Source organism: Leifsonia sp. Y862 (genome assembly GCF_057669585.1).
This window is the reverse complement of the sequence record NZ_JBYHFR010000001.1, coordinates 2,051,268-2,152,187: the sequence shown is the minus strand read 5'-3', so window position 1 is coordinate 2,152,187 and position 100,920 is coordinate 2,051,268. Positions and strand designations below refer to the sequence as shown.

Below are 100,920 nucleotides of genomic sequence, written 5' to 3'. Positions count from 1 at the left end.
GGTTCTCGATGTACGGTCGAGAACAACGTTCCTACGGGAACAAAACAATAATTGAATAGTGTTCCCAGAAGTTGTGGGGGCACGGCAATAATTGTCGAAACGACTTGACGATCACCCTTTGGGTGATTCATCACTAGATGTTTCGGCGGCTATAGCGAGAGGGAAACGCCCGGTTACATTCCGAACCCGGAAGCTAAGACTCTCTGCGCCGATGGTACTGCAGGGGAGACCCTGTGGGAGAGTAGGACACCGCCGGACTTAACTTAGAAACAACAGGAAAGCCATCCCTTCGGGGGTGGCTTTCCTGCGTTAACGCGGCCACAGCCAGGACCGTGTGAACCCATCCCATTGAGGGGTGGGTTTCTTGCGTTAACCAGGGCACCGAAACTCCTCCTGCGAGATGTGACAGGGCCGGTTCGGCCAAAGTTCCGCGGAATCGCGCCAGCGTTGGCAGCGTGGTGTGCTGACGTCGGTGGCGACGGCTAGTGTCGGTACGTGAATGAGATTGCCCCCACCCGCAAAGCGCTGGTTACCCTTCAGTTCCTCGGGATGGGCGTGCTGTGGGGCTCAAGTTTTCTTTTCATGAAGATCGCGCTCGACGGCGTCTCCTTCGGCCAGGTTGCCTGGACCCGCCTTGTTCTCGGAGGCCTCACGCTCGGCCTGATCGTGCTTGTCACCAGGCCACGCATCAACGGCGGGACCGTGCTCCCGAGGGAGCCCAAGGTCTGGCTGCACTTCCTGGTCATTGCAGTTACAGGCTGCGTCGTGCCGCACCTCCTGTTCGCGTGGGCGGAGCAATACGTGTCATCGAGCCTGGCCAGTATCTACAACGCGGTCACCCCGATCACCACGGCGATCATGGTGACGCTGGCCTTCAAAGTCGAGAAGCTGGGCCGGAGCCAGGTTGTTGGAGTGCTCATTGGCATCGTGGGCGTCGTCGTCATCATCGGACCGTGGCGCTATGCCGCCCTCACCGGAGATCTGTGGGGACAGCTCGCCTGCCTTGGCGCCGCGGTGTGTTACGGATTCACCTTCGGCTACACCCGCAAATACCTGAGCGGACGCCCGATCGCCGGGTCAACGTTTGCCTTCCTGAACATTGGACTCGCCGGGTTGCTCATGCTGCTGCTCACGCCGGTGATCGCCTGGCACCCCGTCTCATTGACCTGGCCAATAGTGCTCAGCCTGCTGGCCCTTGGCGCGTTGGGTACTGGCGTTGCCTATATCTGGAACATCAATGTGCTTCGCGCGTGGGGCCCAACGAACGCATCGACAGTCACCTACGTAACCCCCGTAGTTGGTGTTGTGCTGGGCGTCCTCATTCTCTCCGAAACGTTCTCCTGGCATGAACCGGTTGGCGCGGTTCTCGTGCTGGCCGGAATCCTGCTCACCCAGAAGCGCGTGCGACTGGCGTGGCTCGAAGCCGCGGGCCGGCGTTCCGTCGGCGAGGTGGGCTGAGCGCCGCCGTCACAAGACGACGTGTCAATAGCCTCGGGAATCCCGACGGGCCGGCCGCTCTCGTTTCGCTTCCCCGCGTGGTCGAATTCGGCACCCGCCAGCCGCTGCATTATCGTCGGACTATGACTGCACACGATGAGACGTCCACCAGCGAGACCACAGCGGCGCTCGAGGAGCTGAACGGCATCCGTCAGAGCATCGACAATATCGACGCGGCGCTCGTGCACCTTCTCGCCGAACGGTTCAAGTTCACCCAGCAGGTAGGACGGCTGAAGGCCGTCCATGGCCTGCCTGCCGCCGACCCCGATCGTGAGCGTCGTCAGATTCAACGCCTGCGCACGCTGGCAGAAGGGGCACACCTCGACCCAGCATTTGCAGAGAAGTGGTTCAACTTCGTGGTCGCGGAAGTGATCCACCACCACGTCAAGATCGCGGAAGGTGGCGAGAGCCCAGTCGAGTCCACGCCGGCGGAACAGCCATCGACCTCCCCTGCCACGCCGACGTCCTCGCCGGCGCCGCGCACACCGTCTCCGTCCGCCACTCCCATGCCGGGTGACCGGAGGACTCAGCAGTCGCAGGCCCAGGCCCGTCCGAAGCCGTCCCCCGCGCATCCTGCACAGTGACCTGGGATCCGGCGGCGCTGCCGTCCCAGGCCGGTAAGACGGTAGTCGTCACAGGCGCCAACTCCGGCATCGGCTATTTCACCAGTGAGTCGCTCGCGCGTGCGGGCGCTCACGTGGTGCTGGCCTGCCGAAACCCAGCCAAAGCGGATGCCGCCCTTGCGGCTATTCGCAGGCGAGTCGTTGGCGCATCCGTTTCGACAGTGCGCCTCGATACGTCGTCGCTGGAATCGGTTGATGCCGCGGCCGCGCGATTGCTGGAGCTGCCGCGGATCGATGCCCTGGTCCTGAACGCCGGCATTGTGCACCCCCCACGGCAGCGACAGGACAGCGTCGACGGGCACGAGCTGGTCTTCGCGACGAACTTTCTTGGACACTTCGCACTCACGGCGCGCCTCATGCCCGCCCTGCTGACAACGCAGGGAAGCCGGGTTGTGGCGTTGGGCTCGGTGATCTCGCGCCTACTGGATTCGACGCTTGACGACATCGAACTCGTGGAGAACTACAACTCGTGGCGGGCCTACGCGCAATCCAAGATCGAGATGCAGGTGTTCGGGTTCGAGCTCGATCGCCGCTTGCGAGACGCCGGCGTCGGCGGCCCCGCGGGCATGCAGTCGCTGGTGGCGCATCCTGGCTACTCCTTTTCAGGGCGCACGCCACGAGTCTCCGGAGTGAATGAGCCACGTCGTCGCAAGCGCTTTATCGACAACCTGCAGGCATCCGTCACCCAGGGCAAAGACCGCGGCGCCTGGTCGGTCGTGCGTGCGGTGGCAGACCCGGTGGCGGAGGGCGGCGAGTACTACGGACCCCGATTTGTGACCAAGGGCAGCCCTGCCCGGCAAATTCCAACGCCCACCTCACTCGACCGTGACGTTGCGAACAGGCTCTGGGCATACGCAGAGGACGCCGCAAGGGTCACATTCCCCGTCTAAAGAGCCCGTAGCCCCCTGCTGTCGGTTGTCGTCAAAGCCTTGAAGCCCCCTGTGATCGGGTGCACTATTTCAACCACATAAGGGGGCAACGTGTGCGCCGTACGTGCGACGTAATTCCGCCGCGTTGTGTCCCAGACACAACAGGGAGTGCCTGATGTTTAGAGCACAACGACTACGCATTTTCAGTATGACCGCAGCCGCCGTGTGCGCGGTTGCTCTAGTCGTGCCAGCTGGCGCGGCATTCGCGAGCGACGTCAACACCGGGCGGTCTCATGACCCATCCGAAGGCGGCGAAGACTGGCAAGATGGCCAGACCTGGTGGGATACGGATCCCACAGTGACGGCAAAAGCCCAAGCCCTACTCGCCCAGATGACTCTGGAAGAGAAGGTCGATATGCTCCACGGCGAGCTCAATAACGACTACGGCTTCTACAACGCCCCCATTGAGCGGCTGGGCATCCCGGCGCTCAAGATGACGGATGGCCGCAACGGCGTCCGGGTCGCCAACCCCGCCGTTCCCAACAAGGCGTCGACACTCTTGCCCTCCGCCGTCAGCGTGGCTGCGGCGTGGGACACGGATGTTGCCGCAAGTGCCTCCGAGATAGACGCAGACGAGACATTTAAGACCGGGCAGAACATGGCCCTCGCTCCGTCGCTGAATATCGCTCGCGCGGCGCAGAACGGCCGCAACTTCGAGTCCTACGGAGAAGACCCGCTGCTGCAAGGAAAGCTCGGTGGCGCCTATACGCTGACGACGCAGAACTATGGCGGCGTGATCGGCAACCTGCAGGATTGGTCGACGTACACCCAGGAGACGAATCGTCTGACGGGCCTGAACGCAGTGGTCGACGAACGTACCCTGCAGGAGATCTACAACCTGCCGTACGACACCGCAATCAAAGAATCGCACGCTGCCTCCGTGATGTGCGGTTTCAACAAGGTGAACGGCGACTACTCGTGCGGTAGCGACTTCCTGATCAACCAGATCCTCAAGACGCAGTACGAGTTCAACGGCTGGGTCGTGACCGACTACGGTGCCAATCACGGCACACTCGAAATCCTCGCCGGCCAGGACCAGGAGATGCCAGGTAACTTCACACCGTCGGAGCAGCCAGGAACGTGTGAGTTCTGTGGGCCGCTGATTGACGCTGTCAACGCCGGCACCGTGCCGATCAGCCGGATCGACGATGCAGTGCTCCGGATTCTTCGTCCGATGTACGGACTGGGAGTCTTCGAGAACCCGCAGCAGATCACACCGCTGCCCGCTGCAGAGCACAACGAAGAGTCGGCCGAAATCTCCGAGCAGGGGATTGTGCTGCTGAAGAACGAAGATGATGCGCTTCCACTGAGCGACGAAGATATCGGATCGATCGCTGTGATCGGCTCTGATGCTGACGTGGTTGTACAGGGTGGCGGAAGCTCGCACATCCAGAACCCGCTGGTGAGCACCTCACCGCTTCAGGGGCTGCAGACGCGAGCCGGTGAGGGGACAGACGTCACCTGGACGAGCGGGTCAGACCCTGTCACCTCGACGGCGCTTTTGCGTGGCGAACAGCCGATTCCGTCGGACTTCCTGCGCAGCGAAACCGGCGAGAACGGGCTGACGGCCAAGTACTACCTGAACCAGGACTTCTCTGGGACGCCGTACTACGACCGCGTTGATCCGTACGCTGGATTGCACGGTGGCTTCTCGATCTACGACGGGTTGAACGCCAACTCGCCGCACTTCCCGCCACAGGCGCAGGCGCTCGACACCAACATGTCGGTGCGCTGGTCTGGTTCAATCGTGGCGCCGGTCACCGGCGCATACGAGCTGCAGGTTGTCACCAACGGAGTCACGACCCTCAACGTCGACGGCGCCGATGTCATCTCGACCCAGGCAGTCACGCCGAACGCGAACGCGTGGAACCAGATTGCGACCTACTCCATCAACATGGAGGCCGGTTCAACCCACCCGATCACGCTGTCGTACGTGTACGACACGAGTGAGGCCTGGAACCAGCAGGGCTCGAACATCAAGCTCGCGTGGACCCCGCCGGCTGGCGTTGTTGCTCCTCAGGCCACCGCTGCAGCTGAGGCTGCTGCCAACGCCGACGTGGCCGTGGTGTTCGTTCGGGACTACTCCACAGAGGGAACAGACCTGCCGACGCTCCAGCTGCCGAACGGGCAGCCAGAGATGATCCGTCAGGTGGCTGCGGCCAACCCCAACACGATCGTCGTGCTGACGACCGGGGCGGGGACCCAGGTCTCTGATTGGCAGGACGGAGTCGCCGGTCTGGTGCACTCCTGGTATGCCGGGCAGAACCAGGGCACGGCAATCGCCAGCATCCTCTATGGCGACGTGAACCCGTCTGGGAAGCTGCCGCTCACCATCCCGGTGGACGACAGCCAGACGCCCACCTCGACACCGGCGCAGTTCCCAGGAATTGACGCGGTTGCAACGTACAGCGAGGGAGTCCTCGTCGGGTATCGCGGATACCAGGCATTGGGCATCGAACCGTCGTACCCGTTCGGTTACGGGCTGTCGTACACCTCGTTCGACTACTCGAAGCTTCGCCTGTCGTGCAGGACCTGGGAGGTGACCGCGCCACGTGCCAGTGACGATGTTGCCGACTTCGAGGCGGAGAGCCCCGACCAGGCTGCTGCGTTCAGCAGTACTTTCGGTGGCGAAGGCTCCCGAAATGGACACTGGAACAAGGGCTGGGGCAAGGACTGGGGTTCGAAGTGCAAGGACGGACAGTTGACGGCAACAGTCAGGGTCACCAACACCGGTGACACTGCCGGGGCCACGGTGGTGCAGGCGTATGCGGGCGAACTGGTCGGTGCACCGGTGGTCACGGCGCCGAAGTCGCTCGCGGGCTGGTCGAAGATCACGCTCGAACCGGGTGAGAGCCAGAGGGTTGAGATTGCACTCGACACCAAGGCGTTCTCGTACTGGGATGTCAACACCGACAAGTGGGTGACACCGGCCGGAGACGTACCCGTCTTCGTCGGTTCATCATCCGCGGATACCCCGCTGGTGGAGACGGTGCGGATCCGTTAACACGCGCGGTTACGGGGTCTAGGCCTAGGCCCTGTAGGGAGCCGGGGCGGCAGGGAAACCTGACCGTCCCGGCTCTCGTCTGCGCGAAGGCAGCGACCGGCTGATTGTTCAGCCCGTGCCCGCGGCCACGACAGGATTATTCGCTGAGGTTGTCGCTCAGGATCTCGAGCACTGTCGACCGAGTGGTGCGCGCCCGATCGCCGAGGCGGTTGGCGATCACTTCAACGAGCGATTCCAGCAGGATCACGTGCGGCACCCGCGACGTATGCTCCAGCTCGTGCCTGAACGATCCTCGCGCCGGTGCAACGACCAGCGCGACATCTGCCAGGTTCACCAGCGGGGACGCGGCGAAGGATGTCACCACGATGAGAGCGGCGCCGGTTTTTTGCACGGCGCGTGCAGCCTTCAGGCTCGACTCGTTAGCGCCACTGCCGCTGACGATGAGGGCAGCATCCGTTTCACCGAGCTGACGGGCAGCGATCTGCTGGCCGATCGAATCGGCGACGAACTCGGTCGGGCGTCCAACGGCGGTGAGGCGCATGGCCAGATCCGATGCAAGCGGCGACGACAGCCCATTGGCTAGCGCGAGGAGCCTGGTCGCCGACGTCATCCGTACGACGGCCTGCTCCACGGCCGACTCGGTCAGTGCGCTTGCGATCTGGGGCAGCGACGCCGCGAGTGTGTCGATGTCAGAGCGGATGCGTCCCAGTGCCGACTCGCCATAGTCGGGGGTGCGCCCACCGAACTGGGCGAGCTGCCTGGTGAGCGCCACGCGCAGCTGGGGGTAGCCCCGATAGCCAAGACTCTGGCACGTACGGACGACCGTAGACCGTGCAACGCCCGCACGATCGGCCAGCTCTTGGGCCGTGAGTTCGAGCACACCCTCCGCATCGTCGACGATGAGCTCAACCACCCTGCGTTCGCTCGGGTTGAGCGAATTGAGTACGGTGGCGATGCGGGTCGTAACGTTGGCGTCAGGGTTATCTGTCCAGCTCACGAATTGATGCCCCTTCGGTGATACGTCTGCGAATGGCACCCGACACAGCGTCGAGCGCCATAGTCACAACCACGACGACGAGCAGCAAAACGCCAACTGTCGACCATTCCCGATATTGAGTGTACGAGGTGAGCATGTCGCCGATGCCCCCGACACCAATCAAACCGAGAACGGCAGATGACCGAACGTTGATCTCAAATCGGTACAGCCAAAACGAGATGAAATCGGGCGTGACCGACGGCCAGACTCCCCATCGGATCACCTGCACGGTCGACCCGCCGGCCGCGTGCACAGCCTCGATCGGGCCGGGATCTGCACCCTCGATCGACTCGTAACCCCACTTCCCAAGGGTGCCGACGCTGTTCAGGGCCAGCGCGAGCGCCCCGGTAAGCGGCGTCAGTCCCGTGACCGAGAGAATGATGATGGCGATGATGATTTCTGGCACCGCACGGATGACGGCAAACAATACCCGTAGGATCCAGCGGGTCGGTGCCGGCGCGAATCCACGAGCGGAAAGGAAGCTGAGCGGGAGCGAGATCACGAGACCGATCACTGTTCCGACCCATGCCATCTCGACCGAGCGCCAGGTTTGGTACACTGCTTCGCCGAGCTTGTCCCAATTGGGGTTCGAGAACATCAACCAGAGGTAGCGCACGACATCGGCGGGCAAGCTCGACAGCCTGCTCCAGTTGATGTCAATGGACCAGAACGCGACGACGACGAGCACGGTCACAATTGCCGTGGCCGCAAGCCGCCCCCAGCGCGCAGGCTTGGCTGGGAGCGTCAGCGCGTGGTGGAGATCCTGCTTTCGGTCGTTCGACCGTGCGGGTCGGACGGGCTTTTCGAGTGTCATACCAGCCTCCGTCGGATGGCATCGCTGATGGCGTCGATGACGACGACCACGATAAGGATTTCCAGGATGATCAGCGAAAGCTGGTCGTAACGGTAGAAGGTGCGGACGGCATCGATGAGCAGTCCTAGCCCGCCGGCACCGACGAGCCCGAGCACCGTTGACGCGCGCACGTTCAGCTCGAGCACGTAGAGGGTCTGATTGATGAAGGCCGGCATGGCATCCGTCAGAGCAATGGCGCGGTTGATCTGCAGCTGCGTGCCGCCGGCAGCGCGACCGGCCTCAAGGGGTCCTGCGTCGTTGGCCTCGATCGCCTCAGACACCATCTTCACGATGATGCCGACGTTGAACAGCACCAGAGCAATGATTCCAGGCAGCGCGCCAACGCCCACCATGGCAACCAGAATGGATGCGTAGAGCAGGTCAGGAATAGAACGCACCGCGTTCAGGATCGTGCGCACGGCGCCGCGGGTCCACTTGTGCGGGTTCGTCAGCCGTGCAGCCCAGAGGCTGAGCGGCAACGAGATGACGGCACCGATGAACGTCGCGATGATCGCCATCTGCAGGGTCTCGACAAGTGGCGGAATGGTGCGGGGGAAGAATGACCAGTCGGGCTGCAACAGCTCGACGATCTTGCCTGCGCCGTTTTGCCAGTTGCGGGCAATCGCATCAAAGCTGAAGGCGATGCCCCACTGGGGGCTGAGCGTGATTGCCGTGATGACGAGAACGACAGCTAACGCGAACCACGGTTTCCAGCGGCCACGAGGCTTCGGCGGCAGGTCGAGCGCACTCACGCGTTGAGCACATCCTCGCGCTCGATCGAGCGGCCGTAGATATTCTCGAACACCGCATCACTTGCGGTGGCTGCCGGTCCGTCATAGACGACTTCCCCAGCGCGCAACCCGATCAGGCGAGTGCCGTACTGCCTGGCCAAGTCGAGCAGGTGCAGGTTGGTCAGCACGGTAATCCCGAGCTCCTGGTTGATCTGACGCAGGTCACGCATCACGCTGTGCGCGGTGGGTGGGTCGAGACTGGCAACCGGTTCATCTGCCAGTACGAGCTTGGGTTGTTGCGAGAGCGCCCGAGCGATTGCCACACGCTGTTGTTGACCGCCGGAGAGCGACGAGGCCCTGTCGTATGCCTTCGCCAGGATCTCTACACGGTCGAGAGCTTCGAAAGCGATCTGCTTGTCCGACGCCTTGTACAGCCCGAGCAGGGTGCGCCAGGTCGGCGTGTGGGCGAGGCGTCCGACGAGCACGTTGTTGAGCACGCTGGTGCGGCGAGCCAGGTTGAAGCTCTGGAAGATCATTCCGATCTCACCACGCAGCTGACGCAGTTCCCTCCCGCGGGCGGACTGCAGCGCGTGTCCGCCGACCTCGAGTGAGCCTGAGGTGATCGGAACGAGGCCGTTGATCGTGCGGATCAGGCTGCTCTTGCCCGAGCCAGAGAGCCCGACAACCGACACCATCTCACCGGCCTCGATGTCGAGCGAGACCTTATTGAGCGCAATGACGCCGTTCGGGTAGCGCACGGTGACGTCGCGCATCGTGATCGACCAGGGGGCCGTGTCGCTGGCGGCTGAAACCGCCGGCGCGGCGGCCGGGGCGTGTGCCCCGGTCGCCGCGATGGAGTGTTGCTCGGTCATGGACTACTGCAGACCCAACTTCTTGGCGGCATCCGCGACAACGCTCAACGAGGCGGGATTGGCCGGTGCGAGCTTGGTGATCGAGTAGATCGAGGTGAGCACCTTCGAGCCTTCCTCGGTCGCGGAGTAGTCGGCGAGGGCATCGGTGATCTTCTGCTGCAGGGCAGGTGAGAGTTCCTTGGTCACGGCGACGCCGTCGTTCGGGATCTCCTCGCTGAGGGCGAAGACGACGACCTTCTGGCCGACATCCGAGGTGTCCTTCATGACGATGTCACGGGCATCCCAGAAGCTGAAGCCGACCTCAGCATCACCGTTGTACACGGCGAGAACGGAAGCGTCGTTGGCGGTGACCGGGATCTGCTGAATGTCGGAGTCGATGTCGAGCCCGGCGTTCTTCAGGGCCAGCATCGGGTAGATGTATCCGGCCGGAGAACCTGGGCCGAGCACGGCGACTTTTGCGCCCTTGATCTTCTTGATCGAGTCGAGACCTGCCGGGCCGGCGAGGGCATCGGCACCGTTGCAGTACAGCTTGCCGTCGCGCTCCACTGGGGCGTCATCGCAGTACTTGTCCGGATCGTTGGTCATGAACTGGGCCGGATACGTGATGTTCCCGTTGCGCTCGGTCTGCAGAACGACGGATGCGCCATAGCGGTCGCTGGCCTGCCACAGCTGGAGCGACGGCAGGAACCCGATCTGTGCCTGGCCGGCACCCATGGCTTCGACAGCGGCCTGGTAGTCCTTTGACACCACGCCGGTGACGGGAATGCCGAGTGCTTCAGTGAGCATGTCGGTCAGAGGCGCAGCGGTGTCGACAAGTCCAGCCTGGTCCTGTGACGGAACGAGGGCGAGGGTCAGCGATGTCGGGTCGGCTGCGGCCTCTGGAGTCGTCGACAAGTCGGTGGTGGCTGCCGAGCAGCCGGCCAGGGTGACCACGGCGAACGACGCGAGAGCGGCGAACGAAAGGGCTTTCTTAGAGAACACGTGTCTACCTTTGTTTGATGTGTTGAACAGGGTGGAAGTGCGTGGAACGGATGGGGATGGGGTGAAACGGGTACTGCGTCAGTCAGGTACTGCGTGGAACGGATATCGCGTGGTGAAGTTGGGGTTACGTCGTTGCGCCAGCGGGAATGGATGCCGGAGCGGTGAGCCAGGCTCGAATCTGGGGGTAGAGGTCGATGATGCGCTCGGCCCTGAACGTGGGAGTCGCCTCGCGGGAGGGACTGTCTCCCACCAGCGCCGTGCTCGCGCCGCGCCGATGCGCGGGAGCCAGGTCGTTGACCCAGACATCACCGATGCTGAGGAGCGCCTGAGCGGGAGATGCGCAGCGTCCGCTCGCGTCGGGCGCCAGCGCTCCGACCCGATCGAGCCAGGTGTCGAGAATCGCGTCGAGGCCGACGGGCTTTCCCACTGAGGTGTATACGATGTCGAAAGCGTCGGAGAGACCGAGGCTGGTGATGGCTTCGCTGATGCGGATGTCGGGGGCGTTGGTTGCCAGGACAATGTGCGCGTACTGGCGTGCCTCGGTGAGGAATTCGGCCAGTCCGGCCGGCGCGATCACTGGTGCCGCATCCGTTGCCAGATCAAGGCGACTGCGCAGATACGCGCTGTCACGATCGGCAGCTGTGACGGGGTACTCCTGCGACAGCAGTCGAACGAGGTCGTAGCCATCGATCGGCACAGTGCCGTTGACGGTGCGCGCGGCGGTGTCGGTGTCGACGTCGCCGTTGTCGCTCACGTGGGCCTGAAGCGCCAGGCCGTTGTCGACGTCGGCCAGGAACGCTGCGGCGTCGTTGATCGGAAGGCCATCGGCGATGAAATTCGCGTACGAACGCACCGGTCCGAGTCCGAGGGATACCGTCCCATCAAAGTCGAAAACCAGCACTCGATCGCGACGTGTCACGCTCATCCTTTCGGCTTGGCCACGGGAATCGTGGACGCGATGTCCACAGTATGGGCGAGTTGTGGACGCAATCACTATCTTTGGTTACGAGCACGTGAACAATTTTTTGCTCTGCGCCCACACCGACGAACTGGCCGCGCTGTCTAACATGGTCAGGTGATGTTCGAGCAGATTGTGCAGGATGCGCGGGCCGGTCGGTTCGCGTCATGGGGCTGTTCGACGGTCGTCGACGAGAACATCGGCGTTCCGGTCATCGAACGTGCCGAGTTCGATCATCTGCATGCCGCTGCCGGATTGGACGCGCACTGGCCGATCGGCAACGCCGGGCTGATTCACGTCTACGGCTACCTGCTGTCGACTGTCGAAACGCCGTATGGGCTGAAGCGGGAGCGCTGGGAAAAGGGAGCGTTGGCCCGCGCCTGTTCCTTGCCCGCCGACGCGTTTCTGCTGGCCGATGCCGCCGCAGCCGGCGAGACGGTGCTGCAACGGGTGACCGACGTGCTGGTGGCGCACCTGGAGAATCCGAGCGAGGCGAACGGTGACGTCCTGGTCTTCGATGACCAGGCTCCGACACACCCCGCCACCTTCTTTCGCACTGTTGTCATACGTAGTGCCCCGAGTGCGCCGGCCGCGCTTGTGTATGGCGTGCACGACGGGGAGCGGATGCGAGCCATCACGACGTTTCCCCTGGCATCCGTGTCGGCAGAGTCACTCACCGCCCTCGAGCATGACCCTCCGCGGATGCGCTACAACGCAGCATCTGCGCCCGGAGGGGCTCCGCACCTGTTGCCGCGCTCGCCACTGGTTCGCGTCTAGCTCGTGTCTGGTTCGCGTCCAGTGCGCGTGGCAACGCGACCGATTTGCCCTCGCACGAAGTGTGGCGCGGGTGCGGGAATGCCAAAGGCGGGCCCGACAAGAGCCGGGCCCGCCTTCGGCGAGTAATGCGCGAGTAGAGCGAGTCGACTAGCCGCCGACGACGGCGCCGAACGCCGCAGGCAGCGTGCCGCGGTGGCGGGCCTGCAGCTCGTCAAGCGTGATGGTGAACTGGTCCTGGATCTCAATGCCAGGAGCCGTGGCATCCGTGACGCCGATGCGCAGCACCGGGTAGTTTCGGCCTTCGCAGAGACCAATGAACTTCACGTCGTCTTCGCGCGGGACTGACACGATGACGCGTCCGGCCGACTCCGAGAACAGGGCAACGGATGCGTCGATACCGTCACGCTCGCAAATGTCACCAATCCAGACGCGGGCGCCGACACCGAATCGCAGCACGGCTTCGGCGAGGGCCTGGGCAAGGCCGCCTTCGCTGAGGTCGTGTGCGCTGTCGATGAGCGAGCCCTGCGATGCGGCGTGCAGGAGTCCGCCGAGGACGGCTTCCTGGGCCAGGTCGACGACGGGCGGGCGGCCACCGAGGTGGTCGTGCACGACGCCGGCCCACGCGGAGCCGTCAAGCTCTTCGCGGGTGATGCCGAGCAGGTAGATGTTGTGTCCGTCGTCCTGCCATCCGCTCGGAACGCGGCGGGCCACGTCGTCGATCACGCCGAGCACGGCGATGACGGGCGTCGGGTGGATCGGCACATCGCCGGTCTGGTTGTAGAACGAGACGTTGCCGCCGGTGACGGGAATCTCAAGCTCGAGGCATCCGTCAGAGAGGCCTTCAACGGTCTGGCCGAACTGCCACATGACCTCTGGGTTCTCTGGAGAACCGAAGTTGAGGCAGTCGCTGATGCCGACAGGCACGGCGCCGGTGGCCGACACGTTGCGGTAGGCCTCTGCAAGGGCGAGCTGCGCGCCGCGGTACGGGTCGAGCTGGCAGTAGCGTCCGTTGGCGTCGGTCGCGATGGCGAAGCCGAGTCCGGATTCTTCGTCGATGCGGATCATGCCGCCGTCGTCGGGGAAAGACAGCGCCGTGTTGCCGAGCACGTAGTTGTCGTACTGGTCGGTGATCCAGCTCGGGTCGGCCAGGTTCGGCGAACCGAGCAGCGCGAGGTACTGCTCGCGCAGGGTTGCAGCATCCGTTGGGCGGGGCAGAGCGGATGCCGTGTCGGCCTGCAGTGCGTCGAGCCAGGTCGGGTACGCGACGGGCCGGTCGTAGACGGGGCCGTCGACAGCGACCGTGCGGGGATCGACGTTGACGATCTCTTCGCCGTGCCAGTTGATGATGAGGCGGCCGGAGTTGGTGACCTCGCCGAGCACGCTGGTTTCGACGTCCCACTTGGTGGTGACGGCGAGGAAGCCCTCGAGCTTGTCTGGTGCGACGACAGCCATCATGCGTTCCTGGCTCTCGGACATCAGAATCTCTTCAGCCGTGAGGTTCGGGTCGCGGAGGAGCACCTTCTCCAGCTCGATGAACATGCCACCGTCGCCGTTCGAGGCCAGCTCGCTCGTGGCGCAGGAAATACCTGCTGCACCGAGGTCCTGGATGCCCTCGACGAGCTTCTCTTTGTAGAGCTCCAGGCAGCACTCGATGAGTACCTTCTCGGCGAACGGGTCGCCAACCTGGACGGCAGGTCGCTTGGTCGGGCCACCCTCGCTGAAGGTGTCAGAGGCGAGGATGGAGGCCCCGCCGATGCCGTCGCCGCCGGTGCGCGCACCGAACAGGACGACCTTGTTGCCGGCGCCCGTCGCGTTGGCCAGGTGCAGGTCTTCGTGGCGCAGCACGCCGACCGAGAGTGCGTTCACGAGCGGGTTGGCCTGGTAGACCGAGTCGAAGACCGTCTCCCCGCCGATGTTTGGCAGGCCGAGGCAGTTGCCGTAGAACGAGATGCCGGAGACGACGCCGTGCACGACGCGAGCAGTGTCTGGGTCGTCGATGGCACCGAAGCGGAGGGCGTCCATCACGGCGACCGGGCGGGCACCCATTGAGATGATGTCGCGCACGATACCGCCGACGCCGGTCGCGGCGCCCTGGAACGGCTCAATGTATGAGGGGTGGTTGTGGCTCTCGATCTTGAAGGTGACGGCCCAGCCTTCGCCAACGTCGATGACGCCGGCGTTCTCGCCCATGCCGACCATGAGGTTCTTCTTCATGGCGGGGGTGACCTTCTGGCCGAACTGCTTCAGGTAGTTCTTGGAGCTCTTGTACGAGCAGTGCTCACTCCACATGACGGAGTACATGGCGAGCTCACCACTCGTAGGGCGGCGGCCCAGAATTTCGCGGATCTTGGCGTATTCATCAGCCTTGAGCCCGAGAGCGTCGTACGGCTGCTCTTTCTCGGGAGTGTTGATGGCATTCGAGACGGTGTCAGCGACGGCTGAAACGGGGGTACTCACGAGGCGAGGGCTCCTAGATCGAGGGCGTGCCGGTCGGCTCAATTCTAGCTGTTGGCAACCGGGGGCCATTTCCGGTGCCAGCACGCGATTGAGAGGCAATCGACAGCCTGCAATGGAAGGATAAGAAGCACCATGCACGAACGCGCCGAACCACAGAGCCTGCCGCCTAGTCTCGAAGACCTTGCCACAATCCGGCAGGAATTTGAGGGGCTGATGCTGCGCTACAAGTTCGGCATCGACGAGATGATGACCAAGATCAACATTCTCAAGGAGGAGTCGGCGCACCTGGGCGACTACACGCCCATCGAGCATGTCGAATGGCGGCTGAAGAGCCCTGCGAGCATCCTGAAGAAGGCGGCACGCAAGGGCGCCCCCGTGTCGGTCGACGGCATCGCCGAACGGCTGCACGACATTGCGGGAATCCGGATCACGTGCAGCTTCATCTCCGACACCTATCGCGTCCTTGAGATGCTGGCCGCCCAGCACGACGTGAGCGTTCTTGAGGTGCGTGACTACATCAAGACGCCGAAGGCCAACGGCTACCAAAGCCTGCATCTCATCGTTGAGGTGCCGGTCTTCCTCTCAGCGACCACCCACCAGGTCAAGGTCGAGGTGCAGATCCGCACCATCGCGATGGACTTCTGGGCGAGCCTTGAGCACAAGATCTACTACAAGTACGACGGTCATGTTCCGCAAGACCTGCTTGACAGGCTTCGGGATGCGGCCGAGACAGCCAGTCGCCTCGACCTCACCATGGAGCACCTGCACGACGATGTGAAGGCGCTCGACGTCGGCACCGATCGCAAGGGGAAGGCTGACCAGCCATCGCAGGATCGCATTGACCTTCCCGACAGCCTGCTGCGCATTTTCTGGGCTGACGCGTTCCGGCCGGATGCCCAGCCAAATGCTGGCCCGGCGCCAGCACCGGTCGAGGTTGAACGACCGTTCAACTCCGAGGTGTGATCAGACAACGCTCTGCATAGTGCCCTGGCTCTGGCCCCGGCCCAGTCTGCCGGTCAGCGCGCAGCGAAGGCGGCGACGCGGGCGCGGGACTCCGTACCGTCAAATGCGCGGCCGATCGTGACAGCTTCATCGTCGAGTGAGGCCTGGAACGAGCGGGCCGCTCCGGCGTGCAGAAGCCGCTTGGCCTGACCGAAAGCGGCGGTGGCACCGTCGAGCCAGTATGCCGCGATTTCAGCGGCACGCTCTGGGACGGCCTCGGGGGCGACGACCTCGGTGACGAGCCCCCAGTCCAGCGCTTCCGTCGCGCTCAGCATGCGCGGGGTGAGCAGGAGCTCCGCCGCGCGTCGACGGCCGACGGCCTCGGGCAACAATGTGCTCACACCGCAGTCGGGGGTCAGCGCGATGTCGGCGTACTTGCTCACGAAGCGCGCCTTGTCCGAGGCAACGATCACGTCGGCGACGAGCATGAAGCCGAGTCCTCCGCCCGCGACGGCGCCGTGCACCGCGGCGACGATCGGCGTGCTGCTCTCTCGAAGCAGTCGGTGCCCCTCGTGGATCAGATCGGCGAGCCGGCGCACGCCGTCGCCGGCGCTCGCCTCTGTCGTGCCCAGCTCTGACATGGCTTTGATGTCGCCGCCCGCACAAAACGCGCGGCCTTGTGCATCGAAGAGCATGGCGCCGATGTCATCGCGGCCCGCGATTTCGGCGGCGATGTCGCGCCAGCGTTCTGCGGCTTCGCCATCGATTGCGTTGAGGCGGTGAGGGCGGTTGAGGGTCACGTGGGCGAGTCCGTCGGTCACCGTGAAAAGGATGCTTTCGCTCATGGCTACACCGCGACCCGCACCCGCAAGTCCTTGCGCAGAATCTTGCCAGAGCTCGACTTCGGAATCACGTCGATGAACTCCACCCGCCGCACCTTCTTGTGCGGCGAGACGCGCTCCTCGACGTATGCCATCACATCCTCGCTCGTCACCACCGCTGCGGCCGTGATCACCACGAACGCCTTCGGAATCTCCTGACCGTCGTCATCGAGCACCCCGATCACTGCGGCGTCGGCGATCAGTGGGTGTGTCAGCAGCAGGGCTTCGAGCTCGGCCGGCGCGATCTGGTAGCCCTTGTACTTGATCAGCTCCTTGCTGCGGTCGACGATTCGTACGACTCCTTCCGAGCTGACCGTTGCAATGTCGCCGGTGTGCAGAAAGCCGGCGGCATCGATCGTCTCCTGGGTTGCCTCGTCGTTGTTCAGGTAGCCGAGCATGACGTTCGGCCCGTGCACGAGCAGCTCGCCCGGTTCGCTCACCCCCTCGGCTGGCACCTCGATCTCTGCGCCCGTTGCAGTGGAGATCAACTTGCAGATCACGTTGGGAATGGTGAAGCCGACCGAGCCCGCCGGCAGGTCGAGCGCGTTTTGCGGAATCAGATGTGTGACAGGGCTCGCCTCTGTCATCCCGTAGCCCTGCAGCATCCGGCAATCGAGACGGTGTCCGACCGCGTCCGACAGGGCGGCGTCGAGCGGCGCGGCGCCCGAGAGAATCGTGTGCACGCTCGAGAGGTCGTAGGAATCGACGAGGGGATGCTTCGCCAGGGCCACCGCGATCGGCGGGGCGATGAACACATAGCTGCACGTGTGATCCTGGATGATGCGCAAGAACTCGGGCAGCTCGAACTTCGCCATCGTCACCAGTCGGGCGCGCTGCTTGAACGCGAGGTTCAGCAGCACCGTCATGCCGTAAATGTGAAAGAACGGCAGCAGCGCGAGGAGCCGGTCGTCGGCAACGACGGTGAGCAGGTTGCGGGCCTGTTCCACATTCGCGACCAGGTTGCGGTGGCTGAGCCTGACGCCCTTGGGGTGGCCGGTCGTGCCAGAGGAGTATGGCAGCACCGCGACATGGGTGGCGGGGTCAAACGAGACGGCGGGGGCATCCGCGCCCTCACCGATCAAATCAGCAAGCGACGGATGCCCCGGCGCGCCATCGATCACGATGAGATGCTCGGCGTCAAGCTCGACCGCCGAGGCTGCCGGCTGCGCGGAGGCCAGCAGCGGCGAGATGGTGATCAACCACGTCGCGCCCGAATCGGTGAGCTGGTTCGCCACATCGTCGGGCGTATAGAGCGAGTTGATGGTCGTGACGGTGGCGCCGGAGCGCAGGATGCCGTGGAACACGCTGGCAAAGGCCGGAATATTCGGGCAGAGCAGGCCGACGACGATGCCGGGTCCGACCCCACGATTCGCGAGAGCGCCGGCAATGCGGTTGATCTGCTCGATCAACGTGCGGTAGCTCATGCTCGCACCCGACGCCCCGTCGACAATTGCCACCCGGTCGAGATCGGCGCCGGCCAGATCGCCGAAGAGGTAGTCGTCAATGCTGAGTTCGGGAATCGTGACGTCGGGGTAGGGACTCTGGAACACGACAATCTCCTTTGATTGGGTGAGCACAGTATGCCTGCTTTACACGTTTGTCGCCACGGCACGAGGAGACATTGAAAACGCGCCGAGGTGTGAACGTCCTACTTGCTGCCGCCGGGAGGGCCGACGATGAGCAGCACGCTCATGATCACAACGACGGCCACCACAAAGAGGACGGCCAGAATCGCCGGGTGTGTGAGCATCCACCGGAGAACGCGACGGACCCACGAGGCGTCGCGCGGGTCATCCGTCGCCTCTGTGTGCCAGTGGCCAACGAGCCTGCGATTGCGGTCAAGCCAGATGTCGAAGGGGATCGTGGCGTACGGCACGATCGCGGTGAAGACGGCGAGCACGATGAGCTTGATGCTCCAGCGCTGGTTGATGCCGACGAGAACGGCCGTGAGTGCGTAAGTGATGAACACGAAACCGTGGATCGAACCGGCGATCAGCACGGGTAGCCCGCCCAGGTTGGCGGCGTACTTCAGGATCATTCCCGTGATGAGGAGGGTCCAGGTCACCGCCTCTGCGATGGCGACGGTGCGGTAGAACAAGCGGGGAGACACGGGGGCAACACTCCAGGAAATGCATCAATGAAAGGGGATACTTCCATTGTCGTATGCGGCGCTGTGCGCTTGCATCGTACGAAAGTTGGCTCGCACTCCCGCAATCAGGGTGAGGCGGCCCACGAGAGGCGCCCCACGAGAGGCGGCCGGTGGCATCCGCTCGCAAGAAATCGACCCAAACTCGCGGGTTTAGGTCGATTTCAGGCAGGCCGGCATCGCCGATCAACAGCCGCAGCAGCGTTTCCCGCCGAGACTCAGCGCCGACCCGAATGAGCGCGAGGGCGCGGAGGGCGGCACGCTTGCCGGGTCCCCGGAACTGATGAACCCGCGCAACGAGGGCCTCTAGCGTCAGGTGCGGACGGACATCGTGGCTGTCCACCACCGCAGGGACACACACGAGGTAGTCGCCGACCGCGACGAGGTCCGGCACGGACAGCGTCGAGGCGAGTTGCAGCCAAACGGATGCCGCATCCGCTGTGCGAAGGCCGTGCCGGGTGACGGCATCGCACGTGCTCGACGGCAGTTCGTGACCGCACACGCCCCGGGTATGGGGCGGACGCATCGGGGTGATCGTGGACACGTGCAGGAGGTCCGGCGATTCGAACTCGCGAGGCAGTGGGGCTCCCCAGAGGTGAGCCGCCGTCGTATGGCTGAAGAATTGGCCGCTGCGCATCCGGATGGAGTAGGCGAGCGCGCGAGCGATCACCGGGTCAGGGTGCGGCGATATGCCCCGGACGCCGTGGAACGGGCGAGCCAGATCCGCTCCTCGAAGTCGTCCCTCTCCCAGCCCGGCGTCACGCGCGGTCTCAACCAGGAACGGGCGATTCTGCAACAGGGGAGGAATGGGCACGCGCTTGGGCATGCGAACAGGATGCCGACCGAGCGCCGGGCACGCGGAACTTATCCACAGGCGTGGGATGAGGTGGGCGGCATCCGCTCGCAAGAAATCGACCCAAACTCGCGGGTTTAGGTCGATTTCTTGCGACTCGATGAAGTGGAGGGTGGGAGACTCATCGTTCGACGTGCGCAGTGACGCGGGTTGCGGAACTACAGGGCTACGCGCCTACGAGCGTCCGCTCGATCACGGAGGTGAAGAACGCGAGGCCATCGACGCCTGAGCGCATGGCTGTCGCGGTGTCTGGACCGAAGCCGGCCTCGACGGCGTGCTCGGGGTGCGGCATGAGGCCGACCACGTTGCCGCGGGCGTTCGAGACGCCGGCGATGTCGTTGAGGGAGCCGTTCGGGTTCACGTCCAGGTAGCGGAAGACGACCTGTCCTTCGCCCTCGAGGCGAGCCAGGGTCTCGTCAGAGGCGATGAATGCACCCTCGCCGTTCTTCAACGGGATGGTGATTTCCTGGCCCTGGGTGAATCCACCGGTCCAGTCGGTCGAGTTGTTCTCGACACGCAGCTTCTGGTCACGGCGGATGAACTTGCCGTGGTCATTGCGGATCAGTCCGCCGTCGACGAGGTGTGCCTCTGCCAGCATCTGGAAGCCATTGCAGATGCCGAGTACGGGCATCCCCTTGTTCGCCGCATCGATGACCTCGGTCATGATCGGGGACAGGCTGGCGATAGCGCCGCAACGCAGGTAGTCGCCGTAGCTGAAACCGCCGGGAAGAACGAGTGCGTCGACGCCGTGCAGGTCGTGGTCGCCGTGCCAGAGCGCGACGGGTTCTGCTCCAGCCAGACGGATCGCGCGCTGTGCGTCGCGGTCGTCAAGCGAGCCGGGGAAGGTGACGACGCCGATGCGCATTAGTGCGTCTCTCCGGCTGGCGCCTCCAGCACGTGGATGCCGATGACGTCTTCGATCACCGAGTTGGAGAGCACGGTGTCAGCGAGCTTCTGCACCTCGTTCAGGACCGCGTCAGTGACGTGTCCCTCGACGGTGATTTCGAAGCGCTTGCCGACGCGGACGCCGGTGAACGTGGACTGGCCGAGACGACCGAGGGCGCCGGCGATGGCCTTGCCCTGCGGATCAAGCAGCTCGGCCTTGGGCATTACTTCTACGACGATGGTAGGCACAGTTCACTCCAGAGGGCGTCGACGGTGGATGCCTCGATTCTACAGGCCGCGCAACGTGTCCCGAATCGCGGCGATTCCCTCGTACGTTTCGACGAAGCTGGTGCTGAGCGGTGAGAGACCGATGCGCAGCCCCTCCGGCGCCCGGAAATCGGGGATCACATCCTGGGTCCACAGTGCTGCCGTGACCTGCCGCATCGCCGGGTGATCGATGGTGACGTGGCCACCGCGCCGGTCGGCGTCGCGCGGTGACGCAACGGTGACACCCAGCGGGGCGAGCCACTCATCGACGAGGTCGATCGCGAACTCGGTCAGCGCAACGGACTTCGCCCTGAGCGCGTCGATGCCGGCCTCGTCGATCATGGCGATGGTGTCCTGCATGGCCAGCATCCCGAGGATGGCCGGCGTGCCACTCATGAAACGACGGATGCCGGCGGCCGGCACAAAGTCCCGCCCCATCAGGAAGACATCCGCGTTGGCCATCCAGCCCTGGATCGGCTGGGCCAGGGAGTCCTGCAGATCGGCACGCACGTAGCCGAATGCCGGCGAGCCAGGGCCGCCATTCAGGTACTTGTACGTGCAGCCGACGGCGAGGTCGACGCCGGCGGCATCGAGATCGATGGGGACGGAACCGACGGAGTGGCAGAGATCCCAGAGCACGAGCGCGCCGGCGGCGTGCGCAATCTCGGTGATGGCGCCCATATCGGCCAGGAACCCCGAGCGATAGGCGACGTGGCTGAGCAGCACGAGTGCGGTGTTCTCGTCGACCGTCTCGCGCACCTGGTCTGGTGTTACGCCGGCTGACAGGTCAACGTCGATCCATCGCAGTGTGAGGCCGCGTTCGGCGGCAATTCCCTCGACGATGTAGCGGTCGGTCGGGAAATTGTCGGTGTCGAGCACGATCTCGGTGCGGCCTGGTCTGGCATCCACTGCTGCCCTGGCCAACTTGTAGAGCATCACCGTGGTTGAGTCGCCAATGGCGACCTGGCCGGAGGCGGCGCCGAGGGCTGCAGCGCCGAGCGCGTCACCGATTTCGAACGGCAGGTCCATCCACTGTTCATCCCAACCGCGGATGAGTCGACCGCCCCACGCTCCGGTAATGAACTCGGCGATGCGGTCTGCGCTGGCGCGGGTCGGGCGGCCGAGGGAGTTTCCATCGAGGTAGACGACCGACGATCCGGCCCTGGCCGCTGGCGTCGCGGCGTTGCGTGGCTCTGCATCCGGCTGCGGGTCGTCGATTCCGATGAAGCGACTGCGGTAGTGAGCCAGTCCGTCGATGCGGTCCATGCGTCGCGCGAAGGCGAGATGACGGTCGAGGGCGTTGGAGGAGGCGGCATCGGTGCCGGCCGGCGCTGGGATGGGTGCTGCGGCGTGTGCTGGGGAGCGCGGTGTCAGGGGCGGGGTGGCGTTCGTCATCGGAGGTCCTCACGTTCGGCCGCGGTGAGGGCTCTGGCTGTGCAGATCCACGCGGCGAATTCGGCCGGGTCAGCCGGCTGCTCGGTTGGTAACACGGTAGTGCGCGCTGAACGGAGTGGAGCGGCAGGACGCGCACGGGTGCCGGCGTCGGTACCTGTGCCACTACCGTTTGCTAGACCAATGCCCTCTGCGCAGAGAGCGGCGATGACCTGGTCGTGCGACAGGCCGGCGGCCAGCAGCGCCGCAATTTCCCGTTGGTTGAGACCGACAGGAAGCGGCCCGTTGCCGAGATCGGTGCCGTAGAGCACGCGTCCGTCGTGCCGGTTGAACCGGCGGAGATTGTCGCTGGCGCGGTCGTAGTCGTCGCCGTAGTCACCCCAGCCGTGGATGTCGAGGGTGCTGATCCAGGTCATCCGCGTCGCCATCGCGGCAATCACATCGTCGGGCAACCGTTCGGTGAACGGCGTGTGTGCCAGCGCGTCGACACCGGCCAGATGCGCGGCAAGTGCTTGTCCGGCACCCTCTGCATGAGCGACGACCGGCAGTCTCCGCTCGTAGGCGCGGTGCACGATGGCAGCGAGCACGTCGGGCTGCAGTGCAGGGCCGGCCGAGGTGTTGAGCGCGACTTTGATGACGGATGCGCCGGCATCGACCTGCGCGTCGACCGCTCTGGCGGCATCCGCTGCCCCGGCGATCTCGCAACTGCTGCCTGCGGGCGCCCACGACTGCCTGCTCGGGTACCCGCCGGGAGCGGTGAGGAATTGGTTCGCGTATGCGACGTCTGGCAGCGCAGCATCGACAGCGGATGCCGGCCGCCATCCTCCGAGATCGACGACGCGGGCGATCCCGCCGTCGACGAGCGCGGCGGGATCGATTAGCGCGAGGTGAACGTGGGCGTCCTGGAAGCCGGGCAGCTCCGTGATCGTCATCGGAGTCGCGCCGCTGTCACGAACCGATTTCGGTGCGCACGGCAAAGAGCTCGGGGAAGAAGGTGAGCTCGAGCGCTTTCTGCAGGAAGGCCGCCCCGCTTGAGCCACCGGTGCCGTGCTTCATGCCGATAATGCGCTGCACGGTCTTCAAATGCCGAAAGCGCCAGAGTTGGAAGTTGTCCTCGAGGTCGACGAGCTCTTCGCAGGCTTCGTAGACCGCCCAATTTGCCTCGGCGTTCTCGTAGATCGAACAGAAGACCGGGATCAGCTCCGGGTGCAGGGTCCAGGCCAGGGTCACGTCGCGTTCGGTGACCTCGGTCGGGATCGGGTAGCCAGCGCGCTGCAGGTAGCGCAAAAACTCGTCGTAGAGACTGGGAGCCTCCAGCATCTCGGTGAGAAGTGCAGTGGCCGCCGGGTCGCTCTCGAAGACGCTGAGCATGCGGCGGTTCTTGTTGCCGAGCGCGAATTCCACCGCTCGATACTGGTACGACTGGAATCCGGACGAGTTCCCCAGGAAGCCCCTGAACTGGGCGTACTCGGAGGGCGTGAGCGTTGCGAGCACCGACCACTGCTCTGTGAGGGTGCGCTGGATGTGCTTCACGCGCGCGATGGCTTTGAGCGCCGGCGGCAGCTGGTCGTTTCGCAGGTATGCGGTGGCGGCGCGCAGCTCGTGGATGACGAGCTTGAGCCACAGCTCCGTGGTCTGGTGCTGCACGATGAAGAGCAGTTCGTCGTGGTGCTCAGGCGTGCTCACCGGGCGCTGGGCCGCCAGCAGGGTGTCGAGATCGAGGTAGGAGCCGTAGCTCATCCGCTTCGCAAAATCTGTGACGATTTCAGGTTCGAAATCGCGGGTGTTGTTCTCGACCGACATCGGGCTCCATCTTCTGGGGTGGGCTGGTGGATGACGCCGTGCCCGTTCCGCTCACTGAATTGTCGACGGTGGGCGCAAACGGCGCAAGACGGCGCTGTGTATCAGATAAGTGGAGGTAAACCTCCGAGGGCTAAGAGGTGGAGCACGTACAATCAACCCCATGACCTCGTCGGATAAGCCACACCTTGACGGTTCACAACCCCGGCGCCGCGATGCCAGGCAGAACCGTGAGCGCCTCCTCACGGAGGCGCGCGCGCTTTTTGCAACCAACGGTGTTGATGCCTCCCTGGAGGAAGTCGCCCGTCGCGCCGGCGTTGGCGTCGCAACGCTCTACCGCAATTTCCCCGCTCGTGACGATCTCATCCACGCACTCTACGAACTGGCGCTCGCCGAACTGTTGACCGCCAAGGACGAGATCGTGGCTGCGCCCTCCGCCTGGGACGGCATCGTCGTCTTCATGGAGCGTGTCTCAGAGTGGCTCGTTGCCGACCCATCGCTGCCCCCGATTTTGCAGCGGATGGCGGCGATCGATCCCGCGTATCGGCCAGCGGTCGCATTCGAGTCAACGATCAAGCCTCTGGTCGCCCAGGCCAAGCGCGATGGTGACCTGAGGCCGGAGGCCGACAGCGTTGACCTCACCGTGCTCATCACCATGGTCGGGTCGCTCGGCCCGGCAGGCACCGACTATGCGGGGCAGTGGCGCCGGCAGCTGTCGATCGTGATCGATGGTTTGCGCGCGGTGGACGCGAAGCGGTCGAAGCTCCCCGGGCGTCCGCTGCACGTCAGCGACGTCAACTCGTCAGAGCGTGGGAATTCACGGCGCGCTCGCCGCGGCACGCAGAAGAACGCGGACGCCGACACCGCTCGTTGAGTGAGGAACGCGGCTCGGAGAGTGGCTCGAACTCCAGGGTGGGGGTGCGGTTGTCGAACTGTTCGCAGACCGTCCCTGGATGCGGGGAGAACGTAATTCCGAGATTGCGTTGCTGCGTGAATATGCCTAGAGACGAGTGGTGCGGGCCTTGACTGCCGAGTAGACGTTGTCAGCTAGCGGAAAAGGATCACAGAGTGGAACCGGTGCATGTGTCGGAGAGGCGCAAGCGAGTCGCGGCAACAACGATTGTCAATGCGAAGGTATTCGACGGGACGACGTTGCAGGACTGGACGTCGGTGCGGTTCGTTGACGGCCTGATAACCGAGTGCTCGGCGGTCTCGGCCGCCCAAGAAGGCGACGACGTGATCGACGCGGGTGGTGGGACGGTGCTTCCCGGTCTGATCGACGCGCACGTGCACCTCGTTCCTGGCGCCCTAGCGCAATCGTTGACCTTCGGCGTAACCACCGTTCTCGATATGTTCAGCAAACCCGACATGGTGGCCAGGGCCAAAGAGCATGCCAGCTCCAGACCAGACGTGGCCGATGTGCGTTCGTCGGGTGTCGGTGCCACCGCGCCCGGCGGGCACCCGTCAGTGATGTATGCCCCGTTTCCGACGTTGACCGCCGCTGTCCAGGCCGAGCAATTTGTGGCGGAACGGATCGCGGAAGGCTCGGACTATCTGAAGATCTTCTCCGGTACCGGGGGCCTATGGCCGTCGCTGGATTCCGAAACCATCACGGCGCTGGTCACCGCAGCGCACGCCCGCGGCCTAACCGTCGTCGCGCACGTGAGCTCGATTGCCGGTGTCGAGGAGGTCGTGTCCGCCGGTATCGACGTGCTGGCCCACGTCCCCGCGGACGCCGAGCTGGAAGATCCCCTGGTTCAACGCATTGCCGAGGCCGGAATCGCGGTCGGTCCGACGCTAGCCACCATCGAGAACACCCTCGGCGAACCGGGTGGCAGCGCGGTGGCAGGGGACCCGCGGCTCGCGGAGGCGCTCGGAGACGCGTGGGTGCGCCGGTTGACCTCGGGGGTCTCGGGATTGCCTGGCCGGACGATGCCGCCATACGCGCGGGCCGAGGGCAACGTGCGACGGCTGGTCGATGCGGGGGTCACTCTGCTGGCAGGCACAGACGCTCCAAATCCGGGAACTGTATTCGGAGCAAGCCTGCACCGGGAGCTCGAACTCCTTGTCCGATGCGGCATGAGCCCGGAACGGGCCCTGGCCGCTGCGACAGCCGAACCGGCACGGGTGTTCGGCCTTGCCGACCGAGGACGTATCGCGGCCGGGCAACGTGCGGACCTGATCCTCGTGTCCGGAAACCCGTTGACGGACATCACCGCAACACGCGCGATTGAGCGTGTATGGCGCGCGGGTACAGCCTGCGATCGACGTGCTTTCGTCGCGAGCGCTGCTGAAGCCGAGCAGCTTGACGATTTCGACGCCCAAGTGGCCAAGGCCGTGGCAGCCGTGCGCGAACGCAGATCTAACGTCGACCAGAGCAAGCCGCCTGAACGCTGGTTACGCGGGTCACGAACCCCCCGAATCTAGCCCGCGGCAGCGGGTAACGCCTCGCGCACCCGCCGGAGCCAGGTGGCCTACTCGGCAACAGCGGAGCTAGGCGCTCCTGACCGAAACGCGGTTCGCCCACGGGTCGTCAAAGCTGAGGTTCACGCCATCGTGACGGGTCTGCACGCCGAAGTGCGACATCCGCTCGCCCAGTGCACCGAGGTCATCGGCTGTTGGCACGATGATGTCGACCTCGCCGAGACCGAGTGCCAGCTGGCGCTTGCCTGAGCCCTTGCTATTCCAGGTGTTCATGGCCATGTGGTGGTGGTATCCGCCAGCCGAGACGAACAGCGCCTGGTCGCCCATCGCTGCCGTGGTCTCGAAGCCCAGCTTGTTCACGTAGAACTCGCGGGCGCTCGCGACATCGCCGACAGACAGGTGCACGTGACCGACGACGGCGTTGCCGCTTGAGGGGTTGGTGATGCCGTCATCTGTGATGTGCTCCTGGATGAACCCGTTCGGGTCGAGGTAGAGCGTGGCCATCTCGACCTGGCCGTGGGCCCAGCTCCAGCTGCTGCGCTCGCGGTCCCAATACAGCTCGATACCGTTGCCCTCAGGGTCGGTGAAGTAGAAGGCCTGGCTCACCAGGTGGTCGGCGCTGCCGGTGAAGGTGCCCGGGAATTTCGTGGCGACCGAGTAGACGGCGGCGGCGAGCTGCGCCTGGGTGTCGAAGAGGATCGCGGTGTGGAACAGGCCAGCCGCGCGGGGCTCAGGGGACGCCAGCTCTGGGGCGTGCTGCAGGATCACGATGGGAGTGGTGCCGCGGCCGAGCACGGCGACCGGGCCGTCGTGGCTGAGCAGGGACAGCGTGACAGCATCGCGGTAGTACGCGATCATGGCGTCGAGGTTGCCGACGCGCAGGGTCACGGCTCCCATCCCGGTGTCGGCGGCAAGAAGGTCTGAAGTTGAATGAGTCACATCTGGGTAAACATAGTTGAAGGATCAACTATTCCGCTGGGGCGCCTAAAAATCGAAAGTCGCCCATTAGCGACAAGCCGAAGCGACGCCTAGGCGGAGGTCAGGCGTTCGAGCAGCTCGCGGTAGCGGGCAGCGGTGCGCTCGACGATGTCGGCGGGAAGAACGGGCGGGGTGCCGGTCTGGTCCCAGTGTGCCGATAGCCAGTCGCGCACGATCTGCTTGTCGAAGCTGGCCATCCGCTCTTCTGGTGTGGTGCCGGCTGCCCAGGCCGCTGCGTCCCAGTAGCGGCTCGAATCGCTGGTGAGCACCTCGTCGCCGAGGGTGAGCTGGCCGGTCTCCCGGTTTGCGCCGAACTCGAACTTGGTGTCGGCCAGGATCACGCCAGAGCGCTCTGCGATAGCGGATGCCGTGGCGAAGATTGACAGCGACGCGTCGCGGAGGGCGGTGGCGGTCGCCTCACCCACCAGCTCGATGGTGCGCTCGAACGAGATGTTCTCGTCGTGCTCCCCCAGCGGCGCTTTCCAGGCCGGGGTGAAGATGGGTTCTGGCAGGCGGTCGCCGTTCTGCAGTCCGGCGGGCAGCGGGATGCCGCACACCGTCTGGCTGGCCTGGTATTCCTTCCAGCCAGAGCCCGTGAGGTAGCCGCGCACGACGCACTCGATCGGATACATGTCGAGGTTCGTGCAGAGCATGGCGCGTCCGGCGACGGCGGCCGGGATCAGGCTCGTGCCCTCGTTCTGCAGGGTGTGGTCTGCCGCCAGGTGGTTCGGGACATCGCTGAGCTGGTCGAACCACCACAGGCTGAGCGTGGTGAGCAGCTCGCCTTTGCCGGGGATGCCAGGCTCAACGGCGAAGTCGAAGGCGCTGACGCGGTCACTGGCCACGACCAGCAAGCGCTCAGCGGCGGTGAGGTCGGTAGCGGCATCCGGAATATAGAGGTCGCGCACCTTGCCGGAGTACGCGCGCTTCCAACCGGGGAGCGTCGTGACCTCAGCCCCTGCGGAGGACACAGAGGCGCCGGATGCGACGGATGTGCCGATCTCAGCGGCGTCAACGCGCGCCGCGATATCGGTGCGGAATTGGGCACCCTCAAGGGTGATTTTCGCCAGGGCTTCGTAGGCACGGGCCCGCGCCTCAGTGAAGGTCTCGCCGACGGCGACGACGTTGAGAACTCGGCCGCCCGTCGCCAGCAGGTCATCGCCTGAACGCTGGGTCGCGGCGTGCGCGACGGTGACACCGGCAATGCTGGTTGCAGCGTCGAGGCCTGTGATCGGGCGGCCGGTGACGGGAGTTCCTGGGTAATTCTCGCTGGCGAGAACGACGGTCACCGCGACATCCGGTGCAAAGACCGGGCGCGGCTGGGACGCGAGATCGCCGATGGATGCGGCCAGCAATAGCTCAGACAACGGGGTGACCAGGCGGGGGAGCACAACCTGCGTCTCCGGGTCGCCAAAGCGAGCGTTGAACTCGATGACGCGGATGCCGGCCTCTGTGAGGATCAGCCCGCAGTAGAGCAGGCCGATGAACGGGGTGCCCTCGCGCTCGAGCTGGCGCACGGTCGGCACCGCGATGGTGGCGCTGACCTCGTCGACGAATGCCGTCTCGCTGCCGAATTCGGCGTCGAGCCAGGGCAGCGGGGAGTATGCGCCCATGCCACCGGTGTTCGGGCCGGCGTCGCCGTTGCCGAGGCGCTTGTAGTCCTGGGCGGGGGAGAGCGGGAGCACGTTGTGTCCGTCGGCGAGGAAGAACAGCGACACTTCCTGGCCGTCGAGGAATTCCTCGACCAGCACGCTGCCGTGCTCGAGCCAATACGCGGCGTGGGCGTGGGCTGCGGCGTGGTCCTCCGTGACGAGCACTCCCTTGCCGGCGGCCAGACCATCGGCCTTGACCACGTATGGCGCGCCGAATTCGGCGAGGGCGGCATCCGCTTCGGCCAGGGTGCCGGCGCGCACTGCGCGACCGGTGGGAACCTCGGCGTCATCCATGATGCGCTTGGCGAACGTCTTGCTGCCTTCGAGGGCCGCTGCTGCCTTGCCTGGCCCGAAGACTGGGATGCCGCGGGTGCGAAGGGCATCGGCGACACCGGCGACGAGGGGCGCCTCTGGGCCGATGACGACGAGATCGACGGCGTTCTCGATGGCGTAGTTGGTGACGGCGTCAGGGTCGTTCGCGTCGAGGGCGACGACCGGAACATCGGCTGCGATGCCGGCATTGCCGGGCGCGGCCGTGATCTCGTGTGCTGCCTCCTCTGCCAGGAGCGCGGTGATGATGGCGTGCTCGCGGGCACCGGAACCTAGGACCAGAATTCTCACCGGTTCAGGCTAGCGGATGAAGCGTGGTGCGTTGGAGGGTCGCCAACCTCGTTGCTCACCTCGTTGCTCGACCGGCAGGAGAAACGGGCAGACTGGAGACATGGCACGAGCACGCATTGATGACGCCCCCGGCATGGCAGCGGTGCGGGCGTGGTCGGCAGATGCCGCCGCTGCGAGCCGCGACGTTCGCGCGCTGGCCGTTCGCTACACGCTGCAGCTGCTCGCCGAACGCGCAGAGGGCAACACCGTCGAGGTGCGCGTACCGCCGTTCGGCGCAACGCAGTGCATCGAGGGCCCCCGGCACACCCGCGGCACACCGCCCAACGTCGTCGAGACGGATGCCGCCACCTGGCTCGCGCTCGCGACAGGCTCGCTCAGCTGGGCCGACGGCCTGGCAACCGGGCTGATTCACGCGTCGGGTCAGCGAGCCGACCTCACCGGATACGTTCCGATCGTCTGAGCGACGCTCTTCGCCGTCCATTACCAATACGGACCGAAATCAACCGATGATGGCTGCGACCTCGTCGTAGCTGGGCATTGAGCTGGTCGCACCTGCTCGGGTGACAGCTACGGATGACGCGACGGTCGCCCAGCGCACGGCCTCGATCATGTCCGACTCGCGGATGGTTGACGCTCGCGCGGCATCCACTGCACCGGCATCCGCTGCCAGCCGAGCGACAAGCGCGCCGACGAAGGTGTCGCCTGCCGCCGTGGTGTCGACGGCCTTCACCGGCCGGGCCGGAGCGAGCCCCAGCACCGTACCGTCGTGCGCGACCACGGATCCCTCAGCGCCCAGGGTCACGATCGCCCAGGTCTTGTCGGCGCTCAGTACTTCGGCCGCGCGAACCGGGTCGGCCTCTCCGGTCAACTCGATCGCTTCGATCTGGTTGGGCACGACGAGGTCAACCGAGGAGAGGAAGCCGTCTGGGAGCGGCATGACGGGCGCCGGGGTGAGCACAGTGAAGACGCCGGCGGCCTTGGCAACGGCGATCGCCTCGACCAGTACCGACAGCGGCAGTTCGCACTGCATCACCAGGAAAGCTGCCTTCTCGATGGTGGCGCGTTGCTCATCGGTCAGAGCCGTCACCGCGAGGTTCGCACCGGAGACCACGACGATGGAGTTCTCGCCGGAGTCGACAACGGAGATGTGCGCCGTGCCGGTGGGCGCAGCTGCGGTGGCCAGACCCGACGTGCCGAGGCCCTCGTGCGTGAGCAGTTCGCGCAGCTCTGTGCCATAGGCATCGTGACCAACGGCGCCGAGAAACTCAACGGTTCCGCCCATCCGTGCGGCGGCGACCGCCTGGTTCAGGCCCTTGCCTCCGGGCACTGTCGTGAAGTTGGTGCCGAACATCGTCTCACCCGGTTTGGGGAGGCGGGGCTGGCGTACGACGAGGTCCATGTTGGCGCTTCCGAGCACTGCGATTGTGTTCACATACCCAGTCTCCCATCGGCATGGCCTGTGAGTTGGCTCCGATGGGGATCGGCCGCGAAGCGCCATGAGAGAATAGCAACGTGAGCTCTTCAGAACAGCCTGACCGCCCCGCAGTTGCAGTAGTTCCGAGTACCGTCGAGAAGGTTCTTGACGAGTCGACGGTCACCGTGCGCCGTTCACCGAAATACACGAATTTCATGATCCTCGGCGTCATCGCCGGACTGATTGCGGCGTTCATTCTCACTCTGGCTTTCCCGGAGAATCCCAAGTTCGACCGCGTGCAGGTCTTCGGCTTCCTGCTCCTCGTGTGCCTGGCCATCGGCATCGCCCTTGGCTGTGTCACCGCACTCGTGCTTGGTCGCATCGTCGGCCGCAAGGCGACAACAGTCGTTGTCGATCGAGTGGGCGTGCAGGCACCCACGTACGAGACCCCGGATGCCGCATCCGCAACACCCGCACCACCCGCGTCATCTGCTTCACCAGATTCCCCCGTTTCCAACGAGAAATCACAGTAAAGGAGCAGCTTCTTGCCCAATGGCGACGGACTGTTAAACCACGATCTCCTCCCAGGTGAAAAGGGGCCACAGGATGCCTGTGGCGTCTTTGGTGTCTGGGCCCCCGGCGAGGAGGTGGCAAAGCTCAGCTACTTCGGGCTTTACGCGCTGCAGCACCGCGGCCAGGAATCGGCCGGCATCGCCACGAGCGATGGCGACAAGATCCTCATCTACAAAGACATGGGCCTCGTCTCGCAGGTCTTCAACGAGAGCGCGCTCAGCACCCTCCTTGGCCACATCGCCGTCGGTCACACGCGCTACTCGACCACCGGATCATCGAGTTGGCAGAACGCCCAGCCCACCCTTGGCCGCACGGCCAGCGGCACGGTTGCGCTCGGCCACAACGGAAACCTCACCAACACCGCAGAGCTCATGCAGCTCGTTCACGAGCGCTATCCAGAAGCGGATGGCGAACTCTCACGCGGCAACACCACCGACACCGCTGTCGTGACGGCACTGCTCACCGGTGACCTCGACCACACCCTCGAAGCCACCGCGCTCGAGGTTCTGCCACGCCTTCGCGGCGCGTACTGCCTCGTCTTCATGGACGAGACCACGCTGTATGCGGCCCGCGACCCGCAGGGTGTTCGCCCGCTGGTGCTCGGACGCCTCGAACGCGGCTGGGTCGTCGCCTCCGAAACTGCTGCTCTCGACATCGTCGGTGCCAGCTTCGTGCGCGAGGTTGAGCCTGGGGAGCTCATCACCATCGACGAAGATGGTCTGCGCAGCCAGCGATTCGCCGAGTCCAAGCCGGCCGGTTGCGTCTTCGAATACGTCTACCTCGCACGTCCTGACACCACGATCGCCGGTCGTGGTGTGCACGAGGCCAGGGTTGAGATGGGACGCAAACTGGCGGCCGAACATCCGGTCGATGCCGACCTCGTCATTCCGACGCCGGAATCGGGAACTCCGGCGGCCATCGGCTATGCGCAGGCATCCGGAATTCCGTTCGGCCAGGGTCTCGTCAAGAACTCCTACGTCGGGCGCACCTTCATCCAGCCGTCTGAGACCATCCGCCAGCGCGGTATCAAGCTCAAGCTGAACCCGCTGAAAGAGGTCATCAAGGGCAAGCGGCTGATCGTCGTCGACGACTCCATCGTGCGTGGAAACACCCAGCGCGCCCTCGTCAGCATGTTGCGGGAGGCCGGTGCCGCCGAGGTGCACGTGCGCATCTCCAGCCCGCCCATCACCTGGCCATGCTTCTATGGCATCGACTTCGCCACGCGCGCCGAACTCATCGCCACCGGCCTCGGTGTCGACGAGGTACGTCAGGCGATCGGCGCCGACTCGCTCGGCTACTTGTCAGAAGACGGCATGATCGAGTCGACGGAGCAGCCGCGCGAGCGCCTCTGCACGGCCTGCTTCACGGGCAAGTACCCCATTCCGCTGCCGGACACCCAGCACCTCGGCAAGAACCTCCTCGAACGCCAGCCGACATCCAACGGATGCGACCCAGGCCCAGACGCAGAGTTCGAGAGCCTCATCGCGGTGGACAAGCCCCTCGAACCCGCACTCAACCAGCAGGGTAAGCCTTCATTCGGAGACCCGGGAAGACAAGAATGAGCAACGCTACGTATGCCGCCGCCGGAGTCGACACCACGGCGGGTGACCTGGCCGTTGAATTGATGAAGGCCGCTGTCTCACGCACGCACGGACCAGAGGTGCAGGGAGGTTTCGGCGGATTCGCCGGACTCTACGATGTCTCCTTCCTCACTGAGTTCAAGCGTCCGCTGCTGGCCACCTCAACCGACGGCGTCGGCACGAAGGTCGCCATCGCGCAGGCCATCGACAAGCACGACACCATTGGACAGGACCTCGTCGGCATGGTCGTCGACGACATCATCGTCGTCGGCGCGCGCCCGCTGTTCATGACCGACTACATCGCCTGCGGCAAGGTCGTGCCTGAGCGCATCGCCTCCATCGTTGAAGGCATCGCGACCGCCTGTGCCGCGACGGGCACCGCACTCGTCGGTGGAGAGACCGCAGAACACCCAGGCCTCCTCGGCCCCGATGACTACGACGTAGCGGGTGCCGCAACGGGTGTCGTCGAAGCAGACCAGGTTCTCGGCGCCGAGCGCGTGCAGCACGGTGACGTCGTCATCGCCATGGAATCCTCCGGCCTGCACTCGAACGGTTACTCGCTCGTTCGTCACATCCTGGCCGGGCGTGGCATTGGCTACACCGACACGTCGGCAGAGCTCGGCGGCATGGTCGGCGAGGTTCTCCTCACTCCGACCCGCCTCTACACCGCGCCTCTTCTCGGTGTGCTCACCGACCCTGAACTCGCTGGCGCAGTGCACTCGCTCAGCCACGTCACCGGCGGCGGCATCGCGGCGAACCTCGCGCGCGTGCTCCCGTTCGGCTCCTGGGTTGAGGTCGACCGCTCTACGTGGTCGCCAGCCCCGGTGTTCCGCGTGCTCAGCGACATGGCCGGCTCCACCCTCGAAAGCTCTGAAGGCACCTGGAACCTCGGCGTCGGCATGTTCGCCGTCGTGTCAGCGGATGCCGTCTCCTCTGTCATCGCTCGCCTGGCGACCGATGGCATCCCAGCCTGGGTCGTCGGTCGGGTGTCGACCGCGCCGCACGATGCGACCGGCTTCGAGCAGGGTGCCAAGGGTGTGAACGGCGGCGCCGTGCGCCTCGTCGGCTCGTACGCGAACTAGGGCCTCGCGCCTCGCGCCTCGCGCTTCGCGGACTTTTGACGCGCTTTACTCGCAAGAAATTGACCCAAAGCAGCAGTTTTGGGTCGATTTCTTGCGAGCGGATGCTTTCCGGGTGCCCGAAGGTCGGCTCGCGGGGTCTCGAGACGCTCGCTGGCGCTCGCTCCTCGACCAGCGGAGGGCGCGCTCAGCCCGTGAGCGGCCTCATCGACCAACGGGCATAACGAAAGCCCCCGAGTGATCGGGGGCTTTTCGTTGTGCCGATGTCACAGACATGCGGTGAGAGCGGCGGGTTTTTCCGTCGCTCAAGTTCGCTCTGAGCTCTCACGACTCGCAGCTGATGATTCAGTGCTGTGAGCGATCCGGCGAAGAACTACGCGCGCTTTTGTTCGTCCTCGGTTGCGTAGTGATCGACGTATTCGTCGGCCTCGTTCGCGGGGTCGCCGTCGTATTCCGGCCACTTGGCCAGATCTTCGTCTAGACGCGGGTCATCATTCGCATGACCCGTGAGTTCGCGCTCAAGCGCGTTGTAGTTGGTGTCGGGACTGAAATACTTGAGCTCCCGAGCGACCTTGGTGTGCTTTGCTTTTTGACGGCCGCGCCCCATGCGAGACCCCCTTACGATGCCAGGCCGAGTGAGCGATGAGTCACCCGGGATTTACCGAACAGACAGAGTGAAAACTAGCCGCTAGTTTAGCATGGTGGGCCTGATGCCCCGCCGACGTGCCTCACAGGCATTACTGGTGAAATGCTGACGTGCCCGAAGGCATGCTGTAAAGCCCAAGGCACGACCGTGGAGATGGGGAGCGATGGCTAACGATGCGACTGTGCCGGTCGTACTCATCGGTGCCGGGCAGGCCGGACTCTCTGTGGCCTACTATCTTCGTAAGTTCGACCTCGTCGCCGGTCGCGACTTCGTTATCTTCGATCGGGGTCCTGACGCCGGTGGCGCCTGGCAGCACCGCTGGGAAGCGCTCCGGCTGGGAACTGCGCACAAGGTCAATGATCTGCCGGGTATGCAGGACCTGGGCGTAAGCTTCCAGACCGCCGACAAAGCCCTGCCTGCGCGGGACGTCGTCGCTGACTACTACCGGCGCTATGAGGAACACTACGAGCTTGGCGTTGTTCGTCCGACGACGGTGACGTCGGTGTTCAATCGGCGGGCAGACCTCGTGGTGCAGACCAACTCAGTAGACCATGGCATCCGCGAGACCGTCGCCGGACTCGTCGTGAACGCGTCGGGAACCTGGGGATCCCCTTTCATCCCCTATTACCCCGGCGCGCACACCTTTGCCGGCCGGCACGTGCACACCGCGAGCTACCGATCGGCAGAGGATTTTGCTGGCCAGCAGGTCGTTGTGGTCGGAGGCGGCACCTCCGCCATCGGCTTCATGCTGGAACTCGAGGGCGTGGCCGCCGGGCTCACCTGGACGTCGCGTCGCCCCATCGACTGGGTGCACACCGAAGAACTCGACCTGGAGGGCGCATCGGCCGCCGTGGCGATGCAAGACGAAGCCGCCCGCACGGGCCGTGCGCTGCCGAGCATCGTCAGCGGCACAGGGGTTCCCGTCAGCCGCCGAATTTCGGCCGGCATCGAGCGGGGGCTGCTGGACGCCAAGCCGATCTTCGCGGCCATCGAGCCGGGCGGCGTGCGCTGGAGCGACGGCACTTTTTCCCCAGCGGATGCCATCATCTGGGCCTCCGGATTCCGACCGGAGCTCCGCCACCTCTCCTCGCTGAAACTGCGGGAGAAGGCGGGCGGGTTGACTGTCGGTTCTGGCGCATCGTGGTCGGATCCACGCATATTCCTGGCCGGCTATGGACCGCAGGCGAGCACGATCGCGGCCAGTCGTGCCGGGCGAATCATCGCCAGGCAGGTCATGGCGCTGCTCTGAACCTGAGTGTGAGCTCCATGTCACTCAGAAGCGGCCGCTAAAGTCTTAGTGATCAATCGATGCAGGGGCACCGGATATTGCCATCCCGCAAGCAGCGTTTTTCACGGGCCCCTCAGACGAGGAGTACCAATGACGCTTACAGGACCATCGACGCTCATGGCGGCACCTGAACCCGCCTGGCTGACTCCACAGCAGAATCGTGCCCTGCGGGGGAGTGCGCCGGAGAAGGCTCACCAGCTCGACCTGCGCGAGCTGACAGCGGATGCCTTCGCCGTGAACGGTGATGCAGGCAGAGCCTTGGAGCTGGCCAGGTCGCTTGGCACATCCGTTCCCCGGCCTGGATCCGGTGAAACGCTGCAGTTGTTCGAGGTGTTGGCGTCCCTCGCTGTGGCCGACCTCACCGCTGCCCGCGTGGTTGAGGCGCACCTGGACGCGCTCGCGATCCTCGACCAGGCATCCGTTGCCCCTGCCTCGCTGGTTGGTGGCGATGATGATGCCGCGGAAGCTACATGGGGAGTATTCGCTGCCGAAGGCGCTGGAATGAAACTGATCGCGACTCGCGTCGGAGCGGGAGCGGGCGCAGGCGCCGAGGAACGCTGGCAGCTCCACGGCACCAAGCCGTGGTGCTCACTCGCGGCCTCGCTCAGCCATGCGTTGGTGACCGCCCATACCTCGGACAGCACCCGTCGACTATTTGCCGTTGACCTGCGTGAACCGGGGATCAGCGTGCACACCGACGCATGGGTGAGTCGCGGCCTCTCTGCCGTACCGAGCGGACCCGTCGACTTCAGCGCGGTGTCGGCCATGCCCGTTGGCGACGACGGTTGGTATCTCCAGCGCCCCGGCTTCGCCTGGGGTGGGATCGGGGTGGCGGCCTGCTGGTGGGGCGGGGCCGTTGGCGTTGCCCGGAAGGTCTGGGAGGCGACGCGCGAACGCGAACCAGACCAGCTCGCACTCGCACACCTCGGCGCAATCGACCTGGCGTTGACCGCTTCGGGCGCCTCCCTGGCAAACGCGGCAGCGGCCATCGATGCCGGCGACGCCGTTGGCGAGAATGGCGCCCTGCTTGCAGCCAGGGTGCGCGGCCAGGTCGCCCGCGCTGTGGACGAGGTGCTCGCCCGAACCGGTCACGCACTGGGGCCGACCCCGCTCGCGTTCGACGCCCGGCACGCACAACGTGTTGCTGACCTGCAGCTCTACGTGCGCCAGCACCATGCAGAGCGGGATGACGCGGCACTCGGTCGCCGACTACACGGCCTCGGAGTAACGCCGTGGTGAGCTTCAGCCACATCGAGAGCGGGACGACAGAGCGAGAGTGGGCTGCGTTCCGCTCCAGCGAGGGGACCCCGCTGGCCATCGACGAGTTGCGCCGCCTGGTCGTCGTCGCCGCGCATCCCGACGATGAAACGTTGGGCGCGGGCGGGTTGATCGCGCGAGCTGGGCGAGCCGGCATACCGGTCACTGTCGTGGTCCTCAGCAACGGTGAGGCATCGCATCCCGACTCCACCACGCACGAGCCTGAGCAGCTGGCTGTGCTCCGCCGTGTCGAAGTCACGGCAGCCGTCGCCGCGCTGGCCCCTGAGGCCCAGGTGCGCCTGCTTGACCTCCCCGACGGTGCCCTTGGTCGCCATCGCGCTGAGGCAACGCTGGCCGTTTCCGTCGAAATCGGAGCGGGCGGAGCGGGAACCTGGCTGGTTGCTCCATGGCACAGCGACGAGCATCCGGATCACACAGTGGCGAGCGAGGTAGCGGCAGAGGCGGCCCGTGGTCGCGGCGTCACCCGTTTCGAATACCCGATCTGGGCGTGGCACTGGTCGAAGCCAGGCGACGCGGTCTGGCCGGTCGAGAGGGTGCGCACCCTTGAGCTCTCTCCCGACGATCGCCAACGCAAGGTGCGGGCAATGGCACTGCACACGAGCCAGGTGAATCCGCTCTCGGAGTTGCCCGGCGACGAGCCGATCATTCAGCCGAGCTTCGGCGCCCACTTCGAGCGGGAGTACGAGACCTTCATTCGGATCGACGCCGACGCTGACGATGCCGACGCAGCAGCCCCAGCCGCAATGGATGCCGGAGAGCAGAGCCTGGCCGAGCCGTTCTTCCAGGAGTTTTACGCCGGGAGCCGCGACCCATGGGGGTTCGAGACGCGATGGTACGAGAAGCGGAAGCGAGCTCTCACCATGGCGGCCCTGCCGCGTGAACGCTTCAGCACTGCCCTCGAGCTCGGCTGCTCGATCGGCATGCTCACGGCCGACCTGGCTGGGCGGTGCGACAGCATTACGGCCATCGACATCGCGGAGCAGCCCCTGCAGGTTGCCCGTGCCCGGCTCGCCGGGCACCCCGGCGTCACCTTCGAACGGCGCACCCTGCCTGCAGAATGGCCGGGCGGATCCTTCGATCTCATCGTGGTCTCCGAGGTGGGCTACTACCTCTCAGCGGCCGAGTTGCGTGACCTCCTGGAGCGCTGCCGCAGCAGTCTGGCTGCCGGCGGCGTGCTCGTTGCCTGCCACTGGCGGCATCCGGTTGCCGAGTATCCGTTGACCGGCGACCAGGTCCACGACGAACTCGACGCCATTGTCGGCCTCGAACGCACGGTTCTGCACCGGGAACGCGACTTCATTCTCGAGGTGTTCGAAGCGGCACCGGCACGCTCGGTCGCCCAGCGCGAAGGGCTGGCTCCGTGACCGGCACGAACGCGATTGAGAGGGTCGTTGTCGTCATCCCTGCGCGCAACGAAGACGAGCGACTGCCCAGGTGCCTGGTTGCACTGGCCACGGCGATCGACGAACTGAGAATGACGACCGACCAGCCGACGCCCACCATCGACGTCGTCATTGTGCTTGACCAGTGCACCGACGGCACGGCGGAGGTCGCCGCCGCCTGGCCGGCATTCAGGAGCATTCGCACGCACGAAGGCGCTGTCGGCTCTGCCCGTCGCGCCGGCGTGCGGCATGTGCTGCCGGCGCCCGGCTCCTTCACCTCTTCGACCTGGATCGCCACAACGGATGCCGACTCCGCCGTGCCACCGAACTGGCTGGCCGTGCAGCTCGCGTTCGCGCGCAACGCCGTCGACCTGGTTCTGGGCACGGTGGTGCCCGACGACGAACTGGCGGACGTGGCTAGGGAACGGTGGGACGCGCAGCATCCGCTCATGGAAGGACACAGCCATATTCATGGCGCGAGTCTTGGCGTGCGTGCCGACCGCTATCTGGACGCCGGCGAGTTCGCAGAGGTCGACGAAGACGAAGATGTGCAGCTCGTGTCAGCGCTGCGCAGCCTGAAGGTGAGCGAGATTCGCACGGGTCTCATCCCGGTGCTCACCTCAGGTCGGCTTTCCGGTCGCACCCCGACAGGCTTCGCGGGCTACTTGCGCGAGCACGCGGTCGGCGAGTCCGACGCGGTTGACGCCGAAAACGCGTAGGGCGACGACGTGCGCCACCGTCTGTGTGGCATGAGGTGACGTGACGCGGCGGCGCTACTTGCGCTTTCGCCGCCTGGATGCGGCGGGCTGCGACTGCGCGAACGCCAGCGCCCTGCGCCTCGCCGGCGTGGCGCTACTTGCGCTTTCGGCGCCTGGACGCGGCTGGCTGCGACTGCGGGGGCCTGCTTCCGACGACGGGAGTCGGCTTCGGCGCGCTCTCGGACGCGGCGGGAGCGAGCGGCTTCCGGGGGATCGGGCGCGGTGGGCGCACAGGTTCTCCGCGGCGGTCCTGGCCGGGGATAGGTCGGGAGCGGCGGCCATAGATGACCTCGGAGGAGTCGAGCAGCCACGGTACGAGCGCGATGGTGACACCGTGCACGAGCATCAACTTCTGGCGGATGCGACGTGCCTTGTGGTTGTGCAGCACGCCCTCCCACCAGTGCCCGACGATGAAGATCGGCGTGTAGACCGTGATGACTTCAGAGCCGTGTTCGATGGCCCTGCCCTTGATGTAGGCGATGAGCGGCCAGCTGATGTCGCGGTACGGCGACTGCACGATGCGCAACGGCACCTGGATGTTCTGCTTCACCCAGTCGCGCTTGAGCTGCTTCGTGTCTTCGTCGTCGATGGAGACGTGAACGGCCTCGAGGCTCTCGTGGCGTGCTGCGATGGCGTAGTCGAGCGCCTTCAGCACCGGCTTCTGCATCTTGCCGACGAGCACGATGGCGTGGTCGCCCTGCGAGCCGAAGGTGGTGATCGGGTCGACCTCGATCTCCTTCGAGACATCGCGGTAGTACCGGTTGACGCCCAGCATGAGCACGAAGAGCACCGGCATCATGATGAACACCAGCCACGCACCGTGGGTGAACTTCGTGACGGTCACGACGATGAGCACCACGCCGGTGAAGAGGGCGCCGAACGCGTTGATCGACAGGCTGCCGATGATAGATCCGCGGTTGCTCGGATTGGTGCGCAGCAGTGAGATCCAGTGCTTGACCATGCCGGTCTGGCCGAGCGTGAACGACACGAAAACGCCGATGATGTAGAGCTGGATCAGCACCGTGAGGTTGGCCTGGTACACGATGAGGATGACGCTGGCCGCGAGGGCGAGCAGCAGAACGCCGTTCGAGTAGATGAGGCGGTCGCCGCGGGTGTTCAACGACTTCGGTGCATAGGAATCGCGGGCGAGTACTGAGCCGAGCAGCGGGAATCCGTTGAACGCCGTGTTGGCGGCGAGCAGCAGCACGGCCGCCGTCGCGGCCTGCAGCACGAAGAACAGGATCGAGTTGTTGCCGAATGTCGCCGCGGCGAGTTGGGCGATCAGGCTCCGTTGCGGAGCGGTGGCGCACTCCGTCCAGCCGATGAGGTCACAGGGGTTCTCCGCGTAGTGCACCTGGGAGATGAGCGCGAGGGCAACGAGGCCGATGAACAGTACGACGGCGATGCCGCCCATGAGCACCAGGGTGGCCTGGGCGTTCTTGATCTTCGGACGCTTGAATGCCGGCACACCGTTTGCGATGGCCTCGACGCCGGTGAGCGCGCTGCAACCACTTGCGAACGAGCGGAACAGCAACAGGATGAACGCGGTCTGGGCGAGGCTCTGCGCCTCAACTCCGTAGCCGGCCGACTCTGCGACCGGCGGATCGCCGATCGCGACGCGGAACAGGCCGACACCGACGAGCAGGAATGCGCTGCCGATGAACAGGTAGGTCGGGATGGCGAATGCCGTGCTTGACTCCCGCACACCGCGAAGGTTCGCCGCGGCGAGAATGATGACGAACAGCACGGCGAGTTCGACCCTGAGCGGATCCAGCACGGGGAACGCGGAAATGATGTTGTCCACGCCGCTGGCCACAGAGACGACGACAGTCATCACGTAGTCGACCAGCAGAGCGGATGCCACGACGAGGCCCGCTTTCTCACCCAGGTTCTTCGAGGCAACCTCGTAGTCGCCGCCGCCGGAGGGGTACGCCTTGATCAGCTGTCGGTACGACGCGACGACCACCAGCATCAGCACAACAACGGCCGCCGCAATCCACGGCGCGAAGCTCAGGAAAGCCAGGCCGCCGAGGGTCAGGATCATCAGGAGTTCCTGCGGCGCATAGGCGACACTCGACAGTGCGTCGCTGGCAAAAATGGGAAGTGCAAGTCGCTTGGGAAGCAGCTGGCCTTCGAGATGCTCGCTCGGAAGCGGGTCACCGATGATCCACCGTTTCGGATTGCGAGTCTCTGGTACTGGGGAGTTCCCCTCGTTTGTCACGAGGGACGACATTACTCTGTTGGCACGCGCTGTCAAGTTGATGGGAGGGCGGCGCGCCGCACCACGTCCTGCCTGAAATGCAGACAGGGGTGGCCTCGCTCAGCCGTTAGCGAGGTTGCGCGTTCTGAAGTGCTGATGCGGGGGCCTTTCCGGCATCAGCATCAACCGCTTGAGCGGCACCGATCACGCGCCAGAGCGAGCCGCGCAGGGCGGCCAGTTCGTCGTGGCTCATGCCGAGCTGGTCGATGATACGGGGCGGGATGCTCTCGGCTTCCGCGCGCAGGGCGGCGCCGGTGGGGGTGAGGGAGATGTCGAGCATCCGCTCATCGAGGGAGCTGCGCTGGCGGACGACGAGGCCGGCGACTTCGAGGCGCTTGAGGAGAGGGGAGAGCGTGGCAGGCTCGAGCTGCAGCGCGGCGCCGAGGTTCTTGACCGAGCGGGGGCTCTGTTCCCACAGCGCGAGCATGACCAAATACTGCGGATGCGTGAGGCCGTAGGGCTCGAGGATGGGCCGGTAGACGGCATTGACGCTGCGGGAGGCGATGGCGAGCGCGAAGCAGACCTGCTCCTGGAGCTCGAGCAGGTTCGGCGCTCCTGTCGCTGCGACGGTCGTGCCCCCGGTCGTGTCCCCTGTGGTCTCTCCGGTCGTCATCTGGTGCCTGCCCATTTCGTGGTCACGTGATCCGCTGCGATCATTTGTTTAGTACACTAATGATTATGGCACGAAGTAAAGATCAGGAAGACGGGCGCCGCCGGGCCGGTGGCTTCACGGGCTGGGTCAATCGCACCCTGTTCCCCTGGATCGGACCGCCGCCCCTCGGGCCGTACAACGTTGTTCCCGATGAGGAAGTGCGTGCGGCGAAAGCTGCCTCTGTCTGCCCGATCTGCGGCGAACTCATGAGCGTGCACGAGATCGATCGTTCCGGAGAGCGCACCCAGCTGTACCACCCCACCCCAGAGCAGGCGCGCGAGCGACTGGCTGCGATGGAAGGGCCGGCGACCGCCGAGTAAGCGCTCGCGGCGCCCCTCGCGCTCGCGGCACCCGTCGCGCGGGTCGAGCGCAGCGACGCGGGTGTTGCAACTGCCGCGAACCTGCGTTCAGCCCGCGCGGCGAATGTTCGTACCCAGCCGAGCGAGTCCTCCCGCTACAACGTCGGCGACAAGACGCGCATGCCGGCCATCGGGGTCGAGATCTGGGTCAAAGACCGTGACAGACGCGCCAATCGCTCCAGGAGCGGGCGCCTGGAGAAATGCCGTCAGCTCATCAGCGTCGAACCCGCCGGGATCCGGGCTGTCGACCGCGGGCATGACGCTGGGGTCGAGCACGTCGACATCGACCTGCAGCCAGTAGCTGCTGATACCCGCAACCGCACGCACCGAATCTACGGCCGCGTCCGTACCCAGGCTGAGTGCTTCTGCCGCGGAGAGGACGTGTCCCAACACCAGGCGCGCTTCGGTCACATACTCGTCATTGTCACGACAACCGACGTGCACCGTCTGGGCCGGCGTGAAGTACGGCCCGTGTCCGTCAATGTTCGCGACAGCCGGCCAATGCAGGCCCACGGCGGCAGCGAGGTCTTCGCCTGCGACACTCGCGCACTCGTCGCTGTTGCCAGGGTGACGGAAGTCCGTGTGCCCGTCGATGTGGATGAGGCCGCCCCCGCCACGGCGCGCCATGGCGAGCCCTATCCCCAGGAGGACGCTGCAATCGCCGCCGAGAACCAAGGGCGCGGCACGAGTGTCGAGGATCGCCCCGACACGATCCGCCAACCGCCGAGCGTGATCGATCATCGCGGCCTCGTTGCGCACCTGTCCGACCGGTCGCACAGCATCGTCATCGATGTACATGCCCGCGAGAACCACGCCACCGTCGACCGCGCCCGCAGCCATGAGGCGCGCGAAGAGGCCGGCCTCACGAAGGGCCTCCGGTGCCTTCGAGGTGCCAGGCACGCTCCCAGGTCTGGGCGGTCGGAGGCCCAGATTGCTGGGAGCGGAGAGCAGCGAAATCATGAGCTGAGTCTGGCAGCTGCGTGAATCGATGCGGGAGTTCGTTCTCGGCGAATGTGTGCTGCACTCAGCAGGGGAGTCCTACCGCGTGAGCGACCGCAGGATGCTCGCGCGCACGTTGGCCAGCTCGCCCCGCAACTGCGGCACCAGATCGGCTGACACCGCCGAAATTGAGGCCTGCGTGCGGAGGTCAGTGCGCAGCTGCTGACGGAATTCGTTCAGCACCATGTCCGCCTCGCGGAGCGCGCGAGTCGATTCCATGTGCGCCGCTGACTGGGTGTCGGTCGGCGCCGATTCCTCCTTGGCCTGCCGGGCCGCAGAGGCCAGGTCTGCCCGCAGGCTCTTCATGGCTGCGTTGACCCCGGAGCGCACTTCGTCAGCCAGTCGACGCACGGAGTCCGTCATGTCGTTCTCGATGGCGGTGAGCTCGTCCTGGCGGGCGGCGAGTTCTGAGCGCCCGGCATCCGTGATCTCGTAGACGGTCTTGCGGCCGTCAGAGGACTTGGTGACGAGACCCTCTTCCTCCAACTTGCTGAGGCGCGGGTAGATCGTGCCGGCGCTCGGGCTGTACGTGCCGCCGAAACGCTCGCTCAGCGCCTGGATCAGCTCGTAGCCGTGGCGAGGTTGCTCGGCGAGCAGGCTCAGGATGTACAGGCGCAGGCTGCCGTGGGAAAAAACCGGGGGAGTCATTCTGGGTCCTCCGTTTTCGGAGTGGTGCCGGTGAAGGGGGCGCTGGTTGCGGCATCCGCTGCGCTGCGCACGACGGAGATGTCGCCGGACACCGAGTTGGCGTGCAGCTCGAGCCACGAGCCGCTCAGGTCGCCGGTGCTGGAGTCGTACCCCTTGCCGAGTGTGCCCTTGATGGTGGTGTTGTCGAGCTGCAGCGTGCCTGAGACGGTGTTCAGCCGGTAGCGCGTGGCGACGTCGGCGCCGAGGCGCACGGTGAGGCTGCCGCTGACCGTGTTCGTGTTGATGAGGTCAGGGATGCCGGCAATGTCGAGGTACACATGGCCCGCGACGCTGTCGACGCTGAACCGGTCGATGAAGCCGCTGGCCGTCACGTCGCCTGACACAGTGTGGGCGTTGATCTGGCCGGTGTGATTGCGCACGGAGAACTCACCGTTGACGCCGTTGAGTTCGAGGTCGCCCGTCACATCGTCGACGACGATGTCGCCGGAGACTGTACTGAGCTTCGCGTCGTTCCGCAGGCCGGAGACCAGGGCCTCCGCCGAGATGACGCCGAATTTCATCGACACATCCCGCGGGACCATGATGCTGATGTCGGCCTTGGCATTGCCCCGGAATGAGGCGAACACCTCAAGGAAGTTGTCCCAGCGCAACTGCGGGTGATCGATCTCGAGGGTGTCGCCATCCATGGAGATCTTGAGGTCCTTGCCGGAGACGCTGTGCACTTCGATGCGTGCGCCCGGGTCATCGTGGCCGATCACGTCGACCTTGCCGCCGATGAGTCCGACCTTCAGGCGGCGGACCATATCAACGTCGATGACCTTGCTCTGGCCGGGGCTGACCAGCCATTTTTCTAGTGACATGCGGTGTTCTCCTTGCGTGGGAGCATCCGTCTTGGTCTCGATGTAGTGCTGTCGTGAGCGGATGCCGTGACTCGTCTATTCGCGATATATCGCGTTCTTGTTAACTCAAGATATATCGCGTTTACGCTTTCCGCAAGGGGCAGGTGATTTCGGTGTTCGGGGCCGCTGCCTGGGCGGTGGCGCTAGATTCGAGCTGTGTCCGAGCCTGAACCCATCGAGCTGCTGAAGCAGCTCATTGCCATCGACTCCGTCAACCCCGACCTCGTGCCGGGCGGTGCAGGTGAGGCGGCGATTGCTGCGTGGTGCGCCGCCTGGCTGGGCGAGCACGGGTTCGACGTGCATGTGCTGGAGGAGCGCCCGGGGCGACCGTCGGTCGTCGGCATTGCGCACGGGTCGGGCGGCGGCCGCTCGCTCATGCTGAACGGACATCTCGACACCGTGGGAATCGCCACCTACGGGAGCGCCGAGCCGGATGCGCCGACGTCGTCGCCATCGTTGCCGTTCGCGGCGGTCGAACGCGACGGTGCCATCTACGGGCGCGGGGCATTCGACATGAAGGGCGGGCTGGCCGCGATCATGGTCGCTGCGAGCCGCGCTGCCGCCTCCGGCCTGGCCGGGGACGTGCTGGTCGCACTCGTCGCCGATGAAGAATTCGGCAGCCTCGGCACCGAGGAAGTCCTGCGCCGATTCAGTGCAGACGCGGCCATCGTTGCCGAGCCGACCGAGGGTGAGCTGGTCGTCGCGCACCGCGGGTTCGCCTGGTTCGAGCTTGAGCTGTTCGGCCGCGCCTCCCACGGGTCGCTGCCGGAGCAGGGCGTCGACGCGATCGCCCATGCCGGCCTGGTGCTGCACCGACTCGACGACCTACGGCAGCGTATCGAGGCGCGCGCGCCGCATCCGCTGCTCGGGCATGGCACCGTGCGGGTGTCCACGATCTGTGGGGGAACGGATGCCGCAACTGTCGCGCCCTCCTGCACCCTCACGCTTGAGCGGCGCACGTTACCGGGCGAGCACCCTGACGCCACCGAAGCCGAGCTCCGAGCCGTGCTTGACCACCTGGCGCAGACCATGCCCGACTTCCGGTACCAGCTGACCAGAACCGTTGCCCGCGGTGCATTCGAGGCCGACCCGGAGTGGCCGATCGTTCAGGTGCTCAGCGCGAATGCTGAGCGGGTGTTCGGGCGTCCGGTGCCGCGTCGCGGCGAGCCGTTCTGGACGGATGCCGGTCTCATCCAGGACGCCGGCATCCCCTGTCTGTTGCTTGGCGTCGACGGGGGCGGCGCACACGCCGACCTGGAGTGGGTGAGCGCGGCATCCGTTCTGCAGCTCACCGATGTGCTCGACGGCACGATCCGGGAGTTCTGCGGCTGAGCCTTGACATTGACGCGGCGTCAAGTTCTAGCGTGGAGCACAGGTCGCACATCGGCGGCTGACCGACGCAGCAATGCGGCGAGAACGAGCGGGAGCATCCGTGGAGTGGTCGATTCAGGAAATTGCGAAACTCGCGCACACGACGAGTCGCACACTGCGTCACTACGGTGACGTCGGGTTGCTGCCACCGCGTCGCATCGGCAGCAACGGCTATCGCTACTACGACGAGGCGTCCGTCGTGCGGCTGCAGCGCATCTTGATGCTGCGCGACCTGGGGCTGGGGCTGCCGGCCATCGCTGAGGTGTTTGAGCGAGACGACGGCGCGCCGCGAAGCGAGCAGCGCGCGCTGCAGGCCCATCTCGAGTGGCTGACGCAGGAGCAGGAACGGCTGGCCAGGCAGATCCGGTCGGTCGAACGAACGATTGAGACATTGGAAGAGGGTACACAGATCATGGCTGAGAACATGTTCGACGGATTCGACCACACGGTCTATCTCGAGGAAGTCGAGGAACGCTGGGGAGCGGCTGCCTATGCCACGGGCGATTCGTGGTGGCGCAGCATGAGCGCAGAGGAGAAGGCTGCCTGGCGGGAGCGCCAGGGCGTGCTGGCCGGCGACTGGGTACATGCCGGCCAGACCGGCATCACGCCGGACAGCGCAGAGGCACAGGCGCTCGCCGCACGTCAGTTCGACTGGCTGCGCGGCATTCCCGGCACGCCGGGCGCGGGAGCGGATGGCCCGACGAAGGAGTACTTCGTCGGCCTCGGCGACATGTACGTCGCCGACGAGCGCTTCGCCGCAACCTACGGTGGCGTGGACGGAGCATCGTTCGTGCGCGATGCGATGCGGGTCTACGCGGAGCGGAACCTGTAGGTGTTGCGTCCGTGACCATCTCGTTCAACTGGGCGCGGGATAATCCGTCTGGCGCGGGGTAAATCGCGCGCCAGGCGGGATTTCGGGCGCTGCTTGCACGGTGGTTCGGGGAGCGCGTCGCCTGATTTCGAGACGCTCGCTGGCGCTCGCTCCTCAATCAGCGGATGGCTGGCTCAGAATCAGCGGATGAGGACTCAGCCGCTGGCTCGCCCGCCGTGCCGCATCTGGTCATAGGCGGCCAGCGCCTCGCGGCGGGTCACGCCGAGGTCGACGATGGGCTCAGGACGAAGCTCATCGGTCGGAATCCAGCGGTCGATGTATTCGTGTCTTGGATCGAACTTGGATGCCTGCAGAACCGGGTTGAAGACACGGAAGTAGGGGGCGGCATCCGCCCCGCTGCCCGCCACCCACTGCCAGTTGCCGGGGTTGCTGGCTTCGTCGGCGTCGACCAGGGTGTCCCAGAACCACTGCTCGCCGATGCGCCAGTCGACCAGCAGGTTCTTGATGAGGAAGCTTGCGGCCACCATGCGCACCCGGTTGTGCATGTAGCCGGTGTGCCAGAGCTCCCGCATGCCGGCGTCAACCAGGGGGATGCCGGTCTGGCCCTGCTGCCACGCGGCGAGTTCGCCGGGGTTCGGTTCGTTCCACGGGAAGGTGTCGAACTCCGGGCGGAAGTTCTCGCTCGCCAGCCCCGGCGCATGAAAGAGGATGTTCCAGTTGAACTCACGCCAGCCGATCTCGCTGAGGAAATGGGCGGCGTTCGCCTGGGCTTCCGGCGAGAGCGTGGCCGCCGCCTCACCCTGCACGGCATGCCAGACCTGGAAGGGACTCACCTCGCCGAACCGCAGGTGCGGACTCAGGAACGACGTCGCGGCAACGGCCGGTTCGTCCCTGCGGTGATAGTCGGCCAGGGCGCCGGCGGCAAAACGGGCAACGGATGCCTGGCCAGCGGCTTCTCCTGGCGTCCACCTGTCCCGAAGTCCCGCTGCCCAGTCCGGGCGCTGGGGCAGCAGGGCCCAGCTGTCGAGGTCGTCGCTGGCGACCGCAGTCGCGGACGCGCCGTCGCTGGCGGTCGCGGAGGAACCGCCGTTGGATGAGCCGGGGAGGCCATGGCCGGGAAAGTCGCCAGCGGTCGGGGCAGGCAATGGGTTACGCGGCGCCGGGAGTGCCCGCGCTGCCTTCCAAAACGGAGTGAACACGCGAAACGGCGTTCCGGTTGCGGTTGTCACGGTCCACGGCTCGAACAGGAGGTTCGCCTGGAAGCTCTCGACCAGAACACCGGACTGGCGGAGCGACGCCTTCAGCGCGGCGTCGATGTCGCGAGCAGCGCCGTAACGGCGGTTCCAGAACACGGCGGCGGCATCCGTTTCGGCAACGAGCCTGCTGATTTCGGCGATCGCCGGCCCGCGGCGAAGCACGAGCCGACTGCCCAACTCGCGAAGCTGCTGCGACAGTGCGGCCAGGCTGTGGTGCAGCCACCAGCGGCTCGCTCCTCCCAATGGGCGGATGCCGTCGCTCTCGTCATCGAGCACGTACACGACGATCGTGGGCGCGCCTCGGCGCAGCGCGGCGGTCAGCGCGGGGTTGTCGGCCAGGCGCAGGTCGTCACGCAACCAGACGATGGAGGGCTTGTCGCTCATTTACTCATCAGGCGCGGTCGTCGAGTTGCTCACGGACTGTGCCGGCGATGCGGGAGAGCGCAATTCCGAGGTTGCGTTGCTGCGTGGTGCTCAGCGGGTCGAACACAAGCTCGCGCACGCGATTCACATGGCCGGGAGCGCTCGCCACGACCTTCTGCAGCCCGGTTTCGGTCAGCGTGGCGAGTGTGTATCGCCCGTTGTCCGGATCGGGGTGACGGGTGACCCAACCGCGTTGCTCGAAGCGGACCATGAGCTTCGATAACCGGGGCAGGCTGCTATCGCACTGAGCGGCCAGGTCGCTGAGGCGAAGGGTGAGGTCAGGGGCCATGGAGAGGCGCGCGAGAACGCTGTATTCGTAGTTCGTCGTTTCGGCGTCGCGTTCCAGCTGCCGATCGAGCAGCGCCGGCAGTGCGATCACGATGGTGCGCAGGTCTTGCCACACCGCCTGCTGGTGCTCGTCGAGCCATAACGGCGAATCGGTCATGACACCAAAGCATACCCCCGGTCGTGCCGGCTTGACTTGCCCAGGCAACTCAGGCAGAGTCTTCTCAGTTGCCTAGGCAAGTCCCGGTGCAGCATTCGGTTCTCATTCAGTGGGAACGCAAACGACAAAACCATGAGGAGAGTCCTGTGAAGGCAATTCGTTACCACCAGTTCGGCGGTACAGAGGTTCTGCGCGCAGAGGAGGTCGAACGCCCAGTGCCCGGCCCCGGCCAGGTGCTGGTGAAGGTGGCGGCAACCTCGTTCAATCCGGTGGACGACCACATCCGTCTGGGCGTGCTCGCCGAAGCGATCCCGACCGCGCTGCCGATCACCCCGGGCCTCGACGTTGCCGGCACGATCGTCGAACTGGGTGAGGGTGTCACCGGGGTGCAGGTTGATGACCACGTCATTGGGATGTTCCCGTTGAACGAGCACGGCGGTGCCGCTGAGTACGCGGTCATCGCAGCCGAGTTTGTCGCCATTGCACCCCGCTCGCTGCCGCTGGCCGATGCCGCGGCACTGCCGCTGACCGGGCTGGCGGCACGACAGGCCGCCGTCGAGCTGGCAAACGTGCAGGTAGGGCAGAGCGTTCTGGTCAACGGCGCTGGCGGCGCAGTAGGCAGCATCGTCGTGCAACTCGCCGCAGACATCGGCGCGACAGTGACCGCGGTCGACGGGCCGCAGCATGCCGACCGTCTGCTCTCGTACGGGGCATCGGCTGTTGTCGGCCCGCTGGATCTTGACGCGGGGCCATCGGTAATCGGCGGTCCATTTGACGTCGTGATCAACCACGTCCGTCTCGACGCGGAGGGTCTGGCGAAACTGACGTCCTACGTCGCGGACGGCGGTATTGCGGTCAGCTCCGCTGGAGCCGTGCCAGCCGACGACGAACGCTCCGTGCGCACGGCGAGTGTGTGGGTGGCCCCAAACGGCTCCCACCTGGCCGACCTGGTGTCCCGCCTGGATCAGGGCCGGATCACGCTCAACATCGCCGACCGCCGACCACTGCACGACCTGCGTGCCGTTCACGAAGACGCCGCAAGCGGCACGCTCCTTGGCAAGACGGTCCTGACCGTTAGCTAGCGGACTGCGGTCAGCTCGCGAACAGCGGAGGATGGCCCTGCGGAACGCGCAGCGTCATCCTCCGTCTGAACGTCGGCTCACGGGGTTTCGAGACGGCCGCGAGCGGCCTCCTCAACCACCGGAGGGACGGTCTCTGATTCGAGCGTCGGCACGACTGCCGGCCGCTTGATCGCGAAGAACGGGATCGTCCAGTTGCAGAGCGGTCCGACCAGCACGGCGAACAGCACCGTACCCACGCCGACGTTGCCGCCGAGCACCCAGCCGATGGCGAGCACGGTCACCTCGATGCCGGTGCGCACGATCCAGATCGGCCACCCCGTGCGTCGGTGCAGCCCGGTCATCAGGCCGTCCCGTGGGCCAGGGCCGAAGTGGGCACCAATGTAAAGGCCGGTCGCGATAGCCAGCACGAGCAGCCCGGCCGCGAACAGCAGGATGCGGGCCCACAGGTCGAGATCGGCCGGGATCAACGCGAGTCCGACATCCGCTGACGGGCCGACCAGGAGTGCGTTCAAGATGGTGCCGACGCCTGGCTTTTGCCGAAGCGGGATCCAGAACAGCAGCACCACGCCGCTCAGAATCACGGTGATGAGACCGAAGCCGAGGTGGGTGTGGTTGTCGACGCCCTGGGTGAGCACGTCCCACGGGGCAACGCCGATGGCGCCGCGCACGATCAGGGCGATGCCCATTCCGTACAAGAAGAGGCCAATGAGAAGCTGAGTGAGGCGGCGGGTCATAAAAACCAATCCAATTGCATCCAGGGCCTGTAATCAAGAAGCCAATCTGCCTATAGTGGCCTCATGGCTGACAACCAATTGAGTGCACGTGCCCTCGAGTCCCTGCTTGGCGACTGGCGCGGTGGTGCCGGAAGCGCCTACCTCGCGCTGTTCGATCGCATCAGGGTGCTGGCGCTCGATGGCCGAATCCCGAGCGACAGCAGACTGCCAGCCGAACGCGAGCTCAGTGCGCGCCTCAGACTCAGTCGCACCACCGTCACCGCGGCCTATCGCCAGCTGCGCGAGGCCGGGTACCTGGTCAGCCAGCGCGGCTCCGGCAGTCTCGTCACCCTGCCGAGCGGTCCGGTCGCGCTCACGCCGGTCGCCTCGGCCGGCGTCCTCGATTTCGGCAAGGCCGCCATGTCGGCGCTGCCTCGACTAGCGGATGCCGCTGCGCTCGCCGTCGGCGACCTGCCGCACCATCTCGCGGGGTCGGGCTTCGACCCGGTCGGTGTCCCAGAGCTGAGGGCCGCGATCGCCGACCGATACACGGCGAGAGGGCTGCCCACCGACCCGCAGCAGATCATGGTCACCATCGGCGCGCAGCACGCCATCGCGCTGCTCGCGCATGTGCTGTTGAACCGTGGAGACCGGGCGCTCATCGAGATGCCGACCTATCCGCACGCCTATGAAGCCCTGCGCGAGGCCGGTGCACGCCTGGTTCCGGTGAGCGTCTCTCCGGCGATGCCGGGCGAGGACCCGTCGGTTGCCGGCTGGGATGAGGCCGGGTTGCTCCAGGCCATGGCGCGCAGCAACCCCGCGATCGGGTACCTGATGCCCGACTTCCACAATCCCACCGGGCGTTCGATGCCCGTTGAGCAGCGGGAACGCGTGCTCGCCGCTGCAGCACGGCAGGGCACCGTACTCATTGTCGACGAGACCATCGCCGAGCTGAACATCGACAGGGCTGAGCACTACCTGCCGTTCGCCGCCTACGGCCAGCAGGGCACGCAGAGCTCTGTGGTGTCTGTCGGGTCGGTCGGCAAGACGGTGTGGGGCGGGTTGCGCGTCGGCTGGATCCGGGCGGAGCGCCCGCTCATCAACAAGCTCGTCGCCGCCCGCTCTGCGCGGGATCTCGGCACCCCGATCCTCGACCAGCTCATCGTCGCTCGGCTGCTGGACGACATGCCATCGATCCTTGCTGAGCGCGCCAGTTCCCTGCGCGTCGGCCGAGACCACCTGGTCACCGCGCTCGCAGAGCGGTTCCCCGACTGGCATGTGCCCCACGTCGACGGTGGCATCACCACGTGGGTCAACCTCGGCAGCCCGGTCAGTTCGCAACTGTCGCTGGCCGCGCGCAGCCAGGGCCTCGTGATCCCGGCCGGACCGCGGTTCGGCATCGATGGCGCCTTCGAACGGTTCATCCGCATCCCGTTTTGCTACAGCACCGACGAGATCGACAGGGGTGTCGGGGCGCTTGGTCGCGCCTGGGACTCGCTGCTCCGGCATCCGGTGCCTGAATCTGACTATCTGGCCGACGTCGTCTAGCTGCTGGCCTTGGTCGCCTGAGCTCTCCAGGGCGCTGGCACCAACACCAGGCGACCTGCTCCGCTCCAAAACAGGGGAACTGCCGAGAGTCCTCGAGCGAGCAATATCCGCCCTGACATACTGAGCGAGTGCATTTCCTCGCGGTCTTGAGCATGAAGAACCGGGCGCTGATCGCCCTCATCACGGTCGTTGCGGCCATTTTCGGGACGCTGGCGCTGACCAGCCTGAAGCAAGAGCTCATTCCCTCGCTTCAGTTGCCGCAGCTGGTCATCTCGACGAGTTACCCAGGCGCGTCGCCTGAGGTGGTCAACGACGATGTGTCGACGCCCATCGAAACGGCGATCCAGGGCATCGCCGGGCTTGAGTCCACCTCGACGACGAGCAGCACAGACGCGTCACTCATCACCGCGACCTTCACGTACGGCACCGACCTTGTGAAGGCCGAGTCGAAGATCACCCAGGCGATCAACCGGATCAAGTCCACGCTGCCAGACGACATCGATCCCCAGATCATCAGCGGCACCGTCGATGACTTCCCTGTACTCCTGCTGGCGGTGACCGGCGGTGACAGCACCACGATCGCTGATGAGTTGAAGCGCAGCGTCCTCGGGGACATTCGCGATGTGTCTGGCGTGCGAGACGCAGCCCTCGTTGGTGACATCGGCCAGCGGGTGACCATTACACCGGATGTCGCGGCGCTGGCCGCACGCGGCCTCAGCACACAGTCCATCAGTACTGCGCTGCAGCAGAACGGATCGCTGCTCCCGGCCGGCTCGATCACCGAGGGGGACAAGACGCTGTCGGTGCAGGTCGGCAACAAGCTGACCTCCGTCGACCAGATCGCGGCCTTGCCTGTGCTGGCGAGCTCGAGCGGCTCAGCGGCCGGAACGGGAGCGGGGACGGGATCTGGCGCGGGGTCAGGCGCGGCCAGCGGCTCCGGATCAGGCAACGGCAACGGCAATGGCAACGGCACCGGTACAGGAACCGGCGCGGCAACCGTCGTTCCCCCGGCAGGGCAGGTCGTGACGATTGGCGATGTTGCTACCGTCGCCCTGGCTGAGAACCCCGTCACCAGCATCTCGCGGGTGAATGGCGAACCGGCGCTGACGGTATCGGTCACGAAGGTGCCCGCGGCCAACACCGTCGACGTCTCGCAGGCGGTGCGCGACATCCTGCCCACGCTGGAGGACGCCGTTCCAGGCGCCACGTTCACCATCGTGTTCGACCAGGCGCCGTTCATCCAGCAGTCCATCGACGCGCTCACGCAGGAAGGGCTGCTCGGCCTGGTCTTCGCCGTGCTCGTCATCCTGGTGTTCCTGCTTTCGGTGCGGGCCACACTCGTGACGGCGATCTCCATCCCAACCTCGGTGCTCATCACCTTCATCGGGCTGCAGAGCGTGGGCTACTCGCTCAACATCCTGACCCTTGGCGCCCTGACCATTGCCATCGGCCGTGTCGTCGACGACTCCATCGTGGTCATCGAGAACATCAAGCGGCATCTGGTCGCCGGGGTCGACAAGGCAGCGACCATCGTCGAAGCCGTGCGTGAGGTCGCCGGGGCGATCACGGCATCGACCATCACGACTGTCACGGTGTTCCTGCCGATCTCGTTCGTCGGCGGATCAACGGGTGAGCTGTTCCGGCCGTTCGCCCTCACCGTGACCATCGCGCTGCTCGCCTCCCTGCTGGTGTCGCTGACGATCGTGCCGGTGCTCGCGTACTGGTTCCTGAAGGCACCGGCGCCGCGGAAGGTCGCCGTGGCGGAGACGGAGACGGAGGAACAGAACGGTGCAGACGTTGCCGACGTGATGAGCGCCGCTGGCCCGACTCTCACGTCCAGCGCGCCAACCGCCACCGGTCCAACTACCGCCCCCACCGCAACTGCCACCGCGGTCCTCGACGGAACCCCACCCCCGCCCCGCAGTCGCCACGCGGCGCCGCCCGTCATCGAGCCAGACGAACTCGAGCACCCAGGCCGACTGCAGCAGGGTTACCTGCCGATCATCCACTGGACCCTCAAGCACTCCATCGCCACGCTGCTGCTGGCTGTTCTGGTGCTCGCCGGCACCGTGGCGATGCTGCCGCTCATGAAGGTGAACTTCCTCGGGTCCACCGGCCAGGACACGTTCCGCGTGACCCAGACCCTGCCGGTTGGAACCAGCCTGGCCGCGATGGATGCGGCATCCGCTTCGGTTGAGCAGACAATCCGCGACACCGACGGTGTCGAGATCGTGCAACTCACCATCGGTGGCAGCAGCTTTGCGGCGGCGTTCGGCGGCGGCGCACCGACGTCGAGCACCGTCACGTACTCGGTGACGACAGCAGACGGAGCGAACCCCGATGCCGTGCAGGACGACGTGCGCGCCGAGCTATCCACCATCACGGATGCCGGCGTCGTGTCGGTCGCCTCGTCTGGCGGGTTTGGCGGGTCGTCCGACATCGAGGTCGACATCACGGCCTTGACGGATGCCGACCTGCAGAAGGCTGCGGACGACATCCTGGCCAAGGTCAAGGACCTCAGTGCGATCAAGGAGAGCAGCAGCAACCTGGCCGCGTCGCGTCCGTACATCGCCGTCACCGTGAACCTCGATGCGGCAGCGGATGCCGGCCTCAGCGAACTCGCACTCGGCGGCCTCGTTTCGCAGGCCATGCAGCCGACCACCATCGGATCGATCGTGATCGACAACACCACGCTGTCGGTGTACCTGCAGTCTGCGACGCCGCCGATGACCGTGGACGAGCTCTCGAACCTGCAGATTCCGACCCTGGCAGGCGCGGTTCCCCTCAGCTCGCTGGCCACCGTGGCCCAAGTCGACGGACCATCCACGATCACCACGACGAAGGGCCTCCGCACCGCAACAGTGTCGGCAACTCCTTCGGCTGACGACCTCGGAACGGCCAACAGCCAGGTCGCCGGCGTTCTCGCAGACACGCAGCTCCCGGCCGGCGCGACCGCGACAATCGGCGGCGTCACCAGCGACCAGACGGATGCCTTCCAACAGCTCGGAATCGCCATGCTGGTGGCCATCCTGATCGTCTACATCGTGATGGTCGCGACGTTCAGGTCGCTTCTGCAGCCGTTGCTCCTGCTGGTCTCGATCCCGTTTGCGGCCACCGGCGCCATTGCGCTGCAGGTGATCACCGGCATCCCGCTCGGCGTCCCGTCGCTGATCGGCGTGCTGATGCTGATCGGCATCGTGGTCACGAATGCCATCGTGCTCGTCGACCTGGTGAACCAATACCGGCGAAAGGGCATGAGCGTGCACGACGCCCTGGTGTACGGTGCCTCCCGCCGGCTTCGTCCCATCCTCATGACGGCCCTGGCAACAATTTTCGCCTTGCTGCCGATGGCCGCCGGACTCACCGGTCACGGTGGATTCATCTCCCAGCCGCTGGCACTCGTCGTGATCGGCGGTCTGGTGTCGTCCACCGTGCTGACCCTCATCGTGCTGCCGGTGCTCTACTCAGTCGTGGAGGGAACCCGGGAGCGGAGGCGCGTTGCGCGTGCAGAGCGTCGCGACGCGGCAAGCACAGGCGACGCGGCGACCGTACGCGACGCGGCACGTGCAGGCGACGTGAGCACCGGCACCGAGTAGCCCCTCTCCGCTGGTTGAGGAGCGCCCGAGGAACGAGGCCGCGTCTCGAAACCTCCGCAGCCCATCGCGTCGCGAAAACAGGATGAATCGGCCACGTGTCGTCGAATACAGGACGGATCGCGCTCTCTTGCGGCGGTCTTCCGGTATTCGCGACGCCCGGGTTCACACGGCCAGCGATTAGGATCGGCGGATGGCTACTCCCGACTTCGTCCTCGACCTCCGGCAGTCAATCGGCACAGCCCCGCTCTGGCTGTCCGGCGTGACAGCAGTGGTGCTCCGCGACGACGAGGTCCTGCTCGTGCGCCGCGCCGACAACGGCGCATGGACCCCGGTCACCGGAATCATTGATCCAGGCGAAGAGCCGGCGGATGCCGCGGTGCGCGAGATTCTCGAGGAAGCCGACGTCGTCGCATCCGTTGAACGCCTGGTCTGGGTGCACGTGCTCGAGCCTCTGACCTATGACAACGGCGACCAGGCCCAGTATCTCGACCTCGTCTTCCGGTGCCGGTGGGAGAGTGGCACGCCGTTCCCGGCCGACGGTGAGAACACCGAAGCCGCCTGGTTCCCGCTCGACGCCCTGCCGGAGTTGCGGGGCAGTCACGCCGAGCGCATCCGCAGGGCCGTGGCAGCGGATGCCGCAACCGACGCCCACTTCGAAGGCGGACTTCCCGTCAGGGTGTGAGCCCCGGAGGGCGTCGCGCGCTCAGCTGGGCGACGCGGCGAGAAATGCGATCGCGGCCGGCGCGAGATCTCCGATCTCAGTCTCTTCGAGCTCGGCGTTCTCATCGACGGGGATGGATACCCAGTCGTTGAACGGATGCTGCTGCCCCGACGGGTCCCACAGCTCGGCACCGCGCAGGCCAAGAGCCTGCTGGTGCGCCGGGCTGCCGGCACCCAGCTTCAAGGCAATGGCATCTCTGTGCAGGCAGGCAAACGCCTTGCCCTGCAGCGTGAGCGCCCTGGCGCCGAAGAGATGGCCGGCGGAAGCTCCGGCTTCTGCCAGCTCAGAACTGAGGTCTGCGAACACGGTTTCGGCGCTCATAGCCCGATCGTATGGCATCAGCCGGTCGAGGAACCGAAATTATCCAGCCGGCATCACGGGCGGTTGTGCCGTCCCGGCTGTCTGACGCAGTCCAGTATCGGCGGCATGCACGATGCTGTCCGTCACGGCAGCCAGCAGGGTGGAGTGCAGGCGCCAGTGCTGCAGGTAGAGCGGAACATAGACCGCTTCGCCCGGATCGAGGTCCACCAGCTCGCCAGCGCGTTCCGCCGAGTGGACCTGCGCGTCGGGAAGCATGCCCCAGCCGAGTCCCAGCCGAACGGCGCTCGCAAACTCCGACGACGCCGGGATGTAGTGCCGGGGCGGCGCAGCGTTCGGGCCGGCACGCCGCCGCAGGTAGGTGTCCTGGAGGTCGTCGCTGCGGTCGTAGATGATGACGGGGGCCGCGGCGAGGGCCTCGGCGGTGACGCCGTGCGGAAACCAGGTTGCGGCGAATTCGGGACTCGCGAACGGCCGATATCTCATCTGGCCGAGTGGTCGAACCGTGCAACCCTGGACCGGCTCAGCCACGGAGGTGATGGCCGCCATCACCGTTCCGTCGCGCAGGCGTGCCGTGGATCGGTCCTGGTCTTCCCTGAACACTTCGAAGCACACGCCGAGTGCGGCCGGCAGCGCGGCCAGTGCCGGCAATGCCCAGGTGGCCAGTGAATCAGAGTTGATGACGATCGGGATGCTGACATAGCGCTCGGGGGCCACCGGTATCGCTTCCGCGCCGCGAGACGAGTCACTGGCGCCGAGTTCGAGTAGCGCGTCACCTTCGAGAAGCACGATCTGGCGCGCCAGCCGCAGGATCGTTGCACCAGACGTTGTTGGCTGCACAGGCTTCGTCCGCTGCACGAGAACGCGGCCGACAGCCTGTTCCAAGGCCTTCATCCGCTGGCTGATCGCAGATGGGGTCACCCTGAGGATGCGCGCGGCCGCCTCAAACGTGCCGTGGTCGATGATGGCGATGAACGCCCGGAGCTGATCCAACTGCAGGTCCATGATTAGCAATTCTAATGTTGCGTGAAAAAGATGAGCTGGAATGTATTCGACTCTCGCCGTAACGTGAAACGGTGCAGCTCTCCGCCCCAGAATTTTCATCCGTCCTCGCCGGTCTCGGCCTCGGCCTGTCGCTCATCATCGCGATCGGGGCGCAGAACGCATTTGTGCTGCGCCAGGGCATCCGCCGTGAACATGTCTTCGCGGTTGTTGCCATCTGCGCGCTCTCGGATGCGGTGTTGATCCTGCTCGGCATCACGGGAATCGGGTTCGTGGTGGAGCGCCTGCCGGTCGTGCTCGAACTCATCCGCTATCTGGGTGCGGCCTTCCTGCTCGGCTACGGCGTGCTGGCCGCCAGACGGGCGTTCAGGCCGCAGGCCCTGAATGCCGATGCCAGCCTCAACCGGGTGTCGCTCCGCACGGCCGTCCTCACGGTGCTTGCCCTCACCTGGCTGAACCCCCATGTCTATCTCGACACCATCCTGCTACTTGGATCGGTGGCCAACACCCACGGCGATCCAGGCCGCTGGTACTTCGGTGCCGGGGCCGTGGTGGCAAGCATCGTGTGGTTCACCACTCTGGGCTACGGTGCCCGGCTCCTCGGCCCACTCTTTGCCCGCCCCATTGCCTGGCGCATCCTCGATGGCGCGATCGCCCTCACCATGTTTGTGCTCGGCATGAAGCTACTTCTCGGCTGGTAGCTGCCCGTTCGCCGCAGCAAGGTCATTCGAGCGGATGACGAGGGTGCGACCCCCGGCCGATGCCGACGAACGCACACCTTTCTAGTGTCGGAAGTGCGTCAGATTCATTGACAGACGCACCCCGACCGGAATTGAACCTGCCATGGAACTGCTCTCAGACTTCTTACTCTCCGCCGCAAGCTCACCGTGGGTCTATCTCGTCGTATTCGCAAGCGTGGTCATTGATGGATTCTTCCCTCCGATTCCCAGCGAGAGCGTGGTTGTCGTTGCTGCAGCGCTCGGGGTGAGCACCGGCACCCCGAGCCCGATCGTTATCGTGCTGCTCGCCGCTCTCGGTGCAGCCGCCGGTGACAACATCGCGTACTGGCTTGGACGCACGATTGGAGCGCACAGATTTCGCTGGATGCGGCATCCGCGCTCTGTCGCAGCCTTCGACAAGGCCGCCCGCGGACTGGCCCGTCGTCCTGCCAGCGTGCTGCTCGTCGCCCGGTACATTCCGGTCGGTCGCGTCGCGGTGAACATGGCGGCGGGAGCGACCGGCTTTTCCTATCGTCGTTTCTGGCCGCTGACCATTCTGGCCGGTGGGTGCTGGGCGGTGTACTCAGTGCTCATCGGCATGCTCGCGGGTCACTGGGTGAAGGACCAGCCGCTGCTTGGCGCTGCAATCGGCGTTGTACTGGCGCTCGCGCTGGGTGTGCTGGTCGACCGGGTGGTGATGGTTCGAACAAAGCGCCGTGACGCAGGCGCCTCCATGGCGACGGTGGTGTCAGAGTCGGCGGCGTCCCGCAGCGAGACTGAGGTCAACCGCCGACGGTGATTCCGCGTGCGGCCATGAACGGCAGCGAGTCGACTCGATCACCGTTGATGCGCACCTCGTAGTGAAGGTGGCAGCCGGTGGATGCTCCGGTGCTGCCGACTCCGGCAATCACCTGCCCCGCGATTACCGAGTCGCCGACTGCCACGAGTTGGGATCCGCTCAGGATGTGCGCGTAGCCGGTCTCAATGCCGTTACCGTGGTTGATCAGGATCCAGTTGCCGTACGTTCCGAGCGTGGTCACTTCTTCAACGACACCGGATGTTGCCGCGTAGATCCCTGCCCCACAATTGGCTCCGATGTCGGTCCCGTAGTGGAATGCGCCGACATCGGGTAGCGGGCGGTCTGGTCGCGGTCCGAAGCCGTCGCTGAGGTTGCCGACTGCCGGGTTCGCCCAGCCTTGCGCGCTGAGCTGGCCGGAGTCCTGGGGGACGATGGGACGAGTCAGTGGCGGCAGCACAGGCAGTGGCGCCGCATTCAGCTCGGCGCTCATGGTCGTTTGCAGGCTGGCCAGCTTTGCAGTCGCCTGGTCAAAACGGGCCTTCGCTGCGCCCAGTGCGTCCTTGGCGGTCTGGAGATCGACGCCGTTCAGCGGGCCGTCGGTGTTGGTCTCGCGTGCACGAAGCTGCTCAGCGGCCGCCGCATCGGCGGAAACGCGTTCCTTGATCTTGTCGAGGCTCGCAGACAAGCGAGCCAACGAGTCGATAGTGCCGAGCTGGGAGAGCAGGTCGGCTCCGGCATCCCCGCTCAGCAGTACCGCCGCGGCGCCGGCCGCCGGATCCTGCTGCATCATGGCGCGAACTATGCCGGCCAGGAGTCGCTTGGAGGTATCGGCCCTCAGCTCGGCCTCTGCCAGCATCGTGTGCATCGCGCCAGCCTGGGCGCCGGCCGCGTCAAAGTCGGCCTGAGCGGAAGCGAACGCGAGCTTGGCTGCGTCGTAAGCGACGGATGCCCGTGCAACGGTCGCCTGTGCTGCCGTGATGGCGGCCAGCTGGGCCGCCTGCGACCTGGTCCTGGCCGACGCTGATGTCGCGTACGCGGACGATCGCGGCGTCACCGTCGGGGGAGCGACAGGAGCGCTGCCACCCACAGCGGGAGCTGGTGCCGGCGCGGGAGCCGGCGTAGTCGGTGTGGGTGTGGGCGTCGGCGTCGGTGTTGCTGTGGCCGTCGGGTCAGACGTGGGTGTGGGTGTGGGTGTCGGTGTGGGCGTCGGTGTTGCCGTCCCAGTGGGCGTCGGCGTCGGGGTTGCCGTCCCAATGGGCGTCGGCGTCGGGGTTGCTGTCGGCATGTCCGTGGGTGGCGCCGTCGGATCCGGGGTGGCAGACGGGGCGGGCGTCTCGGTCGGTGTCGGCTCCGCTGTCGGCTCGGGCGTCGGAGTAGCGGTGGCTGACTCCTCTGGAATCGGTGCCGGATCTGTCGGCGCCTCTGACTCGACGCTGGGAGGTGTGGACTCCGGTGCGGGGGCTGGCGCAGGCTCGGCCGCTGCCGACTCAATCGGCTCTGGTGCGGGCTCGGCTGTCGGCGTCGGCATGGGGGTCGGCGTTGGCGTGGAGGTCGGCGTCGGCGTCGGAGTGACTGCGAGAACGGCCGCGGCAGCGGATGCCGTCGGCGCCGAGAACGAATCCAGAGCCACCGCTCCTATCAGCGACGCGACCGCCAACGGGACTATTGCCAGCCGGGACACAGCTCGCCTCGTCGTGCTGCGTCGCGTGCGGAGGGAGGGTGGCATTGGCTCTTCATCCATGAGTCGATGGACAACTGGCTCGAGCTGGTCAGCGTTTTGTCAGTCTGCCACGGTGCACTTTGGGCGACAAGGGGCGTGGCTGGCGCTCAAATGGGCGGCAGGATCGGGCGATATTCGGCGTGTGGATGGCGCTGAATGTGGGGGTAGCCGCCCGCTGATCCACCCGCATATCTGGCCCGCGCATCCGCCCAGCGGGACCCCGCCACAATGGCCGGCCAACGCCCGTCGTGCACTCCCTAGTTCAGTGCGCCCGTGTGAGCTGCTGCTGCATCCACGATCCCGCCAGAGGCGACCAGCTCGACGACGCCCTCGATCTCTGGGGAGAGGAACCGGTCGTGACCAGGGCCAGCAGCCCTCGTACGCACCAGTGTGCGTACGGCTCCTGTGGCCTGGCCTGGCTGAAGGGGAGCGCGCAGGTCGAGGGCGCGTGCCGCCGTCATGATCTCAATGGCGAGCACGCGGCCGAGGCCATCGATCGACTTCCGGAGCTTGCGTGCGGCCGCCCAGCCCATCGATACGTGGTCCTCCTGCATCGCAGAAGAAGGAATGGAGTCAACGGATGCCGGCACAGCGAGACGCTTCAGCTCTGACACGATCCCTGCGGCCGTGTACTGCGCGATCATGAGGCCGGAGTCAACGCCCACCTCGTGGGCGAGGAAGGGCGGCAGTCCCTTGTTCCGAGCAACGTCGAGGTGCCGATCGGTACGGCGCTCGCTCATGCTCGCGACGTCGGCGGCGGCAATGGCGAGGAAGTCGAGCACGTAGCTGATCGGTGCTCCGTGGAAGTTGCCGTTCGACTCGACCCGGCCATCGAGGGTGACGACGGGGTTGTCGACGGCGCTCGCCAGCTCACGCCCTGCGATGAGAGCAGCGTGGTTGGCGGTGTCCCGTGCTGCGCCATGCACCTGCGGTGCGCAGCGCAGCGAGTAGGCATCCTGAACGGTGGTGCACTCCGGTCCTGCGTGGCTCGCCACGAGTGGAGAGCCGTCCAGCAGCGCGCGCAGGTTTGACGCGCTGTCGGCCTGGCCGAGCTGGGGACGCATCGCCTGCAGGTCGTCGGCGAACACCACGGCGCTGCCGAGGAGGGCCTCGACGCTCATGGCGGCGGCGATGTCTGCGGTGGTGAGCAGGCGGGCGAGGTCGTCGAGCGCGAGCGTGAGCATGCCGAGCATCCCGTCGGTGCCATTGATGAGGGCAAGTCCCTCTTTCTCTGCGAGGACGACGGGGGCGATGCCAGCGGCACTAAGGGCATCCGCTGCACTCATCAGGGTTCCGGCAGCGTCGCGCACCTCGCCCTCCCCCATGACGGCGAGTGCACAGTGAGCGAGAGGCGCCAGGTCGCCGGAGCACCCGAGTGAGCCGTACTCGCGCACGACGGGGGTGATGCCCGCATTCAGCATGGCCGCGTATGCGCTCGCCGTGGCCGGACGCACGCCGGTTCGGCCGGTCATGAGCGTGGAGAGGCGCAGCAGCATGAGCGCGCGCACGACCTCGCGCTCGACCTCAGGGCCGCTGCCGGCCGCGTGGGAGCGCACCAGGCTCGCTTGCAGCTGGGCGCGCCGATCTGTGGTGATGAACGTCGTGGCCAGGGCTCCGAAGCCGGTCGAGATCCCGTAGTGCGGAGCGTCATCGCTGGCGAGCTCCTCGATGATGGTGCGGGTGGCTGCGACACCCTCCAGTGCTGCGTCGTCCAGCACGATCGAGGCGTCGCGGCGGGCGACGGCGATCACGTCACTGAAACTCACGGCGCCAACACCGACGAACACGGTTTCACGGACGATGGACGAGGGCATGGCGGTGGTACTCATATGTCGATTGGACACCACGGCAGTACTACCGACAACGCGATTGCGCGCCCCACCGTCTGGGATCCCGGACGATCCGCGGCCCCGCCGAGCCCTCAATCACAGAAGGCTCAATACCGGCGGGCAGGGACCAGCCAGTTGCGCAGCAGCCTGGTGACAAACGGCAGCACCCAGAACGTCATCGTTGGCGCGAGTATCAACGTCGTGATCAGCACGCGGAGCACAATGCCGAGGTCGGTCCAGAACGGAACCAGCCAAGTCACCAGCAGTGTGAACACGAGGTTGAGCGGGAAGAAGCCGAGCCAGATGCTGGTCGCCTGTTTCCAGCGCGGGGGAGGGCCGACCGCCTCGCCGCTGACGTCGATGGTCACCGCGGTTGGTTCGTCGAACCACCCTTCAATGCCCGTGCGCTTCTCCACCCTGGACTGCTGCATGAACTGCTTGCCGCTGGAGAGCCACCAGTCGCGCTCTGGGGAGTTCTCCCACGCGACCAATGTGTCCTCTCCGCTGAATCGGTAGAGCATGTGCCAGGAGTTCGAATGCTCCCCAGCCCGTACCCAACCGGAGCCGAGGAAGCCCGGGTATTTGATTGCAAGATTGATGCCGGCCTGAACCCAGGCGGTTGCCTCGGAGATGCGCGTGGGATCGACCTCGCGCATGATCGAGACAGTAATGGCTTTGTTGTCCATCCGTCCAGCCTGACGCATCAGCATTTCCGATGTGTAACCCGGCGCGTCGCCGGGCGCGGCGCGCTGGCCCGGCGCATTGGCCCAGCCGCTTACCTCGTCGCTATGCGGTGAGCGTCTTCCCGAAGCACACACTGAACTCTTCGCCCACGTATGCGCCGAACTGTGGAATAGGGAGGTAGCCACCGCGGCGATACAGCTCCAGTGCGCCGGTGTGACGCTGGCCGGTTTCCAGCACGAGATGACGGATGCCGCGAATCCTGGCATCCGCTTCCATGCGGGCGAGCAGGGCAGTGGCCACACCCTGGCCTCGTGCGGTGTCGCGCACGAACATCCGCTTCAGCTCAGCGGTGTCCGAAAGCTCGGCGGTGTCCGACGTGAGCTCAACGAGCGCCGCGATGCCGGACGCGGTGCCGGCGTCGTCGCGGGCGACGTAGAACGTGACCTGCTCGGCCTCGAGTGCGTCGATGCTCAGCAGGAAGTTGCTCTCCGGGGGATAGAGGGACTGTGCGAACGCGGTGCTGCTGTGAAGCATCTCCTCGATTTCCGGCTGTCTGGGCGGTTCCACGGTGATGGTTAAGGGCATATTTACAGGCTAGAGGGACGACGTTTCCGTGACATTTCAGCCAACTTCGGGTAACGTAGATAGGTCGGCTCTTGACACCGCATTTCTTCACGTGTGTGCGGATGGGTTTGTAAGTCAGGTGGGCCGGTTTCCCAGTAATCCTCTGGTGAAAAATCACTGTATGTGAACGGCCCCGGCCATAGACTGCCCGGGTTCTCAGGTTGCGTCCTCTACGGCGCTGTTCTGCCATGTACTCAATACAACCCAGGAATATATCTATGCCCAAGAGCAGTAAAAAGCCCAATTTCGATCCCAGCTACGCAACTGGCGGCCCCCGCAAGGGCGCCCCGAAGTCCGGCAGCAAGAGCCCAGGTCACCGCGGATTCCGCGCTGACGAGGGTGCCCCAAAGAAGCAGCGTTGGAACGCCGACGAGCGTGCATCTCGTTCGACCACCTCGCGCCCCAGCGAGCGCCCAGCCTATGGCGACCGCCCGCAGCGCACCGAGCGCACCGAGCGTCCCTCCTACGGCGACCGTGGTGCCCAGCGCACCGAGCGCCCAGCATACGGTGACCGTGCCCAGCGCACAGAGCGCCCCGCATACAACAACGACCGTCCCGCCCGTGGCGAGCGTCCCTCGTACGGCGACCGTGCTCCGCGCACCGACCGTCCGGCCTACAACAACGACCGTGGCGACCGTGCCCCTCGCACCGACCGCCCCGCATACAACAACGACCGTGGTGCCCAGCGCACCGAGCGTCCCTCGTACGGCGACCGCCCAGCTCGTGGCGAGCGTCCCTCCTACGGTGACCGCGCTCCGCGCACCGACCGTCCGGCGTACAACAACGACCGCCCGCAGCGCACCGAGCGTCCCTCCTACGGCGACCGTGCTCCGCGCACCGACCGTCCGGCCTACAACAACGACCGTGGCGACCGTGCCCCCCGCACCGACCGTCCGGCGTACAACAACGACCGTCCGGCCCGCACCGAGCGTCCGTCATACGGCGACCGCCCGGCTCGCACCGAGCGTCCCTCGTACGGCGACCGTACTCCGCGCACCGACCGTCCGGCGTACAACAACGACCGTCCGGCCCGCACCGANACGGCGACCGCCCGGCTCGCACCGAGCGTCCCTCGTACGGCGACCGTACTCCGCGCACCGACCGTCCGGCGTACAACAACGACCGTCCGGCCCGCACCGAGCGCCCGTCATACGGCGACCGTCCGGCCCGTGGCGAGCGTCCCTCGTACGGCAATGACCGCAGCGACCGTGGAGAGCGCGCACCGCGTCGCGACTTCAACAGCGACCGCCCTGGCATGAGCAGCAGCAGCGACAGTAAGTTCTACCCGAGCCGCGATGACAAGCCTCGCTTCACCGCTGAGGAAGACGTCGTGCTTGAGCGCCTCGAAGCGCAGGCAACCACGGCATCCGATGTCGTCGGCGTGACCTTCGCTGAGCTCGGTCTCGGTGGCAACATCGTTCGCGAGCTCGGTCTCCTCGGCGCTCCGAGCCCGTTCCCGATCCAGGCAGCGACCATCCCCGATGTGCTCGCAGGCCGCGACGTCCTCGGCCGTGGCCGCACCGGTTCAGGCAAGACCATTGCCTTCGGTGCTCCTCTTGTTGAGAAGCTGATGGAAAACGACGGTGGCAAGAACCGCCAGCAGGGCCGCAAGCCCCGCGCGCTGATCCTCGCTCCGACCCGTGAGCTCGCACTGCAGATCGACCGCACCGTGCAGCCCATCGCGCGCAGCGTTGGCCTCTTCACCACCCAGATCTACGGCGGAGTTCCGCAGTACCGCCAGGTCAGCGCCCTGCAGCGCGGCGTCGACATCATCATCGGCACGCCTGGCCGCATCGAAGACCTCATCGACCAGGGCAAGCTCGACCTCAGCGAGGTCAAGATCACCGTTCTCGACGAGGCCGACCACATGTGCGACCTGGGCTTCCTTGAGCCGGTGCAGCGCATCCTGAACCAGACCAAGAAGGGCGGCCAGAAGCTGCTGTTCTCGGCAACTCTCGACAAGGGTGTCGCCACCCTCGTCAAGCAGTTCCTGACCAACCCGTCTGTGCACGAGGTTGCCGGCGAAGACCAGGCGTCTTCGACCATCGACCACCGTGTTCTCGTCATCGAGCACCGCGACAAGGGCGCCATCATCGAGCAGCTCGCTGACCGCAACGGCAAGACGCTGATCTTCAGCCGTACCCGTGCGTTCGCCGAGCAGCTCGCAGACCAGCTGGAGGATGCGGGCATCCGCGCCACCAGCCTGCACGGTGACCTCAACCAGTCGCGCCGTACCCGTAACCTCGCGCTGCTCACCAGCGGCAAGGTCAACGTGTTGGTTGCAACGGATGTCGCCGCACGCGGTATCCACGTTGACGACATCGACCTGGTGATCCAGGCCGATGCCCCCGACGAGTACAAGACCTACCTGCACCGCGCCGGCCGTACCGGTCGCGCAGGCAAGGTGGGAACCGTTGTCACGCTCATCCCGAAGCAGCGTCGTCACCGTATGGACGACCTCCTCGGCCGTGCAGAGATCGAAGCCAGCTTCGTCTCCGCTGTTCCGGGCGACGCGTCGGTCAACGAACTCGCAAACCTGTAACACCCGCATTCCCGAAGGGGCATCCGCCGAGAGGCGGGTGCCCCTTCGGCGTTTTCAGGCAGATAGGCCAGCGACCACGATGGAATCAGTCGTGCAGGCCATAAACCAGGTCGCTTTCGGTCAGATTTGTCGCGACACGGTGAGAACATCCGCGTGTTGTTCCTGAGAAGACGTCATGTCCACCCTTACGCTCAGAGATATCGCCGGTGCGCCACTCGTGGCGCGCCCATGCTTTTTGCCTCGATTCGGGTTCGAGGTCGAGAGCGTGTGCGATAAGCACCTGTGGGGCACCCCTGTTGGCGCCCCACAGGTGGCGCGCCTGGCCAGTGCCCTGCCGTCGGAGCATCAGCGGCGGTCGCAGCATCAGCATCAGCATCAGCATCAGCATCAGCCACAGCCACAGCCACAGCCACAGCCACAGCCACAGCCTCAGCCTCAGCCTCAGGCGATTGCGAGCATCCCGGCTGCGACCAGGGCGAGCACCAGGCCGGCCCACTGCACCGGCGCGATGCGCTCCCGGAGAACCAGGGCGGCAAGCAGGATCGTTCCGGCCGGATACATCGCCGTCAGCACGCTCATGACGCTGAGATCGCCCGCACGGATGCCGAGCAGCAGCAGGAAATTGGCGATCACATCGATGGCGCCGCACAGCATGGCGAGCAGGACGCCGGTGCGGAGCAGAGGCGACCGACCGGCATCCGCTTCACCCGCGCCCTTCCGCGACCGGCGCCGCGCTGCCCCGAGTGCAATGACGCCGACGGCGATGAACATGATCGTGCCATTTACCGCGCGGTTCATGACAAGGGGAACCAGCCCGCTGTCATCCGGTGTCTGTGCGATGAGGATCATGAACGCGCCGATCATGGTGCCAGAGCCAACGGCCATGGCCAGCGCGGTCAGGCTGGGGCGCACTGCCCCCTTCTCCGGCACGAAGCCGACAAGCACGACAGCGACCAGGGCAAGGCCAAGCGCCCAGTAGCCGATCGGCTCGAACCTGTCGCCCCGCACGAGCCCGAATGTCATCGGGACGATAGCGGATACGACGGCCGTCAACGGCGAGAGGATGCTCATGGGGCCGACGGCCAGGCAGGCGTACAGCAGCGAGATGGCGATCGCGCCGGTGATGCCGGACAGACCGCCCCACAGCACGGCGCTCTCTGACCACTCTCCGCCGACGACGGGAAGGGCAACGAGCAGCACGATCAGCCCGGCGAATGCAGCGATGGCCGTCGCGAGGACCGCGCTGATCCGCTTCGCGGCGAGTCCGCCGAAGAAGTCGGCAGAGCCGAAAATGAGTGCGCCGGTGAGGCCGAGGACTGCGGTCAGCATAGGACGCCAGCTTAGCGAGCGGCGTCACTCTCGATGCGGGCGCAGGGGCGGCTACGTAGCATCCCATTACGCATATGTGCAGCTCTGCGTGTCGGGCAACTTAAGAGCAGATGTCATTTCACAGCGTGATCTGGTGGGGCTCTCAGGAAATCCCTAGACTCAGCGCTGACCCCCGAAGAGGTGCACCCCGAATAAGGGTGGACAGGTCGGTCGGTTGCACCACATCACCGTCCACGCAATCACTGTTCACCTACGCGAGGAGCACTGTCTTGAATCACGTCTCCCTCGGATCGGCCCACCCGGCCGACCGATCTGCACCACAGCCAGCACGTCGACGGCGACCACTCGCCATCGCCATGGCCACCGCAACCGTCGTCGGCCTGTCCTCCCTGGTCGCTGCCCCTGCATGGGCGGCCGAGGTCAGCAACACCATCGCAGAGGTGCAGGGCACCGGCACCGCCAGTCCGCTGGTCGGATCCGCGGTCACCGTTGAGGGCATCGTCACCGCAGACCACCGCGTCGGCGGCTACAAGGGCGTGTACATCCAGTCGGCCGGTACCGGCGGAGAGGGAACCGCAGGAGACGCGTCCAACGCGGTCTTCGTCTTCCTCGGCAACGCCAACCCCGGTGTCGCCATCGGCGACCTGGTTCGCGTGACCGGCGCCGTCAGTGAGTACTTCGGGCTGACGCAGATCACGGCATCCGCTGCAGGAGCCGTTGAACTGGTCACGCCAGGCGTCGGAGTTCCGGCAGTGACGCCGCTCCCCGACACCGTGGTGGGCGCTGATCGGGAGCGCTTCGAGAGCATGCTGGTCGAGCCGGCGGGCACCTACCGCCTCGGTTCATCGCACCAGCTCTACAACTTCGGCACGCTGTGGCTTTCTGCCGGCGATGCGCCGCTCGTCAAGAGCACTGAACAGGTGCGTCCAGGCGAGGCTGCGAACGCCATCGCGGCGGAGAACCGGGCGAACCGGATCTTCCTCGACGACGGCTACAGCATCCAGGTCAGCAACAAGGATCACCTCGGCGAGCAGCCGTACTTCACCACCGACACGACCGTGCGCCTCGGCGACAAGGTCGAATGGCCGGCCCAGCCGTACGTGCTCTCCTACGGTTTCGACGACTGGCGACTGCAGCCGACGGTGCCCATCGACAACACCAGCGCGGCCACGTATAAGCCAACGTTTGAGGCGTCGAATCCCCGCACGGATGCCCCGCCAGAGGTTGGCGGCGACATCAAGGCCGCGTCCTTCAACGTCTACAACTACTTCACCACCCTGACGAGTGAGAACTCTGCTGCGCGTGGAGCTGCCACCCAGGCCCAGTTCGACATCCAGAAGTCCAAGATCGTTTCGGCGATCAACGGCCTCGATGCCGACGTTGTGAGCCTGATGGAGATCGAGAACTCCGTGAAGCTCGGCAAGCCCATCGACTCGGCACTCGCCGACCTGGTGAGCGGGCTGAACACCGCACTCGGCAGCGAGGTCTGGGCATTCGTGCCGACGCCGGCCGCCCTGAACGACGCGGCCATCACGGATGCCATCACCACCGCCATCATCTACAAGAAGGCCGCCGTCACCCCTGTCGGTGCCAGCCAGACTCAGGTCGACGAGACCGTGTGGAACATCGCACGCGAACCGATCGCCCAGACGTTCAGCTTCAACGGCAAGACGGTCACCGTGGTGGCGAACCACTTCAAGTCCAAGAGTGGTGACGGCGCTGAGCCGGCCGACGGCCAGGGGCTGTTCAACACCGAACGTGTCGCCCAGGCCAAGGCCGTCGTGAGCTTCGTCGAAGAGCTGCAGGCGACATCCGGCAGCGCTGACGTGCTGCTGCTCGGAGACTTCAACGCCTACGCGCAGGAAGACCCGCTGAACGTCTTCGCTGAGGCCGGCTACGTCGACCTCGTTCCGGCGCAGACCGACGACCAGTACACCTACAGCTTCAACGGGGAGCTGGGCTCGCTCGACCACGCGATCGCAACGCCGTCACTGGCCGCGACCATCACCGGAACCGGCGTCTGGGGCATCAACTCGGCCGAATGGTCCGACCGCGGCTACGGTTTCGGCGCCACAGAAGCCGGCACGCCGTACCGCTCAAGCGACCACGACCCGATCATCGTCGGCATCACCGATGAGGTCGTTCCCGTTGACATCAACGTCGTGACGGTCAACGACTTCCACGGTCGTATCGAGCAGGCCTCGCCGTCCGGCGGAGCCGCGGTGCTCTCCGGAGCGGTCAAGCAGATCAGGGCCCAGAACCCGAACACGGTCTTCGCCGCCGCCGGTGACCTCGTCGGAGCCTCGACGTTCACCTCGTTCATCCAGAACGACAACCCGACGATCGACGCGTTGAACGTGGCAGGACTCGACGTCAGCTCCGTGGGCAACCACGAGTTCGACCAGGGCTTCGCCGACCTCACCGACCGCATCGTGCCGCGCGCGCTCTGGGAGTACCTCGGCGCGAACGTGTACGACAAGACAACGGGGAAGCCCGCCCTGCCGGAGTACTTCGTCAAGTCGTTCAGCGGTGTCTCCGTCGGATTCATCGGCGCCGTCACCAACGACCTGCCCTCGCTCGTGAGCCCGTCTGGAATCGAGAATCTCGACATCCGCGATGTCACAACCGAGGTCAACCGGGTCGCAGACAACCTGCGCGACGGTGATACGGCCAACGGCGAAGCGGATGTCGTCATCCTGCTCGTGCACGAGGGCGCGGCCACCACGAACATCGCCTCGGCCACCGACAACTCGTCGTTCGGCAAGATCGTCAACGGCGTCGATTCCGACGTCAACGCGATCGTCTCCGGACACACGCACCTCGCGTACAACCACGTGATCGACGGGCGCCCCGTGGTGTCCTCCGGCCAGTACGGCGAGAACTTCGGCCTGATGAGCATCTCGGTGAACCCGCAGTCCAAAGAACTGCTGTCGATCAGTAACACGGTGCTGCCGCTGATGAACACCGCCGTCACCCCGCCGGTCGCGCTCTACCCGGCCGACCCGGCCGTGACCCCGATCGTCGCAGCCGCGACGGCAGAGGCCAGCGTGCTCGGAGGGGTCAAGGTCGGCGACATCACCGCCGACTTCAACCGGGCCAAGCAGACGGCAGGGGCGGAGAACCGCGGCGGTGAGTCGACGCTGAGCAACTTCGTCGCCGACGTGCAGCTGTGGTCGACCCAGGCATCGGGCGCGCAGATCGCGTTCATGAACCCTGGCGGCCTCCGCACCGACCTGAAGTTCGCGTCGACCGGTGCGAGCGATCCGAATGGCAACCTCACCTACAAGGAAGCCGCGAGCGTCCAGCCGTTTGCCAACACGCTCGTGACGATGAACCTCACGGGAGCGCAGGTCAAGCAGGTGCTCGAGCAGCAGTGGCAGCCGACGGGTGCGGCCAGGCCGTTCCTCAAGCTCGGTGCGTCGAAGGCGCTGTCATACACGTACGATCCAACGGCAGCCGCAGGGTCGCACGTGACGCACATCCTGCTGAACGGCACGGAGATCTCGCCGACGGCCAGCTATGTCGTCGTCGTGAACTCGTTCCTGGCATCCGGTGGAGACAACTTCGGTGCCTTCGCCTCCGGAACCGCCAAGGCTGACACCGGAAAGGTCGACCTGCAGTCCATGGTCGACTACTTCAAGGACGCCAAGACCGCGTCACCCGACTACGCGCAGCGTGCCGTCGGTGTGGTGCAGAGTGCAGCGGATGCCGACGGCTACAGCGCCGGCGACGTCGTGACCCTCGGGCTGTCGTCGCTGCTGTTCAGCGCCGGTGAGCCTGCCGGCACGACGGTTGACGTATCGCTTGGCGGAGTCTCGCTCGGCACGGCGGCTATCGATCCGGCCATCGTCGACACCACGGATGAGGTGGGCCGCGCATCGCTGTCGATCACCATCCCCGATGGCGTCGTTGGTGCGCAGCAACTCGTGATCAGCGTCGCGGGAACGGGAACCGCGGTCTCGGTGCCGATCACCATCACCAAGAAGGACGTGCCGGTGCCGGTCAAGGTGAACAGCACGACCGACGGGTCTGCAAGCAAGTTGCTGGCCAGCGCGAGCTCCACGGTGAAGTACACGGTGACGGTGAAGGCTGCTGCTGGCAAGGACGGAGCGGTGGTGAAGCCGACGGGAACCGTCACGGTGTACGACGGACGCAAGGCCATCGCAACCGTCACCCTCACGGCCGATTCGAACGGCAAGGCCACGATCACGCTGCCGAAGCTCAGCCGCGGCCTGCACATTCTCACCGCGCAGTACGGCGGGTCTGACCTGGTAAAGGCCTCGGTCAGCTGGCCGGACCTGTTGCTGCTGTACTGAGTGCCGCTGTACTGACTGACCGGATGTCGGACTGACCGGATGTCGGACTGACCGACACCGACGACCACCGGGGCCCCGTGCGAATACGCGCGGGGCTTTGGTCGTGCTCCTTCCGTTGGTAGAAGAGGCCGCTCGCGGCCGTCTCGAGACCTGACACCCCCGGCCCAACTTCTGGCAGTCCACATGCTCGCCTGCCGGCATCCGCTCGCAAGAAATCGACCTAAAACTGACGCTTTGGGTCGATTTCTTGCGAGTGAAATGCGTTGGCGGCCTACCGGGCTCGAACGTGGAGCACGCCGGCGGCGCGCCCGCTCGGAACTGCGGGCGTCGCGAATACAGGACGCGTGACCCGGAATAGGCGGATTCTTCCTGTTTTCGACGACATATGGCCGATTCATCCTGTTTTCGCGACACGTCCTCGTTGCTCGAGCGCTCATCGAGCAGCGAGACCCAATTCGATGACGGATGCTCATCCCGGTATCGTTGACAGCAGGGCGAAGGGAGTGATCATGGCTACACGCTGGGCGCGCGTCGCTCGCGGCTGGATCGTCGCCCTGTTCGCGACGTTCGTTGCCGCGCTCTCCCACACGCTCGGTGGCGGATCTGCTCCTGGACTGCTCGCGGTCGTGCTGTCCCTCGCCTTCGCCGGCATCCTCTGCATCGCACTCGCTGGCCGCACGCTGTCGCTTTGGCGCACCGGAATATCGGTGGCGTTCAGCCAGCTCATCTTCCACGGCCTGTTCTCACTCGGGTCCGCCGGCAGCATCGTCGGCAGCAACGTCGTCACGCACTCGGCGGGCACTGTTGCCGCAGCAGCGCCGGGCCTGGGAGTGCACCAGCACGAGGTCGTCACCAGCCTGGCGCCGGTCACCGACGTGCTTATTCCAGTGAGCGCTCCTGTGCACAGCATGTTCGCCCACGATGCCGGCATGTGGGTCGCGCACGCCATTGCTGCCGTGCTCACCATCGTCATGCTGCGCCACGGTGAACGTGCTTTCTGGAGCCTCTTCGCCAGCGCTGCCCTGGCCATCCGCTCTGTGTGGGCGCCGATTGCGCCGGTTGATGTTCCCGGCAGCACGCAGGCCGTTCCGCCGGTCGCGCGGGTTTTTGTGCCGCGTGCGCTGTCGACGTTGCTGTCGACGATGCGGCATCGCGGGCCGCCGCTCGCCCTCTGCGCGACCTAGCCATCAGTACCGCCCGTCCTGCCGACTCCCCTTCGAGTCGTGCCGTGCGGACGCCGGATTGATGCAGGCACGCGCCGCCGACCCACTCTGAATCACGCACGCATCGAACGCGCGTGACGCCTCACAATCGCCGTGCCCGTGCGTTCTCGACCCCGTGTCGCGCACGGCGCCGCGCTGGCCCGTGAGCACAGCATCCGCTGATCGATGCGTGCCCCTGCACAACCCACAAAGGACTTTCATGAAGATTCGCGCCACAGCCCTCGCATCATCCGCCCTCGCCGCCGGCGTGCTCATGGCCGTTGCCGTGCCGCTGTCGGCCAGCGCTCACGTGTCGGTGGCACCGACCTCGACCGCGGCTGGCTCGTACTCCGTACTCACGTTCGCGCTGTCCCACGGATGCGAGGGGTCGGCCACCACGTCGATCGCCATCGAGATCCCGGAGAGCGTTACGAGCGTCGCACCGACCGTCAACCCGAACTGGGCTGTCGAAAAGGTGGCGGTCGACCTCGCAGAGCCGCTGGATGACGGCCACGGGAACACCATCACCACCCGCACGGGCCAGATCGTGTACACGGCCGCCGAGCCGCTGGCCGATGGCCTGCGCGACACATTTGCGCTCAGCGTGCTGCTGCCCGAGGACGCGGCCGGAACCACACTCGCGTTCCCGGTCGTGCAGACCTGCGAGGTCGGCTCGACCAGTTGGACCGACGTGCAGAAAGACGGCGAAGCCGAGCCGGAGCACCCTGCCCCGTCGATCGCAGTGACCGACGCGGTGGCCGCCGACCACCATGGCGCGGCCACGGACGACGATGACGCATCCGCTGCGGCCCACGATTCAGACGCGGGAGAGTCGGGCGACACGATCGCTCGGGTGCTCGGAATCGGCGGCCTGGTCGTCGGCGCAGTCGGCATCGTGCTGGCCGTCACCGCCCGTCGCAAGCACTCAGCGTAGGCGGCAGTCATGACGAACAGGACGGGTATGACGGGGCGGACGCACAGTACCGGCGCGACCGGCGCGACCATTCGGCGTCGGCTGGCGGGCTGGGCGCTGGGCGCATCGGTCGTCGTGGCCGCGCTGGGACTCAGCGCAGCGCCTGCCTTCGCGCACAACTCTGTGATCAGCACCACGCCGAACTCGGGCGAGGTCGTCACGGAGCAGCCCGGCCTGTTCAGCGTGATGACGAGCGACAACCTGCTCGATATCGGCGGCACGGGCACCAGCATGGCCATGCAGATTGCGGGGCCAGCGGATGCCGCAACCCCGCTCTACTATGGCGACGGCTGTGCCGCGATCTTCGGCCCAACGCTGGAGATGTCGGCGGAGCTCGGCCAGCCAGGCGAGTACACGGTGACCTGGCAGGCGGTGTCGACCGACAGCCACACGATCTCCGGCCAATACAGCTTCACGTGGCAGCCGGCGGACGGGCAGGTTCTCGCCGAGGGCTCGCCCACCCCGCCGGATTGCGGCGGAACGGAACCGGCGGGAGCGGCGCCGTCCTCGGATGCGTCGGCGGAGGCATCCGCTGCAACGGGTGCCGAACTGGCCGACGTGCTGTGGATCGCGGCCGCGGTCGGCGCCGTCGCGCTCGCGGTGATCGGCACGCTGCTGATCGTCACGCGTAAGAAGAAGACCCCGCCGCCCAGCGAGTAGCGCCGCGCCCCGCCGCTCTGCGCTGCACTGCCCTGGCCGCGAGAGCGCACTGTGTGTCGTTTCGAGATATCGAGACCGACACACAGTGCGCTCTCGCGAACGAAGTAATGCCCTCGCGCGGATGCGAGGGGATCAGGGGCAGCGCATCCAGCGGATCTCCGAGCTGCTCAGGTACCATCGAGGCGTGACCTCTGCGATCCCCACCCCATACGAAGACCTGCTGCGCGACACCCTCGAGAACGGGGCACACAAGTCCGATCGCACCGGGACGGGCACCCGCAGTGTCTTCGGTCGCCAGCTGCGCTTCGACCTGTCAGAGGGCTTCCCGCTGATCACGACCAAGCGCGTGCACTTCAAGTCGATCGCGTACGAGCTGCTCTGGTTCCTGCGCGGCGAGAGCAACGTGCAGTGGCTGCGTGAGAACGGCGTCACGATTTGGGACGAGTGGGCGGATGCCGCCGGCGAACTCGGCCCGGTCTACGGCGTGCAGTGGCGCTCATGGCCCACCCCCAGCGGCGAGCAGATCGACCAGATCTCCGAGGTCCTCGAGGCGATCAAGGCCACGCCGGACTCTCGCCGACTGATCGTGTCTGCCTGGAATCCCGCCGACATCCCGAACATGGCGCTCGCGCCGTGCCACGCGCTCTTCCAGTTCTATGTGGCCGACGGCAAGCTGTCGTGCCAGCTCTACCAGCGGAGCGCCGACCTATTCCTTGGCGTGCCATTCAACATTGCCAGCTACGCGCTGCTCACCCACCTCGTTGCCGCGCAGGTCGGCCTCGAGGTCGGCGACTTCGTCTGGACCGGCGGCGACTGCCACATTTACGACAACCACGTCGAGCAGGTGACGGAGCAGCTCACCCGTGAGCCGTACCCGTTCCCGCAGCTGAAAATCGTGAACAAGCGTGACAGCATCTTCGACTACGAGTTCAGCGACCTGGCCATCGAGAACTACCAGCACCACCTCGCCATTCGTGGCGCGGTCGCGGTCTGACGCCCGTGAAGATCGGACTGGTCTGGGCGCAGGCCGACGGCGGAGTCATCGGTAAAGACGGCACCATGCCGTGGCACGTGCCGGAAGATCTCGCCCACTTCAAGGCGGTCACCCTCGGCGGCGCCGTGATCATGGGTCGCAAGACCTGGGACTCGCTCCCGCCGCGCTTCCGGCCACTGCCCGGCCGTCGCAACATCGTCGTCACGCGACAGGCCGATTGGCACGAAGCGGATGTCGATGTCGTGCACTCGATCGACGACGCACTCGCACTCGCCGCCGGTGACGGCGCCGACGCCTCTGATTCGGAAGAACAGTTCGTCTGGGTCATCGGCGGTGCACAGATCTACGCGGAGGTCATCGACCGCGCTGACCGCCTCGAGGTCACCGAACTCCGCGCGGCGTTCGAGGGCGATGCCGTCGCGCCTCCCATCGACCCCAGCTGGTACGTCGAGGACATCGACCCTGAGGATGACTGGCACACGTCGAGCACGGGCCTCGAGTACCGCTTCGTGCGCTACGAGCGCGACTGAGCTCACCTCGTTGATTGAGGAGCGAGCGCAAGCGAGTGGGACACATGCCCCACCCCGTTGATTGAGGAGCGAGCGCCAGCGAGTGTCTCGAAATCTGGCTGGACAAACGCTGCACTCTGGGCCTCGAGACGGCCGTGAACGCCTCCGCGGCCGCCGGGCGGAGTTATCCACACCGCGCAACCGCCCACAGGGTGCGCGCATACAGGTTCGTGCCGGATGCCCCGGGTAGAGTTGCCGAGTGAGTTGGAATGCTGAGTTGTCCCGGAACCCCGATGAGCTCACCCCGCCAGACGACTACATCCCAGACGACTCGTACGCTCCGGATGACCCTTACGATTACAACGCTCCGCCTCCGCCCGACTACGGGTACGAGTTCGCGGGCGGTCCAGGTGGGGCAGAACCGCTGAGCGGCACGGGCGGAAACGCTGGCACACGCGTCGGCGCAAACGCCGCGGCCGGCCAGACCGGTGGCTTTGGCCAGGACCAGTTCGTTCGCGCGCAGGCGCCCCGCCGCCAGGCACCCGCTAAATTCGCCACGGCAGCCGAGGCGCTACACACCGTCTTTGGATACGACTCGTTCCGTGGCGAGCAGGCCGACATCATCGAGCAGCTCATCGGTGGCGGCGACGCCGTCGTGCTCATGCCGACCGGTGGCGGTAAGAGCCTCTGCTACCAGATCCCGTCCCTGGTGCGTGAAGGCACCGGCATCGTTGTCTCCCCGCTCATCGCGCTCATGCAGGACCAGGTCGATGCCCTCACCGCCGTTGGTGTGCGTGCCGCCTTCCTCAACTCCAGCCAGGATGCCGCGACCCGCAACCAGGTTGAACGCGACTACCTCGCTGGCGACCTCGACCTGCTCTACGTCGCGCCGGAGCGACTCTCCTCAGAGGCCACCAAGCAGTTCCTCGCCCGCGGCACCATCGCGTTGTTCGCCATCGACGAGGCGCACTGTGTGTCGCAGTGGGGGCACGACTTCCGGCCCGACTATCTCGCGCTGTCTGAGCTCGCCGATCGCTGGCCAGACGTGCCGCGCATCGCGCTCACTGCCACGGCGACGGATGCCACGCACCAGGAAATCACCAGCCGCCTGCAGTTGCAGGAGGCCAAGCACTTCGTCGCCAGCTTCGACCGGCCGAACATCCAGTACCGCATTGTGAACAAGGCAGAGCCGCGCAAGCAGCTCCTGAACTTCATCAAGTCAGAGCACCCCGATGACGCCGGCATCGTCTACGCGCTCAGCCGCAAGTCGGTCGAGGCGACGGCCGAGTTCCTGCAGGCCAGCGGCCTGAACGCACTGCCCTACCACGCGGGTCTCGACGCGCGGATTCGCGCGCGCAACCAGTCCAAATTCCTCCGCGAGGATGGCGTGATCATCGTCGCCACCATCGCGTTCGGCATGGGAATCGACAAGCCAGACGTGCGCTTCGTGGCCCACATCGACCTCCCCAAGAGCGTCGAGGGCTACTACCAGGAGACGGGTCGCGCCGGTCGCGACGGCCTGCCATCCACCGCCTGGCTCACCTACGGCCTGCAGGATGTCGTGCAGCAGCGCCGCATGATCGACGAGTCGCCCGGCGACCTCGCGCACCGCCGCAAGCTCTCAGCGCACCTCGACGCCATGCTCGCGCTCTGCGAGACCGTCGACTGCCGCCGCGTGAACCTGCTCCGCTACTTCGGTCAGACCAGCGCGCCCTGCGGCAACTGCGATACCTGCCTCACCCCGCCGGAAGCGTGGGACGGCACCGTCCCAGCCCAGAAACTGCTGTCGACCATCGTGCGCCTGCACCGCGAACGCAACCAGCGCTTCGGCGCCGGGCACCTCGTCGACATCCTGCGCGGCAAGACAACTCCGCGCGTCACCCAGCACGGTCACGATCAACTCGCCACGTGGAGCATCGGCGCAGATCTCAGCGACCAGCAGTGGCGCGGCGTCGTGCGCCAGCTGCTCGCGCAAGGCCTCATCGCGACCCACGGCGAGTACGGAACGCTCGCAGTGACGGATGCCGCCACCGACGTGCTCGCCGGCAAGCGCACCGTCGATCTCCGCCACGAGCCGGAACGCGCCGAACGACCTGCGCGTCGGTCGGGCGCTGCAAAGAGCGCGGCGAAGGCCGGCGTCGCCGACCTGTCCCCAGCCCAGGAAGAACTGTTCGAGGCGCTGCGCGCCTGGCGTTCGGCCGAGGCGCGCGAGCAGGGCGTTCCCGCCTACATCGTCTTCGGCGACGCGACACTCATCGCGGTGGCGACGGCAAAGCCCGCAACGCTGGCCGACCTTGACGGCATCTCCGGCATCGGTGCGAAGAAGCTCGACTCCTATGGCGAGAAGCTGCTCGCCGTGGTGGCCGGGGCCTCCTAGCCCGCAGCCGCTGCTTGCAGGCCGCCGTCGCTGCCGTCACTGCCGTCTCTGCTCTCTCTGCTCTCTGCGCCACGGCTTGGCTTCTGCGTGGCACGTCGTCTGCATAACTCCTGCTGTTTTGCCGCGATGGGGCAAAAGGTGCCGTCTCGGCCCGATTGAGGGCGAATTGCAGGAGTTACGAATTGCAGGAGTTACGAATTGCAAGAGTTCTGCAGCGAGGTCAGCCATCACTTCACCAGCTTCTGTAGGGTGCGCAGGTTGCGCGTCGTCGTGCTGGCCTTGTGTCGGCTGCGCGCCGTCTCCTTGGCGAATGCACTGCCAAGCGTGTTGCCGCGTTCGACGGTCCAATAGATCACGCCGTCACCAGGGCGGATGCTCTCTGCGACCGCATCGAGTTTGTCTTGCCACTCGAGCAGCTCAGAGGCCAGCGCCGGGTCCATGGTGAAGATGACGTACGGGTGCCACCCCTCGCGTTCCGCATCGAACGGGAACGCGTCGATGATCTGCCGAATGGTGTCGACGTCGAGCACGTGCACCCACGCCTCGTAGCCGAACCGGTCGCCGAGCGCCTTCTCGATGAGCGGTTTCAGTCCATGCGCAGTGGCTGGCGAGTCGAACAACACATTTCCGCTGGCAAGAACTGTCTTGACGTTGTCCAGGCCGAGGTCGGTGAACGTGGCTGCGACATCCGTCATCTTCATGGTGATGCCGCCCACATTCACGCCGCGCAGGAGTGCTACAAAACGAGTCATGAGCCGAGAATAGCGTTCGCCACCGACCCTGCCACTCGGCGCTGGTCGGCGTCGCAGGAGCTGCACCCAACGCACCGCTGCGCCTCTCGGCTCGTCGCTGGGTCTCCCGCGGCCGTCGTGGGCGCCGCGCTTGTGGGCCGTCGCAGGCCGCATCGGCCTCTCGTTGAGGAAACCTACAGAACGGATGCCGGGCGACGCATGCTTCTTTGTAGCCGCCTCACGGGGTATTTCTGCGCGTCCCGCGGCAGCCATAGCGTGGGCAGTGACTTCACACCGCGCACAAGAATGAGGACCAACGATGGTTGACACGACCCAGCGCCCGGCATTCGATTCCGAATCGAACGCACCAAGCACAGCACCTGCAGGCGGCACAGCCCCGGCAGCCCGCGTCGACCCGAGCGTCGACACCGGCCCGATCAAGGTGGCCGGTGACCCGACGGCGCCGACCGTTGACGTCGCCGCGCTCGGTCGCCAGCTGCTCGGAACCTGGGCGGATGTGCGCCTGGCCGCCCGCAACATGGCGGCACGTCCGGAGATGCAGCGCATCGAAGGCCAGTCGATGGCCGACCACCGCAAGCGTGTGTTCGGCCAGCTCAAGATCCTCGCCCACAACGGTCACGTGCACCGCGCGTTCCCCAGCTACCTCGGTGGCCGCGATGACCACGGCGGCAACATCGCCGGCTTCGAAGAACTCATCTCCGCCGACCCGAGCCTGCAGATCAAGGCCGGCGTGCAATGGGGACTGTTCGGCGCTGCCGTGCTGCACCTCGGCACAGAGTCGCACCACCAGAAGTACCTGCCAGGCATCATGAGCCTCGACGTGCCCGGCGTGTTCGCCATGACCGAGATCGGCCACGGCTCCGATGTCGCCAGCGTCGGCACGACGGCTACGTATGACGCCGACACCGAAGAGTTCGTCATCAACACACCGTTCCGCGCGGCGTGGAAGGACTACCTCGGCAACGCGGCCAACGACGGCATCGCGGCCGTGCTCTTTGCGCAGCTCATCACCGCAGGCGTCAACCACGGCGTGCACGCCTTCTACGTGCCGATCCGCGACGAGACCGGTGCGTTCATGCCCGGCATCGGCGGCGAGGATGACGGGCTGAAGGGCGGGCTGAACGGCATCGATAACGGCCGCCTGCACTTCACAAACGTACGTGTCCCGCGCGAGAACCTGCTCAACCGCTACGGCAATGTGGAGCCGGACGGCACGTACAGCAGCCCGATCAAGAGCCCGGGTCGCCGCTTCTTCACCATGCTCGGCACCCTCGTGCAGGGTCGCGTCTCGCTCGACGGTTCAGCCGTGCAGGCCTCTGCCATGGCCCTCGCCATCGCGATCACCTACGGCAGCCAGCGCCGCCAATTCACCGCAGGTAGCGACACCGACGAAGAGGTCATCCTCGACTACCAGCGCCACCAGCGCCGCCTCTTCCCGCTGTTGGCGACTACCTACGCGCAGAACTTCGCCCATGACGAATTCCTGGTGAAGTTCGACGCCGTCTTCAACGGCTCGGCCGACACGGATGACGACAGGCAAGACCTCGAAACCCTCGCGGCTGTCCTCAAGCCGCTGTCAACCTGGCATGCGCTCGACACGCTGCAGGAGTCGCGCGAAGCCTGCGGTGGCGCCGGCTTCATCGCGGCCAACCGCTTCGTTGGCTTGCGCGCCGACCTCGACGTCTTCACCACCTTCGAGGGCGACAACAACGTGCTGCTGCAGCTGGTCGCCAAGCGGCTGCTCACCGACTACAGCAAGCAGTTCGCTTCAGCGGATGCCGGCGCCCTCGCCCGCTTCGTCGTCAAGCAGGCCGCTGGAAAGGCATATGCGGGCAGCGGCCTCCGCACCCTCAGGCAGCTCGTTGTCGACCGTGGCGTGATCGCCCGCTCAGTTGGGGCGCTCAGGGACACCGACGTGCAGCACGCGCTGCTCACCGACCGCGTCGAGACCATGATCGCCGACATCGCCGCCAAGCTGCGCCCGGCCAGCAAGCTGTCGAAGTCGGCAGCGGCCGACCTGTTCAACGCCAACCAGAACGCTCTCATCGAGGCGGCCCGCGCGCACGGTGAACTGCTGCAGTGGGAAGCCTTCACCCGGGCGCTTGAGCGCACCGAGGACGCGGGCACCAAACAGGTGCTCACCTGGCTGCGCGACCTGTTCGGGCTCGGCCTGGTCGAGACGCACCTGGCTTGGTACCTGATGAACGGACGGATGTCTGCCCCCCGCGCACAGGCCGTCACCGCGTACATCGATCGCCTCATCGCACGGCTCCGCCCGCATGCACTCGATCTGGTCGACGCATTCGGCTACACGCAGGAGCACCTGCGCGCACCGATCTCGTCGGGCATCGAACGCGAACGCCAAGAGGAGGCCCGCGAGTACTACCGTGCCCTCCGCGCGAGTGGCACGGCCCCGATCGACGAGAAGACCCTCACCAAGAAGTCGCACAAGCCGGCGAAGAAGCCCGCCGCGCGGACGCCCGCGAAATAGCGGCACCACCTCGGCGATCGCCCAGGGGTCGCCGCGGTCCGCTCGCAATGGTTCACCGCGCCCGCTCTGGCTCGTCGCGCCGGCTATCGCGGGCGCGATGAACCGAAACGGGCGCGGCGACGCTGTCGGCAGGCGGTTTCGAGCCGGCGCCTGCGCAGGCAACGCTCACCTCGCCGGGAGTGGCTCGCCGTGTTTTCGAGACGGCAGCGGTACGGTTCACTCACCCCATTTGGATCCCGGAGCAGCCGACCTCGAGCACCTCACGAACCTCGATCACCTTGCGCTCCTCGAGCCCTCACACCCCTGGAGCACCGTGACAACGACAACCGGCAAAGTCTCGTTCTGGTACGACGCGATGGGGCTCCCCATCCCCAGGCCAGCGCTCGATGCCGACATCACCGCCGACGTCTGTATCGTCGGCGCCGGGTACACGGGACTCTGGACCGCCTACTACCTGAAGAAGGCGGCACCGGAGCTTGAGATCGTGATCGTCGAGGCGCGCTTCGCCGGGTTCGGCGCGTCCGGACGCAACGGCGGCTGGCTCACCAACTCCGTGACTGGAGGCCGCGAGCAATACGTGAAATCCCACGGCAGGGCAGCGGCCGTCGCGATGCAGCGTGCAATGACGCAGAGCGTCGACGAGGTCATCGCGGTCGCCACGGCCGAGGGCATCGACGCCGACATCGTCAAGGGCGGCGAGCTGACCGTCGCGATGAACCCGGCCCAGCTGGCCAGGCTCGACAGCTTCGCCGCCGCAGAGCGGCAGTGGGAAACGGATGTCGACCTCGAGGTCCTGAGCGCGGCGGAGAGCCAGGCGCGCATCAACGTCGCCGGCACGCTCGGCGGTGTCGTGCACCCGCATTGTGCGCGCATCCACCCGGCCAAACTGGTGCGCGGCCTGGCCGACGTGGTGGAAAAGCTGGGCGTGAGAATTTATGAAGGCACCCGCGTGCGCGAGATTCTGCCGCACCGCGCGGTCACCGACGACGGCGCCGTGGTGAACGCGACGTACGTGGTGCGAGCCACAGAGGGCTTCACCGCCGGGCTGGCCGGCCAGCACCGCACCTGGCTGCCCATGAACTCATCCCTCATCGTGACCGAACCGCTCGACGCCGCAACCTGGGCAGGCATCGGCTGGGAGGGTCGCGAGACCCTCGGCGACTTCGCCCACGTCTACATGTACGCGCAGCGCACGCGCGACGACCGCATCGCGTTCGGCGGCCGCGGCGTGCCATACCGGTTCGGCTCCCGCGTCGACGCCGACGGCCAGACGCCACAGGGCACCATCGACTCGTTGCGCGCCCTCCTCACCCGCTTCTTCCCAGGCACAGCGGATGCCGCGATCGACCACGCCTGGTCAGGCGTACTCGGGGTGCCGAGGGACTGGGCGGCGACGGTGGGACTCGATCCGGCATCCGGTCTCGCGTGGGCCGGTGGTTACGTCGGCACGGGCGTCACCGCCACCAACCTGGCGGGACGCACACTGGCCGACCTGATCCTCGGCCGCGACACCGAGCTTGCCAGGCTGCCGTGGGTGAACCACCGGGTGCGCAACTGGGAGATCGAACCGCTGCGCTGGGTTGCTGTGCACGGACTCTATGCCGCCTATCACGCCGCCGACAGGGCAGAGGCCCGCGGGCGGGCAGCTACGTCGCCGATTGCCTCGCTGGCCGATGTGGTCACGGGGCGCCACTAGGTCAGCACCAGGTCACAACCGAGTCGCAACGAAGTCAGAACGACGTCGACACCCGGCAACCACGGCAGCCCGCGACCCCCCGACGCCCGGAACGTCAATACCCCTGTACACGGGGTACGGCCAATAGGCTCGTTCTATGCGAGAGTTCTATCCTGAAATCCAGCCGTACGAAACCGGCATGCTTGACGTCGGTGACGGCCAGACCATTTATTGGGAAACCTCTGGCAATCCGGAGGGCAAGCCGGCCGTGTACCTGCATGGCGGCCCAGGCGGCGGATCGAGCCCCGCACAGCGCCGGGTGTTCGACCCTGAGAAGTACCGCATCATCCTGTTCGACCAGCGTGGCTGCGGCCAGAGCACCCCACACGCGAGTGCAGCGGATGCCGACCTCAGCACGAACACCACGTGGCACCTCGTCGCCGACATGGAAAAACTGCGCGAGCACCTCGGCATCGATCGCTGGTTGGTGTGCGGCGGATCGTGGGGGAGCACCCTCGGACTCGCCTACGCCGAGACGCACCCTGAGCAGGTCACCGAACTGATCCTCCGCGGCATCTTCACCTTGCGCCCGATCGAGCTTGACTGGTTCTACGAGGGTGGCGCAGCGGCCATCTACCCCGACCTGTGGGAGAACTTCATCGCCCCCGTCCCCGAGGCCGAGCGATCCCACCTCATCCAGGCGTACGGCCGGTTGCTTCACGACGACGACAAGGCCGTGCGCGAGCGGGCCGGCATCGCCTGGTCGACCTGGGAATCATCAACCATCACGTTGCTGCAGCAGCCGGACACGATCGCTCGGTTCACCGAACCGTCGTACGCCGTCGCCTTCGCGCGCATCGAGAACCACTACTTCCAGCACAACGGCTGGTTCGAGCCCAACCAGCTCATCCGCGACTCGACGAAACTGAAGGACATCCCGTCGGTCATCGTGCAGGGCCGCTACGACATGTGCACCCCGGCGTTCACCGCCTGGGACCTGCACAGGGCCTGGCCGGAAGCCGACTTCACCATGGTTCCAGACGCCGGGCATGCGTTCGACGAGCCCGGCATCCTCGATGCCCTCATTGCAGCCACTGACCTGTTTGCGGAGTAACTCTCGATGACCTTCAACGACAACGCCAACATCGGTTCGGGGAAGGCGCGGAAGCGCGGGCGCACCACCGGCGTCGCTGTCGGCGGCGGGGTCGGCGTGATCGCACTGTTCGTGCTCTCGCAGCTGCTCGGCGTCGACCTGTCTGGCCTCCTCGGCAACGCAGAGACCGACCAGTCGACAAGCGAGGCGTCGACCCTCGACGAGTGCCTGACCGGCGCCGATGCGAACGCCGACGTCGATTGTCGGATGAAGGGCGCGGCTGCAACGCTCGACACCTACTGGACAGATGCGTTGCCGGCCATCGGCACGGCGTACAGTTCGCCGCAGCCGATCGCGCTCTTCACGGATGCCGCCAGCACAGGCTGCGGGTCGGCCTCGAGTTCCACAGGGCCGTTCTACTGCCCGCCAGACCAGACGATCTACATCGACACCGCGTTCTTCGACGAGCTGCGCACCCGGTTCGGGTCGTCGGGCGGGCCGCTGGCCGAAATGTACGTGGTCGCGCACGAATGGGGCCACCACGTGCAGAACCTTACGGGTGTTTTGGCTGCCGCCCAGGACGGCGAGACGGGTGCGGCCTCCAACTCCGTGCGCATCGAGTTGCAGGCCGATTGCTACGCAGGAGCGTGGACGGCGGCGGCATCGACAACCCGTGACGACGCGGGCGTTGCCTTCTTGAAACCGGTCACCGACGCGCAAATCGCCGACGCACTGAGTGCGGCATCCGCGGTGGGCGACGACCGAATCCAGCAATCGACGCAGGGCTCCGTCAACCCTGAGGGGTGGACTCACGGCTCAAGCGAGCAGCGTCAGAGGTGGTTCATGACCGGCTACAACGGCGGCGCAGGGGCCTGCGACACCTTCACGCCATCGGCTGCAGCGCTGTAAACAGACAGCGGTGCAGCCCCCGTTAGGGGGTGTTCGCTTTGGGCGCCGTCTGTGCAACCCTCTGGTATGTGAGCGAAAGTCAGATCCTTGCCAACTGGCTCTTCACCCGGATTTTCGTTCATAGCTGGATAGGCACCCGCCTCACTCACTTACCCTGACGAGGCGCCAGCGACTGGGAGGCGTTACCCGAACGACTCCAACGGACCAGGTGTCTGGGAGTTGGCGTGTCTGTTAAGTTGCACTTTGTCGTCCCTGCGGCGACGTTTCGCCCGGCTGGATTCGCGCAGTTCTCCGTCGCGCGGCCGGGATTCGCACGGTCTGGCTTCGCACGGTCGAACCGGTTGGCGCTGTCCTTCGCGCTCGTCACTGCCCTGGTGGCGAGCATGCTCCTCGCCTTCTCCGTGTCACCGGCGGCTGCGGCAACGGGATGTGGCGCCGCCGCGAACCCCGTCGTCTGCGAGAACGCGCTCCCTGGCGCCGACCCGGAGATCTGGGATATCGAGGGTGCCGGCGACACCAGTATCCAGGGCTTCTCTACCGACATCAGCGCCAACGTCGGTACCCGGATTGACTTCAAGATCGACACGACCGCCCCTGCGTACACCGTGGCCATCTACCGCAGTGGCTACTACCAGGGTCTCGGTGCCCGCTTCATCACGGATGTCTCCACCTCCGTCATCAACGGGCAGCACCAGCCGGAGTGCATTACCGCCGCTGCCACCGAGCTGTACGACTGCGGCAACTGGGCCGTCTCTGCCTCCTGGAACGTGCCAGCGGATGCGGCATCCGGCGTGTATTTCGCCCTGCTGACCCGACCGGACACCGGTGGCAGCAGCCACATCACCTTCGTGGTGCGGAATGTGGCCAGCCACTCTGCCGTGCTGTTCCAGACGTCAGACCCCACCTGGCAGGCCTATAACACTTACGGCGGATCTGACTTCTACCAGGGCGCGGCCAACGGGCGGGCATATGAGATCAGCTACAACCGGCCCGTGGTGTCGAGGGGCCCGTATTCCGGTCGGGACTTCTACTACGCCAACGAGTACCCGATGGTGCGGTTCCTGGAGAAGAACGGCTACGACGTGTCGTACTTCAGCGGCGTCGACACCGACAGGTTCGGCGGGGCACTGGTGAATCACGACGTCTTCCTGTCTGTCGGGCACGACGAGTACTGGTCGGCGGCGCAGCGCGCCAATGTCGAGGCAGCCAGGGACAACGGTGTGAACCTGCAGTTCCTCTCCGGCAACGAGGCGTACTGGCACACCAGGTACGCCGCGTCGTCCGACCAGGGTGCCACCCCGTACCGCACGATCGTGTCGTACAAGGAGACGTGGAGCAACGCCAAGATCGACCCCGCCGCCGAGTGGACGGGAACCTGGCGCGATCCGCGCTTCGCCTCGGCGACGCAGGGGGCTGGGAAGCCGGAGAACGCGCTGACCGGCACCATGTACCAGGCGAATTTCTCCGACCTGGCCGTCACGGTGTCGGCCGAAGAGGGCCGGACGCGACTCTGGCGCAATACCAGCCTGACCGGCCTGGCCGCCGGATCGACAGCGGAACTCGCACCTCACACCATCGGGTATGAGTCGAACGAAGACGTGGACAACGGGTTCAGGCCAGCCGGCCTCATCCGCCTGTCGACGACAGTCGGCGCCGTACCTGAGTACCTGCGCGACTTCGGCAACCTCGTCACGGCCGGCACCACCGCTCACCACCTCACGCTGTATCGCGCCGCGAGTGGCGCGCTCGTATTCTCGGCCGGATCGGTGCAGTGGACCTGGGGTCTCGACCAGACCCACGACGGCGGCGGGGCCGCCGCCGATCCGCGGATGCAACAGGCCCAGGTGAACCTGCTGGCTGACATGGGAGCCCAACCGGCCACGCTGGACAGCGAGCTGACGGCCGCCACCGCGAGCACAGACAACGTCGCCCCCACTGTCACCATCACCGCTCCCGCCGCCCAGGCAGCCGTCGCCAACGGCGCGTCGGTGACCGTGACGGGAGCGGCAGCGGATGCCGGTGGCGTCGTCGCCGGCGTCGAGGTGTCCACCGATGGCGGCTCGAGGTGGCACCCGGCTACCGGAACCACCTCGTGGACGTACACCTACCTGCAGCAGGGCATGAGTGCGGCGAGCATCATGGTGCGCGCGACCGACGACAGCGCGAACACCACGGCGACGCCGGCCAGCAGGGCACTCGCCGTGACCGGCCCGTACACCGTGTTGGGTGAGCGGGTGCCGTCAGTGCCAGACGCCGGCGATCCCAGTGCGGTGGAAGCCGGCCTGCAATTCACCCCGAGCCACTCCGGGTACGTCTCGGGGGTGCGCTTCTACAAGAGCCAGGCGAACACGGGTCTCCACACCGGATCGCTGTGGAGTGCGTCAGGCGTCCGCCTCTCCACAACCACATTCGCGAACGAATCGGCCGAAGGCTGGCAGAGCGCGTCATTCTCACCACCGGTACAGGTGACCGCTGGCACGAAGTACGTGGTGTCGTATTCGGCGCCGAACGGACACTATGCCTCGACACCGGCCGACTTCGCCTATCGCGGGATCACGGCAGCTCCGCTCACAGTGGCCGGCGGCTACGGAGCGGCGAAGGCCGCCGTCTACAACACCACCGTCGGCCAATTCCCCCAGGACAGCTACGGGTTCAGCAACTACTTCGTCGATGCCGTCTTCACCTCGACAGACACCACCCCGCTCGGCGCACTCAACCAGGCCCCGCTGCCGGGGTCGTCGAGTGTGCTGGCCGGATCGACAATCAGCGCAGTGCTGTCGAAGGATGTCGTCGCGTCTTCGATCACATTCACCGTCACCGACCAGTTGGGTCAGGTTGTGCAGGGCAGCGTCGGCTATGCCGCGGCAACCCGCACCGCGGTCTTCACGCCAAGTCAGGCCCTGAACGGATTCGTGACGTACGCTGTCACGCTCGCGGCCACCGCAACGAGCGGGGAGGCCCTGGCGACCGGCACGACGTGGAGTTTCACCACGGTGCGGCCGGCGCCTGCCGTCGGTGACTGCCCGTGCGGGCTGTTCACGGATGCGACCACGCCGGCAATCCTGCAGGTGGTCGACAACGCCCAGCTCACCTTGGGCGTGCGATTCATGAGTTCGGTCGATGGCATGGTGTCCGGCATCCGCTTCTACAAGAGCGCTGGCAACACGGGTACCCACACCGGAACGCTGTGGTCGTCGACAGGAACGGCGCTCGCCACGGCCACCTTCATTGACGAGAGCTCGTCTGGGTGGCAGACCGTGACGTTCGCGTCGCCTGTCGCTGTCACGGCAGGGACCCAGTACGTCGCGTCGTACCTCAACCCGCACGGGACCTATCCGGTGACCCCTGACACCTTCCCCGTCGATGGCCTGGTGCGCGGTCCGCTCACCGGAATCGTCGGAACGTTCACATACGCCGATGCGTTCCCCACGAACCAGGTATCGACCAGCTACCTCGTCGACGTTGTCTTCAACCGTGCGCCAGACCCGGTCGCCGTGCTCACCCAGACCCCGGCGAACGGCGCCATCGGAGTCAGCACCGCATCACCGATCGCGGTTGAACTCTCCGTTCCCATCAACCTGGGTTTCTCGCTCACAGCGACGGTGGGCGGCACCACCGTGCCAGGCACAACGATGCGGAGTGCCAACGGGACAACCCTGACGTTCACGCCCAGCTCTCCGCTGCAACCTGGAGCCACCGTGGTCGCACGGCTGTCGAACGTCACCTCGACAGCGGGGGCGACCCTGCCCACCCTCACGTGGTCGTTCGGCACGGCCGCTGCGCCCGGTGAGGTGACAACGACGTACACACTGCTCGGCGACGAGACGCCAACCGTTGCCGCCGCCACCGATGACAGCTCAGCAGTTGAACTCGGCATGTCGTTCTCCTCCTCGTCGGCCGGAACCGTTACCGCCATCCGGTTCTTCAAGGGCACAGGCAACACGGGGACGCACACCGGATCGCTCTGGTCGGCAAGCGGAACGCGGCTGGCGACGGTGACATTCGGCAACGAAACGGCGACCGGTTGGCAGACCGCGCAGCTCGGTACCGCGGTGAACATCGTGGCAGGACAGACCTACATCGTCTCCTACCTGGCGCCGAGGGGGCACTACGCCCACTCCAGCGGGTACTTCGCACAGGCCAAGACAAGCGGTCCCCTGACCGCGGGAGCCGATACGAACGGTCGGTTCCTGTACGGCGCAAGCGGCGGGTTCCCGATCTATAGCTGGAACCAGTCGAACTACTTCGTCGACGTGGTGTTCACCACGACGACCTCCACACCGACGCCGACCCCCACACCGACACCGACGCCGACCCCCACACCGACACCGACACCCGTGACGGTCGCCTCGACGAGTCCCCTCTCAGGCGCAGGGAGTGTCGCACCGACGACCGCGGTGACGGCCACCCTGTCGGCCAACCCGGCCGCCGGATCACCGACCGTTGCCCTGACAGCCGGGGGAGCATCCGTCGCCGGCAGCACGGCGTTCGATGACGAAACCCACATCGTGACGTTCACGCCGACCACGCCGCTGGCCTGGTCGACCACGTACTCGGCAACCGTGTCAGCCGACGGGGCTGTGCTTGGCGGTGGAGCGTTCACCTTCACCACGTCGGCCGAGCCGCCGACCGTCACCGCAACCTCGATCTTCGCGGCGAACGCCGTGCCAGACACGCCGTCGTGGAACGACGCACTGGCCGTGCAAGTCGGCGTGCGGTTCCAGGCGAGCGTTGCAGGCACGGTGACCGGCATCCGCTTCTATAAAGGAGCGGCGAACACCGGCGCCCATGTCGGCTACCTCTGGTCGGCGACAGGGCAACAGCTGGCCGCCGTGACCTTCGACGCTGAAACGGCGACCGGATGGCAGACCGCCACGTTCAGTGTGCCCGTGGCCATAGCGGCCGGAACGGAATACCTGGCCAGCTACCAGAGCACGGTCGGACGCTATGCCGTCACGCTCAACGGGCTGGCCAGCCCCGTCGTCAGCGGCGCTCTCAGCACGCCGGCATCCGGAGCCGTCTACCGCTACGGAACCGAATTTCCCGACCAGCGTTCAGTGCACAACTACTGGATCGATGTCTTCTTCGTCCCCTCACTGTGACGAAGTTCAAGCAGCGGGGCCGTTACCCGAGCGGCCCCGCTCCGTTCAAACAGGGGGAGCAGACGTGACTGAAAAATTGAGAATAGCCGTTGTCGGCGCTGGATACTGGGGACCGAACCTGGCCCGCAACTTCCACGGCAGCCCCGACTGGGAGCTGGTGGCGATCTGCGATCTCGATCGCGACCGGGCAGCGGCGCTTGCAGGCAAGGTCGGCGGCGTGCGCGTCGTGACCGACCTCGCCGAGCTGCTGGCCTCCGACAACATCGACGCGATTGCGATCGCGACCCCGGCGAAGACCCACCACCCCATTGCCCAGGCAGCGCTCGCCGCCGGCAAGCACGTGATGGTGGAGAAACCGCTGGCGGATACCGGCGACCGCGGTCAGGAGATGGTCGACACCGCACGCGCACTCGGCCTGGTGCTGATGGCCGACCACACCTATTGCTACACGCCTGCCGTGCTGAAGATCCGCGAGCTCATCGAGGAGGGCGCACTGGGCGACATCCTGTTCATCGACTCGGTGCGCATCAACCTGGGGTTGATTCAACCGGATGTCGACGTGTTCTGGGACCTGGCGCCGCACGACCTCTCCATCATCGATTTCGTGTTGCCGGGGGGATTGCGGCCGCTCAGTGTCTCTGCTCACGGCGCCGACCCGGTTGGGGCGGGCAAAGCCTGCGTCGGTTACCTCACGCTGCCGCTGCAGAACGGTGCGATTGCGCACGTGCACGTCAACTGGCTGAGCCCGACCAAGATCCGCCAGATGATCATCGGCGGTACGAAACGAACCCTGGTCTGGGACGACCTGAACCCGCAGCAGCGGCTCAGCGTCTATGACAGGGGTGTAGATCTTGACCTCCAGTCGCTGGATGCCACCGAGCGCAAGGCCGCAACGGTGTCATACCGGCTGGGGGACACCTGGTCTCCTGCCCTCCCAGAACGCGAAGCGCTCGGGTCAATGGCAGGGGAGTTCGCGGCGAGTATCAGAGAGCACCGACCGGCCCGCACCGACGGCGCTGCCGGCCTGCGGGTGCTCTCTGTGCTCGAAGCGGCGACGGAAAGCCTGCACACAGCGGGTGCTGCAACGCGAGTCGGAGGCAGCCATGAGCTCGTCTGATCATGCATGCGGCTCTGACGACGAATACACGGGGGATGCAGTGACAACACAAGGGTGGGAAAAGAAATGACTGTATTAACAGGAGCGGATGTCCTGGTGACCGGTGGCGCAGGCACGATCGGCTCTGAGATCGTCGACCAGCTGCTGGCCGCGGGCGTCGGGCACATCGACGTACTCGACAACCTCGTGCGCGGACGTACCCAGAACCTTGAAGGCGCGCTGGCCTCAGGGCGAGTGACCCTCGTCGAGGGTGACATCAGGGACCGTGATCTCGTGCACGACGTGACGCGGGGCAAAGACCTGGTGTTCCACCAGGCCGCCATCCGGATCACGCAGTGCGCAGAGGAGCCGCGCCTGGCGCTCGAGGTGTTGGTTGACGGGTCATACAACGTGCTCGAGGCCGCTGTCGAAAATTCTGTCGACAAGGTGATCTCGGCATCCAGCGCGTCCGTGTACGGCCTCGCAGAGCAGTTCCCCACCACTGAGCGCCATCACCACCACAACAACGACACCTTCTACGGCGCCGCGAAGTCGTTCGGCGAGGGGATGCTGCGCAGTTTCAGGGCCATGAACGGGCTGGACTACGTGGCCTTGCGCTACTTCAACGTGTACGGGCCACGCATGGACGTGCACGGTGTCTACACCGAAGTGTTCGTGCGCTGGATGGAACGGATCGCCGACGGGCTGCCGCCCCTCATCTTCGGCGACGGGCAACAGACTATGGATTTCGTCTTCACCCGCGACATCGCCAGGGCCAATCTGCTGGCCGCCACCAGCGACATCCGCGAGGGTGTCTACAACGTCGCAAGTGGCAGGGAGACCAGTCTGCTCGGGCTGGCACAGGCGCTCCTTCGCGCCATGGACTCCGACCTCGCGGTGGAGCATGGTCCAGACCGCGCTGTCAACGGCGTCACACGTCGACTGGCCGACACCTCGTCGGCTCAGAGCGACCTTGGTTTCACAGCCGAGGTGTCCCTGGAAGACGGGCTGCGCGAGTTGGTGGCCTGGTGGGAACCGCTGCGTGGCGAGATCGCAGCCGGGCGATCGCTGGTGACCTCATGAGCCGGATCAACGTCATGAAGCCCTGGATGGGCGCCGACGAGGTGCTGGCGGTGACGGAGGTCATCGAATCAGGCTGGGTCGCCCAGGGGCCACGCGTCGCCCAGTTCGAGGAAGAATTCGCCGCCGCGATGGGCGCGGACTTTGCCGTCGCCACATCCAACTGCACGACAGCCCTGCACCTCGCCCTGATCGTTGCGGGTGTCGGGCCGGGGGACGACGTCATCGTGCCGTCGTTCTCCTTCATAGCGACAACCAATGCACCGACCTACGTTGGGGCACGACCCATCTTCGCCGACGTGGATCCGGTGACCGGAAATGTGACGGCTGAGTCGATAGCGGATGTCGTCACAGAGATGACCAAAGCGGTGATCGTCGTCGACCAGGGCGGGGTACCCGTTGACCTGAACCCGATTCGTGAGTTCTGCGACTCGCTCGGCATCGTCGTGATCGAGGACGCAGCGTGCGCGGCAGGGTCTACTTACCAGGGCCGCCCGGTCGGCGCCGGCGCGCAACTGGCGGCCTGGTCGTTCCACCCGCGCAAACTGCTGACGACGGGCGAGGGCGGCATGCTCACCACCTCGAATGAGGAGTGGGCAGCCAGAGCCAGACAGCTGCGTGAGCACGCCATGAGCGTGTCGGCCAGTGACAGGGCAGCCAGCGTCCTCGCCCCGCCTGAGGAGTATCTCGAGATCGGTTTCAACTTTCGGATGACCGATCTGCAAGCCGCCGTCGGCATCGTGCAGCTCGGTCGCCTGCCGGAGATTGTGCGTCGTCGGCGCGAGCTCGCACAGCGCTACACCGAATTGCTGGGTGACCTCCCCGGTGTCCGGCCGGTTACTGACCCTGACTGGGGCACCTCCAATTTCCAGTCGTACTGGATTGAAGTCGACCCGCTTGAGAATCTCGACCGGGAAACCGTGATGGAAGCGCTGGCGCACGCGGACATCTCCGCGCGCCGCGGGATCATGGCTGCGCACCGACAACCCGCCTACTGGGGAGCAGACACGGGCACCGTTTCCCTCACGGTGACGGAGCGGTTGACAGACAACACCCTGATCCTGCCGCTGTATCACCAGCTGACCTATGACGAGCAAGATCGCGTCGTGGCCGTGCTCCGCGAGGTGGCATTGGTCGGAAGAGAGGTGTCATGAGCGAGTTGTTGCTCCTCGGAGCCAGTGGCCTCGCCAGAGAGGTCATCGCCGCAGACCACTCATATTCCGTGATCGGAATACTCGACGACAACCCCGCCAATACCGGGACAGAAGTCGGTGGGGTCCCAGTGCTCGGCGGCGTGGAATTGGCCGCGGATCACACCGCGCAGCTCCTCGTCTGTGTGGGAAACGGCGTAGCGCGCGCTGCGATCGTCGGCCACCTGCGGGCGCTCGGCGTGCACGACGACCGGTATGCCACCGTCGTCGACGCCAGCGTCAGGGTGCCTCCAGGCTGCACGATCGGCGCGGGGAGCATCCTCATGGCGAATGTCGTGTTGACGGCAAACGTCACCGTCGGTCGCCACGTTGTGGTGATGCCGAACGTTACCCTCACCCACGACAACGTGTTGGAGGACTACGTGACCACCGCGGCCGGTGTCGCGCTCGGCGGTGACGTGCTGCTGCAGACCGGCGCCTACCTCGGCATGAACTCGTCGGTGCGCCAGGGCCTGCGCGTTGGCGTTGGAGCTCGAATCGGAATGGGAGCCGTCGTGCTGAGCGACGTTCCCGCAGGAGAGACCTGGCTCGGAGTTCCCGCGCACAGGCAGACGGAAAAGGTGGCGTTGTGACCGTTGTAGACAACCTCGTACAGGCGGCGGACACGGTCCCCATGCTTGATCTCGCCTTTCAACACCGTGAGGTCGCGGCCGCCGTACAGGCCGGATTCGACCGGGTGATGGCTGGTACCTCATTCATTCAAGGCGCCGACGTCACGCGGTTCGAGTCCGAGTACGCCCGCTACTGCGACGTCGACCATGTCATTGGGGTCGGCAACGGCACCGATGCCCTTGAGCTGGCACTGCGCGCGGCAGGGATCGTGGCCGGCGACGAGGTAATCGTTCCGGCCAACACCTTCATCGCGACGGCAGAAGCCGTCGTTCGCGCGGGCGGCACTGTCGTCTTCGCCGATTGTGACGAGAACTTCCTGATTGATGTGCAGAGCGTGCGCAACGTGCTGTCGCCCCGAACCAAGGCTGTCGCCGCGGTGCACCTCTACGGACAGACGGCGCCCGTCGACGAGCTGCGGGAGATCGTCGGCGATGACGTGGTCATCCTGGAGGATGCCGCCCAGGCCCAGGGGGCCCGCTCCCGGGGCCGCCGTGCCGGTTCCCTCGGCGATGTGGCAGGCACGAGCTTCTATCCAGGCAAGAACCTCGGGGCGTATGGCGACGCCGGCGCGGTGCTGACGACGAACCCGATGATCGCCGACGCGGTTCGGATGCTCGGCAACCACGGAGGCACACGCCGGTATGAGCACCTTGTCGTCGGCACGAATTCGCGGCTCGACTCGCTGCAGGCGGTTGTCCTGTCGGCCAAGCTGGCATTCCTGGACGACTGGAACGCGGAGCGCCGCGCTGTGGCGGCTCGCTACTCGGCGATCCTGGCAGCAGAGGCCAGGGTCGTGCTGCCGCGCACCGTCGACGGCAACGAGCATGTCTTTCACCAGTATGTGATTCGTGTTGCAGATCGCGACCGGGTGTGCGCCCAGATGAATGCAGCCGGCATCGGCGTTGGCATCCACTACCCGCGGCCGGTCCATCTGACTCCCGCATTTGCCGGCATGAATGTGCCCGTCGGCGCGTTTCCGATGGCCGAGCTGATCGCAGGCGAAATATTGTCCCTTCCCGTCTATCCCGGGCTCACCGATGCGAGGCAAGACCGCGTGATCGAGGTACTCCTGTCGTGTCTGTAGGACCGGACGCTGTGCTGCCCCCTTCACTGCAGGACCGGGTGAGGGGAGGGGCGTTGTGGTCTGCGGGAAGCACGCTCTTCCTGCGGTTCGCGAACATCGCGATCATGGCGATCGTCGCTCGAATCGTCGCGCCTGAGGCCTTCGGCGTGTTCGCGCTCGTCATGGTCGTGCAGGGCGTGATGGTCAGTCTGGCCGAGCTCGGCATCTCGTCGGCGCTCCTCCGCGCCGATCTCGATCCGGATCGCATCGCGCCAACGATCGCAACGGTGTCCATTGTCACGAGCGTTCTGCTGTCGGCGGGGATTGTGATCTTCGCCGACCCCATCGCCGTTGCACTCGGATCAGCGGATGCCGCTGAACCCCTGCGCGTGATGGCCATCTCTGTGGCGTTGATCGGTCCGTTCGCGGTTCCGTCTGCGCTGATACAACGCGAGTTCAGGCAGGATGTGCTCTTCAAGGCCACAGCCATCGGGTTCATCCCCAGCAGTGCAATCCTCATCGGAGTGTCGTTGATCGGCGACGGGGCGCTTGCGTTCGCCTGGTCGCGGGTCGCGGCGCAATTGATCTCGGGGATCATCGTCACCATGAAGGTGAGCACCCGGTATCGCCCTGGGTTCCGCCGTGACCAGTTCGGGATGCTCATCAAGTTCGGGTTGCCGCTTGCCCTCGCCAACCTCCTCAGCCAGGTGCTGCTGAATGTCGACTACGTCTTCGTCGGCAGGCAGCTGGGCATCGAGGCCACTGGCCTCTACTCGCTGGCTTTCACCGTGGCCGGCTGGTCGACCGCGGTGATCGGATCGGTACTGAACGGCATTGTCCAGCCAGCGTTCTCGCGGGTGCGGCGTGACGCCGGCGACCTGGTCGACGCGCTGTTCCGGTCGACGAGGACGGTTGCGCTGGTTGCCTTCGCGATCAGCTCCCTGACCTGTGCCCTCGCCAGGCCGCTGATCACCACCATCTATGGTCAGCAGTGGACGGGGGCGGTGCCGGCGCTCATGGTGCTGTCGGTGTACGGGGTGGCATTCGTCGTCTGCCTGCTTGCCGCGAACATCATCATCTCGCTCGGCAGTACAGGGCGGCTCTTCATGGTCCAGGTCGTCGCGCTGGCTGGTCTCCTTCCGGCGATGATGATCGGCATCCAGGTCGCGGGTCTGGTCGGCGTTGGTGTTGCCCACATCGTGGTGACCTGTGGGATCACGTTCCCGCTGTACGCCCTCATCATCAGGAAGGCCGTTCCGCATGCGCCGACAGTCATGTTGCGGGCGCTCGTCTGGCCGGCGTCTGCCGCGGTTGTCGCCGGCGGCAGCGCCTGGTCCGTCGCGCTGCTCCTGCCGACACCCCTCACCCAGTTCCTGGTCGGCGGGTTCGTGGGCGGCGTCGTCTACTTCCTCGTCGCCGCTCCGCTCTTCACTCCGCTCCTGCCCCCCGCTCTGGCCAGGGTGCGCGTCGTCAACGCGGTGCTCTCGCTGCTCGGCCGGCCGGCATCCTGGGTCATCAACCGAACGGCGAAAGCATGAATCACAACACTCACGCACAACGGACATGGCAGGTGAAGCGATGAAGAAAGTGCTGGTGCAGACCGTCGCATTCACGTTGGGGGGTCTCCAGACGAACTCGGTCGATCTCGCGGCCGCCGTGCGCGAGTTCGGCTACGAGTCGGTGCTTGTCGCACCCAGGGACACGGTGGTGGCCGGGCCGTCGTTGCTCGACCTCGCCGAGGAGCGAGGCGTGCGGCTGGAGCCGTACGACAGGCCGAGGTCGATCCTGCACGGAGCGAGGGACCTCGCGCGGCTCGCTGCCGTGCACCAGGCCGACATCGTGCACGCATACAGCGGATGGTCGTGGCGGCCTGCCTTCTGGGGGCCGTGTTTGCTCGGCCGGCGCCCGCTGGTGATGACGAACTACGAGATGTACGTCATGGAGGGCTACCGAGCCGCGAACCTGATTGTCGGCACCGGCTATCTGCGAGACGAGATGCTCCGGCGCCACCACCGCGTCGACCTGATCAGCCCGCCCGTCGACGTGGACAGGGACGATGCGCGGGTGGTCAGCGGCACCGCGTTCGCCCGGTCGCTGGGTCTTGACGACTCCGCTGTGCGCCTCGTCATCGTCAGCCGCCTCGACGAAGACATGAAGGCCACGAGCATCGAAACGTCGATGCGTGCCGTCGAACGGCTAGCGGATGCCGCGGTTGACCTCGTGGTTGTCGGTACCGGGAACGCCGAGGAGAGACTTCGAGGGATCGGGAATGCGATCAATGCCAGCCTGGGCAGGATCGCCATCATCTTCGCCGGGCCGCTGTCCGATCCGCGTGAGGCGTACGCAGCGGCAGATGTTGTGCTCGGCATGGGCAGCTCAGCCGCCAGGGGACTGGCGTTCGCCAAGCCCCTGATCGTCATCGGCGAGCACGGTCGCAGCCAGCGTTTCACGCCGGCCTCTGCACATGAGCTGTTCCGAATGAGTTTCTGGAGCCCCGAGAGTCCGGAGGATCCGGCGGGCGACCTCGCCGCCGAAATTCGCACACTGCTCGCGCATCGGACGGAGTGGGGCGAGCTCGGCGATTTCGGCAGGGCATTCGCAGAGGAGAACTTCGGCCTCCGCGCGATGGCCCGGAAATTGGCGGCGGTATACGACGATGCCGCGGCCAACTACGGGTTTCGACAGTGGTGGTCTGAGCGTGATCTGGAACTTGCCGCGGCGGCCAGGCATCTCCCTGGCCGCCGTCACCGCCAGGCCGCGCCGCGCGGGAACTGGGAGAGGCCGGGCGCCGAGCTGGCAACGCTGGCCGCCAAGCTGCCGGACGAGCGCGCCCACATGCATCCGCTAGCCGTTGGAGAGGGACAGAAATGAGATCGAAGCCAAGCGTGAGCGAGATGGTTCGTCGCGTGCAACGCGAAGGTATCGACGACGTGATGAAACGGATCGTGCGTCGACTGTGGGTCAAATACGACGCGGGAACGCTCGATTTCCCGCTCCGACAGGAGGACGTTGCCGATTCCACCCGACTGCGCCCTGCGCCGGTCCAGTCGGCAGCGCGCAATCCTGACTCCCCGGTGATCGGCATCGTGTGTACCCCGCCAAGCGCAGGCTCCGGCGGGCATACGACGTTGTTCCGGATGGTCGAGGGGCTGGAGTCCAGCGGTTATCGATGCGTGTTGTTCCTGTACGACAGGCACGGCGGTGACCTTGACCGCCACACGGCGGTGCTCAGGGAGCAATGGCCACAGGTCGCTGCGGAGATCAGGAGCGCCGGAGACGGCATCAACGGCATCGACGCGTGTATTGCGAGTTCGTGGGAGACCGCCCACGTCATCGTGTCCCGGCTGGACGCCATGGTGCCTCGGCTGTATTTCGTGCAGGATTTCGAACCGTATTTCTACCCGAGGGGGTCGCTCTTCGCGCTGGCAGAGGATTCATATCGATTCGGGTTCACAACGATCGCGCTGGGGGAAATGGTCGCCGGCGAGCTCGAACATATGGGGGTGGCCTGCACTGTTGCGCCGTTCGGGTGCGACACCGACACCTATTCGCTGACGAACACGGGCACGCGCTCTGGAGTGGTGTTCTATGCCAAACCAGGGGCGGATCGGCGGGGGTTCCAGTTGGCGAAGCTGGGGCTCGAGGAGTTCCATCAGCGGCATCCAGAGCAACCCATTCACGTGTACGGGGGTGTCGTTGATGACTGGACAGTGCCGACAATTGACCACGGCCGTCTCTCCCCGGCACAACTCAACGAGCTCTACAACCAGTCGATCGCCGGGATTGCGATGTCATTCACGAATATTTCCCTGGTTGCCGAAGAGCTGCTCGCTGCGGGAGCGATTCCCGTCGTCAACGATTCACCCATGGCAAGGGCC

At 65.8% G+C, this 100,920-nt stretch carries 80 protein-coding genes, 1 rRNA gene and 1 pseudogene (1 of these 82 cut by a window edge); 47 read left to right on the top strand and 35 right to left on the bottom strand.

Going from position 1 to position 100,920, the window contains the following annotated elements; translation table 11 throughout:
- Positions 1 to 141: 141 nt before the first annotated feature.
- The 5 genes and pseudogenes from rrf (at position 142) to AC25Z0_RS10125 (ending at position 6,053) form a co-directional block, all read left to right on the top strand.
- Positions 142 to 258, top strand: a 5S ribosomal RNA gene (rrf, locus tag AC25Z0_RS10145).
- Positions 259 to 495: 237 nt separating this feature from the next.
- Positions 496 to 1,458, top strand: a complete 963-nt coding sequence (locus AC25Z0_RS10140; RefSeq protein ID WP_488133092.1) for a DMT family transporter — start codon at positions 496 to 498, stop codon at positions 1,456 to 1,458.
- A gap of 122 nt (positions 1,459 to 1,580) precedes the next feature.
- Positions 1,581 to 1,895, top strand: a pseudogene (locus tag AC25Z0_RS10135) (chorismate mutase); the annotation flags it as partial.
- 182 nt (positions 1,896 to 2,077) lie between these two features.
- Entirely contained in the window at positions 2,078 to 3,010 is a 933-nt protein-coding gene (locus AC25Z0_RS10130; protein ID WP_488133091.1) for an SDR family NAD(P)-dependent oxidoreductase, read from the top strand.
- Between the two features lie 187 nt (positions 3,011 to 3,197).
- Positions 3,198 to 6,053, top strand: a complete 2,856-nt coding sequence (locus tag AC25Z0_RS10125) for a beta-glucosidase (protein WP_488133090.1) — start codon at positions 3,198 to 3,200, stop codon at positions 6,051 to 6,053.
- Between the two features lie 136 nt (positions 6,054 to 6,189).
- Here the strand turns inward: AC25Z0_RS10125 and AC25Z0_RS10120 are convergent, their stop codons facing one another.
- From AC25Z0_RS10120 to AC25Z0_RS10095, 6 genes are all read right to left on the bottom strand, one after another.
- The gene (locus tag AC25Z0_RS10120; RefSeq protein ID WP_488133089.1) at positions 6,190 to 7,050 is read right to left on the bottom strand and encodes a MurR/RpiR family transcriptional regulator; all 861 of its coding nucleotides are present in this window, start codon (positions 7,048 to 7,050) and stop codon (positions 6,190 to 6,192) included.
- Complete coding sequence (phnE, locus tag AC25Z0_RS10115; protein ID WP_488133088.1) at positions 7,034 to 7,903, bottom strand: phosphonate ABC transporter, permease protein PhnE; 870 nt, start codon at positions 7,901 to 7,903, stop codon at positions 7,034 to 7,036. The genes AC25Z0_RS10120 and phnE (AC25Z0_RS10115) overlap by 17 nt, the downstream gene beginning before the upstream one ends.
- Positions 7,900 to 8,694 (bottom strand): phosphonate ABC transporter, permease protein PhnE, encoded by a 795-nt coding sequence (phnE, locus tag AC25Z0_RS10110; protein WP_488120324.1) that lies wholly within the window; start codon positions 8,692 to 8,694, stop codon positions 7,900 to 7,902. The genes phnE (AC25Z0_RS10115) and phnE (AC25Z0_RS10110) overlap by 4 nt, the downstream gene beginning before the upstream one ends.
- The gene (gene phnC, locus AC25Z0_RS10105; RefSeq protein ID WP_488133087.1) at positions 8,691 to 9,545 is read right to left on the bottom strand and encodes a phosphonate ABC transporter ATP-binding protein; all 855 of its coding nucleotides are present in this window, start codon (positions 9,543 to 9,545) and stop codon (positions 8,691 to 8,693) included. Before phnC ends, phnE (AC25Z0_RS10110) begins: the two co-directional genes overlap by 4 nt.
- A 3-nt stretch (positions 9,546 to 9,548) precedes the next feature.
- Positions 9,549 to 10,526 (bottom strand): phosphate/phosphite/phosphonate ABC transporter substrate-binding protein, encoded by a 978-nt coding sequence (gene phnD, locus AC25Z0_RS10100; protein WP_488133086.1) that lies wholly within the window; start codon positions 10,524 to 10,526, stop codon positions 9,549 to 9,551.
- A gap of 124 nt (positions 10,527 to 10,650) precedes the next feature.
- Positions 10,651 to 11,445: an HAD family hydrolase gene (locus tag AC25Z0_RS10095; protein WP_488133085.1), complete on the bottom strand. Its 795-nt coding sequence runs from the start codon at positions 11,443 to 11,445 to the stop codon at positions 10,651 to 10,653.
- A 159-nt stretch (positions 11,446 to 11,604) separates the two neighbouring features.
- Between AC25Z0_RS10095 and AC25Z0_RS10090 the strand changes: the two genes are divergently transcribed.
- On the top strand, positions 11,605 to 12,261 hold the full coding sequence (locus tag AC25Z0_RS10090) for an amino acid deaminase (protein ID WP_488133138.1): 657 nt from the start codon (positions 11,605 to 11,607) through the stop codon (positions 12,259 to 12,261).
- 147 nt (positions 12,262 to 12,408) lie between these two features.
- Here the strand turns inward: AC25Z0_RS10090 and purL are convergent, their stop codons facing one another.
- Positions 12,409 to 14,718: a phosphoribosylformylglycinamidine synthase subunit PurL gene (gene purL / locus AC25Z0_RS10085; protein WP_488120328.1), complete on the bottom strand. Its 2,310-nt coding sequence runs from the start codon at positions 14,716 to 14,718 to the stop codon at positions 12,409 to 12,411.
- Between the two features lie 132 nt (positions 14,719 to 14,850).
- On the opposite strand from purL, the gene AC25Z0_RS10080 reads away from it, so the two are divergent.
- Positions 14,851 to 15,681, top strand: a complete 831-nt coding sequence (locus AC25Z0_RS10080; protein ID WP_488133084.1) for a GTP pyrophosphokinase — start codon at positions 14,851 to 14,853, stop codon at positions 15,679 to 15,681.
- 53 nt (positions 15,682 to 15,734) lie between these two features.
- Here AC25Z0_RS10080 and AC25Z0_RS10075 read toward each other — a convergent pair whose 3' ends face one another.
- The 8 genes from AC25Z0_RS10075 to kynA all read right to left on the bottom strand — a co-directional run bounded on the left by AC25Z0_RS10075 (position 15,735) and on the right by kynA (position 23,887).
- Positions 15,735 to 16,505 carry an enoyl-CoA hydratase/isomerase family protein gene (locus AC25Z0_RS10075; RefSeq protein WP_488133083.1) on the bottom strand — a complete coding sequence of 257 codons (771 nt, stop codon included), beginning with the start codon at positions 16,503 to 16,505 and terminating at the stop codon, positions 15,735 to 15,737.
- Between the two features lie 2 nt (positions 16,506 to 16,507).
- On the bottom strand, positions 16,508 to 18,091 hold the full coding sequence (locus tag AC25Z0_RS10070) for an AMP-binding protein (protein ID WP_488133082.1): 1,584 nt from the start codon (positions 18,089 to 18,091) through the stop codon (positions 16,508 to 16,510).
- A gap of 98 nt (positions 18,092 to 18,189) precedes the next feature.
- Positions 18,190 to 18,651, bottom strand: a complete 462-nt coding sequence (locus AC25Z0_RS10065; RefSeq protein WP_488133081.1) for a DUF3817 domain-containing protein — start codon at positions 18,649 to 18,651, stop codon at positions 18,190 to 18,192.
- A gap of 1,055 nt (positions 18,652 to 19,706) precedes the next feature.
- On the bottom strand, positions 19,707 to 20,405 hold the full coding sequence (gene purQ, locus AC25Z0_RS10060; RefSeq protein WP_488133080.1) for a phosphoribosylformylglycinamidine synthase subunit PurQ: 699 nt from the start codon (positions 20,403 to 20,405) through the stop codon (positions 19,707 to 19,709).
- Entirely contained in the window at positions 20,405 to 20,674 is a 270-nt protein-coding gene (gene purS, locus AC25Z0_RS10055; RefSeq protein ID WP_488120334.1) for a phosphoribosylformylglycinamidine synthase subunit PurS, read from the bottom strand. The genes purQ and purS overlap by 1 nt, the downstream gene beginning before the upstream one ends.
- Positions 20,675 to 20,713: 39 nt before the next feature.
- Positions 20,714 to 21,958 carry a kynureninase gene (locus AC25Z0_RS10050; protein WP_488133137.1) on the bottom strand — a complete coding sequence of 415 codons (1,245 nt, stop codon included), beginning with the start codon at positions 21,956 to 21,958 and terminating at the stop codon, positions 20,714 to 20,716.
- Positions 21,959 to 22,083: 125 nt separating this feature from the next.
- Complete coding sequence (locus tag AC25Z0_RS10045; RefSeq protein ID WP_488133079.1) at positions 22,084 to 23,016, bottom strand: amidohydrolase family protein; 933 nt, start codon at positions 23,014 to 23,016, stop codon at positions 22,084 to 22,086.
- A 16-nt stretch (positions 23,017 to 23,032) separates the two neighbouring features.
- Positions 23,033 to 23,887 (bottom strand): tryptophan 2,3-dioxygenase, encoded by an 855-nt coding sequence (kynA, locus tag AC25Z0_RS10040; RefSeq protein ID WP_488133078.1) that lies wholly within the window; start codon positions 23,885 to 23,887, stop codon positions 23,033 to 23,035.
- Between the two features lie 160 nt (positions 23,888 to 24,047).
- Here kynA and AC25Z0_RS10035 point away from each other — a divergent pair, with 160 nt between their 5' ends.
- The gene (locus tag AC25Z0_RS10035; protein ID WP_488133077.1) at positions 24,048 to 24,758 is read left to right on the top strand and encodes a TetR/AcrR family transcriptional regulator; all 711 of its coding nucleotides are present in this window, start codon (positions 24,048 to 24,050) and stop codon (positions 24,756 to 24,758) included.
- A gap of 194 nt (positions 24,759 to 24,952) precedes the next feature.
- The gene (locus AC25Z0_RS10030; protein WP_488133076.1) at positions 24,953 to 26,311 is read left to right on the top strand and encodes an amidohydrolase family protein; all 1,359 of its coding nucleotides are present in this window, start codon (positions 24,953 to 24,955) and stop codon (positions 26,309 to 26,311) included.
- Between the two features lie 66 nt (positions 26,312 to 26,377).
- Here AC25Z0_RS10030 and AC25Z0_RS10025 read toward each other — a convergent pair whose 3' ends face one another.
- Positions 26,378 to 27,205, bottom strand: coding sequence for a VOC family protein (locus tag AC25Z0_RS10025; RefSeq protein ID WP_488133136.1), 828 nt, complete (start codon positions 27,203 to 27,205; stop codon positions 26,378 to 26,380).
- A gap of 131 nt (positions 27,206 to 27,336) precedes the next feature.
- Entirely contained in the window at positions 27,337 to 29,559 is a 2,223-nt protein-coding gene (gene purD / locus AC25Z0_RS10020) for a phosphoribosylamine--glycine ligase (protein ID WP_488133075.1), read from the bottom strand.
- Between the two features lie 100 nt (positions 29,560 to 29,659).
- On the opposite strand from purD, the gene AC25Z0_RS10015 reads away from it, so the two are divergent.
- Complete coding sequence (locus tag AC25Z0_RS10015) at positions 29,660 to 30,019, top strand: sterol carrier family protein (RefSeq protein ID WP_488120340.1); 360 nt, start codon at positions 29,660 to 29,662, stop codon at positions 30,017 to 30,019.
- Positions 30,020 to 30,058: 39 nt separating this feature from the next.
- On the opposite strand, the gene AC25Z0_RS10010 is transcribed toward AC25Z0_RS10015, so the two are convergent.
- Positions 30,059 to 30,991, bottom strand: a complete 933-nt coding sequence (locus AC25Z0_RS10010) for a ribokinase (protein ID WP_488133074.1) — start codon at positions 30,989 to 30,991, stop codon at positions 30,059 to 30,061.
- Between the two features lie 80 nt (positions 30,992 to 31,071).
- Here AC25Z0_RS10010 and AC25Z0_RS10005 point away from each other — a divergent pair, with 80 nt between their 5' ends.
- Genes AC25Z0_RS10005 through purM form a run of 3 tightly spaced genes read left to right on the top strand, consistent with a single transcriptional unit; the run spans position 31,072 to position 34,208 of the window.
- Positions 31,072 to 31,506, top strand: a complete 435-nt coding sequence (locus AC25Z0_RS10005) for a hypothetical protein (protein WP_488120342.1) — start codon at positions 31,072 to 31,074, stop codon at positions 31,504 to 31,506.
- A gap of 12 nt (positions 31,507 to 31,518) precedes the next feature.
- Positions 31,519 to 33,108, top strand: a complete 1,590-nt coding sequence (gene purF / locus AC25Z0_RS10000; protein ID WP_488120343.1) for an amidophosphoribosyltransferase — start codon at positions 31,519 to 31,521, stop codon at positions 33,106 to 33,108.
- Positions 33,105 to 34,208, top strand: coding sequence for a phosphoribosylformylglycinamidine cyclo-ligase (purM, locus tag AC25Z0_RS09995; protein ID WP_488133073.1), 1,104 nt, complete (start codon positions 33,105 to 33,107; stop codon positions 34,206 to 34,208). Before purF ends, purM begins: the two co-directional genes overlap by 4 nt.
- A 370-nt stretch (positions 34,209 to 34,578) precedes the next feature.
- Here the strand turns inward: purM and AC25Z0_RS09990 are convergent, their stop codons facing one another.
- Positions 34,579 to 34,812 (bottom strand): DUF3073 domain-containing protein, encoded by a 234-nt coding sequence (locus AC25Z0_RS09990; RefSeq protein WP_488120345.1) that lies wholly within the window; start codon positions 34,810 to 34,812, stop codon positions 34,579 to 34,581.
- Positions 34,813 to 35,014: 202 nt separating this feature from the next.
- Between AC25Z0_RS09990 and AC25Z0_RS09985 the strand changes: the two genes are divergently transcribed.
- The 4 genes from AC25Z0_RS09985 to AC25Z0_RS09970 all read left to right on the top strand — a co-directional run bounded on the left by AC25Z0_RS09985 (position 35,015) and on the right by AC25Z0_RS09970 (position 39,518).
- Entirely contained in the window at positions 35,015 to 36,100 is a 1,086-nt protein-coding gene (locus AC25Z0_RS09985; protein WP_488120346.1) for an NAD(P)-binding domain-containing protein, read from the top strand.
- Positions 36,101 to 36,229: 129 nt separating this feature from the next.
- Positions 36,230 to 37,378, top strand: a complete 1,149-nt coding sequence (locus AC25Z0_RS09980) for an acyl-CoA dehydrogenase family protein (RefSeq protein ID WP_488133072.1) — start codon at positions 36,230 to 36,232, stop codon at positions 37,376 to 37,378.
- A complete protein-coding gene (locus AC25Z0_RS09975; protein WP_488133071.1) occupies positions 37,372 to 38,781 on the top strand; it encodes a PIG-L family deacetylase in 1,410 nt (469 codons plus the stop codon). Before AC25Z0_RS09980 ends, AC25Z0_RS09975 begins: the two co-directional genes overlap by 7 nt.
- Positions 38,778 to 39,518: a glycosyltransferase family 2 protein gene (locus AC25Z0_RS09970; RefSeq protein ID WP_488133070.1), complete on the top strand. Its 741-nt coding sequence runs from the start codon at positions 38,778 to 38,780 to the stop codon at positions 39,516 to 39,518. The genes AC25Z0_RS09975 and AC25Z0_RS09970 overlap by 4 nt, the downstream gene beginning before the upstream one ends.
- A 133-nt stretch (positions 39,519 to 39,651) precedes the next feature.
- Here AC25Z0_RS09970 and AC25Z0_RS09965 read toward each other — a convergent pair whose 3' ends face one another.
- Positions 39,652 to 41,790, bottom strand: coding sequence for an APC family permease (locus tag AC25Z0_RS09965; RefSeq protein ID WP_488133069.1), 2,139 nt, complete (start codon positions 41,788 to 41,790; stop codon positions 39,652 to 39,654).
- Between the two features lie 94 nt (positions 41,791 to 41,884).
- Positions 41,885 to 42,430: a MarR family winged helix-turn-helix transcriptional regulator gene (locus tag AC25Z0_RS09960; RefSeq protein WP_488133068.1), complete on the bottom strand. Its 546-nt coding sequence runs from the start codon at positions 42,428 to 42,430 to the stop codon at positions 41,885 to 41,887.
- A 65-nt stretch (positions 42,431 to 42,495) separates the two neighbouring features.
- On the opposite strand from AC25Z0_RS09960, the gene AC25Z0_RS09955 reads away from it, so the two are divergent.
- Complete coding sequence (locus AC25Z0_RS09955) at positions 42,496 to 42,789, top strand: hypothetical protein (protein ID WP_488120352.1); 294 nt, start codon at positions 42,496 to 42,498, stop codon at positions 42,787 to 42,789.
- 87 nt (positions 42,790 to 42,876) lie between these two features.
- On the opposite strand, the gene AC25Z0_RS09950 is transcribed toward AC25Z0_RS09955, so the two are convergent.
- The 3 genes from AC25Z0_RS09950 to AC25Z0_RS09940 form a co-directional block, all read right to left on the bottom strand.
- The gene (locus AC25Z0_RS09950; protein WP_488133067.1) at positions 42,877 to 43,788 is read right to left on the bottom strand and encodes an arginase family protein; all 912 of its coding nucleotides are present in this window, start codon (positions 43,786 to 43,788) and stop codon (positions 42,877 to 42,879) included.
- A 78-nt stretch (positions 43,789 to 43,866) separates the two neighbouring features.
- Positions 43,867 to 44,475, bottom strand: coding sequence for a PadR family transcriptional regulator (locus tag AC25Z0_RS09945; protein ID WP_488120354.1), 609 nt, complete (start codon positions 44,473 to 44,475; stop codon positions 43,867 to 43,869).
- Positions 44,472 to 45,335, bottom strand: a complete 864-nt coding sequence (locus tag AC25Z0_RS09940) for a DUF4097 family beta strand repeat-containing protein (protein WP_488133066.1) — start codon at positions 45,333 to 45,335, stop codon at positions 44,472 to 44,474. The genes AC25Z0_RS09945 and AC25Z0_RS09940 overlap by 4 nt, the downstream gene beginning before the upstream one ends.
- A gap of 195 nt (positions 45,336 to 45,530) precedes the next feature.
- On the opposite strand from AC25Z0_RS09940, the gene AC25Z0_RS09935 reads away from it, so the two are divergent.
- Together AC25Z0_RS09935 and AC25Z0_RS09930 are read left to right on the top strand one after the other, a co-directional pair.
- Positions 45,531 to 46,706: a M20/M25/M40 family metallo-hydrolase gene (locus AC25Z0_RS09935; RefSeq protein WP_488133065.1), complete on the top strand. Its 1,176-nt coding sequence runs from the start codon at positions 45,531 to 45,533 to the stop codon at positions 46,704 to 46,706.
- A gap of 73 nt (positions 46,707 to 46,779) precedes the next feature.
- Positions 46,780 to 47,577 carry a MerR family transcriptional regulator gene (locus AC25Z0_RS09930; RefSeq protein ID WP_488133064.1) on the top strand — a complete coding sequence of 266 codons (798 nt, stop codon included), beginning with the start codon at positions 46,780 to 46,782 and terminating at the stop codon, positions 47,575 to 47,577.
- Between the two features lie 194 nt (positions 47,578 to 47,771).
- Here the strand turns inward: AC25Z0_RS09930 and AC25Z0_RS09925 are convergent, their stop codons facing one another.
- Positions 47,772 to 49,217, bottom strand: coding sequence for a cryptochrome/photolyase family protein (locus AC25Z0_RS09925; RefSeq protein ID WP_488133063.1), 1,446 nt, complete (start codon positions 49,215 to 49,217; stop codon positions 47,772 to 47,774).
- Positions 49,218 to 49,224: 7 nt separating this feature from the next.
- Complete coding sequence (locus AC25Z0_RS09920; RefSeq protein ID WP_488133062.1) at positions 49,225 to 49,701, bottom strand: MarR family winged helix-turn-helix transcriptional regulator; 477 nt, start codon at positions 49,699 to 49,701, stop codon at positions 49,225 to 49,227.
- A 146-nt stretch (positions 49,702 to 49,847) separates the two neighbouring features.
- Here AC25Z0_RS09920 and AC25Z0_RS09915 point away from each other — a divergent pair, with 146 nt between their 5' ends.
- On the top strand, positions 49,848 to 50,783 hold the full coding sequence (locus AC25Z0_RS09915) for an NADP-dependent oxidoreductase (RefSeq protein ID WP_488133061.1): 936 nt from the start codon (positions 49,848 to 49,850) through the stop codon (positions 50,781 to 50,783).
- Between the two features lie 77 nt (positions 50,784 to 50,860).
- On the opposite strand, the gene yczE is transcribed toward AC25Z0_RS09915, so the two are convergent.
- A complete protein-coding gene (yczE, locus tag AC25Z0_RS09910; RefSeq protein WP_488133060.1) occupies positions 50,861 to 51,517 on the bottom strand; it encodes a membrane protein YczE in 657 nt (218 codons plus the stop codon).
- A 63-nt stretch (positions 51,518 to 51,580) separates the two neighbouring features.
- Here yczE and yczR point away from each other — a divergent pair, with 63 nt between their 5' ends.
- The 3 genes from yczR (at position 51,581) to AC25Z0_RS09895 (ending at position 57,322) form a co-directional block, all read left to right on the top strand.
- On the top strand, positions 51,581 to 53,044 hold the full coding sequence (gene yczR / locus AC25Z0_RS09905; RefSeq protein ID WP_488133059.1) for a MocR-like transcription factor YczR: 1,464 nt from the start codon (positions 51,581 to 51,583) through the stop codon (positions 53,042 to 53,044).
- 128 nt (positions 53,045 to 53,172) lie between these two features.
- Complete coding sequence (locus tag AC25Z0_RS09900; RefSeq protein ID WP_488133058.1) at positions 53,173 to 56,640, top strand: efflux RND transporter permease subunit; 3,468 nt, start codon at positions 53,173 to 53,175, stop codon at positions 56,638 to 56,640.
- Positions 56,641 to 56,830: 190 nt separating this feature from the next.
- On the top strand, positions 56,831 to 57,322 hold the full coding sequence (locus tag AC25Z0_RS09895) for an NUDIX hydrolase (protein ID WP_488133057.1): 492 nt from the start codon (positions 56,831 to 56,833) through the stop codon (positions 57,320 to 57,322).
- A 21-nt stretch (positions 57,323 to 57,343) separates the two neighbouring features.
- Here AC25Z0_RS09895 and AC25Z0_RS09890 read toward each other — a convergent pair whose 3' ends face one another.
- Both AC25Z0_RS09890 and AC25Z0_RS09885 read right to left on the bottom strand, forming a co-directional pair.
- On the bottom strand, positions 57,344 to 57,682 hold the full coding sequence (locus tag AC25Z0_RS09890) for a hypothetical protein (protein WP_488133056.1): 339 nt from the start codon (positions 57,680 to 57,682) through the stop codon (positions 57,344 to 57,346).
- 39 nt (positions 57,683 to 57,721) lie between these two features.
- Positions 57,722 to 58,684, bottom strand: coding sequence for a LysR family transcriptional regulator ArgP (locus AC25Z0_RS09885; protein WP_488133055.1), 963 nt, complete (start codon positions 58,682 to 58,684; stop codon positions 57,722 to 57,724).
- Between the two features lie 71 nt (positions 58,685 to 58,755).
- Here AC25Z0_RS09885 and AC25Z0_RS09880 point away from each other — a divergent pair, with 71 nt between their 5' ends.
- Both AC25Z0_RS09880 and AC25Z0_RS09875 read left to right on the top strand, forming a co-directional pair.
- Positions 58,756 to 59,382 (top strand): LysE/ArgO family amino acid transporter, encoded by a 627-nt coding sequence (locus tag AC25Z0_RS09880; RefSeq protein ID WP_488133054.1) that lies wholly within the window; start codon positions 58,756 to 58,758, stop codon positions 59,380 to 59,382.
- A gap of 142 nt (positions 59,383 to 59,524) precedes the next feature.
- Positions 59,525 to 60,199, top strand: a complete 675-nt coding sequence (locus tag AC25Z0_RS09875) for a DedA family protein (RefSeq protein ID WP_488133053.1) — start codon at positions 59,525 to 59,527, stop codon at positions 60,197 to 60,199.
- Here the strand turns inward: AC25Z0_RS09875 and AC25Z0_RS09870 are convergent.
- The 4 genes from AC25Z0_RS09870 to AC25Z0_RS09855 all read right to left on the bottom strand — a co-directional run bounded on the left by AC25Z0_RS09870 (position 60,183) and on the right by AC25Z0_RS09855 (position 65,017).
- Positions 60,183 to 61,829 carry a M23 family metallopeptidase gene (locus AC25Z0_RS09870; RefSeq protein WP_488133052.1) on the bottom strand — a complete coding sequence of 549 codons (1,647 nt, stop codon included), beginning with the start codon at positions 61,827 to 61,829 and terminating at the stop codon, positions 60,183 to 60,185. The genes AC25Z0_RS09875 and AC25Z0_RS09870 overlap by 17 nt on opposite strands.
- 347 nt (positions 61,830 to 62,176) lie before the next feature.
- Complete coding sequence (gene hutH / locus AC25Z0_RS09865; RefSeq protein WP_488120373.1) at positions 62,177 to 63,748, bottom strand: histidine ammonia-lyase; 1,572 nt, start codon at positions 63,746 to 63,748, stop codon at positions 62,177 to 62,179.
- Positions 63,749 to 63,855: 107 nt separating this feature from the next.
- Entirely contained in the window at positions 63,856 to 64,434 is a 579-nt protein-coding gene (locus AC25Z0_RS09860; protein WP_488120374.1) for an antibiotic biosynthesis monooxygenase, read from the bottom strand.
- A 100-nt stretch (positions 64,435 to 64,534) separates the two neighbouring features.
- The gene (locus AC25Z0_RS09855) at positions 64,535 to 65,017 is read right to left on the bottom strand and encodes a GNAT family N-acetyltransferase (RefSeq protein WP_488133051.1); all 483 of its coding nucleotides are present in this window, start codon (positions 65,015 to 65,017) and stop codon (positions 64,535 to 64,537) included.
- A gap of 1,294 nt (positions 65,018 to 66,311) precedes the next feature.
- On the opposite strand from AC25Z0_RS09855, the gene AC25Z0_RS09850 reads away from it, so the two are divergent.
- Complete coding sequence (locus AC25Z0_RS09850; protein WP_488133050.1) at positions 66,312 to 67,598, top strand: DEAD/DEAH box helicase; 1,287 nt, start codon at positions 66,312 to 66,314, stop codon at positions 67,596 to 67,598.
- Between the two features lie 441 nt (positions 67,599 to 68,039).
- On the opposite strand, the gene AC25Z0_RS09845 is transcribed toward AC25Z0_RS09850, so the two are convergent.
- Complete coding sequence (locus tag AC25Z0_RS09845; protein WP_488133049.1) at positions 68,040 to 68,927, bottom strand: EamA family transporter; 888 nt, start codon at positions 68,925 to 68,927, stop codon at positions 68,040 to 68,042.
- A 269-nt stretch (positions 68,928 to 69,196) separates the two neighbouring features.
- Here AC25Z0_RS09845 and AC25Z0_RS09840 point away from each other — a divergent pair, with 269 nt between their 5' ends.
- From AC25Z0_RS09840 to recQ, 7 genes are all read left to right on the top strand, one after another.
- Positions 69,197 to 73,243: an ExeM/NucH family extracellular endonuclease gene (locus AC25Z0_RS09840; protein WP_488133048.1), complete on the top strand. Its 4,047-nt coding sequence runs from the start codon at positions 69,197 to 69,199 to the stop codon at positions 73,241 to 73,243.
- 509 nt (positions 73,244 to 73,752) lie between these two features.
- Positions 73,753 to 74,427, top strand: a complete 675-nt coding sequence (locus AC25Z0_RS09835; protein ID WP_488133047.1) for a hypothetical protein — start codon at positions 73,753 to 73,755, stop codon at positions 74,425 to 74,427.
- 238 nt (positions 74,428 to 74,665) lie between these two features.
- Positions 74,666 to 75,379, top strand: coding sequence for a YcnI family copper-binding membrane protein (locus AC25Z0_RS09830; RefSeq protein WP_488133046.1), 714 nt, complete (start codon positions 74,666 to 74,668; stop codon positions 75,377 to 75,379).
- A 9-nt stretch (positions 75,380 to 75,388) separates the two neighbouring features.
- Positions 75,389 to 76,078, top strand: a complete 690-nt coding sequence (locus AC25Z0_RS09825; protein WP_488133045.1) for a copper resistance CopC family protein — start codon at positions 75,389 to 75,391, stop codon at positions 76,076 to 76,078.
- A gap of 184 nt (positions 76,079 to 76,262) precedes the next feature.
- On the top strand, positions 76,263 to 77,072 hold the full coding sequence (locus tag AC25Z0_RS09820) for a thymidylate synthase (protein WP_488133044.1): 810 nt from the start codon (positions 76,263 to 76,265) through the stop codon (positions 77,070 to 77,072).
- Positions 77,073 to 77,077: 5 nt separating this feature from the next.
- Positions 77,078 to 77,602: a dihydrofolate reductase gene (locus tag AC25Z0_RS09815; RefSeq protein WP_488133043.1), complete on the top strand. Its 525-nt coding sequence runs from the start codon at positions 77,078 to 77,080 to the stop codon at positions 77,600 to 77,602.
- 238 nt (positions 77,603 to 77,840) lie between these two features.
- Positions 77,841 to 79,958, top strand: coding sequence for a DNA helicase RecQ (gene recQ, locus AC25Z0_RS09810; protein WP_488133042.1), 2,118 nt, complete (start codon positions 77,841 to 77,843; stop codon positions 79,956 to 79,958).
- A gap of 227 nt (positions 79,959 to 80,185) precedes the next feature.
- Here the strand turns inward: recQ and AC25Z0_RS09805 are convergent, their stop codons facing one another.
- The gene (locus tag AC25Z0_RS09805) at positions 80,186 to 80,710 is read right to left on the bottom strand and encodes a DUF1697 domain-containing protein (RefSeq protein WP_488133041.1); all 525 of its coding nucleotides are present in this window, start codon (positions 80,708 to 80,710) and stop codon (positions 80,186 to 80,188) included.
- A gap of 298 nt (positions 80,711 to 81,008) precedes the next feature.
- Here AC25Z0_RS09805 and AC25Z0_RS09800 point away from each other — a divergent pair, with 298 nt between their 5' ends.
- The 13 genes from AC25Z0_RS09800 to AC25Z0_RS09740 form a co-directional block, all read left to right on the top strand.
- Positions 81,009 to 83,201: an acyl-CoA dehydrogenase family protein gene (locus tag AC25Z0_RS09800; protein ID WP_488133040.1), complete on the top strand. Its 2,193-nt coding sequence runs from the start codon at positions 81,009 to 81,011 to the stop codon at positions 83,199 to 83,201.
- A 355-nt stretch (positions 83,202 to 83,556) separates the two neighbouring features.
- Positions 83,557 to 84,897 carry an NAD(P)/FAD-dependent oxidoreductase gene (locus AC25Z0_RS09795; protein WP_488133135.1) on the top strand — a complete coding sequence of 447 codons (1,341 nt, stop codon included), beginning with the start codon at positions 83,557 to 83,559 and terminating at the stop codon, positions 84,895 to 84,897.
- A gap of 136 nt (positions 84,898 to 85,033) precedes the next feature.
- Complete coding sequence (pip, locus tag AC25Z0_RS09790; protein WP_488133039.1) at positions 85,034 to 85,990, top strand: prolyl aminopeptidase; 957 nt, start codon at positions 85,034 to 85,036, stop codon at positions 85,988 to 85,990.
- Between the two features lie 6 nt (positions 85,991 to 85,996).
- Positions 85,997 to 86,878: a KPN_02809 family neutral zinc metallopeptidase gene (ypfJ, locus tag AC25Z0_RS09785; protein WP_488133038.1), complete on the top strand. Its 882-nt coding sequence runs from the start codon at positions 85,997 to 85,999 to the stop codon at positions 86,876 to 86,878.
- Between the two features lie 341 nt (positions 86,879 to 87,219).
- Entirely contained in the window at positions 87,220 to 91,980 is a 4,761-nt protein-coding gene (locus tag AC25Z0_RS09780; RefSeq protein WP_488133134.1) for a DUF4082 domain-containing protein, read from the top strand.
- Positions 91,981 to 92,044: 64 nt separating this feature from the next.
- Positions 92,045 to 93,097: a Gfo/Idh/MocA family protein gene (locus tag AC25Z0_RS09775; RefSeq protein ID WP_488120391.1), complete on the top strand. Its 1,053-nt coding sequence runs from the start codon at positions 92,045 to 92,047 to the stop codon at positions 93,095 to 93,097.
- Between the two features lie 66 nt (positions 93,098 to 93,163).
- Positions 93,164 to 94,159, top strand: a complete 996-nt coding sequence (locus AC25Z0_RS09770; protein WP_488133037.1) for an NAD-dependent epimerase/dehydratase family protein — start codon at positions 93,164 to 93,166, stop codon at positions 94,157 to 94,159.
- Complete coding sequence (locus AC25Z0_RS09765; protein WP_488133036.1) at positions 94,156 to 95,310, top strand: DegT/DnrJ/EryC1/StrS family aminotransferase; 1,155 nt, start codon at positions 94,156 to 94,158, stop codon at positions 95,308 to 95,310. Before AC25Z0_RS09770 ends, AC25Z0_RS09765 begins: the two co-directional genes overlap by 4 nt.
- Positions 95,307 to 95,939 (top strand): NeuD/PglB/VioB family sugar acetyltransferase, encoded by a 633-nt coding sequence (locus AC25Z0_RS09760; protein WP_488120394.1) that lies wholly within the window; start codon positions 95,307 to 95,309, stop codon positions 95,937 to 95,939. Before AC25Z0_RS09765 ends, AC25Z0_RS09760 begins: the two co-directional genes overlap by 4 nt.
- Positions 95,936 to 97,063, top strand: coding sequence for a DegT/DnrJ/EryC1/StrS family aminotransferase (locus AC25Z0_RS09755; protein WP_488133035.1), 1,128 nt, complete (start codon positions 95,936 to 95,938; stop codon positions 97,061 to 97,063). Before AC25Z0_RS09760 ends, AC25Z0_RS09755 begins: the two co-directional genes overlap by 4 nt.
- Complete coding sequence (locus AC25Z0_RS09750; RefSeq protein ID WP_488133034.1) at positions 97,054 to 98,580, top strand: oligosaccharide flippase family protein; 1,527 nt, start codon at positions 97,054 to 97,056, stop codon at positions 98,578 to 98,580. Before AC25Z0_RS09755 ends, AC25Z0_RS09750 begins: the two co-directional genes overlap by 10 nt.
- A 40-nt stretch (positions 98,581 to 98,620) precedes the next feature.
- Entirely contained in the window at positions 98,621 to 99,913 is a 1,293-nt protein-coding gene (locus tag AC25Z0_RS09745; protein WP_488133033.1) for a glycosyltransferase family 4 protein, read from the top strand.
- Positions 99,910 to 100,920: the 5' portion of a rhamnosyltransferase WsaF family glycosyltransferase gene (locus AC25Z0_RS09740; RefSeq protein WP_488120398.1), read on the top strand. The gene runs 216 nt beyond the window's last position; 1,011 of the gene's 1,227 nt are visible here — the first part of the coding sequence; it begins with the start codon at positions 99,910 to 99,912; its stop codon lies off the right edge, out of view. The genes AC25Z0_RS09745 and AC25Z0_RS09740 overlap by 4 nt, the downstream gene beginning before the upstream one ends.

What these genes read in the sequence shown, in the direction of transcription:
- purQ (WP_488133080.1), bottom strand. Translation starts at nt 20,405, where the DNA reads ATGCGCATCGGCGTCGTCACCTTCCCCGGCTCGCTTGACGACCGCGAC.
- AC25Z0_RS09805 (WP_488133041.1), bottom strand. Translation starts at nt 80,710, where the DNA reads ATGACTCGTTTTGTAGCACTCCTGCGCGGCGTGAATGTGGGCGGCATC.
- AC25Z0_RS10050 (WP_488133137.1), bottom strand. Translation starts at nt 21,958, where the DNA reads ATGGACCGCATCGACGGACTGGCTCACTACCGCAGTCGCTTCATCGGA.
- AC25Z0_RS09885 (WP_488133055.1), bottom strand. Translation starts at nt 58,684, where the DNA reads ATGGACCTGCAGTTGGATCAGCTCCGGGCGTTCATCGCCATCATCGAC.
- purM (WP_488133073.1), top strand. Translation starts at nt 33,105, where the DNA reads ATGAGCAACGCTACGTATGCCGCCGCCGGAGTCGACACCACGGCGGGT.
- AC25Z0_RS09940 (WP_488133066.1), bottom strand. Translation starts at nt 45,335, where the DNA reads ATGTCACTAGAAAAATGGCTGGTCAGCCCCGGCCAGAGCAAGGTCATC.
- AC25Z0_RS09855 (WP_488133051.1), bottom strand. Translation starts at nt 65,017, where the DNA reads ATGCCCTTAACCATCACCGTGGAACCGCCCAGACAGCCGGAAATCGAG.
- AC25Z0_RS09985 (WP_488120346.1), top strand. Translation starts at nt 35,015, where the DNA reads ATGGCTAACGATGCGACTGTGCCGGTCGTACTCATCGGTGCCGGGCAG.
- AC25Z0_RS09955 (WP_488120352.1), top strand. Translation starts at nt 42,496, where the DNA reads ATGGCACGAAGTAAAGATCAGGAAGACGGGCGCCGCCGGGCCGGTGGC.
- kynA (WP_488133078.1), bottom strand. Translation starts at nt 23,887, where the DNA reads ATGTCGGTCGAGAACAACACCCGCGATTTCGAACCTGAAATCGTCACA.
- AC25Z0_RS09770 (WP_488133037.1), top strand. Translation starts at nt 93,164, where the DNA reads ATGACTGTATTAACAGGAGCGGATGTCCTGGTGACCGGTGGCGCAGGC.
- AC25Z0_RS09960 (WP_488133068.1), bottom strand. Translation starts at nt 42,430, where the DNA reads ATGACGACCGGAGAGACCACAGGGGACACGACCGGGGGCACGACCGTC.
- AC25Z0_RS09965 (WP_488133069.1), bottom strand. Translation starts at nt 41,790, where the DNA reads ATGTCGTCCCTCGTGACAAACGAGGGGAACTCCCCAGTACCAGAGACT.
- AC25Z0_RS10015 (WP_488120340.1), top strand. Translation starts at nt 29,660, where the DNA reads ATGGCACGAGCACGCATTGATGACGCCCCCGGCATGGCAGCGGTGCGG.
- AC25Z0_RS09860 (WP_488120374.1), bottom strand. Translation starts at nt 64,434, where the DNA reads ATGGACAACAAAGCCATTACTGTCTCGATCATGCGCGAGGTCGATCCC.
- hutH (WP_488120373.1), bottom strand. Translation starts at nt 63,748, where the DNA reads ATGAGTACCACCGCCATGCCCTCGTCCATCGTCCGTGAAACCGTGTTC.
- pip (WP_488133039.1), top strand. Translation starts at nt 85,034, where the DNA reads ATGCGAGAGTTCTATCCTGAAATCCAGCCGTACGAAACCGGCATGCTT.
- AC25Z0_RS09825 (WP_488133045.1), top strand. Translation starts at nt 75,389, where the DNA reads ATGACGAACAGGACGGGTATGACGGGGCGGACGCACAGTACCGGCGCG.
- AC25Z0_RS09795 (WP_488133135.1), top strand. Translation starts at nt 83,557, where the DNA reads ATGGGGCTCCCCATCCCCAGGCCAGCGCTCGATGCCGACATCACCGCC.
- AC25Z0_RS09835 (WP_488133047.1), top strand. Translation starts at nt 73,753, where the DNA reads ATGGCTACACGCTGGGCGCGCGTCGCTCGCGGCTGGATCGTCGCCCTG.
- AC25Z0_RS09745 (WP_488133033.1), top strand. Translation starts at nt 98,621, where the DNA reads ATGAAGAAAGTGCTGGTGCAGACCGTCGCATTCACGTTGGGGGGTCTC.
- phnE (WP_488133088.1), bottom strand. Translation starts at nt 7,903, where the DNA reads ATGACACTCGAAAAGCCCGTCCGACCCGCACGGTCGAACGACCGAAAG.
- AC25Z0_RS09765 (WP_488133036.1), top strand. Translation starts at nt 94,156, where the DNA reads ATGAGCCGGATCAACGTCATGAAGCCCTGGATGGGCGCCGACGAGGTG.
- AC25Z0_RS09875 (WP_488133053.1), top strand. Translation starts at nt 59,525, where the DNA reads ATGGAACTGCTCTCAGACTTCTTACTCTCCGCCGCAAGCTCACCGTGG.
- AC25Z0_RS09890 (WP_488133056.1), bottom strand. Translation starts at nt 57,682, where the DNA reads ATGAGCGCCGAAACCGTGTTCGCAGACCTCAGTTCTGAGCTGGCAGAA.
- AC25Z0_RS09830 (WP_488133046.1), top strand. Translation starts at nt 74,666, where the DNA reads ATGAAGATTCGCGCCACAGCCCTCGCATCATCCGCCCTCGCCGCCGGC.
- AC25Z0_RS09895 (WP_488133057.1), top strand. Translation starts at nt 56,831, where the DNA reads ATGGCTACTCCCGACTTCGTCCTCGACCTCCGGCAGTCAATCGGCACA.
- AC25Z0_RS09925 (WP_488133063.1), bottom strand. Translation starts at nt 49,217, where the DNA reads ATGAGCGACAAGCCCTCCATCGTCTGGTTGCGTGACGACCTGCGCCTG.
- phnC (WP_488133087.1), bottom strand. Translation starts at nt 9,545, where the DNA reads ATGACCGAGCAACACTCCATCGCGGCGACCGGGGCACACGCCCCGGCC.
- AC25Z0_RS10075 (WP_488133083.1), bottom strand. Translation starts at nt 16,505, where the DNA reads ATGAGCGAAAGCATCCTTTTCACGGTGACCGACGGACTCGCCCACGTG.
- AC25Z0_RS10080 (WP_488133084.1), top strand. Translation starts at nt 14,851, where the DNA reads ATGCACGAACGCGCCGAACCACAGAGCCTGCCGCCTAGTCTCGAAGAC.
- AC25Z0_RS09945 (WP_488120354.1), bottom strand. Translation starts at nt 44,475, where the DNA reads ATGACTCCCCCGGTTTTTTCCCACGGCAGCCTGCGCCTGTACATCCTG.
- AC25Z0_RS10025 (WP_488133136.1), bottom strand. Translation starts at nt 27,205, where the DNA reads ATGGGAGCCGTGACCCTGCGCGTCGGCAACCTCGACGCCATGATCGCG.
- AC25Z0_RS09845 (WP_488133049.1), bottom strand. Translation starts at nt 68,927, where the DNA reads ATGCTGACCGCAGTCCTCGGCCTCACCGGCGCACTCATTTTCGGCTCT.
- ypfJ (WP_488133038.1), top strand. Translation starts at nt 85,997, where the DNA reads ATGACCTTCAACGACAACGCCAACATCGGTTCGGGGAAGGCGCGGAAG.
- AC25Z0_RS10090 (WP_488133138.1), top strand. Translation starts at nt 11,605, where the DNA reads ATGTTCGAGCAGATTGTGCAGGATGCGCGGGCCGGTCGGTTCGCGTCA.
- AC25Z0_RS09990 (WP_488120345.1), bottom strand. Translation starts at nt 34,812, where the DNA reads ATGGGGCGCGGCCGTCAAAAAGCAAAGCACACCAAGGTCGCTCGGGAG.
- AC25Z0_RS09930 (WP_488133064.1), top strand. Translation starts at nt 46,780, where the DNA reads ATGCGGCGAGAACGAGCGGGAGCATCCGTGGAGTGGTCGATTCAGGAA.
- AC25Z0_RS09760 (WP_488120394.1), top strand. Translation starts at nt 95,307, where the DNA reads ATGAGCGAGTTGTTGCTCCTCGGAGCCAGTGGCCTCGCCAGAGAGGTC.
- yczR (WP_488133059.1), top strand. Translation starts at nt 51,581, where the DNA reads ATGGCTGACAACCAATTGAGTGCACGTGCCCTCGAGTCCCTGCTTGGC.
- AC25Z0_RS10045 (WP_488133079.1), bottom strand. Translation starts at nt 23,016, where the DNA reads ATGACGATCACGGAGCTGCCCGGCTTCCAGGACGCCCACGTTCACCTC.
- AC25Z0_RS09800 (WP_488133040.1), top strand. Translation starts at nt 81,009, where the DNA reads ATGGTTGACACGACCCAGCGCCCGGCATTCGATTCCGAATCGAACGCA.
- AC25Z0_RS09850 (WP_488133050.1), top strand. Translation starts at nt 66,312, where the DNA reads ATGAGCAGCAGCAGCGACAGTAAGTTCTACCCGAGCCGCGATGACAAG.
- AC25Z0_RS09980 (WP_488133072.1), top strand. Translation starts at nt 36,230, where the DNA reads ATGACGCTTACAGGACCATCGACGCTCATGGCGGCACCTGAACCCGCC.
- AC25Z0_RS09920 (WP_488133062.1), bottom strand. Translation starts at nt 49,701, where the DNA reads ATGACCGATTCGCCGTTATGGCTCGACGAGCACCAGCAGGCGGTGTGG.
- AC25Z0_RS10125 (WP_488133090.1), top strand. Translation starts at nt 3,198, where the DNA reads ATGACCGCAGCCGCCGTGTGCGCGGTTGCTCTAGTCGTGCCAGCTGGC.
- AC25Z0_RS10035 (WP_488133077.1), top strand. Translation starts at nt 24,048, where the DNA reads ATGACCTCGTCGGATAAGCCACACCTTGACGGTTCACAACCCCGGCGC.
- AC25Z0_RS09950 (WP_488133067.1), bottom strand. Translation starts at nt 43,788, where the DNA reads ATGATTTCGCTGCTCTCCGCTCCCAGCAATCTGGGCCTCCGACCGCCC.
- yczE (WP_488133060.1), bottom strand. Translation starts at nt 51,517, where the DNA reads ATGACCCGCCGCCTCACTCAGCTTCTCATTGGCCTCTTCTTGTACGGA.